This window comes from Seohaeicola zhoushanensis, assembly GCF_014656415.1.
GTDB lineage: Bacteria > Pseudomonadota > Alphaproteobacteria > Rhodobacterales > Rhodobacteraceae > Seohaeicola_A > Seohaeicola_A zhoushanensis.
Map to the genome: position 1 here is coordinate 229,265 of NZ_BNCJ01000003.1, position 113,640 is coordinate 342,904.

At 67.6% G+C, this 113,640-nt stretch carries 103 protein-coding genes and 1 tRNA gene (2 of these 104 only partly in view); 60 read left to right on the forward strand and 44 right to left on the reverse strand.

Annotated elements, in window-relative coordinates; all coding sequences use genetic code 11:
* The 14 genes from IE266_RS08760 to IE266_RS08825 form a co-directional block, all read left to right on the forward strand.
* Positions 1-60, forward strand: the final stretch of a protein-coding gene (locus IE266_RS08760) for an ABC transporter substrate-binding protein (RefSeq protein ID WP_189679686.1). Its footprint begins 1,509 nt before the window's first position; only the last 60 of its 1,569 coding nucleotides appear in the window; its start codon lies off the left edge, out of view; its stop codon occupies positions 58-60.
* Positions 61-114: 54 nt separating this feature from the next.
* The gene (locus tag IE266_RS08765; RefSeq protein ID WP_189679687.1) at positions 115-1,107 is read left to right on the forward strand and encodes an ABC transporter permease; all 993 of its coding nucleotides are present in this window, start codon (positions 115-117) and stop codon (positions 1,105-1,107) included.
* Between the two features lie 16 nt (positions 1,108-1,123).
* Positions 1,124-2,080: an ABC transporter permease gene (locus tag IE266_RS08770; protein ID WP_229863959.1), complete on the forward strand. Its 957-nt coding sequence runs from the start codon at positions 1,124-1,126 to the stop codon at positions 2,078-2,080.
* Between the two features lie 5 nt (positions 2,081-2,085).
* Positions 2,086-3,267 carry an amidohydrolase family protein gene (locus IE266_RS08775; RefSeq protein WP_189679688.1) on the forward strand — a complete coding sequence of 394 codons (1,182 nt, stop codon included), beginning with the start codon at positions 2,086-2,088 and terminating at the stop codon, positions 3,265-3,267.
* Complete coding sequence (locus IE266_RS08780) at positions 3,264-4,706, forward strand: chlorohydrolase family protein (protein WP_229863961.1); 1,443 nt, start codon at positions 3,264-3,266, stop codon at positions 4,704-4,706. The genes IE266_RS08775 and IE266_RS08780 overlap by 4 nt, the downstream gene beginning before the upstream one ends.
* Entirely contained in the window at positions 4,699-5,667 is a 969-nt protein-coding gene (locus tag IE266_RS08785; protein ID WP_189679690.1) for an ABC transporter ATP-binding protein, read from the forward strand. Before IE266_RS08780 ends, IE266_RS08785 begins: the two co-directional genes overlap by 8 nt.
* Positions 5,664-6,620 carry an ABC transporter ATP-binding protein gene (locus tag IE266_RS08790; RefSeq protein ID WP_189679691.1) on the forward strand — a complete coding sequence of 319 codons (957 nt, stop codon included), beginning with the start codon at positions 5,664-5,666 and terminating at the stop codon, positions 6,618-6,620. The genes IE266_RS08785 and IE266_RS08790 overlap by 4 nt, the downstream gene beginning before the upstream one ends.
* Complete coding sequence (locus tag IE266_RS08795; protein ID WP_189679692.1) at positions 6,613-7,110, forward strand: nucleoside deaminase; 498 nt, start codon at positions 6,613-6,615, stop codon at positions 7,108-7,110. Before IE266_RS08790 ends, IE266_RS08795 begins: the two co-directional genes overlap by 8 nt.
* Positions 7,111-7,183: 73 nt before the next feature.
* Positions 7,184-8,026, forward strand: a complete 843-nt coding sequence (locus IE266_RS08800) for a metalloregulator ArsR/SmtB family transcription factor (protein ID WP_189679693.1) — start codon at positions 7,184-7,186, stop codon at positions 8,024-8,026.
* A 5-nt stretch (positions 8,027-8,031) separates the two neighbouring features.
* Positions 8,032-9,039, forward strand: coding sequence for an ArsJ-associated glyceraldehyde-3-phosphate dehydrogenase (locus IE266_RS08805; protein WP_189679694.1), 1,008 nt, complete (start codon positions 8,032-8,034; stop codon positions 9,037-9,039).
* On the forward strand, positions 9,036-10,289 hold the full coding sequence (gene arsJ, locus IE266_RS08810; RefSeq protein WP_229863963.1) for an organoarsenical effux MFS transporter ArsJ: 1,254 nt from the start codon (positions 9,036-9,038) through the stop codon (positions 10,287-10,289). The genes IE266_RS08805 and arsJ overlap by 4 nt, the downstream gene beginning before the upstream one ends.
* A gap of 100 nt (positions 10,290-10,389) precedes the next feature.
* Positions 10,390-11,532 (forward strand): CaiB/BaiF CoA transferase family protein, encoded by a 1,143-nt coding sequence (locus tag IE266_RS08815; RefSeq protein ID WP_189679696.1) that lies wholly within the window; start codon positions 10,390-10,392, stop codon positions 11,530-11,532.
* A gap of 50 nt (positions 11,533-11,582) precedes the next feature.
* Positions 11,583-12,746, forward strand: coding sequence for an acyl-CoA dehydrogenase family protein (locus IE266_RS08820; RefSeq protein ID WP_189679848.1), 1,164 nt, complete (start codon positions 11,583-11,585; stop codon positions 12,744-12,746).
* Positions 12,746-13,579: an HTD2 family dehydratase gene (locus tag IE266_RS08825; protein ID WP_189679697.1), complete on the forward strand. Its 834-nt coding sequence runs from the start codon at positions 12,746-12,748 to the stop codon at positions 13,577-13,579. Before IE266_RS08820 ends, IE266_RS08825 begins: the two co-directional genes overlap by 1 nt.
* Here the strand turns inward: IE266_RS08825 and IE266_RS08830 are convergent.
* Both IE266_RS08830 and IE266_RS08835 read right to left on the reverse strand, forming a co-directional pair.
* Positions 13,551-14,528 (reverse strand): LysR family transcriptional regulator, encoded by a 978-nt coding sequence (locus IE266_RS08830; RefSeq protein ID WP_189679698.1) that lies wholly within the window; start codon positions 14,526-14,528, stop codon positions 13,551-13,553. The two genes, IE266_RS08825 and IE266_RS08830, sit on opposite strands and share 29 nt — an antisense overlap.
* 167 nt (positions 14,529-14,695) lie before the next feature.
* Entirely contained in the window at positions 14,696-15,823 is a 1,128-nt protein-coding gene (locus IE266_RS08835; RefSeq protein ID WP_189679699.1) for a zinc-dependent alcohol dehydrogenase family protein, read from the reverse strand.
* A 634-nt stretch (positions 15,824-16,457) separates the two neighbouring features.
* On the opposite strand from IE266_RS08835, the gene IE266_RS08840 reads away from it, so the two are divergent.
* From IE266_RS08840 to IE266_RS08890, 11 genes are all read left to right on the forward strand, one after another.
* Positions 16,458-17,444 carry a tripartite tricarboxylate transporter substrate binding protein gene (locus IE266_RS08840; protein WP_189679700.1) on the forward strand — a complete coding sequence of 329 codons (987 nt, stop codon included), beginning with the start codon at positions 16,458-16,460 and terminating at the stop codon, positions 17,442-17,444.
* A gap of 60 nt (positions 17,445-17,504) precedes the next feature.
* Positions 17,505-17,978 (forward strand): tripartite tricarboxylate transporter TctB family protein, encoded by a 474-nt coding sequence (locus IE266_RS08845; protein WP_189679701.1) that lies wholly within the window; start codon positions 17,505-17,507, stop codon positions 17,976-17,978.
* Between the two features lies 1 nt (position 17,979).
* A complete protein-coding gene (locus IE266_RS08850) occupies positions 17,980-19,461 on the forward strand; it encodes a tripartite tricarboxylate transporter permease (protein ID WP_189679702.1) in 1,482 nt (493 codons plus the stop codon).
* Between the two features lie 99 nt (positions 19,462-19,560).
* Positions 19,561-19,842: a putative quinol monooxygenase gene (locus IE266_RS08855; protein WP_189679703.1), complete on the forward strand. Its 282-nt coding sequence runs from the start codon at positions 19,561-19,563 to the stop codon at positions 19,840-19,842.
* Positions 19,839-20,726, forward strand: coding sequence for a DMT family transporter (locus IE266_RS08860; RefSeq protein ID WP_189679704.1), 888 nt, complete (start codon positions 19,839-19,841; stop codon positions 20,724-20,726). The genes IE266_RS08855 and IE266_RS08860 overlap by 4 nt, the downstream gene beginning before the upstream one ends.
* Before the next feature lie 9 nt (positions 20,727-20,735).
* On the forward strand, positions 20,736-21,644 hold the full coding sequence (locus tag IE266_RS08865; RefSeq protein ID WP_189679705.1) for a DMT family transporter: 909 nt from the start codon (positions 20,736-20,738) through the stop codon (positions 21,642-21,644).
* Positions 21,645-21,694: 50 nt separating this feature from the next.
* Positions 21,695-22,567: an ATPase gene (locus IE266_RS08870; protein ID WP_189679706.1), complete on the forward strand. Its 873-nt coding sequence runs from the start codon at positions 21,695-21,697 to the stop codon at positions 22,565-22,567.
* 85 nt (positions 22,568-22,652) lie between these two features.
* A complete protein-coding gene (metA, locus tag IE266_RS08875; RefSeq protein ID WP_189679707.1) occupies positions 22,653-23,576 on the forward strand; it encodes a homoserine O-acetyltransferase MetA in 924 nt (307 codons plus the stop codon).
* Positions 23,566-24,519 carry an alpha/beta fold hydrolase gene (locus tag IE266_RS08880; protein ID WP_229863965.1) on the forward strand — a complete coding sequence of 318 codons (954 nt, stop codon included), beginning with the start codon at positions 23,566-23,568 and terminating at the stop codon, positions 24,517-24,519. Before metA ends, IE266_RS08880 begins: the two co-directional genes overlap by 11 nt.
* Positions 24,520-24,571: 52 nt before the next feature.
* Entirely contained in the window at positions 24,572-25,441 is an 870-nt protein-coding gene (gene ppk2 / locus IE266_RS08885) for a polyphosphate kinase 2 (protein WP_189679708.1), read from the forward strand.
* Positions 25,434-26,051 carry a TetR/AcrR family transcriptional regulator gene (locus tag IE266_RS08890; RefSeq protein WP_189679709.1) on the forward strand — a complete coding sequence of 206 codons (618 nt, stop codon included), beginning with the start codon at positions 25,434-25,436 and terminating at the stop codon, positions 26,049-26,051. Before ppk2 ends, IE266_RS08890 begins: the two co-directional genes overlap by 8 nt.
* A gap of 5 nt (positions 26,052-26,056) precedes the next feature.
* Here the strand turns inward: IE266_RS08890 and IE266_RS08895 are convergent, their stop codons facing one another.
* Positions 26,057-27,475 (reverse strand): protein adenylyltransferase SelO, encoded by a 1,419-nt coding sequence (locus tag IE266_RS08895; protein ID WP_189679710.1) that lies wholly within the window; start codon positions 27,473-27,475, stop codon positions 26,057-26,059.
* Between the two features lie 133 nt (positions 27,476-27,608).
* Here IE266_RS08895 and IE266_RS08900 point away from each other — a divergent pair, with 133 nt between their 5' ends.
* Positions 27,609-28,028, forward strand: coding sequence for a cupin domain-containing protein (locus IE266_RS08900; RefSeq protein WP_189679711.1), 420 nt, complete (start codon positions 27,609-27,611; stop codon positions 28,026-28,028).
* On the opposite strand, the gene IE266_RS08905 is transcribed toward IE266_RS08900, so the two are convergent.
* Entirely contained in the window at positions 28,025-29,134 is a 1,110-nt protein-coding gene (locus tag IE266_RS08905; protein WP_189679712.1) for an anhydro-N-acetylmuramic acid kinase, read from the reverse strand. The genes IE266_RS08900 and IE266_RS08905 overlap by 4 nt on opposite strands.
* Positions 29,135-29,197: 63 nt before the next feature.
* Here IE266_RS08905 and tyrS point away from each other — a divergent pair, with 63 nt between their 5' ends.
* A complete protein-coding gene (tyrS, locus tag IE266_RS08910; RefSeq protein WP_189679713.1) occupies positions 29,198-30,508 on the forward strand; it encodes a tyrosine--tRNA ligase in 1,311 nt (436 codons plus the stop codon).
* A 248-nt stretch (positions 30,509-30,756) separates the two neighbouring features.
* Here tyrS and IE266_RS08915 read toward each other — a convergent pair whose 3' ends face one another.
* The 3 genes from IE266_RS08915 to IE266_RS08925 form a co-directional block, all read right to left on the reverse strand.
* Entirely contained in the window at positions 30,757-32,565 is a 1,809-nt protein-coding gene (locus tag IE266_RS08915; protein ID WP_189679714.1) for an ABC-F family ATP-binding cassette domain-containing protein, read from the reverse strand.
* Between the two features lie 40 nt (positions 32,566-32,605).
* Positions 32,606-33,346, reverse strand: a complete 741-nt coding sequence (locus tag IE266_RS08920; protein ID WP_189679715.1) for a GNAT family N-acetyltransferase — start codon at positions 33,344-33,346, stop codon at positions 32,606-32,608.
* Between the two features lie 97 nt (positions 33,347-33,443).
* The gene (locus IE266_RS08925) at positions 33,444-33,914 is read right to left on the reverse strand and encodes an outer membrane protein assembly factor BamE (RefSeq protein WP_189679716.1); all 471 of its coding nucleotides are present in this window, start codon (positions 33,912-33,914) and stop codon (positions 33,444-33,446) included.
* Between the two features lie 83 nt (positions 33,915-33,997).
* On the opposite strand from IE266_RS08925, the gene IE266_RS08930 reads away from it, so the two are divergent.
* From IE266_RS08930 to IE266_RS08970, 9 genes are all read left to right on the forward strand, one after another.
* Complete coding sequence (locus IE266_RS08930) at positions 33,998-34,534, forward strand: YceD family protein (RefSeq protein WP_189679717.1); 537 nt, start codon at positions 33,998-34,000, stop codon at positions 34,532-34,534.
* A 173-nt stretch (positions 34,535-34,707) separates the two neighbouring features.
* Positions 34,708-34,914 carry a 50S ribosomal protein L32 gene (gene rpmF / locus IE266_RS08935; protein ID WP_189679718.1) on the forward strand — a complete coding sequence of 69 codons (207 nt, stop codon included), beginning with the start codon at positions 34,708-34,710 and terminating at the stop codon, positions 34,912-34,914.
* A gap of 21 nt (positions 34,915-34,935) precedes the next feature.
* A complete protein-coding gene (plsX, locus tag IE266_RS08940; RefSeq protein WP_189679719.1) occupies positions 34,936-36,060 on the forward strand; it encodes a phosphate acyltransferase PlsX in 1,125 nt (374 codons plus the stop codon).
* Complete coding sequence (locus IE266_RS08945; RefSeq protein ID WP_189679720.1) at positions 36,057-37,028, forward strand: beta-ketoacyl-ACP synthase III; 972 nt, start codon at positions 36,057-36,059, stop codon at positions 37,026-37,028. The genes plsX and IE266_RS08945 overlap by 4 nt, the downstream gene beginning before the upstream one ends.
* Positions 37,029-37,139: 111 nt before the next feature.
* Positions 37,140-37,442 carry an integration host factor subunit alpha gene (gene ihfA, locus IE266_RS08950; RefSeq protein WP_189679721.1) on the forward strand — a complete coding sequence of 101 codons (303 nt, stop codon included), beginning with the start codon at positions 37,140-37,142 and terminating at the stop codon, positions 37,440-37,442.
* A gap of 15 nt (positions 37,443-37,457) precedes the next feature.
* The gene (locus IE266_RS08955) at positions 37,458-38,189 is read left to right on the forward strand and encodes a MerR family transcriptional regulator (RefSeq protein WP_189679722.1); all 732 of its coding nucleotides are present in this window, start codon (positions 37,458-37,460) and stop codon (positions 38,187-38,189) included.
* Positions 38,190-38,252: 63 nt separating this feature from the next.
* Positions 38,253-38,329, forward strand: a tRNA-Pro gene (locus IE266_RS08960).
* A gap of 55 nt (positions 38,330-38,384) precedes the next feature.
* Positions 38,385-39,455 (forward strand): 2'-deoxycytidine 5'-triphosphate deaminase, encoded by a 1,071-nt coding sequence (locus IE266_RS08965; protein WP_189679723.1) that lies wholly within the window; start codon positions 38,385-38,387, stop codon positions 39,453-39,455.
* Positions 39,456-39,601: 146 nt separating this feature from the next.
* The gene (locus tag IE266_RS08970) at positions 39,602-40,210 is read left to right on the forward strand and encodes a DUF1236 domain-containing protein (protein ID WP_189679724.1); all 609 of its coding nucleotides are present in this window, start codon (positions 39,602-39,604) and stop codon (positions 40,208-40,210) included.
* A 47-nt stretch (positions 40,211-40,257) separates the two neighbouring features.
* On the opposite strand, the gene IE266_RS08975 is transcribed toward IE266_RS08970, so the two are convergent.
* The 7 genes from IE266_RS08975 to IE266_RS09005 all read right to left on the reverse strand — a co-directional run bounded on the left by IE266_RS08975 (position 40,258) and on the right by IE266_RS09005 (position 47,023).
* Positions 40,258-40,554: a hypothetical protein gene (locus tag IE266_RS08975; RefSeq protein ID WP_189679725.1), complete on the reverse strand. Its 297-nt coding sequence runs from the start codon at positions 40,552-40,554 to the stop codon at positions 40,258-40,260.
* Positions 40,555-40,594: 40 nt separating this feature from the next.
* Complete coding sequence (gene scpB, locus IE266_RS08980) at positions 40,595-41,263, reverse strand: SMC-Scp complex subunit ScpB (protein WP_189679726.1); 669 nt, start codon at positions 41,261-41,263, stop codon at positions 40,595-40,597.
* Complete coding sequence (locus IE266_RS08985) at positions 41,260-42,042, reverse strand: segregation and condensation protein A (protein WP_189679727.1); 783 nt, start codon at positions 42,040-42,042, stop codon at positions 41,260-41,262. Before IE266_RS08985 ends, scpB begins: the two co-directional genes overlap by 4 nt.
* On the reverse strand, positions 42,035-43,039 hold the full coding sequence (gene nagZ / locus IE266_RS08990; protein ID WP_189679728.1) for a beta-N-acetylhexosaminidase: 1,005 nt from the start codon (positions 43,037-43,039) through the stop codon (positions 42,035-42,037). Before nagZ ends, IE266_RS08985 begins: the two co-directional genes overlap by 8 nt.
* Entirely contained in the window at positions 43,036-43,968 is a 933-nt protein-coding gene (locus IE266_RS08995; protein WP_189679729.1) for an SPOR domain-containing protein, read from the reverse strand. Before IE266_RS08995 ends, nagZ begins: the two co-directional genes overlap by 4 nt.
* 84 nt (positions 43,969-44,052) lie before the next feature.
* Complete coding sequence (gene argS / locus IE266_RS09000) at positions 44,053-45,798, reverse strand: arginine--tRNA ligase (RefSeq protein ID WP_189679730.1); 1,746 nt, start codon at positions 45,796-45,798, stop codon at positions 44,053-44,055.
* Positions 45,799-45,856: 58 nt separating this feature from the next.
* Positions 45,857-47,023 carry a deoxyguanosinetriphosphate triphosphohydrolase gene (locus tag IE266_RS09005; protein WP_189679731.1) on the reverse strand — a complete coding sequence of 389 codons (1,167 nt, stop codon included), beginning with the start codon at positions 47,021-47,023 and terminating at the stop codon, positions 45,857-45,859.
* Between the two features lie 79 nt (positions 47,024-47,102).
* Here IE266_RS09005 and IE266_RS09010 point away from each other — a divergent pair, with 79 nt between their 5' ends.
* Positions 47,103-47,426: a HesB/IscA family protein gene (locus tag IE266_RS09010; protein ID WP_189679732.1), complete on the forward strand. Its 324-nt coding sequence runs from the start codon at positions 47,103-47,105 to the stop codon at positions 47,424-47,426.
* Positions 47,427-47,512: 86 nt separating this feature from the next.
* On the opposite strand, the gene dnaE is transcribed toward IE266_RS09010, so the two are convergent.
* On the reverse strand, positions 47,513-51,028 hold the full coding sequence (gene dnaE, locus IE266_RS09015; protein WP_189679733.1) for a DNA polymerase III subunit alpha: 3,516 nt from the start codon (positions 51,026-51,028) through the stop codon (positions 47,513-47,515).
* Positions 51,029-51,390: 362 nt separating this feature from the next.
* On the opposite strand from dnaE, the gene xdhA reads away from it, so the two are divergent.
* The 9 genes from xdhA (at position 51,391) to lexA (ending at position 64,307) form a co-directional block, all read left to right on the forward strand.
* Entirely contained in the window at positions 51,391-52,770 is a 1,380-nt protein-coding gene (gene xdhA, locus IE266_RS09020; protein ID WP_189679734.1) for a xanthine dehydrogenase small subunit, read from the forward strand.
* Entirely contained in the window at positions 52,767-55,187 is a 2,421-nt protein-coding gene (gene xdhB, locus IE266_RS09025; RefSeq protein ID WP_189679735.1) for a xanthine dehydrogenase molybdopterin binding subunit, read from the forward strand. The genes xdhA and xdhB overlap by 4 nt, the downstream gene beginning before the upstream one ends.
* Positions 55,177-56,109, forward strand: coding sequence for a xanthine dehydrogenase accessory protein XdhC (xdhC, locus tag IE266_RS09030; protein ID WP_189679736.1), 933 nt, complete (start codon positions 55,177-55,179; stop codon positions 56,107-56,109). The genes xdhB and xdhC overlap by 11 nt, the downstream gene beginning before the upstream one ends.
* Positions 56,106-57,623 (forward strand): ABC transporter ATP-binding protein, encoded by a 1,518-nt coding sequence (locus tag IE266_RS09035; RefSeq protein ID WP_189679737.1) that lies wholly within the window; start codon positions 56,106-56,108, stop codon positions 57,621-57,623. The genes xdhC and IE266_RS09035 overlap by 4 nt, the downstream gene beginning before the upstream one ends.
* A 270-nt stretch (positions 57,624-57,893) precedes the next feature.
* Complete coding sequence (locus tag IE266_RS09040) at positions 57,894-58,973, forward strand: ABC transporter permease (RefSeq protein ID WP_189679738.1); 1,080 nt, start codon at positions 57,894-57,896, stop codon at positions 58,971-58,973.
* A 3-nt stretch (positions 58,974-58,976) separates the two neighbouring features.
* On the forward strand, positions 58,977-59,897 hold the full coding sequence (locus tag IE266_RS09045; RefSeq protein ID WP_189679739.1) for an ABC transporter permease: 921 nt from the start codon (positions 58,977-58,979) through the stop codon (positions 59,895-59,897).
* A gap of 183 nt (positions 59,898-60,080) precedes the next feature.
* Complete coding sequence (locus IE266_RS09050) at positions 60,081-61,166, forward strand: BMP family ABC transporter substrate-binding protein (RefSeq protein ID WP_373310554.1); 1,086 nt, start codon at positions 60,081-60,083, stop codon at positions 61,164-61,166.
* A gap of 176 nt (positions 61,167-61,342) precedes the next feature.
* Entirely contained in the window at positions 61,343-63,298 is a 1,956-nt protein-coding gene (gene parE, locus IE266_RS09055) for a DNA topoisomerase IV subunit B (RefSeq protein ID WP_189679740.1), read from the forward strand.
* Between the two features lie 316 nt (positions 63,299-63,614).
* Positions 63,615-64,307, forward strand: coding sequence for a transcriptional repressor LexA (gene lexA, locus IE266_RS09060; protein ID WP_189679741.1), 693 nt, complete (start codon positions 63,615-63,617; stop codon positions 64,305-64,307).
* Here the strand turns inward: lexA and IE266_RS09065 are convergent.
* Entirely contained in the window at positions 64,301-66,328 is a 2,028-nt protein-coding gene (locus IE266_RS09065; RefSeq protein ID WP_229863967.1) for a ComEC/Rec2 family competence protein, read from the reverse strand. The genes lexA and IE266_RS09065 overlap by 7 nt on opposite strands.
* 80 nt (positions 66,329-66,408) lie before the next feature.
* On the opposite strand from IE266_RS09065, the gene gltX reads away from it, so the two are divergent.
* The 3 genes from gltX to IE266_RS09080 all read left to right on the forward strand — a co-directional run bounded on the left by gltX (position 66,409) and on the right by IE266_RS09080 (position 70,304).
* A complete protein-coding gene (gene gltX, locus IE266_RS09070; protein WP_189679742.1) occupies positions 66,409-67,809 on the forward strand; it encodes a glutamate--tRNA ligase in 1,401 nt (466 codons plus the stop codon).
* Between the two features lie 116 nt (positions 67,810-67,925).
* Positions 67,926-69,221 carry a citrate synthase gene (gene gltA, locus IE266_RS09075; protein ID WP_189679743.1) on the forward strand — a complete coding sequence of 432 codons (1,296 nt, stop codon included), beginning with the start codon at positions 67,926-67,928 and terminating at the stop codon, positions 69,219-69,221.
* Between the two features lie 180 nt (positions 69,222-69,401).
* Positions 69,402-70,304 carry a calcium-binding protein gene (locus IE266_RS09080; RefSeq protein WP_189679744.1) on the forward strand — a complete coding sequence of 301 codons (903 nt, stop codon included), beginning with the start codon at positions 69,402-69,404 and terminating at the stop codon, positions 70,302-70,304.
* A 6-nt stretch (positions 70,305-70,310) separates the two neighbouring features.
* Here IE266_RS09080 and IE266_RS09085 read toward each other — a convergent pair whose 3' ends face one another.
* From IE266_RS09085 to IE266_RS09130, 10 genes are all read right to left on the reverse strand, one after another.
* The gene (locus tag IE266_RS09085; RefSeq protein ID WP_189679745.1) at positions 70,311-71,087 is read right to left on the reverse strand and encodes an enoyl-CoA hydratase-related protein; all 777 of its coding nucleotides are present in this window, start codon (positions 71,085-71,087) and stop codon (positions 70,311-70,313) included.
* 71 nt (positions 71,088-71,158) lie between these two features.
* Positions 71,159-71,605, reverse strand: a complete 447-nt coding sequence (locus IE266_RS09090; protein ID WP_189679746.1) for a cytochrome c-type biogenesis protein — start codon at positions 71,603-71,605, stop codon at positions 71,159-71,161.
* A complete protein-coding gene (locus IE266_RS09095) occupies positions 71,602-73,557 on the reverse strand; it encodes a heme lyase CcmF/NrfE family subunit (protein ID WP_189679747.1) in 1,956 nt (651 codons plus the stop codon). The genes IE266_RS09090 and IE266_RS09095 overlap by 4 nt, the downstream gene beginning before the upstream one ends.
* A gap of 77 nt (positions 73,558-73,634) precedes the next feature.
* Entirely contained in the window at positions 73,635-74,210 is a 576-nt protein-coding gene (locus tag IE266_RS09100; RefSeq protein ID WP_189679748.1) for a holin family protein, read from the reverse strand.
* Positions 74,201-74,812 carry a holin-associated N-acetylmuramidase gene (locus IE266_RS09105; RefSeq protein WP_189679749.1) on the reverse strand — a complete coding sequence of 204 codons (612 nt, stop codon included), beginning with the start codon at positions 74,810-74,812 and terminating at the stop codon, positions 74,201-74,203. The genes IE266_RS09100 and IE266_RS09105 overlap by 10 nt, the downstream gene beginning before the upstream one ends.
* A gap of 77 nt (positions 74,813-74,889) precedes the next feature.
* Positions 74,890-75,339 (reverse strand): cytochrome c maturation protein CcmE, encoded by a 450-nt coding sequence (gene ccmE, locus IE266_RS09110; protein ID WP_189679750.1) that lies wholly within the window; start codon positions 75,337-75,339, stop codon positions 74,890-74,892.
* A gap of 75 nt (positions 75,340-75,414) precedes the next feature.
* The gene (argC, locus tag IE266_RS09115) at positions 75,415-76,443 is read right to left on the reverse strand and encodes an N-acetyl-gamma-glutamyl-phosphate reductase (RefSeq protein WP_189679751.1); all 1,029 of its coding nucleotides are present in this window, start codon (positions 76,441-76,443) and stop codon (positions 75,415-75,417) included.
* A 66-nt stretch (positions 76,444-76,509) separates the two neighbouring features.
* Positions 76,510-77,319: a glutamate racemase gene (locus IE266_RS09120; RefSeq protein ID WP_189679752.1), complete on the reverse strand. Its 810-nt coding sequence runs from the start codon at positions 77,317-77,319 to the stop codon at positions 76,510-76,512.
* Positions 77,320-78,201 (reverse strand): lysophospholipid acyltransferase family protein, encoded by an 882-nt coding sequence (locus tag IE266_RS09125; RefSeq protein WP_189679753.1) that lies wholly within the window; start codon positions 78,199-78,201, stop codon positions 77,320-77,322.
* 79 nt (positions 78,202-78,280) lie between these two features.
* Positions 78,281-81,697, reverse strand: a complete 3,417-nt coding sequence (locus IE266_RS09130) for an indolepyruvate ferredoxin oxidoreductase family protein (protein ID WP_189679754.1) — start codon at positions 81,695-81,697, stop codon at positions 78,281-78,283.
* Between the two features lie 189 nt (positions 81,698-81,886).
* Here IE266_RS09130 and IE266_RS09135 point away from each other — a divergent pair, with 189 nt between their 5' ends.
* The 5 genes from IE266_RS09135 to IE266_RS09155 all read left to right on the forward strand — a co-directional run bounded on the left by IE266_RS09135 (position 81,887) and on the right by IE266_RS09155 (position 87,860).
* On the forward strand, positions 81,887-82,792 hold the full coding sequence (locus tag IE266_RS09135; RefSeq protein WP_189679852.1) for a LysR family transcriptional regulator: 906 nt from the start codon (positions 81,887-81,889) through the stop codon (positions 82,790-82,792).
* Positions 82,793-83,189: 397 nt separating this feature from the next.
* Complete coding sequence (purL, locus tag IE266_RS09140) at positions 83,190-85,349, forward strand: phosphoribosylformylglycinamidine synthase subunit PurL (RefSeq protein WP_189679755.1); 2,160 nt, start codon at positions 83,190-83,192, stop codon at positions 85,347-85,349.
* Positions 85,350-85,353: 4 nt separating this feature from the next.
* A complete protein-coding gene (locus tag IE266_RS09145) occupies positions 85,354-86,391 on the forward strand; it encodes a hypothetical protein (RefSeq protein ID WP_189679756.1) in 1,038 nt (345 codons plus the stop codon).
* A gap of 96 nt (positions 86,392-86,487) precedes the next feature.
* Positions 86,488-87,651, forward strand: a complete 1,164-nt coding sequence (locus tag IE266_RS09150) for an aromatic ring-hydroxylating oxygenase subunit alpha (RefSeq protein WP_189679757.1) — start codon at positions 86,488-86,490, stop codon at positions 87,649-87,651.
* A complete protein-coding gene (locus IE266_RS09155) occupies positions 87,648-87,860 on the forward strand; it encodes a hypothetical protein (RefSeq protein ID WP_189679758.1) in 213 nt (70 codons plus the stop codon). Before IE266_RS09150 ends, IE266_RS09155 begins: the two co-directional genes overlap by 4 nt.
* Before the next feature lie 5 nt (positions 87,861-87,865).
* On the opposite strand, the gene IE266_RS09160 is transcribed toward IE266_RS09155, so the two are convergent.
* From IE266_RS09160 to hisD, 6 genes are all read right to left on the reverse strand, one after another.
* A complete protein-coding gene (locus tag IE266_RS09160) occupies positions 87,866-88,672 on the reverse strand; it encodes a DUF2189 domain-containing protein (protein WP_189679759.1) in 807 nt (268 codons plus the stop codon).
* Positions 88,673-88,696: 24 nt separating this feature from the next.
* Complete coding sequence (locus tag IE266_RS09165) at positions 88,697-90,088, reverse strand: amidase (RefSeq protein ID WP_189679760.1); 1,392 nt, start codon at positions 90,086-90,088, stop codon at positions 88,697-88,699.
* A 109-nt stretch (positions 90,089-90,197) separates the two neighbouring features.
* Positions 90,198-91,157 carry a hypothetical protein gene (locus tag IE266_RS09170; RefSeq protein WP_189679761.1) on the reverse strand — a complete coding sequence of 320 codons (960 nt, stop codon included), beginning with the start codon at positions 91,155-91,157 and terminating at the stop codon, positions 90,198-90,200.
* 408 nt (positions 91,158-91,565) lie between these two features.
* The gene (locus IE266_RS09175) at positions 91,566-92,567 is read right to left on the reverse strand and encodes a zinc-dependent alcohol dehydrogenase (protein ID WP_189679762.1); all 1,002 of its coding nucleotides are present in this window, start codon (positions 92,565-92,567) and stop codon (positions 91,566-91,568) included.
* A 22-nt stretch (positions 92,568-92,589) separates the two neighbouring features.
* Positions 92,590-93,345, reverse strand: coding sequence for an SDR family NAD(P)-dependent oxidoreductase (locus IE266_RS09180; RefSeq protein WP_189679763.1), 756 nt, complete (start codon positions 93,343-93,345; stop codon positions 92,590-92,592).
* Complete coding sequence (gene hisD, locus IE266_RS09185) at positions 93,338-94,645, reverse strand: histidinol dehydrogenase (RefSeq protein WP_229863969.1); 1,308 nt, start codon at positions 94,643-94,645, stop codon at positions 93,338-93,340. The genes IE266_RS09180 and hisD overlap by 8 nt, the downstream gene beginning before the upstream one ends.
* 151 nt (positions 94,646-94,796) lie before the next feature.
* Here hisD and IE266_RS09190 point away from each other — a divergent pair, with 151 nt between their 5' ends.
* A complete protein-coding gene (locus IE266_RS09190; RefSeq protein ID WP_189679765.1) occupies positions 94,797-95,834 on the forward strand; it encodes a LacI family DNA-binding transcriptional regulator in 1,038 nt (345 codons plus the stop codon).
* On the opposite strand, the gene IE266_RS09195 is transcribed toward IE266_RS09190, so the two are convergent.
* Positions 95,806-96,567: an IclR family transcriptional regulator gene (locus IE266_RS09195; protein ID WP_189679766.1), complete on the reverse strand. Its 762-nt coding sequence runs from the start codon at positions 96,565-96,567 to the stop codon at positions 95,806-95,808. The genes IE266_RS09190 and IE266_RS09195 overlap by 29 nt on opposite strands.
* Before the next feature lie 117 nt (positions 96,568-96,684).
* Here IE266_RS09195 and IE266_RS09200 point away from each other — a divergent pair, with 117 nt between their 5' ends.
* The 5 genes from IE266_RS09200 (at position 96,685) to IE266_RS09220 (ending at position 102,240) form a co-directional block, all read left to right on the forward strand.
* A complete protein-coding gene (locus IE266_RS09200) occupies positions 96,685-98,322 on the forward strand; it encodes a GMC family oxidoreductase (protein WP_189679767.1) in 1,638 nt (545 codons plus the stop codon).
* A 12-nt stretch (positions 98,323-98,334) separates the two neighbouring features.
* Positions 98,335-98,991, forward strand: a complete 657-nt coding sequence (locus IE266_RS09205; protein WP_229863970.1) for a YjbE family putative metal transport protein — start codon at positions 98,335-98,337, stop codon at positions 98,989-98,991.
* A gap of 97 nt (positions 98,992-99,088) precedes the next feature.
* The gene (locus IE266_RS09210) at positions 99,089-100,201 is read left to right on the forward strand and encodes a TRAP transporter substrate-binding protein (RefSeq protein ID WP_189679769.1); all 1,113 of its coding nucleotides are present in this window, start codon (positions 99,089-99,091) and stop codon (positions 100,199-100,201) included.
* Between the two features lie 105 nt (positions 100,202-100,306).
* Positions 100,307-100,909 carry a TRAP transporter small permease subunit gene (locus IE266_RS09215; RefSeq protein WP_189679770.1) on the forward strand — a complete coding sequence of 201 codons (603 nt, stop codon included), beginning with the start codon at positions 100,307-100,309 and terminating at the stop codon, positions 100,907-100,909.
* Positions 100,909-102,240, forward strand: coding sequence for a TRAP transporter large permease (locus IE266_RS09220; RefSeq protein WP_189679771.1), 1,332 nt, complete (start codon positions 100,909-100,911; stop codon positions 102,238-102,240). Before IE266_RS09215 ends, IE266_RS09220 begins: the two co-directional genes overlap by 1 nt.
* Before the next feature lie 165 nt (positions 102,241-102,405).
* Here IE266_RS09220 and IE266_RS09225 read toward each other — a convergent pair whose 3' ends face one another.
* The 11 genes from IE266_RS09225 to IE266_RS09275 form a co-directional block, all read right to left on the reverse strand.
* Entirely contained in the window at positions 102,406-103,290 is an 885-nt protein-coding gene (locus IE266_RS09225; RefSeq protein WP_189679772.1) for an NAD(P)-dependent oxidoreductase, read from the reverse strand.
* 67 nt (positions 103,291-103,357) lie between these two features.
* Positions 103,358-104,662, reverse strand: coding sequence for a TRAP transporter large permease (locus IE266_RS09230; RefSeq protein ID WP_189679773.1), 1,305 nt, complete (start codon positions 104,660-104,662; stop codon positions 103,358-103,360).
* Positions 104,659-105,165: a TRAP transporter small permease gene (locus tag IE266_RS09235; protein ID WP_189679774.1), complete on the reverse strand. Its 507-nt coding sequence runs from the start codon at positions 105,163-105,165 to the stop codon at positions 104,659-104,661. The genes IE266_RS09230 and IE266_RS09235 overlap by 4 nt, the downstream gene beginning before the upstream one ends.
* A 3-nt stretch (positions 105,166-105,168) precedes the next feature.
* Positions 105,169-106,149, reverse strand: a complete 981-nt coding sequence (locus IE266_RS09240; RefSeq protein WP_189679775.1) for a TRAP transporter substrate-binding protein — start codon at positions 106,147-106,149, stop codon at positions 105,169-105,171.
* 90 nt (positions 106,150-106,239) lie between these two features.
* On the reverse strand, positions 106,240-107,646 hold the full coding sequence (gene ligM / locus IE266_RS09245) for a vanillate/3-O-methylgallate O-demethylase (protein WP_189679776.1): 1,407 nt from the start codon (positions 107,644-107,646) through the stop codon (positions 106,240-106,242).
* Positions 107,647-107,672: 26 nt separating this feature from the next.
* A complete protein-coding gene (locus tag IE266_RS09250; protein ID WP_189679777.1) occupies positions 107,673-108,404 on the reverse strand; it encodes a GntR family transcriptional regulator in 732 nt (243 codons plus the stop codon).
* Positions 108,405-108,536: 132 nt separating this feature from the next.
* On the reverse strand, positions 108,537-109,700 hold the full coding sequence (locus tag IE266_RS09255) for a DSD1 family PLP-dependent enzyme (protein WP_373310556.1): 1,164 nt from the start codon (positions 109,698-109,700) through the stop codon (positions 108,537-108,539).
* A gap of 54 nt (positions 109,701-109,754) precedes the next feature.
* The gene (locus IE266_RS09260; protein ID WP_189679779.1) at positions 109,755-111,323 is read right to left on the reverse strand and encodes a calcium-binding protein; all 1,569 of its coding nucleotides are present in this window, start codon (positions 111,321-111,323) and stop codon (positions 109,755-109,757) included.
* A gap of 83 nt (positions 111,324-111,406) precedes the next feature.
* On the reverse strand, positions 111,407-112,195 hold the full coding sequence (locus IE266_RS09265) for a hypothetical protein (RefSeq protein WP_189679780.1): 789 nt from the start codon (positions 112,193-112,195) through the stop codon (positions 111,407-111,409).
* Positions 112,192-113,235 carry a GSCFA domain-containing protein gene (locus IE266_RS09270; RefSeq protein WP_229863971.1) on the reverse strand — a complete coding sequence of 348 codons (1,044 nt, stop codon included), beginning with the start codon at positions 113,233-113,235 and terminating at the stop codon, positions 112,192-112,194. Before IE266_RS09270 ends, IE266_RS09265 begins: the two co-directional genes overlap by 4 nt.
* Positions 113,236-113,437: 202 nt before the next feature.
* Positions 113,438-113,640, reverse strand: partial view of an ATP-binding protein gene (locus IE266_RS09275; protein WP_189679782.1) — the 3' end only. It continues 646 nt past the right edge of the window; the window shows 203 of its 849 coding nt (coding positions 647-849); its start codon lies beyond the right edge, outside the window; its stop codon occupies positions 113,438-113,440.

The following is a 113,640-nucleotide window of genomic DNA, read 5'->3' on the forward strand; positions in this document are numbered from 1 at the left end:
TCCGAGATGCCGCTCTTCCCCGACAACAAGCCGCGCCTGTGGTTTGCCAGGATGAAGTAAGCAAGACGGCCGGGCCCTCGCGGCCCGGCCTCAGCCAACCCGCCGGAGAGTCCCATGCTCGCCTTTCTCATCAAGCGCACCGCCAACGCCATCTTCGTGATGCTGGCGGTCGCATTCCTTGCCTTCGTCATCTTCCGCTTTTTCGGCGACCCGGTCGAGATGATGGTCAACGAACAGGCGACCCAGGCCGACCGCGCGGAACTGCGGGAAAGGCTGGGGCTGAACGACGGGTTCCTGACCCAATACGCCCGCTTCGTGACCAATGCCGCCCAGGGCGATTTCGGGATTTCCTACCGCAACCAGCAGGACGTGATGGTGCTGCTCAAGGAACGCTTCCCGGCGACCTTCGAATTGGTGCTGGTGGCGACGGTGATCTCGCTGGTGGTGGGCATTCCGCTGGGCGTGGTGACAGCGGTGCATCGCAATTCGCGGCTGGCGAATATGCTGCAGATAAGCTCGATCATCGGGATTTCGCTGCCGAGTTTCGTGGTCGGGATCATGCTGATCCTGCTGTTCTCGGTCTCGCTCGGCTGGCTGCCGGCCTTCGGGCGGGGTGACACCGTGAACATCGGCTGGTGGTCCACCGGCCTGCTGACCCCCTCGGGGCGCATGGCGCTGATCCTGCCGGGCATTGCGCTCTCGATTTTCCAGATCACCATGGTCATGCGGCTGGTCCGCGCCGAAATGCTGGAGACCCTGCGCACCGATTACGTCAAGTTCGCCCGAGCGCGCGGCATTCCCGCCGCCCGCGTCCACTGGCGCCACGCGCTGCGCAACTGCCTGATGCCGGTCATCACCCTGACGGGGATGCAGATCGGCAACCTGATCGCCTTCGCGCTGGTGACCGAGACGGTGTTCCAGTGGCCCGGCATGGGGATGCTGTTCATCCAGGCGGTGACCTTCGTCGATATCCCGGTGATGGCCGCCTACCTGATGCTGGTCTCGCTGATCTTCGTGGTGCTGAACACGATCGTCGACTTCACCTATGCCTGGGTCGATCCGCGCCTGCGCGACGACACCGCCCGTGCCGGTGGTGCAAATGGCTGAGGCCGAGGAGCAACCGATGGAAAAGACCCTCTCCGCCCCCGCAATGGCCGAACCCGCCCGCCCCTCGCGGCTGGCCCGGATCCGCCAGAGCGACCTGTGGTATTCCTTCCGCAGCCATCGCTCGGCCGTGATCGCCGCCGCGCTGCTGGCGCTGATCGTGGTGACCGCCTTCCTTGCGCCGCTCATCACGCCGCAGAACCCCTACGACCTCGCCTCGCTGGAGCTCTGGAACGCCGAGATCCCGCCGATCTGGAACGCCGAGGGGCAATGGCCCTTCATCCTCGGCACTGACACGCAGGGGCGCGACATCCTCTCGGCCATCCTCTATGGCTCGCGCATCTCGCTCATCATCGGCTTTGCCTCGGTGGTGCTGGCGCTGATCGTCGGGCTGGCGCTGGGGTTGATCGCCGGCTTCTTCGGCGGATGGGCGGACAATGTCATCATGCGCTTCGGCGATGTGCTGCTGTCGATGCCCTTCATCCTGATCGCAATCCTGATCTCGGCCATCGCGACCGCCTCCCTGCCGACCGGCCTCAAGGACATCCTGGCCGCGCCGATCCTGATCGTCGCCATCGCGGTGCCCTCCTGGGTGCAATACGCCCGCACGGTGCGCGCCTCGGCGATGGTGGAGAGCCGCAAGGAATACGTGCAGGCGGCGAGGCTGATCCGGGTGAAGGCCTGGCGCATCATGCTGCACCACATCCTGCCCAACTGCATGACGCCGATCATGGTGGCCGCGACGCTGAACTTCGGCCTGGCCATCCTGTCCGAGGCAACGCTCTCCTTCCTCGGCGTCGGTATGCCCCCCGATCAGCCCTCGCTCGGCACGCTGATCCGGATCGGCAACCAATATCTCTTCTCGGGCCTGTGGTGGATCGTGGTCTTCCCGTCGATCCAGCTCTGCCTGATCGTGCTGTCTGTCAACATGATCGGCGACTGGCTGCGTGACGCGCTCAACCCCAAACTTCGGTGACCAATATGAAGACCAAGACTCTCAAGAACGTCCGCCCGATGGGCGCCGCCGCAACCGACCTGCATATCGTCGACGGGCGGTTCACGGCCAGCGCCGGAGCGGATGCCGAGGTCATCGATTGTGGCGGCCGCATCCTGATCCCCGGTCTGGTCGAGGCGCATACTCACCTCGACAAGTCGCTCCTGGGCCTGCCTTGGTATCGCAACGAGGTCGGTCCGCGCCTGATCGACAAGATCAACAACGAGCGCGAGGTGAAGGTCTCGCTGGGCCTCGACCCGCAGGTGCAGTCCGAACGGCACGCGATCCTCGCCATGTCGCATGGCTGCACCCATATCCGGTCGCACGTCGACGTCGACACGCACCACGGGCTGGCCGGTATCGAGGGCGTCATGGCCACCCGCGAGAAGCTGAAAGGCATGATCGACATCGAGATCGTCGCCTTCCCGCAATCCGGCATGATGACCCGTCCCGGCACCGCCGAACTGATGGGCGAGGCACTCGCCATGGGCGCGGAACTTGTCGGCGGGATCGACCCCTGCGGGATGGAGCATGACCCCAAGGGCCATCTCGACACAATCTTCGCCCTGGCCGAGAAGCACGGCAAGCCGATCGACATACACCTGCACGAACGCGACTCGCTCGGCTGGTTCTCGATGGAAGAGATCATCGCGCGCACCGAGGCGCTGGGGATGCAGGGCAAGGTGGCGATTTCCCACGCCTTCTGCCTCGGCGCTGTGGACCGGGCCTATGTCGCGGGCCTGCACGAGAAGCTGGCCGAGAACCGCATCCACATCCTGACCACCGCCCCTGCTTCTGCCCCGGTGCCGGCAGTGAAGGAGCTGAACGCCATGGGCATTCTCGTGGGCGCCGGTTGCGACGGCATCCGCGACACCTGGGGGCCCTACGGCAATTCCGACATGCTGGAGCGCGCCATGTTCGTCGGGATGCGCAACAACTTCCGCCGCGACGACGAAGTCGAACTCGCGCTTGAGGTCTGCACCTATGGCGGCGCGGCGATCATGGAAGCCGAGGGCTACGGTCTCGACATCGGCTGCAACGCTGACTGCGTGCTGGTCGAGGGCGAAACCCTGGCCGAAGCCGTCGCCACCCACGCCCCGCGCAAGCTGGTGCTGAAAGGCGGCGAAGTCACCGCGCGTGACGGCAAATGCGTGGTGGAGGCGCCGTGAGCGGGCGTATCCTCCTCTCCGCCCGCTGGGTGATCGGCCACCGCGACGGCCGCCACGTCGTTCACGAGAACGGCGTGGTGGTGATCGAGCGCGATACCGTGCTCCATGTCGGCGCCTCCTTTGACGGCGAGGTGGCGCAGCGGATCGACTACGGCCAGGCGGTCATCTCGCCGGGTTTCATCGACCTCGACGCGCTCTCCGACCTCGACACCACGATCCTCGGCTATGACAACACCCCCGCCTGGAAGAAGGGCCGCGTCTGGCCCGAGAGCTACATCGCCGCCGGCCCGCGCGAGATGTATTCGCCCGAGGAACTGGCCTTCCAGAAACGCCACGCCTTCGCGCAGCTGATCCGCAACGGGATCACCACCGCCCTGCCCATCGCCTCGCTGTTCTACCGCGAATGGGGCGAGACGGTCGCCGAGTTCGACGCCGCCGCCACTGCCGCCGAGGAACTTGGTTTGCGCGTCTATCTCGGCCCGGCCTATCGCACCGGCGGCCAGGTCACGGATACCGCCGGCAACATCCGCCCGGTCTATGACGAGATGCGCGGCTTGCGGGGGCTGGAAGACGCCGCCGCCTTTGCCCGCCGGATCGACGGCACCGCCAATGGCCTGGTGCGCGCGATGTTCGCGCCCGACCGGATCGAGACCTGCACCGAGACGCTGTTGCAGCGCACAGCCCTGATCGCCGCCGAAATGGGCGCCCCGGTGCGCCAGCACTGCGCGCAATCCCCCGTCGAGCTGCGGCTGGTGGCCGACCAGCACGGCTGCGGCCCGATCGAATGGCTCCAGCGCATCGGCGCGTTGCAGGACAACTGGCTGCTGCCGCATGGCACCCATGCCACCGAGGCCGAATTCGCGCTGATCGCCCAGGCCGGGGCGACGCTGGTGCATTGCCCGCTGGTTTCGGCACGTCATGGCGGGATGCTGAAGAGCTTCCCCAAATGCCGTGCGATGGGCATCAACGTCGGCCTCGGCACCGACACCTTCCCGCCCGACATGGTCCTGAACATGCAGATCGGCATGATGACCGCCCGCCTGAGCGACGGGATGGAGGCGATCCGGTCCGAAGCCATGTTCGACGCCGCGACACTCGGCGGGGCACGCGCCCTGAAGCGCGACGACCTCGGCCGCCTCGCCCCCGGCGCGAAGGCGGATATCGCCGTCATCGACCTCTCGCGCGTCCTGCAGGGCCCGGACCCGGTGCAAAGCCTGATGACCTCGGCCTTTGGCCGCGACGTGCGCGAAGTCTGGATCGACGGGCGGCGGGTGATGGAGAACGGCCGCATCCCCGGCATCGACGAAGATGCCGACGCCGCCCGCGCCCAGGCCCAGTTCGACCGCGTCATCGCACAATATCCCGACCGGACGGTGAACCACCCGCCTGTGCGCGAGATCTTCACCCCGAGCTATGAAAGGATTGGCGCCGATGAGTGACATCGTGCTCGACGTCCGCAACCTGCGGGTCGATTTTCCCACTCGCAGGGGCATCCTGACCGCCGTGGACGACGTCTCTCTGACCATCCGCAAGGGTGAGATCCTCGGCATGGTCGGCGAAAGCGGCGCCGGCAAGTCGATGACCGGCATGGCCATCCTCGGGCTGCTCGAACCGCCGGGGCGCATCGCGGCGGGGTCGATCCACCTCTCGGGCGACCGGATCGACCAGCTCTCGGACCGCGAGATGCAGGACGTGCGGGGCCGCCGGATCGGGGCGATCTTCCAGGACCCTCTCACCTCGCTCAACCCGCTGTTCCGGGTCGGCGACCAGCTGGTCGAGACCATCCGCCTGCACACCGACCTGACCCGCGCCCAGGCGCGCGAGCGCGCCAAGGCGCTGATGCGCGAGGTCGGCATCCCGGCGGTCGAGGAGCGCATCGACAATTACCCCCACCAGTTCTCGGGCGGGATGCGGCAGCGCATCGTCATCGCACTCGCGCTCTGCGCCGAGCCCGAGCTGATCGTGGCCGACGAGCCGACTACCGCGCTCGACGTCTCGATCCAGGCGCAAATCACCGCGCTGCTCAAGCGGCTCTGCCGCGAGCGCGGCACCGCGGTGATGCTGGTAACGCACGACATGGGGGTGATCGCCGAAACCGCCGACCGGGTCGCGGTGATGTATGCTGGCCGCCTCGCCGAAGTGGGCCGCGTCGAGGACGTCGTGCAGCGTCCGCGGCACCCCTATACCGTCGGCCTCATGGGCTCGATCCCAAGCCTGCGGTCGGACGCCGAGGAACTGCAGATGATCCCCGGCGCCATGCCGCGCCTCGACGCCATCCCGCCGGGCTGCGCCTTCAACCCGCGCTGCGCCCATGCCGGCCCGAAATGCCGCCAGGACGTTCCGCGCATCGACGGCCCCGGCGCCGCCTGCTGGCTTGCCATGGAAGGAGCAACCGCATGACCGCAATCCTCGAGGTCGACGCGCTGGAGCGCCGCTTCGACGTCTCTGCCCCCTGGCTGAACCGCGTGATCGAGCGCAAGCCACGCCGTACCCTGCGCGCCGTCGATGGCGTCGACTTCACCATAGAACGCGGGCAGACCCTGGCGCTGGTAGGTGAATCCGGCTGCGGCAAGAGCACCATCGCACGGCTGGTGACGGGGCTGCATTCGCCGTCCGGCGGGTCGATCACCTTCCACGGCGACCGGGACCGGATGCAGATGATCTTCCAGGACCCCTACGCCAGCCTCAACCCGCGCTGGCGGGTCGGGCGCATCGTCGCCGAGCCGCTGCGCACGCTGCGCCCCGACACGCCGGACAGCATGGTCTCGGCCCGCGTCGACGAGCTGCTGCGCACCGTGGGCCTCTCGCCCTCGGACGCGTCCAAGTTCCCGCACGAATTCTCGGGCGGTCAGCGGCAACGTATCTCCATCGCCCGCGCGCTGGCGGGCGAGCCCGAGTTCCTGGTCTGCGACGAACCCACCTCGGCGCTCGACGTCTCGGTTCAGGCTCAAGTGCTGAACCTGATGAAACGGCTGCAACGCGAGATGGGTCTCAGCTATCTGTTCATCAGCCACGACCTTAGCGTGGTGCGGCACATGGCCGATGTCATCGCCGTGATGTACCTGGGCCGCATCGTCGAGATTCAGCCAACCGCCGATCTATTCGCCAATCCGCTGCATCCCTACACGCGGCTGTTGCTCGAAACGATCCCCGATCTCGAAGCGCCCAAACGCGACCGCGCCCCGATGGGCGGCGAAGTCCCCTCGCCCGTCTCACCGCCGTCGGGCTGCAGTTTCCACCCGCGCTGCCCGCTCGCCTTCGACCGCTGCAAGGCCGAGCGCCCGCTACGCCGCGCCGAGGTGCACGACCGCCGCGTCGCCTGTTTCGCCTGCGAGGAGAAGGCCCATGTATGAAGAGCGCTTCATGCGCCGCGCCATCGAGATCTCGGCACAGGCGCTCGAAACCCCCGGCACCGAGCCGTTCGGCTCGGTCGTGGTCAAGGGCGGCAGGATCGTCGGCGAAGGGATTAACCGCTCGGTGATGAACCACGACCCGACCTCGCATGGCGAGACCGAGGCCATCCGCGACGCCTGCCGCAACCTGCAGACGGTCGATCTGCGCGGCTGCGAGCTCTACACCAGCTGCGAGCCCTGCGCGCTCTGCGTGGCCGCGATGGGCATCGCCGGGATCTCGGCGCTTTACTACGCCGCCGACATGGCCCAGGCCGGCGCTGTTCTGACCGGCCTGCCCGAGGCGGCGCGTTTCCCGATCGACCCCGACCAGCTGACCCGCGAATGCAGCCTGCCGGTCGCCAAGCGGCAGATGCCCTCCGAACAGCATCTCGATCGCCCCGCGGCCGATATCCTGGCCGAATGGGCGGCACGGGCCCGCAGCAGGGTCTGAGCACAGGTTTCGGCCCGGATCTGTCATGAAACTGTCACTGGCGCGGACTCCATATTTCTATTAATCGGGAAATATGGATATAAACACCGCCACCAGTGCATTCGCCACGCTCGGCCATCCCGGCCGTCTCGCCGTCTTCCGGCTGCTGATGCGACACGCCCCCCACGGCGTGCGCCCAACCGAGATTGCCGAGACGCTGGGGCTCAAGCAGAACACCCTGTCGCACCACCTGTCCGACCTCGCGGCCTCGGGCCTGGTCCAGGTCGAACGGCAGGGCCGCTCGCTGCTCTACTCCGTGAACCTCGACCAGACCGAGGGCCTGATCGGCTACCTCGCCCTCGATGTCGGCCGGGGTCGCCCCGACCTCCTCTCCTCCCTCCTCGCCTCTGCCAAGGAGCCCTCCGCCATGGGGGACAAGACCTACAACGTGCTCTTCATATGCTCCGGCAACTCGGCCCGGTCGATCTTTGCCGAGGCGCTGTTGCGCGATCTCGGACGCGGCAAGTTCCACGCCTTCTCGGCCGGGGTGCGCCCCGGCAGCAGGCTGAACCCCTTCGCACTCGCGGTGCTGGACCGCAACGGGCACGACGTTCACGACCTGCGCGCCAAGCATGTCGCCGAATTCCAGCAGCCCGGCGCGCCGGTGATGGATTTCGTCTTTACCGTCTGCGACACCGCGGCGGGCGAGGAATGCCCGCCCTGGCCGGGTCAGCCGATCACCGGCCACTGGGGCCTGCCCGACCCGGTCAAGGCCACCGGAACCGACGCCGAAAAGGCGCTGCTCTTCGCCCAGACCTATGGCGCGCTCCAGCGCCGCATCGCCGCCTTCGTCGAACTGCCCTTCGCCAGCCTCGACCGCATCTCGCTGCAATCGCATGTCGACGAGATCGGCACCCAGGCCCTGCAAGAGGACTGACCCCCATGCCCCGCATTGCCATCAACGGCCTTGGCCGGATCGGAAAACTCGTGCTGCGCGGCCTGATTGACAGCGGCGCCGGCGGCGAGATCGTGCTGCTGAACGACCCGGTGGGCGACGCCGAACAGCATGCGCTGCTGATGGAGTTCGACTCGGTCCATGGCCGCTGGCGCACCCCGGTTGCCGCCGCCGAGGGCGCGCTAGTGCTGGACGGCCGGACCATCCGCCTGACCCACGAGAAGTCCATCGAGGCGCTACCCCTGGCCGAGCTGGGCGTCGACCTGGTGGTCGACTGCACCGGCGTCTTCAAGACCGCCGCCAGGGTCGCGCCCTATTACGCCGCCGGTGTGAACAAGGTCGTGGTCAGCGCCCCGGTCAAGGACGGCGGCGCGCTGAACCTGGTCTACGGGGTCAACCATCACCTTTACGACGGCTCGCAAGCCCTTGTAACCGCGGCCTCCTGCACCACCAACTGCCTCGCCCCGCTGGTCAAGGTCATCCACGAGAGCCTGGGCATCCGTCATGGCTCGATCACCACGATCCACGATGTCACCAACACCCAAACCATCGTCGACCGCCCGGCCAAGGACATGCGCCGGGCGCGTTCCGCGCTGATGAACCTGATCCCCACGACCACCGGAAGCGCCACCGCGATCACGCTGATCTACCCCGAGCTCAAGGGCCGGCTGAACGGCCACGCCGTCCGCGTGCCCCTGCTGAACGCCTCGCTCACCGACTGCGTCTTCGAAGTCGAGCGCGCCACCACCGCCGAAGAGGTCAACGCGCTCTTCGCCGCCGCCGCCGAGGGGCCGCTCAGGGGCATCCTCGGCTTCGAGACCCGCCCGCTGGTGTCCTGCGACTATACCAACGATCCGCGCTCCTCGATCATCGACGGGCCGTCCACCATGGTGACCAACGGGACCCAGGTGAAGGTCTACGCCTGGTATGACAACGAATGGGGCTATGCCTGCCGCCTTGGCGACATCACCCGGCTGGTCGCGGGGTCGATGTGACCACGACCACGGCGAATCCGCTGCGGGCCTATGGCGCGGTGACGGCGGCCTACTGGGCCTTCATGCTCTCGGACGGCGCGCTGCGGATGCTGGTGCTGCTGCACTTCAACGCGCTCGGCTTCTCGCCGGTGCAGCTCGCCTGGCTGTTCCTGCTCTACGAGGTCGCGGGCATCGTAACCAACCTCGCCGCCGGCTGGCTGGCGGCAAGGTTCGGCCTGGCCTCGACCCTCTACGCTGGCCTCGCGCTCCAGATCGCCGCGCTGATCGCCCTGGCCCAGCTCGATCCGGGCTGGAGCGTCGCTGTCTCGGTCGCCTTCGTCATGACCGTGCAGGGCCTGTCGGGCGTCGCCAAGGACCTCGCCAAGATGTCCTCCAAATCGGCGGTCAAGCTGCTGGCCCCTAGCGGCGACGGCGGCCTGTTCCGCTGGGTCGCGGCACTGACCGGGTCGAAAAACGCGGTCAAGGGGCTGGGTTTCTTCCTCGGCGCGGCCCTGCTCGGCCTTGCCGGGTTTCGCACGGCGGTCTGGAGCATGGCGGCGGTGCTTGCCGTGATCCTGGTCGCCGTCATTCTGTTCCTTCCCGCGGGCCTGCCCGGACGGATGAAATCCGAGGAGACATGGAGCGGCTGGCGCTCGAAGGACAGCCGCATCGACAGCCTCTCGCTGGCGCGCATGTTCCTCTTCGGTGCGCGCGACGTCTGGTTCGTGGTCGGAATCCCGGTCTATTTCCAGGCTGTCTTATCGGATGGCACCGCCGAGGGCCGGCGCGAGGCCTTCTTCCTGGTCGGCGGCTTCATGGCGCTCTGGATAATCGCCTATGGCGCGGTGCAGGCGCTGGCGCCGCGCCTGCTGGGGGCGCGAGGCCAGCCGGAACAGGCGATCACCCAAAAGGCGATCCGCTGGGCCGGCCTACTTGCACCACTGCCCTTCGCGCTGGCCGCCGCCGCGTGGATCGCGGGCGAACCGTCACCCTGGCTGACAACGACTCTGGTCGCAGGCCTGCTGCTCTTCGGCTTCGTCTTCGCGGTAAATTCCTCGGTGCATTCCTACCTGATCCTCGCCTTCGGTTCGGCGGAGCGCATCACCCGCGACGTCGGCTTTTACTACATGGCTAATGCCGCCGGCCGCCTGCTCGGCACGCTGCTCTCGGGTCTCAGTTTCCAGGTCGGCGGGCTGCCGCTCTGCCTCGCCACCGCCGGTGCGATGGCGACGGCCAGCTGGCTGGCCGCACTCCGCCTTTCGGACGCATAGCCAGGACGAATACCCCACTTCGGTTTCTCCTATGACGCATCCAGCGGCCTTTTGTGCCAAAAGGGGTCAAGGAAGTTGTGACAAGCTGGGACCAGGACATATGGGCGACCTTTCGGGCATACTCGTCGTATCGATCGAACAGGCGGTCGCAGCCCCCTATCTCTCCGGACGGCTGGCCGAGGCCGGCGCCCGTGTCATCAAGATCGAACGCGACCAGGGCGATTTCGCGCGCGGCTATGACCGGCTGGTGCACGGCGAAAGCGCCTATTTCGTCTGGCTGAACCGGGGCAAGGAAAGTGTCTGCCTTGATCTGAAGTCGCCCGATGACATGGCCATCCTGACCGAGATGCTGGACCGCGCCGACGTCTTCATCCAGAACCTAGCCCCCGGCGCGGCCGACCGGCTTGGCCTCTCGCCCGAAACCCTGCGGGGCCGCAATCCGCGCCTCATCACCGTGACGATCAACGGCTATGGCGATACCGGCCCCTATGCCGAGCGCAAGGCCTACGACCTGCTGGTCCAGGCCGAGAGCGGTCTGTCGGCGATCACCGGGAACGAGGCCGGCACCGCTCGCGTCGGCGTCTCGGTCTGCGACATCGCCACCGGCATGACCGCGCATCAGGCGGTGCTGCAGGCGCTATTCGCCCGCCAACGGAGCGGACAGGGACGGCACATCTCGGTCAGCCTGTTCCACGCGCTGGCCGACTGGATGAACGTGCCCTACCTGCAATATGCCTATGGCGGCAAGGTCGCCGAACGGCAGGGCCTGCGTCACCCGACGATCGCGCCCTATGGCGTCTTCGCCGCCGCCGATGGCAAGGAGATCCTGCTGTCGATCCAGAACGAACGCGAATGGGTCCGCCTCTGCGAGCAGGTGCTCGACGCCCCCGCGCTCGCCACCGACCCGCGTTTCGCCAGCAACTCCGACCGGGTCGCCAACCGGCCCGAGCTCGACGGAATCGTTGCCGAGACCTTCGCGCAGTTCTCCCGCGACGAGATTTTCGCGCGGCTCTCGGCGGCGGATATCGCCTGCGGCCAGGTCAGCAGCCTCGCCGATCTCGCCGAGCATCCGCAGAACCGATATGTCGAAGCCGACACGCCCAGCGGCCCCGTCCGCCTGCTTGGCCCCGGCGCGTTGGTCGATGGCGCGCTGCCGCAATACGGCCCGGTCCCGGCGCTTGGCCAGCACACTGATGCCGTCCGGGCCGAATTCACCCCGCATCGCGACGAACAGGCCGGCTGACCGGCACGACGATCAAACCGCACAACAGGAACAGGATTGCCCCCGTGACCATACCCACCACCACCTCCGGACAATTCGCCGACCTGCGCGACGCGCTGCGCGCGCTCTGCGCCGAGTTCCCGGCGGAATATCACCGGACCCACGCCCGCAACGACACCTACCCGGTCGAGTTCATCGACGCGCTGACCCGCGACGGCTGGCTCGCCGCGATGATCCCCGAGGAATACGGCGGCGCGGGTCTCGGCCTCGCCGAGGCCTCGGTGGTGATGGAGGAGATCAACCGCAGCGGCGGCAACGCCGGGCACTGCCACGGCCAGATGTACAACATGGGCACGCTGCTGCGGCACGGCTCGGACGCGCAGAAGGCGGCCTACCTGCCCGGAATCGCCTCGGGTGAGCTGCGCCTCCAGTCCATGGCGGTGACCGAACCGACCACCGGCACCGACACCACCAAGATCAAGACCGTCGCGGTGCGCAAGGGCGACCGCTATGTCGTCAACGGCCAGAAGGTCTGGATCTCCCGGATCGAGCATTCCGACCTGATGATCCTGCTCGCCCGAACCACCCCGCTGGACGAGGTCAAGCGCAAGTCGATGGGCATGTCGATCTTCATCGTCGAGCTGTCCAAGGCGCTCGGGCACGGCATGGAAATCCGCAAGATCCGGAACATGGTCGGCCACGAGACATACGAGGTCTTCTTCGACAACCTCGAAATCCCGGTCGAGAACATGATCGGCGAAGAGGGCATGGGCTTCCGCTACATCCTCGACGGTCTGAACGCCGAACGGACGCTGATCGCGGCGGAATGCATCGGCGACGGCTATTGGTTCGTCGAGAAGGCCGCCGCCTACGCCAAGGAGCGCGTGGTCTTCGGCCGTCCCATCGGCCAGAACCAGGGCGTGCAGTTCCCGGTCGCCAAGGCCTATGTGAACCTCGAGGCCGCCAACCTGATGCGCTTCGAGGCCTGCCGCCGGTTCGATGCGCACGAGGACTGCGGCGCGCAGGCGAACATGGCCAAGATGCTGGCCGCCGATGCGTCTTGGGAAGCGGCCAACGCCTGCCTGCAGACCCATGGCGGCTTCGGCTTCGCCGAGGAATACGACGTCGAGCGCAAGTTCCGCGAGACCCGCCTCTACCAGGTCGCGCCGATCTCGACCAACCTGATCCTGTCCTATGTCGCCGAGCACGTTCTCGGCATGCCGAGGTCGTTCTGATGTCGGTGGCGGATCAGGCCCGCGCATGGATCGGCCGGCAACGCCACGCGACCGATCTGGTGACCGCGCGCCTCGCCGATGAGTTCCGGGTGACACTCGGCGCGATGCATGCGCAGGTGCCGGAAAGCCCCGGCCTGCAGTGGTGCCTGGCGCCGGATATCTACCCGAAGGACGAGCTGGGCCGCGACGGCCATCCGCGCACCGGCCTTGTGGTGCCCGATCTCGGCCTGCCGCGCCGGATGTGGGCGGGGGGCGAGGTCGAATGGTGCGGCGCGCTGAGGCCCGGTGACGCGGTCAGCGTCGAAACCACCGTGCGCGACGTCGCCTACAAGGAAGGCCGCAGCGGCAAGCTCGGCTTCCTGACGCTGGATATCCGCTATCTCGTCGCCAATGACCTCCGGGTCGCCGAACGGCGCGACATCGTCTACCGCGAAGACCCCGCCCCCGACGCACCGAAACCCGCGCTGCCAGAGGCCGCGGCCTGGCCCGAGGCCGCGGGGCGCGAGGTCCTGCCGGACCCGACCCTGCTGTTCCGCTACTCGGCCATCACCTTCAACGGCCACCGCATCCACTACGATCACCCCTATGCCACTACCGTCGAAGGCTATGCCGGGCTGGTCGTGCATGGCCCGATCCAGGCCATCTGGATGCAGCACCTTGCGACCGACCTGCTGGGCCGCATCCCATCGCGCTTTTCCTATCGCGGGGTGTCGCCGTTGACCGTCGGCAACACGGTGCGCGTCGAGGCCCGTCCCGGCGCCGAAGGGTTGGAACTGCGGGTCCGCGACATCGGCCGCAACGTCGTCACGATGATCGCGACCGCGCAGGGCTGACAGCTTCCGAGGGTTGCCAGACCAGGCGGCCCTCCCATATCCCCCGCCCGACCATCTCTGCCGCGACATTCAGCGTCGCGGCCTCGATCGCCGCGCAAGCGCGGCTTTGCGTCATCGCCGGATTGCGCACCAGGTAGACCGGACGCGATATCTCGGGCGCGATGATCGGAGCCTTGAGCAGCCGCCCCGCCGCGACGAAATCGTAGCAGGCTGCCGGGGTGAAGATCGAAAACCCCGAACCGCGTGCCACCAGTTCCTTGATCTGCGTCATCGCGTCCAGCTCGGTGACCACGTTCAGCGACACCCCGGAATCCGCCGCCGCCGCCTCGATGATCCGGCGCAGGCCATGCGGTTCGCCCGGCAGCACCAGTTCGATCTCGGCCAGGTCGCGCAGCGGCACCGGCGTTCCCGGCTCGGTCTTCAGCGGCCAGGTATCGGGCGCCGAGAAGAAATAGAGCTGTTCGTTCAGCACATGCGTGGCGTGGAAATGTTCCACGCCGTTCAGGTCGTAGAGAAAGCCGATCTCGACCGTGCCGTCGTCGATCCAGGCCTTGATAAAACCGCTCATCGCCTCGCTCACCCGCAGGCGGACGTTGGGCAGGTCGATCCGCACCGTCTCGGCCAGCGGCACCGACATTACCATCGAGACCGAGGGCGGCATCCCGAAGCGGACATTGCCGGTGACATCCTGCGACAGCGCGCGCATCTCGGCGACGCAGGTGGTCAGCATGTCGCAGATCTGCCGGGCATGGGAGAGCAGCACCTCCCCCTCTGCCGTCAGTGTCGAACCCCGCGGAGAACGCTCGACGAGGCGCAGGTTCAATTCTTGTTCCATCGCGGCAAGATGCTGCGACAGCGAGGGCTGGGCGATGTGCAGACGCTGCGCCGCGGCCGAAAGCGACCCCGCCTCGGCGATGGCAATGAAATAGCGTAACTGCCGGATATCCATCGCTTCCTCCGCCCGGTGCCCGAACATGCGGACTGCCACGCGCGGGGTCAAGCAGGATGCCGCCGGCCGGGCCGGGGGGGCGGTGGAATTGGCGGCCGCCGACGCGCGAATAGACGTCAACGGCCAGCCGTCATGCCGGATAACCTGCCAGGTTCCCTAACCCAAGCTCAGGAAAAGTCGATGACCTGTCGTATCGCCTTCCCCGCATGGAGCAGGTCGAAGCCGGCGTTGATCTCTTCCAGCCGGATCCGCGAGGTCATCAGCTTCTCGACCGGCAGCCGGCCCTGCGCATGGAGGCCGAGAAAGCGGGGAATGTCCCGCGACGGCACGCCCGAGCCAAGATAGCTGCCCTTGATCGTGCGCTCCTCGGCGGTCAGGCCGACGGCGGGGATCTGGAACATCGCCTTTGGGTTCGGCAGGCCCGCAGTGATCGTCGTCCCGCCGCGCCGCGTGCTGTCATAGGCAAAGCGCAGCGCGTTAACGTTGCCGGTGAAGTCGAGCGCCGTATGCACCCCGCCCGCAGTCAGGTCACGCAGCTCCTCCAGCGCGCCTTCGCGCGAGGAGTTGATCGTGTGCGTGGCCCCAAGCTGGCGCGCAATCTCGAGCTTGTCGTCCAGCACATCGACCGCGATGATCGTCTCGGCTCCGGCTGCATAGGCCGCCATGACCGCCGAAAGGCCGACTCCACCCAGGCCGACAACGGCGGTCGAGCAACCGGGACAGACATCTCCGGAATTGAACACCGCCCCCGCCCCGGTCAGCACCGCGCAGCCCATAAGCGCGGCGATATGCAGCGGGATCTCCGGATCGATCCGCACCAGCGAGTTCTGCGAGATGGTCGCGTATTCGGCAAAGCAGGCGACACCCGTCATGTGATAGATCGGTTGCCCGTCCCGGCTCAGCCGCGTGCCGCCACCAATCATCTCACCTTTGCCGTTGGCCACCGCGCCCGGCTCGCAAAGGGCTGGCCGGCCACTGCGGCAGGGCGCGCAATGTCCGCACGACGCGACGAAAACCGTAACCACGTGATCGCCCGGCTGGAACCGCTGCACACCCGGACCCACGGCGCGGACGATACCCGCGCTTTCATGGCCCAGTACCATCGGCAACTGACGCGGCCTGTCGCCGTTGACCACCGAGAGATCCGAATGGCAGAGCCCGGCCGCCGACATCTCGATCAGCACCTCTCCTTCGCGAGGGCCCTCCAGGTCGACCTCGCAGATCGAGATCGGCGTGGTTTCGGCGTAGGGGCCGGGCCGACCTATTTCCTCGAGAACGGCTGCCTTGATCTTCATGAATTCCTCCCTCCGCGGGCTCTTTGTCCGCCGCGCGCATTATGTTTCCTTCCAATGTCACTTCAACGGCGAATTCGCCGCCGACATGCTCGGGCCCAATTCGGCACAACCCGCGATATTGGCGAACGCCTGCACGTGGTTCCAACCGCCAAGACCACGCCGATTTGAACGCCGCGACACCCCTCCCGCGCAAAAACACTGGACTGGTGCGAAACCTTCGCCATTCTGTCGGTGCAATACCGGCATTTCCCGCCGGGTCTCGACCATCGACTGAACCGCGTTTCACTGGGACTGGGTCATGGAAGCAAGACAGACGCGCACTTCCTTTCCCGGCTTGCCCTGGCGGCAACGAACGCGGCCCATGCAAGGCGGAGAAGAACTCGCGAATTATCTGAAATCAATAACCAATCCAACGATATGCGGTCGTGCCCTGCCAGTGGCCCGTCCGGCGGCGAACCACCGGGGGGTGGTGGGCCGCACCATTCCCTGAACACGGGGAAACCGCACATGACCAGGCGGGGAAGGGAGGCCCCGCCGGTCGTTCAGCCACAGGAGGAAGAAGCTTCAGGTGCCCGAGGACGCACCTGTCGAAGGAGTGAATGGAAAGACGATTCTATCTAGGGAGGAAGACAGAATGGACAGACGCACTACCTTGAAGACCCTCGCCCTTGCGGCCCTCGCAACCGGCGCGATGGGCGTCGCGGCCCCGGCCATGGCGGAATACCCTGATCGGCCGATCACCTTTGTCGTGCCTTGGGGCGCGGGCGGCGGTACCGATGCGGTGGGACGGATGATCGCCTCGCTGCTCGAAAAGGACCTCGGCCAGCCGGTCAACGTGGTCAACCGCACCGGCGGCTCGGGCGTGGTGGGGCACAGCGCCATCGCGACGGCCACGCCGGACGGCTATACCATCGGCATGGCGACGGTCGAAATCTCGATGATGCACTGGGCCGGTCTGACCGATCTCACCTACCAGAACTACACGGTGCTCGCGCAGGTGAACCTTGACCCCGGCGGGCTGATGGTGCGCAAGGACTCGCCCTACCAGACCGCCGCCGACCTGCTCGCGGCGATCAAGTCGGGCGCGGACGGGGCCTTCAAGGGCTCGGGCACCGGCCAGGGTGGCATCTGGCATCTCGGCGCGGCCGGCTGGCTGCTGTCGGAAGGGGTTGAACCCGCCAAGTCGCCCTGGGTGCCCTCTCAGGGCGCTGCCCCGGCGCTGCAGGACATGGTGGCGGGCGGTGTCGACTACGTGACCTCGTCGCTGCCCGAGGGGCGCGCACTGATCGAGGCGGGTGAGGTGCGCCCGCTGGCCACGATGGGCGAGGCGCGGCTCGGAATCTTCCCGGACGTGCCGACACTGAAGGAAGCCACCGGCTCCGACTGGACCGTCGGCGCCTGGCGGATGGTCGCCGGCCCTGCGGGCCTGCCTGACGAGGTGACCGCCAAGCTGATCCCGGCGCTGGAGAAGGCCTATAACTCGGCCGAGTTCCAGGAATTCATGACCGGCCGCGGCTTTGGCATGGTCTGGCGCCCCGGCGCCGAGGCGGCCGCCTTCATGCAGAAGGCCGACGAGGACTTCGGCAAGGTCATGAAGGCCGCGGGCCTCACCGCAAACTGACAGGAAACGCCCCGGACTGACGACGTCCGGGGCGTTTCACCACTTCTCGGGGAGGGTCACGTGAAAGTCAGCGACGCGATTTCCGGCGCCGTGTTCCTGCTGCTTGCGGCAGCGGTGTTCTGGTTCACCAAGGATTTCCGCCACATGCCGGGTCAGAACTATGGCGCGTCCTTCTTTCCGCGCACCATCGCCACCTGCATGGCCGGGCTCGGTCTGCTGCTGGTGATCCGCGGCCTTCGCTCCGGCGGCCCCTGGGCCGTGCCCTTCGACTGGCTCCGCTCGCCTCGCCATGTCGCCAACTTCGCGCTCGTGGTGGCGGTACTGGTGCTCTACATCCTGTTCTCCGACTGGCTGGGCTTCCCCATCGCAGGTTTCGCTGCACTGCTGGTTCTGCTGCTCTGGCTGAGGGGACCCGCGCACTGGCTGCAGGCGCTGGTCGTCTCGGCAGTTTGCGTCGTGGGAATGCAGGCCTTCTTCGGCGAGGTGCTGCGGGTGCCGCTGCCTTGGGGCCTCCTGCAATCGGTGGCCTGGTAAGATGGAGACCTTTCTCACCGCCCTGCCCCTGGTCTTCGACCCCTACGTGCTGATGGTCATCGTGTTGTCGGGCCTGTTCGGCCTGTTCATGGGCGCGATCCCCGGCCTTTCGGCCACCATGGCGACCGCGCTGCTGGTGCCGGTCACCTTCTTCATGGCGCCGGTCCCGGCGCTCGCCGCGATCGTGACCGCGACGGCCATGGCGATCTTCGCCGGCGACCTGCCCGGCGCGCTGCTGCGCATTCCCGGCACCCCCGCCTCGGCGGCCTATACCGACGAGGCCTTCGCCCTGACCCGCAAGGGCAAGGCCGAACTCGCCCTCGGCACCGGGCTGGCGGCCGCGGTCATCGGCGGGCTCTTCGGCTCGGCGGTGCTGATGTTCACAGCCCCGATGCTGGCCCAGGTCGCCAAGAACTTCTCCTCGGTAGAATATTTCTGGCTCGCCTGCCTCGGCCTGACCTGCGCCGCCTTCATCTCGGGCTCGGACCCGGTCAAGGGCGCGATCTCGCTGCTGCTCGGCCTGCTGATCGCCACCATCGGCCTCGACCCGATGTCGGGACAGGCGCGGTTCACCTTCGGCTCGGTCGAGCTGATGGGCGGGATCAGCTTCATCCCGGCGATGATCGGGATGTTCGCCCTCGCCGAGGTGCTGCGCGCCGTGACCGCAACCACCCCGCCCCCGGAGGTGCCGCAGGTCGCCATCGGCAACGTGTTCCGAGGCCTCGGCGGCGTGCTCTCGCGCTATCGCAAGAACCTGATGCGCGGCTCGCTGATCGGCGCGGCGGTCGGCGCGCTGCCCGGCGCCGGTTCGGACATCGCGGCCTGGATCTCCTACGCCGTCTCAAAGAAGTTCTCGCGCGAGCCCGAGAAGTTCGGCACCGGCCATGTCGAGGGGCTGGTGGACGCCGGCGCCTCGAACAACGCGGCCCTTGGCGGCACCTGGGTTCCGGCGCTGGTCTTTGGCATCCCCGGCGATTCGATCACCGCCATCGTGATCGGCGTGCTCTACCTCAAGGGCATGAACCCCGGGCCGACCGTCTTCCTGCAACAGCCTGAGCTTATCTACGCCATCTTCATCACCTTCATCCTGGCCAATATCCTTTTGCTTCCATTGGGTTTCATGGCGATCAAGACCTCCAAGCAGCTGCTCCGGATCCACCGCATGGTGCTGATGCCGGTGATCCTGCTGTTCTGCATGGTCGGCACCTTCGCCATCAACAACACCGTCTTCGGGATCGGCATCCTCCTGGTGCTCGGCCTGATCGCCTACCTGATGGAGGAACACGGCTTCCCCATCGCCCCGGCGATCCTGGGCCTGGTGCTCGGGCCGCTGCTCGAGGATTCCTTCATGACCACGATGATCAAGAACGACGGCAACCCGCTGGGCTTCTTCGAACGTCCCATCGCCGCCGTGCTCGGCCTCGTGACCATCGCGATCTGGTTCTCGGCGTTCCGAACCCGGCGCAAGCGCGCGCCCGCCTGACGCCCGCCCCGCCGGGGGCCAACCGGAGCCAAGCGCGCTTGAGCTTGCCCGACAGCCCCCGTACAACCCCGGTCAAGCGAAGGCGGGAGGAGCACCAGTATGACCGTTAGCCTGACAGGCCATGTCGACGTGCCCGCCGATCGGCTCGACGCCGTGCGCGCCGCCCTGCCCGAGCACATCCGCCTGACCCGCGCCGAAACCGGCTGCCTGCACTTCAACGTGACCGAAAGCGCGGAACTCCCCGGCCGGCTGCTGGTCTCTGAATCCTTCACATCGCCCGAAGCCTTCCGCGCGCATCAGGCCCGGCTTGCCGCAACCGCCTGGGCCGAGGTCACGAAGGGCCTGGAACGGCATTACACGATAACGGGCCTCGGGGCATGAGTGCCTCGCTGCGCGCCGCCCTCTGGATGATCGGCGCAATCGTCTCCTTCTCGGCCATGGCGGTCTCGGGGCGCGAGCTGAAGGGCGTGCTCGACACCTTCGAGATCATGACCTTCCGCAGCATCATCGGACTCGTGATCGTCGCCGCAATGCTGACCTTCACCCGCCGCTGGAAGGATATCCGAACCCAGCGCATCGGCACCCATGTTCTGCGCAACGTGGCGCATTTCACCGGCCAGAACCTGTGGCTCTTCGCCGTCGGGGTGGCGCCGCTGGCCCAGGTCTTCGCGCTGGAATTCACCGCCCCGCTCTGGGTCATTGTGCTCTCACCGCTGTTCCTCGGCGAGACGCTCACCCGCCGCCGCGTGCTCTGCGCGCTGGCAGGCTTCGGCGGCATCCTGATCGTGGCCCGGCCGGGTGTCGCCGAGTTGAACCCCGGCCTGGTCGCCGTGGCTATCGCGGCGGTGTTCTTCGCCATCACCCTCATCGCCACTAAGCGGCTGACCCGGCACGAGACCATCGGCGGCATCATGTTCTGGTTGACCTCGATCCAGCTGGTCCTCGGCCTCGTCGTCGCCGGCCATGACGGTCATATCGCCCTGCCCGACGCCACTGCCCTGCCCTATGTGCTGATCGTCGGCATTGGCGGACTGGTCGCGCATTTCTGCATCGCCACCGCGCTCTCCATCGCGCCGGCCTCGATCGTGGTGCCCTTCGACTTTGCCCGCCTGCCGGCAATCGCGATCGTCGCCGCAATGATCTACGGCGAGATACCCGACATCTGGGTACTGGTCGGGGCCCTGGTCATCTTCGCCGCCAACTACGTGAACGTCCTCGGCGAAACCCGCAGGAACCGGGTCGCGACGGCCGGTGAAGCCGGATAGGTCCGCTCCATGAGCGAACAAAAGACATTGTCGGGCCGGGCGACGGCGGAACTGGTCCTGCTGGGGCTGATCTGGGGCGGCTCCTTCCTCTCGGTGCATATCGCGCTGCGGGAACTGCCGGTACTGACCCTCGTGCTGCACCGCACCGGCTGGGCGGCGCTGGCGCTCTGGATGGTGGTGCTGGCGCTGCGCCTGCCGCTGCCGCGGGATCTGCGCACCTGGGGTGCCTTCCTGGTGATGGGGCTTGCGAACAACGTCATACCCTTCGGCCTTCAGGCCTGGGCGCAGCACAGCATCGAATCCGGCCTGGTCTCGATCCTGAACGCTACCACGGCGATGTTCGGCATCATCGTCGCCGCCATCGTCTTCCCCGACGAACGCCTGAGCGCGCGCAAGCTCATCGGCGTCGGCACCGGCTTTGCCGGTGTGCTGACCATCGTCGGCCCCGCCGCGCTGGCGGGCCTCGACCCGCGAAACGTCGCACAACTGGCCGTCCTCGTCTCGACCCTCAGCTACGCCCTCGCCGGGGCCTGGGCCCGCAAGCAGCTTGGCCACCTGCACCCGATGATTGCCGCAGCCGGAATGCTGACCGGATCGACCCTGCTTCTGCTGCCCGCTGTGCTGATTGTCGATGGACCGCCGATCCTGAACCTCCAACCGGTGACCTGGATGGCCATCGCGCATTACGCGCTGATCGCAACCGCCGGCGCCTACCTGCTCTATTATCGTGTGCTGGGCATGGCAGGCAGCGGCAACCTGATGCTGGTCACCCTGCTGGTGCCGCCGGTGGCCATTGCCTTGGGCGCCGTCTGGCTGAACGAGGCGCTGCATCCCCGCGCCTACGGCGGTTTCGCGTTGCTGGCGCTTGGCCTGCTGATCCTCAACGGCACCATTCGTATCCCCGCCCGGCGCGCCTGATTGACCCTGCACGCGCGGCTGAGTAGCAAGGGCAAAAAGGGGAACGGGTCATGCTCTATTCATCCGCCAGCGAATGGCGCGCGGCCGCGCAGAAGCGGGTTCTGCTGTTCGGCATGTCCGGGCTGGGCAAGACCTATCTGTCGAACATGCTCCGCTCGGGCGGCGACTGGTTCCACTATTCCATCGATTACCGCATCGGCACCCGCTACATGGGCGAATACATCGCCGACAACGCCAAGGCCGAGGCGATGAAAGTGCCCTTCCTGCGCGAGCTGCTGCTGACGGATTCGATCTACATCGGCTCCAACCTCACCTTCGCCAACCTGACCCCGGTTTCGGCCTATCTCGGCAAGCCCGGCAATCCCGCCAAGGGCGGTCTGCCGATGGAGGAATACCGCCGCCGCCAGGAGCAGTTCCGCCAATCCGAGATCCACGCGCTGATGGACACCGCCTATTTCATCGAGCGCGCGCAGCGGCTCTACAACTACCCGCATTTCATCTGCGACACCGGCGGATCGATCTGCGAATGGGTCGATCCCTCGAACCCCGAAGACCCGATCATGGCGGAACTCGACCGGCATACTCTGATGGTCTGGATCAAGGGCAGCGAGGCCCACACCCAGGAGCTGGTCCGCCGCTTCGACAAGGCGCCCAAGCCGATGGCCTATCAGGCCGCGTTTCTCGCCGAGGTCTGGGCCGCCTATCTCGCCGAAAAGGGCCTGACCGAGGCCGAGGTCGACCCCGATACCTTCATCCGCTGGACCTATGCCAAGGCGTTGGCCCACCGCCAGCCGCGCTACGAGGAGATGGCGCGCAACTGGGGTGTCACCGTCACCGCAGACGCGGTGTCCCAGGTCCGCACGCCCGACGATTTCGAGGACCTGATCGCCGAGGCGCTCGACACCAGGGCCGCCGAGGGCTGAGCCGGGCCGGACCGCTCCGGCCCTTTCCCTTGGCATCGTCCCGATCCCGGACTATCTACGGCTCTCAGCAAACGGAATAGTTCAGATGCCGATCAAGATACCAGCCAACCTGCCCGCCTACGACGTCCTCACGCGCGAGGGCGTCATGGTGATGTCCGAGGACGTCGCCGGCCGCCAGGACATCCGCCCGCTGCGCATCGGATTGCTGAACCTGATGCCGAAGAAGATCCAGACCGAGAACCAGTTCGCCCGGCTGATCGGCGCGACGCCGCTGCAGATCGAGCTCTCGCTGATCCGCATGAGCGAGCACCAAACCAAGAACACCGCCGCCGAGCACATGGAAGAGTTCTACCGCCCCTTCTCGGAAGTGCAGGCCAGCGGTGAGAAGTTCGACGGTCTCATCATCACCGGCGCGCCGATCGAACACCTGGAGTTCGAGGACGTGACCTATTGGGACGAGCTGGTCCAGGTCATGGACTGGACCCAGACCCATGTGCATTCCACCTTCGGCGTCTGCTGGGGCGGGATGGCGATGATCTATCACTTCCACCGGGTCAAGAAGCACATCCTGGATGCCAAGGCCTTCGGCTGCTTCCGCCACAAGAACCTCGCCCCCGCATCGCCCTACCTGCGCGGCTTCTCGGATGACTGCGTGATCCCGGTCAGCCGCTGGACCGAGATGCGCCAGGACGAGATCGAGGCCGCCGGCGGCCTGACCACCCTGCTCGGCAGCGACGAGGTCGGCCCCTGCCTGGTCGAGGATCCGGGCCATCGCGCGCTCTACATCTTCAACCACTTCGAATACGACCGCGATACGCTCAAGCAGGAATACGACCGGGATATCGCCAACGGCACCCCGATCAACGTGCCGATCAACTACTACCCGGACGACGACCCCTCGCGCCCGCCGCTGAACCGCTGGCGCAGCCACGGGCACCTTCTTTACGGTAACTGGATCAACGAGATCTACCAGTCCACCCCCTTCGACATGGCCGAGATTGGCAGTTAACCTGCTGATATCCTTGGGCCTCGGGCTGCTTCTGCTGGCCGGCGTCACCCATTGGGCCGCCGCCCGGCACGAAACTAGGGCCGAGGCCGCCTTTCCGCCCGAAGGCCAGTTGATGGAGATCGACGGCGTGCAGGTCCATGCCGTCGTCGCCGGCCAGGGGCCGGACCTGGTGCTGATCCACGGCGCCAGCGGCTCGACGCGCGACATGACCTTCGGCCTCGCTCCGGCCCTGGCCGACCGCTACCGCGTCATCGCCATCGACCGCCCCGGCCTCGGCTATACCGAGCGCCTGAACGAGAGCGGCGCGACCATCACCCAGCAGGCCGCGCTGCTGGCCGAGGCCGCCCGCCGGCTCGGCGCTGAACGCCCGCTGGTGCTGGGCCACAGCTATGGCGGCGCGGTGGCGCTGGCCTGGGCGGTAAACCACCCCGACCGCCTCGCCGGGCTGGTCGCGCTCTCGGCCGCCTCGCAGGTCTGGGACGGCTCGCTGCCGCTCTTCTACCGCATCACCTCCTCGCACCTCGGCAGCGCGCTGGCAGTGCCGCTCATCACCGCCTTCGTGCCCGACAGCGTGGTCGAGAAGGCGGTGGCCGAGGTCTTCGAGCCGCAACAAGAACCCGCCGGCTATGCCGACTACTTCGGCCCCGCCCTGACCCTGCGCCGCGTCTCGATGCGCGCCAACGCGGCGCAGCGGGCCAACCTGCTGGTCGAGATCGAGGCGCTGGCACCGCAATACGGCGAGATCGCCGTGCCCACCGAGATCGTCCACGGCACTGCCGACACCACTGTCGGCATCCACATCCACTCGGAGAAACTGGTGAACCAGATCCCCGGCGCCATCCTCACCCGCCTCCCCGGAATCGGCCATATGCCGCACCACGTCTCCCCCGAGGATGTGATCGCCGCCATCGACCGTGTCGCCGCACGGGCGGGTTTGCGTTAATCCTTGTACCATCCCATATTGGCCTGGTCCGGTCAGGCAAAGGAACGGCAAGATGGATCTTCCCTTCGGTGGTGCGATCAGCACCTACTTCACCAAGGAAGCCCCGAAAGAGGTGCGCGAGTCGATCAAGCGCGCCGATGGCGACGACATCCTCAATCCGACCTTTCCCTATACCGAGGAGATGAAGCGCAAGGCCTACGAGGCCGAGATGAAGGCGCTCCAGATCGAACTCGCCAAGATGCAGAGCTGGCTCGGCGAGGTGGGCCAGCGCGTCGTCGTTGTGATGGAGGGGCGCGACGCCGCCGGCAAGGGCAGCACCATCAAGCGCTTCACCGAGAACCTGAACCCCCGTCGCGCCCGGATCGTCGCCCTCGGGAAGCCAACCGAATCCGAGCGCACCCAGTGGTATTTCCAGCGCTACATCGACCACCTGCCCTCCGGCGGCGAGATCGTCTTCTATGACCGTTCCTGGTACAACCGCGGCGTGGTCGAGAAGGTCTTCGGCTTCTGCACCGACGGCGAACGCGAACGCTTCTTCGAACAGGTCGGCCCCTTCGAGCAGTCGCTCGTCGGCGATGGCATCCGCCTCTTCAAGTTCTGGCTTAACGTCGGCCGGGCCGAACAGCTGCGCCGCTTCATGGACCGCGAAAACGACATGCTGAAGCAGTGGAAACTCTCGCAGATCGACGTCGACGGCCTGAAGAAATGGGACGAATACTCGGACGCGATCCGCGAAACGCTGACCCGCAGCCATTCCACCGTCGCGCCCTGGACCATCATCCGCTCGGACGACAAGCGCCGCGCGCGGCTGGCGGCGATCCGCACGGTGCTGCACAACCTCGATTACGCCCGAAAGGACAAGAAGGCGCTCGGCAAGATCGACAAGTCGATCTGCGGGGGGCCCGACCTCTGGGATGGTTAAACGCGGATACCACCACGGCAACCTGCGGCAGGCGCTCGTCGATGCCGCGCTCGACCTCATCCGCGAGAAGGGGCCGACAGGCTTCACATTGTCCGAGGCTGCCAAGCAGGCCGGCGTCACCCCCGCCGCTGTCTACCGCCATTTCGAGGGCCGCGAGGACCTGATCGCCGAGGCCGCCCGCCAAGGCTACGAGATCTTCGCCGATCTGATGCAATATGCCTATGACAAGGGCCAGCCCTCGGCGCTGGCGGCTTTCGAGGCCACGGGCCGCGCCTACCTCGCCTTCGCCCGCAAGCACCCCGGCCACTACATCGCGATGTTCGAAAGCGGCATATCGGTCAACCGCACCCCGGAACTGGCCGCCGTCGCCAAACGCGCCTGGGACGTGCTGGAAAAGGCCGCCAGTGATCTCTCGCAGCACATCCCGCCCGAGAAACGCCCGCCCGCCTCGATGTTCTCGGCCCATATCTGGGCCATGAGCCACGGCGTGGTCGAACTCTTTGCCCGCAACTCGCCCGGCACCCAAAGCCCCTTCCCGCCCGAGGACCTGCTGGAATCCGGCATCGGGGTCTACCTGCGGGGCCTCGGGCTGATCCCGCCCGACAGCTGACGCCCTCAGGTGCCGCAGAAGGTTGCCGGCACCACTTCCTCGGGCAAGGGCGCACGTGCCAGGTCGGCCGCTTCCGGCTGGTCGTCATAGGGGCGCGCCAGCACCGCGTTCAGCCGGTGGAAGGGCGCATAATCGCCCTGCACCGCCGCCGCGATCATCTCTTCCATCCGGTGGTTGCGCGGAATGACCGCAGGGTTGGCCGCTCGCATCACCGCCTCGGGATCGGCCTCTTCCGCCAGACGCGCGCGCCAGCCCTCGGCCCATTGGTCAAAGGCGGCAGGATCAGTGAACTGGTCCCGCGCCTTGCCCGCCGGCAGCGCCCGGAAGGTATTGGTGAAATCGGCCCGGTTCTCGGCCATCCGGTTCAGCAGGTCGCCGATCAGCCCGGCATCCTCCTCGCGCGCCTCCGCGATCCCGATCTTGGCCCCGAACCGCCGCAGCCAGGCCCGGTGAATCTGCCCTGGCATCGCGTGCACGATCCGGGTCGCCTCTTCCACCACCACCTGCGGATCCTCGTATTGCTGGATCAGCGCGGTGGCGAGCTGCGCCAGGTTCCAGACCGCGATATCAGGCTGGTTGGCATAGGCATAGCGACCGCCCCGGTCGATCGAGGAGAACACCGTTTCGGGGTGGTACACATCCAGGAAGGCACAGGGGCCATAGTCGATGGTCTCGCCCGAGATCGAGGAATTGTCGGTGTTCATCACGCCGTGGATGAAGCCGACCGACAGCCAGGAGGCGATCAGCTCGGCCTGCGCCGCGCCGACCGCCGAGAGCAGGCCCATCGGCCCATCCGCCTCGGGGTAATGCCGCGCGATGCCGTAGTCGGTCAGCTGCTTGAGGCTGGCGACATCGCCCCGCGCCGCGAAGACCTGGAAGGTGCCCACCCGCAGGTGGCTGCGCGCCACCCGCGTCAGCACCGCGCCCGGCAGGATCGACTCGCGCCAGACCTCCTCGCCGGTCTCCACCGCCGCCAGCGCCCGCGTGGTCGGGATGCCAAGCGCGTGCATCGCCTCGCTCACCACATATTCGCGCAGCACCGGCCCCAGCCAGGCCCGCCCGTCGCCGCCCCGGCTGAACGGCGTGCGCCCCGCGCCCTTGAGCTGAATGTCACGCCGGACGCCGTCCAGGCCCACCACCTCGCCCAGCAGGATCGCCCGGCCGTCGCCCAGCTGCGGGTTGTACTGCCCGAACTGGTGTCCGGAATAGAGCTGCGCCAGCGGCTCAGCCCCCTCGGGCAGGCGGTTGCCGGCAAAGACCTCGGCGAATTCCGCCTCGGACTGCTCGGGAAGCCCCAGAAGCCCCGCCAGCCTAGCATTCCAGGCGACAAGGCGCGGCGCCTTCACCGGATGCGGCTTCTGCGCGGCATAGAAGCCCGACGGCAGGCGGGCGAAGGAATTGTCGAAGGGGATGTGCAGGCTCATGGGCCACAACATAGAGAGGGCGGGCGCAAATGCCAGAGGGCGCGCGGCCGGCACGGGCAGGACGGGAGTATTTGGAAAGAGAAGAAGCGCAGGGTGGTTTCCAGGGCCTTGACCGCGCGCTAGTCTGATCGCCATGACCGCAGATGAGATCATATCGAGGCTCGACCTCGCCCCGCATCCCGAGGGCGGCCATTACCGCCAGACCTGGGTGGCGGCGAACGAGGGCCGGCCGAGCGGCACCTGCATCTACTTCCTGCTGAAGGCGGGCGAGCGCAGCCACTGGCACCGGGTCGACGCCACCGAGATCTGGCTCTGGCACGCCGGCGCGCCGCTGGTGCTGTCGCTCAGCCCGACCGAGGCCGGGCCCGCCAGCGACCATCTGCTGACACCCGACCTGGACACCGGCGAGCCGCAGCTGATCGTTCCGGAAAACCATTGGCAATCCGCGCGATCCACCGGGGAGTTCACCCTGGTCAGCTGCACCGTCTCGCCCGGCTTCCGCTTCGAGGGCTTCACCCTCGCCGCGCCGGGCTTCGACATTCCCCGCGGCTAGGCCCCCGGCACCGAGACGATGCCGCCCCCCACCGCCGCGCGCACGCCCGTGGTGCCGGGGCACGAGGTGGGCAGGCCCCGCGCCACCCGCACCGCGAGATAGGCGAAGGCCTGCGCCTCGAGCATGTCGCCGTCCAGCCCCGCGGCCTCGACGGGCTCGACCGGGCAGTCCAGCCCCGCCGCCAGCATCCGCATCAGCACCGGGTTGCGCCGCCCGCCGCCGGTGACCAGCACCCGCGCCGGCGGCTGCGGACAATGCTCCATCCCGCGCGCCACGGCGGCGGCGCTCATTGCGGTCAGCGTCGCGGCGGCATCGGCGTCGCCCAGCGGCTCGACCAGCTTCGAGGCGAAGGCAAAATCGTTCCGGTCCAGGGACTTCGGCGGCATTCTTGCGAAGAAGCGCGCGGCCAGGAACTCCTCGAGCATCCCCTCGGCCACCGTGCCCTGCGCCGCCAGCGCCCCGCCCGCGTCCATCTCGAGCCCCAGCCGGGCCGACATCAGGTCGTTGACCGGCGCATTGGCCGGGCCGGTGTCGAAGGCCAGCAGCGCGCCCGGCACCTCGGGCGCGGGCTGGGACGGGTCGATCCAGGTCAGGTTGCCGACGCCGCCGAGGTTGAGGAAGGCCAGCGGCGCGGTCGCGCCCATCCACTTCGCACAGGCGAAGTGGAAGAAGGGCGCCAGCGGCGCGCCCTCGCCGCCCATACGCACGTCCTGGCTGCGGAAGTCCCAGACCACCGGCAGCCCCAGCGCCTCGGCCAGGGCCGCGCCATCGCCCACCTGCAGCGTGCCGTGCCCCCTGGGATCATGCGCCAGCGTCTGGCCATGGAAGCCGACCAGGTCGATCCCCTCGAACCTGCGCAACGCCTCGAAATGCGCGACATCCACCACGTCGCCCGCCAGTTCGACCTCGGCCCCCTGCCAGCGCCCCAGCCCGGCGCGCAGGATCGCCCGTTCCTCGGGCAGGTAGGCCCGGTAACCGCTTGGCCCGAAAGCTGAAATGGTGATCCCGTCGGTTTCGACAACCGCCGCGTCCACCCCGTCCAGCGACGTCCCGCTCATCGCCCCCAGCGCCCGCAGCACGCCGGTCCGCGCAATGGCCCCATTCATGGCCTTTTCCTTTGCCCGCCCCACCCATATACACTGCCCCGCGAACTCAAGCAGAGGCAAGCCATGACCTATCACCCGAAATCGGATTTCATCGCAATCATGATGGAACGCGGCTATCTCGCCGACTGCACCGATTACCAGGGTCTCGACGAGGCTCTGATGGTGCCAGGTCAGCCCGCCTATATCGGCTATGACGCGACCGCCAAGTCGCTGCACGTCGGCCACCTGCTCAACATCATGATGCTGCGCTGGTTCCAGAAGACCGGGCACAAGCCGATCACCCTGATGGGCGGCGGCACCACCAAGGTGGGCGATCCCTCGTTCCGCTCGGACGAGCGCCCGCTGCTGACGGCCGAGGCGATCGACGACAACATCGCCAGCATGAAGAACGTCTTCGCCAAATACCTCGCCTATGGCGACGGCGCGTCGGACGCGATCATGCTGAACAATGCAGAATGGCTCGACGGCCTGAACTACCTCGAGTTCCTGCGCGACATCGGCCGGCACTTCTCGGTGAACCGGATGCTGTCCTTCGAGTCGGTGAAATCCCGGCTCGACCGCGAACAGTCGCTGTCGTTCCTCGAATTCAACTACATGATCCTGCAGGCCTATGACTTCCTCGAGCTGAACCGCCGCTATGGCTGCATCCTGCAGATGGGCGGCTCGGACCAGTGGGGCAACATCATCAACGGCATCGACCTGACCCGCCGGGTGCTCGACCACGAGATCTACGGGCTGACCTCGCCGCTGCTGACCACCTCGGACGGCCGCAAGATGGGCAAAAGCCAGGGCGGCGCCATGTGGCTGAATGCCGACATGCTCAGCCCCTACGAGTTCTGGCAGTTCTGGCGCAACACCACCGATGCCGATGTCGGCCGCTTCCTCAAGCTCTACACCGAGCTGCCGGTCGACGACTGCAACCGCCTCGGCGCGCTGGCCGGCTCCGAGATCAACGAGGCCAAGGTCATTCTCGCCAACGAGGTGACGAAGCTCTGCCACGGGGCCGAGGCGGCGGCGACCGCCGAGGCCACCGCGCGCGAGGTCTTCGAGAAGGGCGGTATCGGCGAGGATCTCCCGACGCTGAACCTGACCGCCGAAGAGGTAGGCGAGGGCATCTCGATCGTGCAGGTGATCGTGCGCGCCGGGCTCGCCAAGTCGGGCAAGGAGGCCAAGCGCCTGATCGCCGAGAACGGCGCCCGGATCGACGGAACGGATATCTCTGACGCTGGCTTGATTGTTCAAGTATACAAAACTTCTGAAGGTGAAATTCGAGCCCGATTAATCGCTTCAAACGGGGCGGTTATCGAAGAAGGGAACCTAAAGTTAAAGCTCTCCGCCGGGCGCAAGCGCCACGCGCTGGTTCAGATCGGCTGACACCCACCATTGCGGAAAACGAAGGCGCCGCGGCCCAGCAGGGTCGCGGCGCTTCTCGTTCTGCCCGTGGACATGTCGTGTCGATGCCCAAGGATATTAGCAGCGCAAAGAGTTAAGATTGGGTTAATCGTCGCAATATTCGCCCCATAGCCCGCTCAGGGCGACGACCGAGGAAATGAAGAACAGGCCCCATGCCCTTCTTCTCTTTCAAAAATACTCAAAAAATTGCGCAACAGCTCCGAAGGCGTTCAGGACGACGCCTTTTCCTCAAGCTCCAGCCATTCCTCCTCGGCGGCCGAGAGCTTTTCCTGCCGCTCGGTCAGCGCCGCGCTGGCCTTCTGGAACTTCCCCGGCTCGCGGGCGTAAAGCTGCGGATCCGCCAGCAACTCCGACAACTTGCCGATCTCGGCCTCAAGCCGCGCGATTTCGGCCGGCAGCGCCTCCAGCCGGTGCTTCTCGGTGAAGGTCAGCCCCGATTTCGCCGCCGCCTGCGGCTTGGCCTTCTCGACCGCCGCGGGCTTGGCCTTCGCCTCCATCGGCGCCTCCACCTCGCGGCGCTGCGACTGGTAATCGCTCCAGCCGCCCGGATAGACCACCGCGCGGCCCTGCCCTTCAAGTGCCACGGTCGTGGTCGCCACCCGGTCGAGGAAATCGCGGTCGTGGCTCACCAGCAGCACGGTGCCATCATAGTCGTCGAGCACCTCCTGCAGCAGGTCCAGCGTCTCGACGTCGAGGTCGTTGGTCGGTTCGTCCAGCACCAGCAGGTTGCTCTGCCGTGCCATCAGCCGGGCCAGCAGAAGCCGCGCCTTCTCGCCGCCCGAGAGCGCCTTCACCGGCGCGCGGGCCTGCGATTCGTCGAACAGGAAATCCTTGAGATAACCGACCACATGGCGCGGCGTGCCGCGCACCATCACCTGATCGGCCCGCCCCGAGACCCGCGACTCGGGGTCGTTGGTCAGCGAATCCCAGAGCGTTATCTCCGGGTCCAGCGCCGCCCGCGCCTGGTCAAAGACCGCGATCTCCAGGTTGGTGCCCTGCCGCACCGTTCCGCTGTCCGGCGCGATCTCGCCCAGCAGCAGCTTGACCAGCGTGGTCTTGCCGACGCCATTGGGGCCGACAAAGGCCACCCGGTCGCCGCGCTGCACGGTCAGCGACAAGTTCTTCACGATATCCGCATCACCGAAGCGTTTGGAAATGCCCTTGGCCTCGATCACCAGCTTGCCCGAGGGCACCGAGGCCTCGAAGGCCAGGTCGGCGGTGCCCTGCCGGCGGATCTGTCCGGCACGTTCGGCCCGCAGCGCCTGCAAGGCGCGCACCCGGCCCTGGTTGCGCTTGCGCCGGGCCGAGATGCCTTCGACCGCCCATTTGCCCTCGGCCTTGATCAGCCGGTCCAGCTTGTGGCGCTGCTGGTCCTCTTCTTCCCAGATGGTATCGCGCCAGGCGTCGAAAGCGTCGATGCCCTTCTCCATCCGCCGCACGATTCCCCTGTCGATCCAGAGCGTTGCGCGCGCAAGATGACGCAGGAAGGCGCGGTCGTGGCTGATCATGACATAGGCCGCACGGGTTGCGGCCAACTCGTCCTCGAGCCAGCGGATCGCGGTGATATCGAGGTGGTTGGTCGGCTCGTCGAGCAGCATCAGCTCGGGCTCCCGCGCCAGCAGACCGGCCAGCGCCGCACGCCGCCGCTCGCCACCCGAAGCGGTTGTGACGGGTCGCGCGGGGTCGAACTTCAGCCCCTCGGCGGCCCGCTCGACCCGGTATTGCTCGCCCGGCTCCAGCCCGCGCGCCGCGAAGGCGCCCAGCGTGTCGAAGCCGGTCATGTCCGGGTCCTGCTCCATATAGCCGACGGAGGTGCCCGGCGCGCGGATCACCTGCCCCGCGTCCGGTTCGACCAGCCCGGCCATCACCTTCATCAGCGTCGACTTGCCCGACCCGTTGCGCCCCACCAGCGCGATGCGGTCGCCCGGCTGGACGACAAGGTCGAGCCCGTCGAAAACAGGGTTGCCGCCGAAGGTCAGCGAGATTCCGGAAACCTGGAGAAGGGGTGCGCGTGCCATGGCCGCGAGCTACCCTGCCGCCGAGGGGCCGTCAACGGGGCTAACCCTGCGCCACCGCCCGCAACAGGCGTTGCCGCGCCGGGGGAATCGCGCCGATCTCCAGCCCGGTGAAGACGTGCAGCGTGTTCATATTCCGGTCGATCACCGCGTGGTCGCTGACCCAGCCGCCCATGGTCAGGTAGGTGCGCAGCAGCGGCGGCATCCGCGACATCGCCTTCTTCGGGTCAGGCCGGCGCCGCAGCCGCGCGGCAAAGCGGAAGACATCCGGCGCCTTGACGCGCGGCCACCAGCGCGGCGGCGCCAGGTGGCGCGCCTTCAGCATGGCGAAGGTGTCGAGGTAATCTTCGGTCCGCGTGCCCGCGAAAGAGGAACAGCCGAACAGCATCTCGACCCGATGCTCGTCGACGTAACGGGTCAGCGCGCCCCAGGCTACCCGCAGGATATCGCCGTCGCGCCAGTCGGGGTGGATGCAGAACCGACCGATCTCGGCCATCCGCCCCGGAAAACCGGCCAGCGCCCCGAGATCGTAGAACTGCGCGGAATAGCTGCCGCCGATACCGGCCCCGCCCTCGAGCAGCAGCAGCCGGCAGCAGGCCACCAGCGCACCGGAACAGGTGTCGCGCACAAGGATATGGGTGCAGAGCGCATCGAAGGAATCGGCATCCGGCCCGGCGGTGGCAAAGCACAGCCCGCGCAACGCCTGCGCTTCGGCGATCTCCTCCGTACTTTCCGCCGAAGTGGCCGCATAGCGGCCACGAAGAAACGCAGGCGTATCTGGCACGGGCTCAAACCTCTCGGGGTCCTGCCGGAATGGTAGATGCCCCGGCCCCTACCCTCAAGAGATGACAGGCCGGCGACAGGGCACCGTCAGACCCGCGTCATTCGCCGATAAGCTGGCCCGGTCCGATCCGGCCGAGGTTGCCAAGCAACTGGCGCAGGAAGCTCTTGTCCGTCTCGCCCGACTCGGTGATCCGGCGTTCAAGCGGAATCACCCGGCCCTGCTCCAGCCCGAAGCGCTCGATATTGCTGACGCGGCCATTCTTGTCGAAGCTGATCGCGACCAGCTCGCGCGAGATGGTCTGCGGCGCGCGTGCACCGTAATGGCGCACCCGCGAGGAGATGTAGTAATAACCACCATAGTTCAGCACGCCCGAGGCACCCGGCGTCCCGATCGCCTCGGCCACGCTCTCGCGCGTGTCGCGTCCAACCTGGATCTTGGCAAGGTCCTCTTCGGGCGGCACGTAGCCATGCTCGCGATAGGTCGCCACGCAGGCTGCGGTCGACGCCACGAGGGCCCCGGCCAGGGCCAACCGGCTCAACCGTTTGAACTGAAACGCGCGCAGAACCATGTATGCCCTCTTGCCTTGGCCTCCATCGGCTTCTATCCGATTATCGGCTCTGCGCCATCTGTTCAAGAAACGAAAGCGGCGAAATGACCGGCTTCCCAGTTTTCCGCGTCGCGGACCTCGACCAGAACGCCCCGACTCGCTTCGATCTGCGCCCCGATGCAGAGATGATGTCGGGCCTTGCCGACGAGCTCGGCCTGCTTGGTCTGCGCAAGCTCTCCTTCGCCGGAGAGATCACGGCCAGCGGCAAGCGCGACTTCGTGCTGACCGCCCGACTCGGCGCCACCGTGGTGCAGCCCTGCGTCGTGACGCTCGATCCCGTGACCACGCGGATCGACACCGAGGTGCGGCGCACCTATCTCGCCAACATGCCCGAACCCGCAGGGGAAGAAGTCGAGATGCCCGAGGACGACACGATCGAGCCTCTGCCCGTCACCATCGACCCGGCCGCAGTTATGGCCGAGGCGCTGGCGCTCGCACTGCCGCTCTATCCCCGCAAGGACGGAGTCGCGCTGGGAGAGGCCAATTACGCGGCTCCGGGCACCGAGGCGATGACCGACGAAACCGCCCGACCCTTTGCCGGCCTGGCCAATCTGCGCGACCGGATGAAGGACAAGAACTAGGGGCGCGACCGAATAGCCCTTGCGCAGGCGAAGATTCGCAGTATTTTCGCGCGCTCATCGGTTTTTCGGTTGGACATTGCGCGGCCCCCGGCCTAAACGCACGTCACGCCGCAGGAAATGCAACACAGTGGGTAACGGCAGTCTAGCCGGCCCGATCAGACAAGGGTTGAGACATGGCTGTCCAACAGAATAGAGTTTCGAAATCGCGCCGCAACAAGCGCCGTTCCCACGACGCACTGGTTGCCGCGAATCCCAACGAATGCCCGAACTGCGGCGAACTGAAACGCCCGCACCACGTCTGCGCCGCCTGCGGCCATTACGACGACAAGGAAGTCGTCGCGCAAGCGGACGAGATCGACCTGGACGAAGACGCGGCCTGATCGGGCGCGGCTGGTTAGGGAATGACGCCCCAGCCTGATACCGACGGTGCGCTCGCCCGCCGCATCCTGATTTCGGTGGACGCCATGGGTGGCGATAACGGCGCTGAGGCCGTTATTGCCGGCATGGCCAAATCCGCCGAGAAGAATCCAGACATAGGCTATATCCTGCACGGCCCCCGCGCCGAGCTGGAACCCCTTGTCGCGCGCACTCCCGGCCTCTCCGACCGAATCCACGCCTGGCACGACGTCTCCGAGGTCGTGACCATGGAGGACAAGCCCAGCCACGTGGTGCGCCACGGCTCGGGCACCTCGATGTGGTCGGCGATCGATTCTGTGCGCGACGGCGAGGCCAAGGCCGCCGTCTCCTGCGGCAATACCGGCGCACTGATGGCGATCTCGACCATCCGCTTGCGCCGCCTGCCCGGCGTCAACCGTCCCGCCATCGCGATTCTCTGGCCCTCGCGCAATCCGCAGGGGTTCAACGTCATGCTCGACGTCGGCGCCGATGTCCGCGCCGATGCCCGCGACCTGCTGCAATTCGCGCTGATGGGCGCCTCCTATGCCCGCAACGGCATGAATTTGGCCCGCCCCCGGATCGGCCTGCTGAACGTCGGCACCGAAGAGCACAAGGGCCGCCCCGAGCTCAAGGAAGCGCATACGCTGATCGCCCGCTACGCCGAGACCGGCCGCTTCGATTTCGTCGGATTCGTCGAGGGCAGCGACCTGCCCGGCGCCACCGCTGACGTGATCGTGACCGACGGCTTCACCGGCAATGTCGCGATCAAGACCGGCGAAGGCACCGCGACCCTGATCAGCGACCTGCTGCGCGAGGGGTTTCAGTATTCCTTCCTGTCGCGCATCGCGGCTCTGCTTGCCCTGCCCTCGTTGAACCGCCTGAAAAAGCGGATAGATCCGCGCCGGGTCAACGGCGGGGTCTTCCTCGGGCTGAACGGTACCGTGGTCAAATCGCACGGCCGCGCCGATGCGACCGGAGTCTCCGCCGCCATCAAGCTCGCCTTCCAGCTCGCGCAGTCCGGTTTCTCGGAAAAACTTGCGGCGCGGGTTGCATCCGTTGACGAGCTTGCTCAAGATGGCGCCGAACTGCCCGAAAAGGCGGCAGGAACACATAACGAAGGTCAGGAATGACACTGCGAGCGGTTGTGAAGGGGGTCGGACACCACCTGCCCCAGCGGGTAGTGCCCAATTCCGAATTCGAATCGAAACTGGATACCTCTGACGAATGGATTCGCTCCCGCTCCGGGATCGAGCGGCGCCATTTCGCCGCCGAGGACGAGACCACCTCGGATCTCGCCACCAAGGCCGCCGAGGCAGCCCTTGCCGATGCTGGCCTGCAGGCCGATGACATCGACGCGATCATCCTTGCCACATCGACCGCCGACCTGACCTTCCCCTCGGCCGCCACCATGGTGCAGGCCCGCCTCGGCATGACCCGCGGCTTTGCGTTCGACGTGCAGGCGGTCTGCGCCGGCTTCGTCTACGCGCTGGCCAATGCCAACGCGCTGATCCTCTCGGGTCAGGCCAAGCGCGTGCTGGTGATCGGCGCCGAGACCTTCAGCCGTATCCTCGACTGGAACGACCGCTCCACCGCCGTGCTCTTCGGTGACGGCGCCGGCGCGCTGGTGCTCGCGGCCGAAGAGGGCACGGGCAACGCCAACGACCGCGGCATCCTGTCGACCGACCTGCATTCCGACGGCCGTCACCGCGAACTGCTCTACGTCGACGGCGGCGTATCGACCCAGAGCACCGGCTTCCTGCGGATGCAGGGCAACCAGGTCTTCCGCCACGCAGTCGAGAAACTCGCCGCCACCGCCGAGGCGGCACTCGACAAGGCCGGGCTGACCAGCGCCGATGTCGACTGGATTGTCCCGCACCAGGCCAATATCCGCATCATCCAGGGCACTGCCAAGAAGATGGGCCTGCCGATGGAACGGGTGGTCGTGACCGTCCAGGACCACGGCAACACCTCGGCCGCATCGATTCCCCTCGCGCTCTCGGTCGGCAAGGCGCGCGGCCAGATCAAGCCGGGCGATCTGCTCGTCACCGAGGCAATCGGCGGCGGCCTGGCCTGGGGCGCGGTGGTCCTGCGCTGGTAATTCGGGTCCCGGCTGGCATTTAACTGTCATTTCAAGGCCATTGGATTCATTCACATTGACAGCGAATTTCGCCAGACCCTATTGTCTTCGAGCAAACAAGGGGATTTGGCGATGGGCGAAAAGACTCTCACCAGGATGGACCTGAGCGAAGCGGTGTTCCGCGAGGTTGGACTGTCGCGGAACGAAAGTGCCCAACTGGTCGAGCGGATGCTCGAACATATGTCCGACGCCCTGGTGCGCGGCGAACAGGTCAAGATCTCGTCCTTCGGCACCTTCAGCGTGCGCGAGAAATCCGCCCGGGTCGGCCGCAACCCGAAGACCGGCGAAGAGGTTCCGATCCAGCCGCGCCGCGTGCTGACCTTCCGCCCGTCGCACCTGATGAAGGACCGTGTTGCCGCCGGCAACAAGAAGTAAGCGGAAAACAGCCTCATGACCAAATCGCCTGATGCCTTTCGCACCATCAGCGAGGTGGCCGACTGGCTCGGCGTTCCCGCCCATGTCCTGCGCTTCTGGGAAAGCAAGTTCACCCAGGTGAAGCCGGTCAAGCGCGCCGGCGGCCGCCGCTATTACCGCCCCGCCGACATGCTGCTGCTCGGGGGTATCAAGGCGCTGCTGCACAACGAGGGCATGACCATCAAGGGCGTGCAGAAGATGCTGCGCGAACAGGGCATTGGCTCGGTTTCTTCAAAGTCGCAGCCGCTCGATTCCGAAATCGACGTCACCATCGAGGCCACCGCCGAACCCGAAGTGGTCGACACCGCCATTACCGAAACCCGCGTGGTTCCCTTCAAGACCCGCGACGCCGGTGCCTCGGCCCCCGGCCTGCCGGACGAGGAACACCCCGAGGCCGCCGTGGAGCCCGAAGGGACGCCGCAAGCAGAATCGCCGGCGGCCAAGCCCGAATCGGATTCGCCCCGCCTGCCCTCGTTCCTGCACCGCGTCCGGCCCGCCGCGGAAGAGGCCGAACCGGCCCGCCCGCGCGCCCTCGTCGTCGATGCGCCCGATCCGGCGCCCGATTCCGAGCTGACGGTCGCGCCCGGCATCCTGGGCCGCCTGTCCACCCTGAACCGCCTCACGGACGCCCAGGCACGCGATCTGGCCCCCGTGGCGCAGGCCCTGCGCGCCTGGCTGGACCAGTCCGGCGGCGCCCGCGCAACCTGACGGCAATTTGCGCGTGATTCCCTCTTGTTCCCGGCTTCAAAACCGGTATGTAACGCCCATCGTCGGGCTATGGCGCAGCCTGGTAGCGCGTCCGTCTGGGGGACGGAAGGTCGCAGGTTCAAGTCCTGCTAGCCCGACCAAATCACACCGACGATACCGCCGTCGCGCCAACCCGCCCATCAAAGGGGGATTGGCGTGACCGGTGTGTTTGCAAATCAGGCAATAGTTGAGATGATCGCCGATGGCGCGATTGTCGCGACCCAGTCCATCGACGCCGCGCAGGTACAACCTGCAAGCCTCGACCTGCGGCTCGGCCATGTCGCCTACCGCGTCCGCGCCTCCTTCCTTGCCGGCCACGGTCGCACCGTCTCCAGCCGGCTCGAGGAATTCGAGATGCACCGCATCGACCTCGGCGGCGGCGCGGTGCTGGAAAAGGGCTGTGTCTACCTCGTCCCGCTGATGGAATCGCTCGCCCTGCCCGCCGGCGTGCTGGCGGTGGCCAATGCCAAGAGCTCGACCGGACGGCTCGACCTGCTGACCCGCACCATCACCGACGGCGGCACCGAGTTCGACCGCATTCCCAACGCCTATCACGGCCCGCTCTACGCCGAGATCTGCCCGCGCTCCTTCTCGGTGCTGGTCCGGCCCGGAATGCGCCTGAACCAGATCCGCTTCCGCAAGGGCCAGGCCGTGCTCTCCGACGCCGAGCTGCGCGCGCTCCACGCCGAGACGCCCCTGGTCGACGGCGAAGCGGTCATCCAGGACGGCCTCGGCTTCTCGGTCGACCTCGCGCTCGATGGCGGTCTCGTCGGCTATCGCGCCAAGCCGCATACCGGGGTGATCGACCTCGCGAAGATCGGCCATTACGACCCGGCGGAATACTGGGAAGAGATCCGCACCCAGAACGGCCAGATCATCCTCGACCCCGGCGCCTTCTACATCCTCGTCAGCCGTGAGGCGGTGACCATCCCGCCGCAATACGCCGCCGAGATGGCGCCCTATCTCGCCATGGTCGGGGAATTCCGCGTGCATTACGCCGGATTCTTCGATCCGGGCTTCGGCTATGCCGCCGCCGGCGGTGCCGGCTCGCGCGGGGTGCTCGAGGTGCGCTGCCACGAGGCACCCTTCGTGCTGGAACACGGCCAGGTGGTTGGTCGGCTGGTCTACGAACGGATGGCCGCCGTGCCGACCCAGCTCTACGGCTCTGGAATCGCCTCGAACTACCAGGGTCAGGGCCTGAAGCTCGCCAAGCATTTCAAGGCGTAAGCGGGCAAAGCTTAAGCTCGGCCGCGCCCGCAGCGCGGCAAACTCCCGCGCATGTCGCAGGGCCGCCGGAACTGCCGTGTGGCCCCGTCCGTTTACTCCCCAAGACGCCGCAGTCCCTGCGGCGCGCAATGTGAGGAGTAAGTGACATGACCTTTACACGCCCCCTTACCGCCACCGCGGTCCTGCTCGCGCTCGCGGCTCCGGCTTCGGCCCTGACGGCGAACGCGACCACCGACCTGAACCTGCGCGCGGGCCCCGGCGCGCAATACCCGGTCGAAGGCGTCATCCAGACCGCCGACGCCGTCGACGTGCAGGGCTGCATCGCGGGTTCGGAATGGTGCAAGGTGATGTATGACGGCAAGGAAGGCTGGGCCCATTCCGCCTACCTGACCGCCAGCTACCAGGCCAAGCCGGTCGTGGTCTACGAGAACTTCCAGCAGCTCGAAGTGGCGCCGCTCGACTACGTGACCGACGACAAGAACCCGGCCAGGACGTTCCAGCCGGTCGGCGACCTCATCATCGGCCAGCCGACCAACATGCCGATCGTCGTCGATGACAACGTCACCCTGCAATATGTGACGGCGAACCCGGTGCAGCCGGTCTACCTGAACGGCGAGGTCGTGGTGGGTGCCGGCATCCCGGCAGCGGTCGAGGTCTACCCGGTCCCCGATACCACCTACCAGTATCTGAACGTGAACGATCAGCTGGTGGTGATCGAACCGCAGACCCGCCAGATCATCCGCGTCGTCCGTTAAAGCGGTTCAAACAAGGACGAAGGCCCCGGCGAAACCGCCGGGGCCTTTTACTTGCCGTTCTCCCGCGCCGCCCGCCGCGCCTGCCGCACCGCGCGGCGCTCGGCCCTGCGGCGAGCCTCGTCGTCCTGCGGGCCCGGTGGCTGCTGCGCAATCGGCGTATCGTCGAAATCCGGGTCCGGCAGCGGCACCGTCCGGGCCGGCGGCGGCATCCGGTCGGCATCCTGCTGACGCTTGCCGCCCTTCTTCTTGCCCGTCGCCGCATTGATCCCGGCATTGATCCCGGTGTGGATCGCCCGCCGCAGCACGGTGTTGACGATCATCCTGATGATCTGGTCAATGTTCATCTCAGCTCTCTCCCGCCCCCGGTTCTGCTGGCAAACGGCCTCACTCGTCGAACAGTTCCGGCTGCCCGATGATCTCGTCGTCTTCTTCGTCCGGCTCCTGTGGCCCGAGGCTGAACGCCCCCGGAGGCGGCCGGTTCTCCAGCAGCCCGGCCGCACGCAGCTCCTTGAGCCCCGGCAGATCCCGCGCGCTCTCCAGCCCGAAGTGATCGAGGAAACTCGGCGTCACCACGAAGGTCACCGGCCGCCCCGGCGTCATCTTGCGCCGCCCGAGCCGGATCCACTCCATCTCCATCAGCTGATCGATGGTCCCACGCGAGACCGACACGCCGCGAATCTCCTCGATCTCGGCCCGCGTCACCGGCTGGTGATAGGCGATGATGGCCAGCGTCTCGATGGCGGCCCGGCTCAGCTTGCGGGTCTCGACGGTTTCCTTCTGCATCAGGAACCCGAGGTCAGGCGCCGTGCGGATCGCCCAGGCGTCATCCACCTTGACCACCCGAACCCCGCGCCCCTCGTACCGCTTGCGCAGCCTCACCAGCGCCTCGGCGGCATCGCAGCCGATCGGCATCCGCGCTTCCAGGTCCTTCACCGTGACCGGCTCGGCCGAGGCAAAGAGCATGGCTTCGACCATGCGCTCCTGTTCGCCTTCGGGCGGCGCGGCGAAAAGGCTTTTCTCTTCCTCCTCAAGGGGCTCGGTCACGTCGTTCATGTCCTCTTGCGGACCTCGATGGGCGCAAAGATCGCGCTCTGGCGAATTTCCAGCTGACCCTGCTTTACCAGTTCCAGCGAGGCGGCAAAAGTCGCGGCGGTGGCCGACCGCCGCTTCACCGGATCGGTTTCCCACCCCTCGGGCAGATACGAGACGATCTCGGTCCAGTCACCGGCAAAGCCGATCAGCCCGCGCATCCGGTCCAGAGCCTCCTCCATGGTGTAGACCGATTTGCGGTCCATCACGAAGGGGCGAAAGTCGTCACGCGTGCGGATGCGGGCATAGCCCTGCATAAGGTCGAGCAGCGTCGCGGTGAACTTCACCGTGCGGATGCGCAGCACATCCTCGCTCTGCCCCCGCGCGAAGACATCGCGCCCCAGCCGGTCGCGCGCCATCAGCCGAGCCGCCGCCTCGCGCATCGCCTGCAACCGCTCCAGCTGGAAGGCCAGGTGGGCGGCAAGGTCTTCGCCGCTCGGCCCTTCCTCGGTCGGGTCCGGCGGCAGCAGCAGGCGCGACTTCAGGAAGGCCAGCCAGGCCGCCATCACCAGGTAATCGGCCGCCAGCTCGATCCGCAGCGCCTTGGCCTTCTCGACGAAGGCCAGGTATTGCCGCGCCAGCTCCAGCACCGAGATCTTGCGCAGGTCCACCTTCTGGGTGCGCGACAGCGTCAGCAACAGGTCGAGCGGCCCCTCGAAGCCCTCGACGTCGACGATCAGCGCCTCGGCGGCGAGACGGTCGGCGACCGAAACCTTGTCTTCCTGGAACTCGTCGTCACCCATAGACCTGTCCGCGCATCAGGCGGGCAAGCTCCGCTTCTGCGGCGTCAATGTCAAGCGGCGCAGGGGCGCGACGCGTGGCCAGCGCCGCCTCGGCGCGGGCCTGCGCGGCCTCGCCCATGCGCCCAGCGGCCTCGGCCACCTGCGCGCGCTCCTCCAGCGTGGCGTTGCACAGCAGGACCACGTCGCAGCCCGCGGCGATGGATTGCTCCGAGAGCTCGGCCAGCGAGCCCGACAGCGCCTTCATCGAGATATCGTCGGTCATGATGAGGCCGCCAAAGCCGATCTGCTCGCGGATCAGCGCCATCATCCGGGGCGAGATCGTCGCCGGCAGATCGTCGATCGCGGAATAGACGAGATGCGCGGTCATCCCCATCGGCAGGTCGTTCAGCGCCCGGAAGGCGGCAAAGTCGGTATCGTCCAGCGCCTCGGGGTCGGCATCGACATGGGGCAGCTCGTGGTGGCTGTCCATCGTCGCGCGGCCGTGGCCCGGAATGTGCTTGAGCACCGGCAGCACGCCGCCGTCCAGCATCCCCTGGGCCACCGCCCGCCCGATCCGCGCCACCGCGCCCGGCTCGGTGCCATAGCAGCGGTTGCGCAGGAAATCATGCGTCCGCGGTCCGGCCAGATCGACCATCGGCGCGCAATTGCCGTCGATGCCAAGCGCCAGCAACTCGTCCGCGATCAGCCGATAGCGCAGGTACATCGCCCGCTCGGCGCCCTCGCCCGCCAGCGCCACGTGGTCCAGCGGCGGATGCCATACCCTTGCCAGCGGCGCGCGCAGGCGCTGCACGCGCCCGCCCTCCTGGTCGATCAGGATCGGCGCCGCACGCCCCACCGCCGCCCGCATCTCGTCGCAAAGCGCGCGGATCTGGTCGGGCGTATCGAGGTTGCGAGCGAACAGGATGAACCCGAAGGGATCGGCCTCGCGGAACAACGCCTTTTCGTTCGAGGTCAGCCGCAGCTCCTCGGCATCGATGATCGTCGCGCCGAAACTCACCTTGTGGTCACCGGGATGCAGTCGGCCTTCTCGGCGGCCAGCACGGCGCAGAAGCGGCGCGCATCGGCCATGTCGTTGAAGCCCATCGCCCGCAGCCGGTAGAAGGTCCGCCCGCCACTGGTGGCCTTCTGCACCACGCGGGTCTTGTCGCCCAGGTAGTCGCCGAAACGGATGTTCAGCTTGTCCCACTCCGACCGCGCCGTATCGGGCGAGTCAAAGGCACCGAGCTGCGCCAGCTTCGCGCCCGACGGCACGCTCTCGGGGTCGGCCTCGCGCACCTTGCCGGTATAGCGCACCGAGTCGCCCTCTTCGATCTCCTCGGCAGCCAGCGCCGCCAGCTTCTCGGGCCGCGCACGCGGCCGCAGCGAGCGCGACAGGCCCGGACCGTCAAACGCCTTGACCTCGGGCACATCGGCCGCGTTCAGCCGCGCGGGCTGCACGATGGCGCCCGCGTCAGAGGCGGGCTCCTCGGCATCCTCGGCATTGCCGTTGATCAGTTGCTGCACCAGCGAGTCGACCGAAGCCTTGGTCAGCTCTTCCTGGCTGCGCGGCTCGGCGGCCGCGGCGGTCTCTTCGGTCATCGGCCGGTCTTCTTCGGTCAGCTCGACCGCTTTCGGCGCCAGCTTGATGCTCTCGGCCACCGGGGCCGCCGTGCCCTGCGCCGCGACCGCGTTCACCGCCAGGCCCTGGTTGCCGGCCATCTCGCCGCCCGGTTCCTTGGGGGCAACCCGCATCGGCCCCTCGATGGCGCGCACCACCGGCACCCCGCTGACATCGCGCACCCAGAGCTTGTAGCCCCAGACGCAGATCCCGGCGATCAGCACCAACGAGGCCAGAGCCCCCGCGATGTTGACAAGTTTGCCAAGCCCGCCCGTTGCCGGCCCGGAATCCGGGCCTGCCACCGCATCGGTGTATTCGATATCCGCCATGTCCGCCTCGCTGCCCGTTTCGTGCGGTTTTCCGCATCATGGGTCGTCTTGTCTTCTGCCTCGGACCGGCGTTCGGGCGATTTTCTACCGCATCTCCTGCGCCGGCTTGACGCCAAGAATAGCAAGACCTGCGGAAATGACAACGGAAACGGCACGCGCCAGGGCCAATTTCGCTTGACTCGTGGTCACGTCGTCCTCCTGCAGGAATCGCAGCGAACTGTCGTCATTGCCCCGGTTCCACAGCGCGTGGAAATCGCCGGCCAGCTCGTAGAGGTAGAAGGCCACGCGGTGCGGCTCGTTGGTGCGCGCGGCGATCTCGACCAGCCGCGGCCATTCGGCCAGCTGCTTGGCGACCTTGATCTCGGCCTCGTGGTTCAGCGCCGAAAGGTCGGCCTTCGCGCAAGAGGTCAGGTCGGCGTCGATGCCGGCATCCTCGGCCTTGCGGATCACGCTCATGATCCGCGCATTGGCATATTGCACGTAGAACACCGGGTTCTCGCGGCTCTGCTCCAGAACCTTGTCGAAATCGAAGTCCAGCGGCGCATCGTTCTTGCGGGTCAGCATGACGAAACGGGTGACATCGGGGCCGACCTGCTCGACCACGTCGCGTAGGGTTACGAAATTGCCGGCCCGCTTGGACATCTTGAACGGCTCGCCGTTCTTGAATAGCCGCACCAGCTGGCAGAGCTTGATGTCGAGCGGCACCCGCCCGTCCGACAACGCGCTCACCGCCGCCTTCATCCGCTTGACGTAACCACCGTGGTCGGCGCCGAAGACGTCGATCAGGGCGTCGAAGCCGCGGGTGATCTTGTCATAATGATAGGCGATATCCGGCGCGAAGTAGGTCCAGGACCCGTCCGACTTCATCACCGGGCGGTCGACGTCGTCGCCATGCGCGGTCGAGCGGAACAGCGTCTGCTGGCGCGGCTCCCAATCCTCGGGGGTCTTGCCCTTGGGCGGCTCCAGCACGCCCTCGTAGATCAGCCCCTTGGCCTTCAGCGCCTCAAGCGCCGCCTCGATCCGGCCGGTGCCATAGAGCGACTTCTCCGAATAGAAGACGTCCATCTTGACGCCCAGCGTCAACAGGTCCTCGCGGATCAGGTCCATCATCGCGTTGGTGGCGAATTCGCGCACTGGCGCCAGCCAGACCTCTTCCGGTTCCTCCAGATAGGCATCGCCCACCTTGTCCTTCAGCGCCTCGCCCACCGGGATCAGGTAGTCGCCGGGATAGCTGCCCTCGGGCCAGTCGACGCTCAGGTCATGCGCCTCCTGATACCGCATGTAGACCGACCGGGCGAGCACATCGACCTGCGCGCCGCCGTCGTTGATGTAATACTCGCGCGTCACGTCATAGCCGGCATAGGCCAGCAGGCTCGCCAGCGCATCGCCGAAGACCGCGCCACGGGTGTGGCCCACGTGCAGCGGCCCGGTCGGGTTGGCCGAGACATATTCGACGTTGACCTTCGCGCCCTTGCCCATGGTCGAGCGGCCATAGTCCGCACCGTCCTCCAGCACCGCGCCCACCAGTTCCTGCCAGATCGAGGGCGCCAGCCGCAGGTTCAGGAACCCCGGCCCGGCCACCTCGGCGCTGACAACCCGCGCGTCGTCGATCAGCTTCTTCGCCAGCAACTCGGCAATCGCGCGCGGCTGCATCCCCGCCGGCTTGGCCAGCACCATCGCGGCATTGGTCGCCATGTCCCCATGCCCGGCATCGCGCGGCGGTTCGACCGCGACGGCATCGGTCGCCAGGCCCGAGGGGATTGCCCCTTCATCGGCCAGGGCGGCGAGGCTTTCGATCACCAGCGTGCGGATATCGGCAAAGAGGTTCATGTCGTGTGTCCTTTCGATCCAGCGGGTCTACCATGCGCGCGGGCAAGGTCAACGCCGTTCAGATCGGGGCCTGTTCTTCCAGTTCGATGCCGCCCAGAAGCCGGGCATGTTCCTGCAAGGCGAAGCGGTCGGTCATGCCCGAGATGTAATCCGAGACGATCCGCGCCAGCGCGGTTTCGCCCTCGGCTTCGGCCACATCCTTGCGCCACTGCTTGGGCAGTTGGTCGGGATGCGCCATGAAATAGGGGAACAGCTCGTTGACCACCTGCGTCACCTGCGCCCGCACCACCACCACGCTCGGCGCGCGATACATGCGCTGGAACAGGAATGTGCGGATCACCTTTAGATCCTCGAACAGCGGATCCGAGAAGCGGATCAGCCCCCGCACCGCATGGCGCACCTCCTCGACCGACTGCGGGTCGATCTCGGCCAGGCGCACGCGGGCAAAGCCGATCACGTCCTCGACCAGAACCCCGAAGAAACGCCGCAGCGCCTCGTGCCGGCGGCGGTAATAGTTCAGGCCGGGATACTTGCGGTCGACCTCGCCGAAACAGGCATCCAGGATCGGCAGCGCCGCCAGCTCGTCGGTCGAGAACAGCTCGGCCCGCAGCCCGTCGTGCAGGTCGTGGTGGTTATAGGCCACGTCATCGGCAATCGCCGCCACCTGCGCCTCGGCGCTGGCATAGGTGCCCAGTTCAAGGTCGTTCACCTTGATGTATTCCGCCATCGCCCAGGGCAGCTCTCCGGTGACCGGCCCGTTGTGCTTGGCCAGCCCCTCCAGCGTCTCCCAGGTCAGGTTCAGCCCGTCGAACTCGGCATAGTGCCGCTCCAGATGGGTGACGATGCGGATCGCCTGCGCGTTGTGATCGAAGCCGCCATAGGGCGCCATCAGCGCGCTCAGCGCATCCTCGCCGGTATGGCCGAAGGGCGGATGCCCCAGGTCATGCGCCAGCGCCACCGCCTCGGTCAGCTCGGGGTTCAGCCCCAGCGCGCCCGAAATCGTCCGCGCCACCTGCGCCACCTCGATCGAATGGGTCAGCCGGGTGCGATAATAGTCGCCCTCGTGCTCGATGAAGACCTGTGTCTTGTGCTTCAGCCGCCGGAAGGCGCTGGCATGGATGATCCGGTCCCGGTCGCGGTGAAAACACGAACGGAAAGAACTTTCTTCCTCGGGCACCAGCCGCCCGCGCGAACGCGCGGGATCCGATGCATAGGGCGCGGTCATGTTGCTGATCCTTGTCGCCTGTCCCAAGGCTTTCTATATTCACTTGCAGGAACGAATGAAACCGCCCGGAGCCAATGCAATGCAGCTTCCCCCCAAGGTCACCGAACGCGCCTTCGACCGCCTCGCCGAAATCGGCGCCGCGGATCAGGGCAAGGCCCTGCGCGTCGCGGTCGAAGGCGGCGGCTGCTCGGGCTTCCAATACGAGATACAGCTCGACACCCCCGCCTCTGACGACCTCGTGCTCGAAGGCAAGGGCGAGAAGGTGGTGGTCGACTCGGTCTCGCTGCCCTTCCTGTCGAACGCCACCATCGACTTCGCCGACGAACTGATCGGCGCGCGCTTCGTCATCGAGAACCCGAACGCCACATCGTCCTGCGGCTGCGGCACCTCCTTCTCGATCTGACGCCGCGCCCGGCGGCGCGGGTGCAGGTGAGTATTTTTGAAGAGAAGAAGCAGCAGGTTGCGCGCCAAAGCTGATCCGGCGCGCGGCTAGAGTTCTTCCACCATGACCACGCCTTCCAGGCTCTTGAGCGCGCCCTTGATCGCCGGGTTGATCGCGAAATCCTGACCGAGGTCGATCTCCACCTCGCCCGGCAGGTCAGGGTCCAGCAGGCAGAGCTGCACCGGCCCCTTGGCGGCATTGCGCGCGGCGGCCTTGGCCTCTTCCAGCACGGTCGCGATGGTCCCGACCGCCCCCGCTGCGCCGACGAAGACGCGCAGGCCCGAAGTGCCGGCATCGGCCACCGCGTTGTCGATCGGGCCAATGGCGCGCGCCAGCAGCTTGAGCTGGTCCGCCTCCATCGTCGCCTCGACAGTGAGCACGACCTTGGAGCCGGTCTCGAGATATTGCCTCGAGGCTTCAAGGGTTTCCGAGAAGATCGTAACCTCGTAGGCACCCGTCGCATCGCTCAGCTGGGCAAAGGCGAAACGGTTGCCACGCGCCGATTTGCGTTCCTGCCGCCCGGCAACGACGCCGGCGAGCTTCGCCACCTGCGCCCCGCCCGACGCCCGCGCGCGCAGCTCGTCCAGCGTCAGCACCCCCTTGCGCCGCAGCGGCGCCATGTAGTCGTCGAGCGGGTGGCCCGAGAGGTAGAAGCCGATCGCCTTGAACTCTTCCGCCAGCCGCTCGGCCGGCAACCAGTCCGAGGTCGAGGGCAGCCGCGGTTCCGGCAGGTCGTCGCCTGCCTCGCCAAAGAGCGAGACCTGCGCCGAGGCCTTCTGCTCGTGGATCGCCGCCGAATAGGCCACCAGCGCATCCAGGCTCTCGAATACCCGCTTGCGGTTGCCGTCAAGCTGGTCGAAGGCGCCGGCGCGGGCCAGCATCTCCATCGGCCGCTTGCCGACCCGCTTGAGATCGGCCCGCCGGGCCAGGTCGAAGAGCGTGACGAAGGGCTTGTCCTGCCCGCTCGCATGTCGCGCGTCGGTGATGATCTTCATCGCCTCGACGCCGACGTTCTTTAGCGCGCCCAGCGCATAGACCAGCGCGCCCTTGTCGACGGTGAACTTCGCCTCCGAACGGTTGACGCAGGGCGGGATCACTTCGATCCCCAGCCCCTTGCGCACCTCCTCGCAATAGATCGCCAGCTTGTCGGTGAGATGGATATCGCAGTTCATCACGCCGGCCATGAACTCAACCGGGTGGTTCGCCTTCAGCCAGGCGGTCTGATAGCTCACCACCGCATAGGCGGCGGCGTGCGACTTGTTGAAGCCGTAGTTGGCGAATTTCTCCAGTAGGTCAAAGACTTCGCTGGCCTTCTTCTTGTCGACGCCCTTCTCGAGCGAGCCCTTCTCGAACTTGGGCCGCTCCTTGGCCATCTCGGCAGCGATCTTCTTGCCCATGGCGCGGCGCAAAAGGTCGGCGCCCCCAAGGGAATAGCCGGCCATCTCCTGGGCGATCTGCATCACCTGTTCCTGGTAGACGATGATGCCCTGGGTCTCTTCCAGGATATGGTCGATCAGCGGATGGATGCTTTCGCGCGGCTTCAGCCCGTTCTTCACCTCGCAATAGGTCGGGATGTTCTCCATCGGACCGGGGCGGTAGAGCGCCACCAGCGCCACGATGTCCTCGATGCAGGTCGGCTTCATCCGCTTGAGGGCATCCATCATGCCCGAGCTTTCCACCTGGAACACCGCCACTGTCTTGGCCGCGGCGTAGAGCTTGTACGAGGCCTCGTCATCCAGCGGGATGGCGTTGATGTCATCCTCGGTCCCGGCGGCGGGCGTATAGAGCTCGCGCCCGTCGGCCGCCACATGCAGGTGCCGCCCCGAGGCGCGGATCAGATCGACCGCGTTCTGGATCACGGTCAGCGTCTTGAGGCCGAGGAAGTCGAACTTCACCAGCCCCGCCTGTTCGACCCATTTCATGTTGAACTGGGTCGCCGGCATGTCGGACCGCGGATCCTGGTAGAGCGGCACCAGCGCATCCAGCGGCCGGTCGCCGATCACCACGCCGGCGGCGTGGGTCGAGGCGTTGCGCAGCAGCCCCTCGACCTGCTGGCCGTATTCCAGCAGCCGCGCCACCACCTCCTCGGCCTTGGCTGCCTCGCGCAGGCGCGGCTCGTCTGCCAGCGCCTTCTCGATGCTGACGGGCTTCACGCCCTCGACCGGAATCATCTTCGACAGCCGGTCCACCTGCCCATAGGGCATCTGCAGCACCCGGCCCACGTCGCGCACCGCCGCCTTCGACAGCAGCGCCCCAAAGGTGATGATCTGCCCCACCCGGTCGCGGCCGTATTTCTCCTGCACATAGCGGATCACCTCCTCGCGGCGGTCCATGCAGAAGTCGATGTCGAAGTCGGGCATCGAGACCCGCTCGGGGTTGAGGAAGCGTTCGAACAGCAGCGAATAGCGCAGCGGGTCGAGGTCGGTGATGGTCAGCGCATAGGCCACCAGCGACCCCGCGCCCGACCCCCGCCCCGGCCCGACCGGAATGCCCTGGTCCTTGGCCCATTTGATGAAGTCGGCCACGATCAGGAAGTAGCCGGGAAAGCCCATCTGCTCGATGATGCCCAGTTCGAACTCCAGCCGCTTCTCGTAGTCCTCGACCGGCGCCGAATGCGGGATCACCGCCAGGCGCGCGGCCAACCCCTCGACCGCCTGGCGGCGCAGTTCCACCACCTCGTCATCGGCAAAGCGCGGCAGGATCGGCGCGCGCTTCTTCGCCATGAAGGCACAGCGGCGCGCGATCTCGACGGTGTTCTCGATCGCCTCGGGCAGGTCAGCGAAGAGCACCGCCATCTCCTGCCCGCTCTTGAAGTAATGCTGCGGCGTCAGACGGCGGCGCGAGTCCTGCTGGTCGACATAGGCTCCCTCGGCGATGCAGATCAGCGCGTCATGCGCCTCGTACATGTCCGACTTCGGGAAGTAGACGTCGTTGGTGGCCACCAGCGGAATATCCATCGCATAGGCCATCTCGACATGGCCCCGCTCGGTCAGCCGCTCGGCCTCGGTCGGGTTGCCGTCCTCGCCGGGGTGGCGCTGCAACTCGATGTAGAGCCGGTCGCCGAAGGCCGCGTGCAGGCGCCGCACCAGCGCCTCGGCAGCGGGCCGCTGACCGGCCTGCAGCAGCATCCCCACCGGCCCTTCCGGCCCGCCCGAGAGGCAGATCAGCCCGCCCGAATGCGCCTCCAGCTCCTCGACCGTCACCTGCGGCAACTGCCCGCCCTTGCCGATATAGAGGCAGGAGTTCAGCTTCATCAGGTTCTCGTAGCCCGCCTCGGACTGCGCCAGCAGCACCAGCGGCGCGGGGTGCCGCGCCTTGTCTCCCGGCTGCACCTCGACATAGGCAAGGTCGACCTGGCAGCCGATGATCGGCTGCACCCCCGCCCCGCTGGCATAGACCGAGAATTCCAGCGCCGCGAACATGTTGTTCGTATCGGTCACCGCCACCGCAGGCATCGCCGCCGCCTTGCAGAGCTTGGGCAGCTCCTTGAGCCGCACCGCGCCTTCCAGCAGCGAGTATTCGGTATGGACGCGAAGATGGATGAATCGGGGGGACTGGCTCATGCGCGAAACCTACCCAGAGGCACCGCCGGCAGCAATGCGCGAAAGCGGCCGCGCGGGCGCGGCAGCAAGGCGAACCCCTCGACCAACGCACGAAGAATAAGCCACGATTATTCTGAAAAACCAAAAGCTGCTTCGCCCAGCCCGCCCCGAACCAGCCCGCCATCGCCCGCGCGGGCTTGCTTATTTTCAGGTCGGGCAGCGCTTTGGCCCATGCCCTCGCGGCAAGGCGGCCAAGCTTTCGCTTGCCAGATCCCCCGCCCCCTTTCTAACCTGACTGCAACAATATTTGGCCGGCGCCTCTCTACGTCGCATCGAGAGACGCCACACCGGGCCGCAACAGGGGTAAGGCGACGGGTTTTGAAATGAACATCACCTTTCTTCTGAACGGAGAGAGCGTGGAGCTGACAGCCGTGTCCGCGACCGACACGCTGCTCGACTGGCTGCGCGAGACGCGCGGCCTGACCGGCACCAAGGAAGGCTGCAACGAGGGCGACTGCGGCGCCTGCACGGTGATGGTCTCCGACGCCACCGGCACCCGCGCGCTCAACGCCTGCATCCTGCTGCTGCCGCAGCTGCACGGCCGCTCGGTGCGTACGGTCGAGGGTCTCTCGGACGACGGCGCCCTGCACCCGGTGCAGGACGCGATGATCACCCATCACGGTAGCCAATGCGGCTTCTGTACCCCCGGATTCGTCATGTCGATGGCCGTGGCCCATGCCAATGGCGCCACCGACCACGACGACCAGCTGGCCGGCAACCTCTGCCGCTGCACCGGCTACGCCCCGATCCTGCGTGCCGCCCGCGCCGCCGAGGGCGCGCCCGCGCCCGAATGGCTGGAAACCGACCGCGGCTTCCGCCTGCCGCAGGATCCGCCAGCCAAGGCACCCCTGCCCGCCGCACCGCGCAACTCCGACGCGCTCGCGGCGCTCTACGCCGCCCACCCGCAGGCCACGCTGGTCGCCGGGGCCACCGACGTCGGCCTCTGGGTCACCAAGCAGCTGCGCGACCTGCCCGAGGTGATCTTCCTCGGCCAATGCGACGACCTGAAGACCATCGAGACCACCGAGGCCGCCATCCGCTTCGGCGCCATGGTCGACATGAACCGCGTGCGCGCGGCGGTGGCCCCCCTGCACCCCTCCTATGCCGAGATGATCCGCCGCTACGGGTCCATGCAGGTCCGCAATGCCGCCACCATCGGCGGCAATATCGCCAATGGCTCGCCCATCGGCGACAACCCTCCGGCGCTGATCGCGCTCGGCGCGACGCTGCACCTGCGCAAGGGCGACACCCGCCGCGACCTGCCGCTGGAAGACTTCTTCCTCGACTACGGCAAGCAGGACCGCGCCCCCGGCGAATTCGTCGAGGCGGTCAGCATCGCGCGCCAGCCCGACCGGCTGAAGGTCTACAAGCTGTCCAAACGGTTCGATCAGGATATCTCCGCCCTCTGCGGCGCCTTCAACATCACGGTCGAGGATGGACGCGTGACGGCCGCCCTAATCGCCTTCGGCGGCATGGCCGGCATCCCGAAACGCGCCACCCATGTCGAAGCCGCGCTGACCGGCCAGCCCTGGACCGCCGAAACCGTGGCTCGGGCGCAATCCGCCTTCGCGCAGGACTTCACCCCGATGAGCGACATGCGCGCCTCGGCCGCCTATCGCCTCGACAGCGCCAGGGCCATGCTCGCCCGCTGCCACGCCGAGACCACCGGCGCAGCCGTATCCGTGCTGGAGGTGCACCCATGAGCGTCGCCAGCCCTCTGCCCCATGACGCCGCCCGCCTGCATGTGACCGGCACAGCGCGCTACATCGACGACATCCCGGTGCCCAGGGGCTGCCTGCACCTCGCCTTCGGTCTCTCGACCATCGCGCGCGGCCGCATCACCGCGATGGACCTGGCGGCGGTGCGCGCCGCCCCCGGCGTCGTCGCGGTGCTGACCGCCGAAGACCTGCCCTTCGCCAACGACGTCTCGCCCTCGGCCCATGACGAGCCGCTGCTCGCCACCGGCACGGTGCATTACGTCGGCCAGCCGATCTTCTGCGTCATCGCCACCAGCCACCTCGCCGCCCGCAAGGCGGCACGGCTGGGCAAGATCGCCTATGACGAGGCACCCCCGATCCTCACCTTCGACGAGGCGCTTGCCGCGAATAGCCGCTTCGAGGAAGGACCGCGCATCTACCAGAAAGGCGACCCGGCCGCCGCCATCGCCAGCGCGGCGCATGTGGTCGAAGGCCGCCTCGAACTCGGCGGGCAGGAGCACTTCTACCTCGAAGGCCAGGCCGCCCTCGCCCTGCCGCAGGAAGGCGGCGACATGCTGGTGATGAGCTCGACCCAGCACCCGACCGAGATCCAGCACAAGGTGGCCGAGGCCATCGGCGTGCCGATGCACGGCGTGCGCGTCGAGACACGCCGGATGGGCGGCGGCTTCGGCGGCAAGGAAAGCCAGGGCAATGCGCTGGCGGTGGCCTGCGCCGTGGCTGCGCGGCTTACCGCCAAACCCTGCAAGATGCGCTATGACCGCGACGACGACATGGTCATCACCGGCAAGCGCCACGACTTCCGCATCGACTACCGCGCCGGTTTCGACGCCGAGGGGCGAATCGCCGGGGTCGAATTCGTGCATTACACCCGCTGCGGCTGGGCGATGGACCTCTCGCTGCCGGTCGCCGACCGCGCGATGCTGCACGCCGACAACGCCTACCTGCTGGAGAATGCCCGGATCGAGAGTCATCGGCTCAAGACCAACACCCAATCCGCCACCGCCTATCGCGGCTTCGGCGGCCCGCAGGGCATGGTCGGGATCGAACGGGTGATGGACCATGTCGCCCATGCCCTGGGCCTGGACGGGGCCGAGGTGCGCCGGCGGAACTATTATGCGGAGATGTCCGAGGGGGGGCCGTCTGCCCCCCCGACGGCTCCGCCGTCCCCCCCCGAGAGGATTTCCGAAGAGAAGAAGCATGAAGATCTCGCCAGCCGGGGGGCCGTTGGCGAAACCACCCAGGCGGCTCCGGCGGCACCCGCCGGCGCGCAGACCACGCCCTATGGCATGGAGGTCTCGGACTTCATCCTGCACGGGCTGACGCGGAAGCTGCTGGAAACCAGCGACTATGCCGCCCGCCGCGCGGCGATCGACGCCTGGAACGCCGGCAACCCGATCCTCAAGCGGGGCATCGCCTTCTCGCCGGTGAAGTTCGGCATCTCGTTCACCCTGACCCACCTGAACCAGGCCGGCGCGCTGGTGCATGTCTACCAGGACGGCTCGGTCCACCTGAACCACGGCGGCACCGAGATGGGCCAGGGCCTGTTCCAGAAGGTGGCCCAGGTGGCGGCGGCGCGCTTCGGCATCCCGCTGGAGATGGTGAAGATCACCGCCACCGATACCGGCAAGGTGCCCAATACTTCGGCCACCGCCGCCTCCTCGGGCAGCGACCTGAACGGCATGGCGGTCAAGGCGGCCTGCGACACCATCCGCGACCGGATGGCGGTGCATCTGGCGCAAGAACACCAATGCGCCCCCGAGGACGTCCGCTTCGAGGGCGGCCGCGTGCTGGTCGGCGGCGAGAGCATGAGCTTTGCCGAGGCGGCGCAGCGCGCCTATGTCGCCCGCATCAGTCTTTCGGCCACCGGCTTCTACAAGACGCCGAACGTGGCCTGGGACCGCATCAAGGGCCAGGGCCGGCCGTTCTTCTACTTCGCCTATGGCGCGGCGGTGACCGAGGTGGCGGTCGATACGCTGACCGGCGAGAACCGCATCCTGCGCGCCGACGTCCTGCACGATGCCGGCGCCTCGCTGAACCCGGCGCTGGACATCGGCCAGGTCGAGGGCGGCTATGTCCAGGGCGCCGGCTGGCTCACCACCGAGGAACTGGTCTGGGACGGCAAGGGGCGGCTGCGCACCCATGCGCCCTCCACCTACAAGATCCCTGCCTGCTCGGATCGGCCGGAGGTCTTCAACGTGGCGCTATGGGACGGGGCCAACCGCGAGGAGACGATCTATCGCTCCAAGGCGGTGGGCGAGCCGCCCTTCATGCTGGGCATCTCCGCCTGGCTGGCGCTTGGCCAGGCGGTGGCGGCCTGCGGCCCGCACTACCCCGCCCTGAACGCGCCGGCGACGGCGGAAGAGGTTTGGCGGGCCATCGGGAGGGCGCGCCATGGCCTTTGATCTCGACGACCTGCGCGCGGCGGTTACCGCCCATGGCCGGGTCGCCCGCGTCCTGGTGGCCGACCTGCGCGGCTCGGCCCCGCGCGAGGTCGGCGCTTCGATGCTGGTCTGGGACAGCGGCCAGTCCGGCACCATCGGTGGCGGCGCGCTGGAGTTCGAAGCGGCTCGCGTGGCGCGCGGCCTCGATGCGGACCGGCTGAGCCAGCACCCCCTCGGCCCCGCGCTCGGCCAATGCTGCGGCGGTGCGGTCACCCTGCTGACCGAGATCTATGACGCCGAGCGCGTCGCGCAGCTGGACAGCGCCGTCATCGCCCGCGCCACGCCCGGCGCCGGGCCGATGCCCCTGGCGGTCAAGCGGGTGCTGGCGCAGGCGCGCGGCACCGGTATCCTGCCGGAACCGCGCCTCACCGGCGGCTGGATGGTCGAGCCGCTGGCCCGTCCCGAGCGCGAGCTCTGGATCTGGGGCGCGGGCCATGTCGGCCGCGCCCTGGTCGCGGTGCTGGCGCCCCTGCCCGGGCTGCGCCTCACCTGGATCGACACCGCGCCGGACCGTTTCCCGGCCGAGGTTCCCGAAGGCGTCACCGCCCTGCCCGCCGCCGAACCGGCGCGCCTCGTCGCCCACGCCCCGGCACGGGCCGAGCACCTGATCCTCACCTATTCCCACGCGCTCGACCTGGAACTCTGCCACCAACTGCTGAACCACGGCTTCGCCAGCGCCGGGCTGATCGGCTCGGCCACCAAATGGGCGCGCTTCCGGTCACGCCTTGCACAGCTGGGCCATACCCCTGACCAGATCGCGCGCATCCGTTGTCCCATCGGGGACCCAGCCTTGGGAAAACATCCGCAGGCCATTGCGGTCGGTGTCGCTGCCGACATATTGCGAACCCGGACCGGCATCGAGAGGAGGAACCTGCGGGCATGACCAGAACATTGCTCAGCATCAATGGCTTGACCAAGGCCTACCCCGGCGTGGTCGCCAATTCCGAGGTCTCCTTCGAGATCGGTGAAGGTCAGGTCCATGCCCTCCTGGGCGAGAACGGCGCCGGCAAGTCGACGCTGGTCAAGATGATCTACGGGCTGGTCAAACCCGACAGCGGCACCATGACCCTGCGCGGCGCGCCTTACGCCCCGCCCGAGCCACGCGCCGCCCGCGCCGACGGCATCGCCATGGTGTTCCAGCACTTCTCGCTCTTTGACGCGCTGAACGTGGCCGAGAACATCGCGCTCGGGATGGAGACCCCGCCGCCGATGCGCGACCTCGCACGCCGGATCCGCGAGGTCTCGGAGACCTACGGCCTGCCGCTCGATCCCTACCGCACCGTCGGCGACCTCTCGGCCGGCGAACGCCAGCGGGTCGAGATCATCCGATGCCTGCTGCAGGACCCGAAACTCCTCATCATGGACGAGCCGACCAGCGTGCTCACCCCGCAGGAGGTCAACATCCTCTTCGGCACCCTGCGCAAGCTCTCCGCCGAGGGCACCGCCATCCTCTACATCAGCCACAAGCTAGAGGAGATCCGCGCACTCTGCGATCATGCGACCGTGCTGCGGCTCGGCAAGGTGGTGGGCGAATGCACCCCCAGGGAGACCACCGCCCGCGAGATGGCCGAACTGATGGTCGGCACCGCTCTGCAGACCCCGACGCGGGCGGGCCGCGACATGGGCGGCGTCGCGCTTGACGTGAGCGGGCTCTCCGCCGCCTCGCCCTCGGCCTTCGGCACCGCGCTCAAGAACATCCATCTCGCCGTGCGCGAGGGCGAGGTGCTGGGCATCGGCGGCGTCGCCGGCAACGGCCAGGACGAACTGCTGGCGGTACTCTCGGGCGAGATCCTGACGCCGGCCGACGCGGTCAAGCTCAAGGGCCGCCCGATCGGGCGCATGGGCCCGACGGCGCGCCGCGCCCTCGGCCTGCTGACCGCCCCCGAGGAACGCCTCGGCCATGCCGCCGCGCCGGACATGAGCCTGACCGAGAACGCGCTGCTTACCGGCTCGATTCGGGAGAACCTGGAAAGCAACGGCTTCCTCAAGTGGTCCGCCGCCGAGACCTTCGCCAGGAAGATCATCAAGTCCTTCGATGTGCGCACCCCCGGCCCCGGCACCGCGGCGCGGGCGCTCTCGGGGGGCAACCTGCAGAAGTTCGTGATCGGCCGCGAGGTGCTGCAGCGCCCCGAGGTGCTGGTGGTCAACCAGCCGACCTGGGGCGTCGACGCCAGCGCGGCCGCCGCGATCCGCCAGGCGATCCTCGATCTCGCCGCCAGCGGCGCGGCGGTGATCTGCATCAGCCAGGACCTCGACGAGCTGATGGAAATCGCCGACCGCTTCGCCGCCTTGAACGAAGGCCGCCTCTCCGAGCCGCGCCCGACCCAGGGGCTGAGCGTCGAGGAAATCGGCCTGATGATGGGCGGCGCCCACGGGATGGAGGTTGCCCATGTCTGACTCTGCCATCTCTGACCGGATCAAGGCGTCCCAGCTGGGACGGGGGGTCAACACATTGAAATCGAACGATATCCTTCGGGAGTGGTTTCCGGGACACCCCGCCCCCCCTGCCTTTCTCTTGTTTCCAAATACCTCCGGGGGTGAATTGGCCGCAGGCCAAGAGGGGGCGGCGCCCCCTGCCCGCCCCTTCCGCCGGCGCCAGGCCGGGGCGGGCGTAGGGCGGGGTTCACCCCGCCGCGCCGCCGGGACGAACCGCAAGGATATCCGCGCATGATCGTGCTCGAGAAACGGCCGCAGCCCTCGCGCGGCTGGTCGATGTCGACGCCGGTGCTCGCCGTGCTGGCGACCATGGTGGCGGGCGGGCTGCTCTTCGGGCTGCTGGGCAAGAACCCCTTCCTCGCCATCGAGACCATCTTCTGGGAGCCACTCTTCGGCGAATTCGCCTCCTACTACCGCCCGCAGCTGCTGGTGAAGGCCGCCCCGCTGGTGCTGATCGCCATCGGCCTCTCACTCGGCTTCAAGGCGGGCATCTGGAACATCGGCGCCGAGGGGCAGTACATCATCGGCGCGATCTGCGGCGCCGGGGTGGGCCTGGCCTTCTACCCGCTCGAAGCCTGGTACATCTTCCCGCTGATGGTCATCGGTGGCGCGCTTGGCGGCTGGGCCTGGGCGATGATCCCGGCCCTGCTCAAGGTGCGCTTCGGCACCAACGAGATCCTGGTCTCGCTGATGCTGGTCTATGTCGCCGAGAAGCTGCTGGCCTCGATGGCATTGGGCCTGCTGAAGAACCCGCAGGGCTTCGGCTTCCCCGGCAGCCGCAACCTCAACGACTATGCCAGCGCCACCAGCTGGATCAGCCAGGACGTCGGGCTGCACTGGGGCATGGCGGCGGCGCTGATCGCGGTGATCTTCGCCTATATCCTGCTGAACCGGCACATGCTGGGCTTCCAGATCCGCCTGACCGGCGAGGCGCCGCGCGCGGCGCGCTTTGCCGGGGTCAACCCGTCGCGGCTGATCCTCTTCTGCCTCGGCGCTTCGGGGATGCTCGCCGGGCTTGCCGGCCTCTTCGAGGTCGCCGGTCCCTCGGGCCAGATCACCATCGACTTCAACGCCAATTACGGCTTCACCGCGATCATCGTGGCCTTCCTCGGGCGGCTGCACCCGATCGGCATCCTGCTGGCGGGCCTGTTGATGGCGCTCACCTATATCGGCGGCGACATCGCGCAGGGCAATCTCGGGCTGCCGGCCGCCGCCGTGCAGGTGTTCCAGGGAATGCTGCTGTTCTTCCTGCTGGCCTTCGATTTGCTGACCAATTACCGCATCCGGCTGAAAACGCGCGAGGTGGCCTGAGCCATGGACCTGTCCCAGATCAACCCCGTCCTGCTGATCGCCTCGCTGATGGTCGCGGCCACGCCCCTCCTGCTGGCCACCATCGGCGAGCTGGTGGTGGAACGTGCCGGCGTGCTGAACCTCGGGGTCGAGGGCATGATGATCGTCGGCGCCATCTCGGGCTTTGCCGTGGCGGTCGAGACCGACTCGGCCTGGCTCGGCTTTCTCGCCGCCGCCGTCGGCGGCGCGGTGCTCTCGCTGCTCTTCGTGCTGCTGACCCAGGTGGCGCTGGCCAACCAGGTCGCCTCGGGCCTGGCGCTGACGCTCTTCGGTCTCGGCCTCTCCTCGCTGATGGGCCAGTCCTATGTCGGCATAAAGCCCCCGGCGATGGCGCGGCTCGACATTCCGGTGCTGTCGGACCTGCCGGTGATCGGCCCGATCCTGTTCCGCCACGACCCGCTGCTTTACATCGCCATCCTGATCATCGCCGGCGTCTGGGCGGTGCTGACCTTCACCCGCGCCGGGCTGATCCTGCGCGCGGTGGGCGAGAACCACGACGCCGCCCATGCGCTCGGCTACAAGGTGGTGCGGATCCGGATCATGGCGATCCTCTTCGGCGGCGCCTGCGCGGGCCTGGGCGGCGCCTATATCAGCCTGATCCGGGTGCCGCAGTGGACCGAGGGCATGACCGCCGGCGTCGGCTGGATCGCCCTCGCCCTGGTGGTCTTCGCCAGCTGGAAGCCCTGGCGCGTGCTGCTCGGCGCCTATCTCTTCGGCGGCATCACCGTGTTGCAGCTGAACCTGCAGGCCGCCGGCGTCGCCATTCCGGTCGAATACCTGGCGATGTCGCCCTATGTCGTCACCATCGTGGTGCTGGTGATCCTCTCGGCCGACAAGAGCCGCGCCCCGGCCTCGCTGGGCCGGCCGTTCCACGCCACCTCGTGACCGAGGCCGTTGGATAAAAAGGATTTTCGGGGGCGGCCCGTGCGGCCCCCGGCAAGATGCACATTTGACGGGCAGGTGCGAGCCTTTTGGGCAGGCCGCGATCGCACAGGCTTGAACACGCCCGTTGGATCGGGGAAACTCGCGGCCGGTCCAACCCATTACTCACACAGGGGATAAACAGGAATGAACATCAAACGCAGAAGTCTGCTCGGCACCGCGGTGCTGGCACTTTCGCTCGGCCTCGGCGGCGCCGCGCTGGCGCAGGACAAGACCAAGGTCGGCTTCATCTACGTCGGCCCGATCGGCGACGGCGGCTGGACCCACGAGCATGACCAGGGCCGTCTCGCGGTCGAGAAGGAATTCGGCGACAAGGTCGAGACCGTCTATGTCGAGAACGTCCCCGAGGGACCGGACGCCGAGCGCGTGATGACCCAGATGGCGCTGAACGGCGCCGACCTGATCTTCACCACCTCCTTCGGTTTCATGGATGCGACCATCAACGTCGCCAAGAAGTTCCCCAAGGTGAAGTTCGAGCACGCCACCGGCTACAAGCGCGCCGACAACGTCTCGACCTATTCCGCCCGCTTCTATGAAGGCCGCGCCGTGCAGGGCACCATCGCCGGCCGCATGACCAAGTCGAACGTGGTGGGCTACATCGGCTCCTACCCGATCCCGGAAGTGATCCGCGGCATCAACTCGGCCTATATCCACGCCAAGAAGGTGAACCCGGACGTCCAGTTCAAGATCGTCTGGGCCTATACCTGGTTCGACCCGGCGAAAGAGGCCGACGCCGCCAAGGTGCTGATCGAACAGGGCGCCGACGTGATCCTGCAGCACACCGACTCGACCGCGCCCCATGCCGCGGCCAAGGAGAAGGGCGGGGTCTATACCTTCGGCCAGGCCTCGGACATGTCGGAATACGCACCGATGCCGCGCATCAGTTCGATCATCGACAACTGGGCGCCCTATTACATCGAGCGCACCAAGGCGGTGATCGACGGCACCTGGGAATCGACCGACACCTGGGCCGGCATCGGGCCGGGCATGGTCGGGATCGGCGAATTCTCCAGCGAGATCCCGGCGGATGTGCAGGCCGAGGCCAACGCGCTCAAGGACAAGATCGCCAGCGGCGAATACCACCCCTTCACCGGCCCGCTGAAGAAGCAGGACGGCTCGGACTGGCTGGCCGAGGGCGAGACCGCCGATGACGGCACGCTGGCCGGCATGAACTTCTACGTCGAGGGCATCGTCGGCGACATTCCGCAGTGAGGCCACGGCCCCTGTAGCGCGAAAGGCCCCGCCCCGGCGGGGCCTTTTTGCATGGCGCGACCGATTGCCCTGCCCCGCGCGCGGCCAAAACCGCCGGATAAGCGCCGGCGCGGACTTCCCCCGGGCCGCTGGCTCTGCCATACTCGCCCGAACCAACAAGAACCGAGCAGCTGCCCATGACCGACCTCCTCACCGCCGCCGGACCCGCCACCTATGACGCCTCCTCGATCGAGGTGCTGGAGGGGCTGGAGCCCGTCCGCAAGCGCCCCGGCATGTATATCGGCGGGACGGACGAACGGGCGCTGCACCACCTGGTGGCAGAGATCCTCGACAACTCGATGGACGAGGCGGTGGCCGGTCACGCCAACCGGATCGAGGTCGAGCTGCACGCCGATTACGCCGTGACCATCCGCGACAACGGCCGCGGTATGCCCTTCGATCCGCACCCCAAGTTTCCCGGCAAGTCGGCGCTCGAGGTGATCCTCTGCACGCTGCACGCCGGCGGCAAGTTCGGCGGCGATGCCTACGAGACCTCGGGCGGCCTGCACGGCGTCGGCGCCTCGGTGGTCAATGCGCTGTCGGATTCGATGGTGGTGCAGGTGGCGCGCGACCGGCAGCTGGTCGAGCAGCGCTTCTCGCGCGGCGTGCCGCTGGGCCCGGTGCAGGTGATCGGCGCGGCGCCCAACCGGCGCGGCACCACAACGACCTTCCACGCCGACGAGCAGATCTTCGGCCATCACCGCTTCAAGCCGGCGCGGCTGTTCAAGTCGATCCGCTCGAAGGCCTATCTCTTCTCGGGTGTCGAGATCCGGTGGAAATCGGCCATCGACGACGGCGAGACCCCGACCGAGGCGGTGTTCCACTTCCCCGGCGGCCTTGCCGATTTCCTGACCGAGAGCCTCGGCACCGCCTCGACCTATGCCGACAAGCCCTTTGCCGGCACCGTCGACTTCCGCGAGAAGTTCGACACCCCCGGCAAGGTCGAATGGGCGATCAACTGGACCCCCTCGCGTGACGGTTTCATCCAGTCCTACTGCAACACCGTGCCGACCCCCGAGGGCGGCACCCACGAGGCGGGCTTCTGGGCGGCCATCCTGAAGGGGATACGCGCCTATGGCGAACTCATCAACAACCGCAAGGCGGCGCAGATCACCCGCGAGGACCTGATCGCCGGCGGCTGCGCCCTGGTCTCATGCTTCATCCGCGAGCCGGAATTCGTCGGACAGACCAAGGACCGGCTTGCCACCACCGAGGCCCAGCGGCTGGTCGAAGGCGCGGTGCGCGACCACTTCGACAACTGGCTGGCCGCCGACACCAAGTCGGCCGGCGCGATCCTCGATTTCCTCGTCCTGCGCGCCGAGGAACGGCTGCGGCGGCGGCAGGAAAAGGAGACCGCGCGCAAGACCGCCACCAAGAAGCTGCGCCTGCCCGGCAAGCTGGTCGACTGCTCGGCCACCAGCCGCGACGGCACCGAGCTGTTCATCGTCGAGGGCGACTCGGCCGGTGGCTCGGCCAAGATGGCGCGCGACCGCAAGACCCAGGCGCTGCTGCCGCTGCGCGGCAAGATCCTGAACGTGCTGGGCGCGGCCTCGTCCAAGCTCGGCTCGAACGCCGAGATCTCGGATCTGTCGCAGGCGCTTGGCGTCGGGCTGGGCAGCAAGTTCAACATCGACGATCTGCGCTATGACAAGGTCATCATCATGACCGACGCCGACGTCGACGGTGCCCACATTGCCTCGCTGCTGATGACCTTCTTCTTCACCCAGATGCGGCCGATGATCGACCACGGCCACCTCTACCTCGCCTGCCCGCCGCTGTTCCGCCTGACGCAGGGCGCCAAGCGCGTCTATTGCCTCGACGAGGCCGAGCGTGACGAGTGGCTCGCCAAGGGTCTGGGCGGCAAGGGCAAGATCGACGTCTCGCGCTTCAAGGGTCTGGGCGAGATGGATGCCAAGGACCTCAAGGACACCACGATGGACCCCGCCTCGCGCAAGCTGATCCGGGTGACCATAGACGAGGACGAACCCGGCGAGACCGGCGACCTGGTGGAACGGCTGATGGGCAAGAAGCCCGAACTGCGGTTCCAGTATATCCAGGAGAATGCGCGGTTCGTCGAAGAGTTGGATGTGTAATTCACGCCGCCTGCGCCGACTTGGAACAGCCGGGCGAGCGCCGGACCGGGGGCTGGCGCTGGAACGCCCGAGCGGCGCGCTTTATCTCCGACACGTCATTGCAACCTTGGCGGGGGTAGTGCCCCGCCCCCAAAGCGCCAGACCGGGGGGCCGGTCCGGCGCTCGCCCGGCGCCTTCGGCTTGATTCCGGGCGGTTGGCGCCCTTGGCACCTGTCGCAACACAGGGCCGCGCGCCTTGGTTCCGGGCAAAGAGCGTTGACACAAAACGTGAACAACGATAGAACAAAAAAAACATCTCAAGCGAGGGCGCGAGCATATGCTGACCAAGAAGCAACTGGATCTGCTGACCTTCATCCAGAAGCGCGTGGCGCGCGACGGGGTGCCGCCGAGCTTCGACGAGATGAAGCTGGCGCTCGATCTGCGCTCGAAATCGGGGATCCATCGGCTGATTACGGCTCTGGAAGAACGCGGCTTCATCCGCCGCCTCGCCCATCGCGCCCGCGCCATCGAAATCGTCAAGCTGCCCGAGACGCTGGGCGGCGAGGCTGCGGGCTTCCAGCCGCGGGTGATCGACGGCGACCGGCCGGCCTCGCGCCCTGCCGCGGCCGAACACGTCGTCGCCAGCGCGATGGAACTGCCGGTGATGGGCCGCATCGCCGCCGGTGTCCCGATCGAGGCGATCAGCCATGTCTCGCATCACGTCGCAGTGCCCGGCGCGATGCTCTCGGGACGCGGCGAGCACTACGCGCTGGAGGTCAAGGGCGACTCGATGATCGAGGCCGGGATCAACAACGGCGACATCGTGGTGATCCGCGAGACCGAGGTGGCCGACAACGGCGATATCGTCGTGGCGCTGGTCGAGGACCAGGAAGCGACGCTGAAGAAGTTCTACCGTCGCGGCGGCGCCATCGCGCTCGAGGCGGCGAACCCGGCCTATGAAACCCGCGTCTTCCCCGAGGACAAGGTCAAGGTGCAGGGCCGCCTTGTCGGGCTGATCCGCACCTACTGAGTCCAGAGCCGGCGGCCCTGGCTTTCGCGCGCGGTCGTCAGGCCCTGCGCGCCAAGGGCGAGGCTGCCGGTGTGGCGCAGGCGTTTCGGGCCATAGACCTCGCAGCCCCCCGCAACCACCACCTCCACCGAGGCGATCACCAGTTGCCCCGGCGCGCAGGCGGTGAAGCCCGCCGCCGCCTTCTTGCCGATCACGTGCACGATCTCGCGCCCCTGGGCGGTGAAGCTGCGGATGCCGCGCGGCTGGTCGGGCCAGCGCAGCGCGGCCTCGGCCTGGCTGGCGGCGTCGCCGTCGTTCTCAAGCCAGACCTGGGCGATGAAACCCGCGCCCTTGGCCTTGGACAGCGCCCGCCCCTCGCCCGTCATCACCCCGACCAGCCCGCCGGTATCGGCGATCAGCACGGCGGGACGTTCGGCCAGGCTCCAGAGCACCAGCGCCAGCGCGGTGACCGGCAGGCCAGCCAGCCGAAGTCGCCCCTGCCAGAGGAACAGCCAGAGCATCCCCAGCGCCAGCAGCGGCAGCACCAGGGGCCCTGGCGTCGGCACAAGGGCGCGCGCCCCCTCGAACCCCGCGACCCAGCGGCCGACGAAGAGGATCCAGTCGAGGCCGAGGCCCATCGCCCAGAGCCCGATCCAGTCGAGCCCGAAGGGGGCGAGCAGCAGCGCCAGCACCGCCGAGGGCACCACCACAACGCCCATGACCGGCACCGCCAGCAGGTTGGCGATCAGCCCGTATTGCGAGAGCGTGTTGAAATGCGCCGCCCCGATGGGCGCGGTGGCGGCCCCGGCGATGGCCGAGGAGGTCAGCACCGCCGCAACCGGCACCAGCCAGCGTGGCAGGCGGGGCAGATTGGCGCTGCCGATCCAGCCATAGACGGCGATCAGCGCGGTGGTGGCGGCGAAGGACATCTGGAAACCGGGGCCAAGCAGGCTTTCCGGGCGGAAGACCAGCACCACCAGCGCGGCCAGCGCCACCGAGCGCAGCGAGAGGGCGCGGCGGTCGGCCATCACCGCGAGCAGGATCACGGCGGCCATGACGAAGGCGCGCTCGGTGGCGACATTGCCGCCCGAGAGCGCGTAGTAGCAGGCCGCCGCGATCAGCGCGCCGACGGCGGCGAGCTTTCGGACCGGCAGGCGCAGGGCGACATAGGGCACCAGCGCCAGCGCCAGGCGCAGGGCGGCGAAGACAAAGCCAGAGAGCAGCCCCATGTGCAGCCCCGAGATGGCCAGCAGATGCGCGAGGTTCGAGACACGCAGCGCAATCAGCACATCCGCCCCGAGACCGCTGCGGTCGCCGGTGGTGACGGCGGCGGCGACGCCGCCACTCTCGCCCGGCAGCACGGCGCGGATATGGCGCGAGATGGCCATGCGCAGGTCGAAGATCCGCAGCGCCAGACCCTCCATCCGGGGCGGCGCCACGGTTTCCACCGGCTTGCGGGTATAGCCCACCGCGCCGGTGCGCAGGAACCAGGCATGGCGGCGGAAGTCGAAGCCGCCGGGTTCCACCGCGCCCTGCGGCGGCACCATATGGCCCAGGGTGCGGATGCGCTGGCCCGGCAGGATCACCGCCTCGGGGCCGTGCAGCGAGAGGCGCACCCGCTCGGGCGTGCGACCGGGCGAGATGGGGCCAAGCAAGACCTCGTCGAGCAGGATGCGCAACGCGTCCGAGGCCGAGCGGTCGATATCCACCACCCTGCCCTCGATCGTCCCGTAATAGCGCCAGCCCAGAACGGGTGCGGCGACACTGTTGGCACGCAGACCCGCGAGTGAAAGACCCGCAGCCAGCAGCGCCGCCGCCCAGCCCAGCACCATCCAGCCCCCTGGGTGGCGCCAGGCCAGTACCGCCGCCAGTGTCCCGGCAAGCCCGACGGCGGCATAGGTTGCGCGGCCCGGCTCGAAGGGCAGCGCGAAGTAGATCCCGATCCCCGTGGCAAGGGCCACCGGCGCCCAGGGGAAGAGATGACCGCGCTGGCCCAGCAGCCCCGCGTCCATTCCGGCCATCAAACCCATCAGGGCGCGCATACTTGCCCCCCGCCTTTCGGATCGTTAGACAGGCCCCAACTCTACGCTCCGCATGGTTACCAAACGGTAAATTCCGCTACATGGCATCAGACATCGTCACCCGTTTCGCCCCCTCGCCGACCGGCTACCTGCATATCGGCGGCGCCCGCACGGCCCTGTTCAACTGGCTTTACGCCCGCGGACGGGGCGGCAAGTTCCTTCTGCGGATCGAGGATACCGACCGGGAACGCTCGACCCCCGAGGCGACCGCGGCGATCCTGCAGGGCCTGACCTGGCTCGGCCTCGACTGGGACGGCGATGTCGTCAGCCAGTTCGACCGCGCCCCCCGCCACGCCGAGGTCGCGCGCGAGCTGCTGGCCCAGGGCAAGGCCTACCAGTGCTTCTCGACCCAGGATGAAATCGCCGCCTTCCGCGAAGAGGCCAAGGCCGCCGGGCAAAGCACCCTGTTCCGCTCGCCCTGGCGCGATGCCGACCCGAGCACCCACCCGGACGCGCCCTATGTCATCCGCATCAAGGCGCCGCAGGACGGGGTCACGGTGATCCGCGACCGCGTGCAGGGCGATGTCACCATCCGCAACGACCAGCTCGACGACATGGTGATGCTGCGCTCGGACGGCACCCCGGTCTACATGCTGGCGGTGGTGGTCGACGACCACGACATGGGCGTCACCCACGTGATCCGTGGCGACGACCACCTCAACAACGCCGCGCGGCAGATGATGATTTATGACGCCATGGGCTGGGATGTCCCGGTCTGGGCGCATATCCCGCTGATCCACGGGCCGGATGGCAAGAAGCTGTCGAAACGGCACGGGGCGCTTGGCGCGCAGGAATACCAGGCGATGGGCTATCCCGCGGCGGGGATGCGCAACTATCTCGCCCGGCTCGGCTGGAGCCACGGCGATGACGAGTTCTTCTCGGACGAACAGGCGAAGGAATGGTTCGATCTCGACGGGATCGGCCGCAGCCCGGCGCGCTTCGACCTCAAGAAGCTCGAGAACCTCTGCGGCCAGCACATCGCCGTCACGGACGATGCCGCACTGCAGAAAGAGCTGGAAGCCTACCTGGCGGCCGCTGGGCTGCCCGCCCTGACGCCGGGCCAGGCCGAAGGCATGGGCCGAGCCATGCCCTTTCTCAAGGAGCGGTCCAAGACCTTTCCTGAACTGATTGAAAAAGCCCGCTTTGTGCTGGCGTCGCGCCCCATCGAGATGGACGAGAAGGCCGCCAAGGCCCTGACGTCGGATGCGCGACAGATACTGTCGGAATTGACGCCGCATCTGCAAAATGCTAGCTGGAACCGAGACGATCTGGAGACGGTCCTTGGCGGCTTTGCCGCCGCGCGCGGCACTTCCTTTGGTGCTTTGGCCGGCCCGCTTCGGGCAGCGCTCGCCGGACGTGCGGTGACGCCGTCTGTCTACGACATGATGCTTGTATTGGGGCCCGAGGAAACTCTGGCCCGTATCGCCGAGGCTGCGGCCTGACGTTCATCGTCGGTCAATGCAGCCCTGGTAACGGATCTGCCGCGCGCCCGGCGCGCGTTAACATGTACGAGCGGGCCGGACACTCCGGTTCCGCCATGCAGGAGGAAGTGACGATCATGACCGACGCCCCCAAGACCGCTCAGCTGATTCTGGACGGCAAGACCTACGAACTGCCGGTGCTGTCGCCAACCGCAGGGCCGGACGTGATCGACATCCGCAAGCTCTATGGCCAGGCTGACGTCTTCACCTATGACCCCGGCTATACCTCGACGGCAAGCTGCGACAGCACCGTCACCTTCATCGACGGCGACGAGGGCGTGCTGCTGCACCGCGGCTATCCGATCGACCAGCTGGCCAGCAAGTCGCATTACCTCGAAGTCTGCTACCTGCTGCTGTACGGTGAACTGCCGACAGCCGCCGAACTCGAGAAGTTCGAGCTGACGATCACCCGTCACACCATGCTGCACGAGCAGATGCAGTATTTCTTCCGTGGCTTCCGCCGCGACGCGCACCCGATGGCCACCATGGTCGGCGTGGTCGGCGCGATGTCGGCCTTCTACCACGACTCGACCGATATCTCGGACCCGCGCCAGCGCGAGATCGCCAGCCACCGCCTGATCGCCAAGATGCCGACCATCGCGGCCTGGGCCTACAAGTATTCGATCGGCCAGCCCTTCGTGTACCCGCGCAACGATCTCGACTATGCGTCGAACTTCCTGCGCATGTGCTTCTCGGTTCCGGCCGAGGAATACGAGGTGAACCCGATCCTGAGCCGCGCGATGGACCGGATCTTCACCCTGCACGCCGACCACGAGCAGAACGCCTCGACCTCGACCGTGCGCCTCGCCTCCTCCTCGGGCGCGAACCCGTTTGCCTGCATCGCCGCCGGTATCGCCTGCCTCTGGGGCCCGGCCCATGGCGGCGCCAACCAGGCCTGCCTGGAGATGCTCAAGGAAATCGGCACGCCGGACCGGATCCCCGAGTTCATCGCCCGCGCGAAGGACAAGAACGACCCGTTCCGCCTGATGGGCTTCGGCCACCGCGTCTACAAGAACTTCGACCCGCGCGCGACCGTGATGAAGCAGTCGGCCGACGAGGTTCTCGACCTGCTCGGCGTCGAGGACAACCCGACGCTGCAGGTCGCCAAGGAGCTTGAAAAGCAGGCGCTGGCGGACCCGTATTTCGCCGAGAAGAAGCTGTTCCCCAACGTCGACTTCTACTCGGGCATCATCCTCGAGGCGATGGGCTTCCCGACCTCGATGTTCACCCCGATCTTCGCGGTGAGCCGGACCGTCGGCTGGGTCAGCCAGTGGAAAGAGCAGATCAGCGACCCGCAGCACAAGATCGGCCGCCCGCGCCAGCTCTACCTCGGCGCAACCGCGCGCGACTATGTGGATATCGAGAACCGCTGAAGCGTTTCGAGACGTCGAATCGAGGCACCCCGGACCAAAAGTCCGGGGTGTTTCCGTTGCGGAAACCCACTTGCGGCCGCAACGCGGATTGTTCGAAGCCTGTGGATAATCCGGTGCATTTTCTTGACGCCTGATGCGGCGCGGCGACATATCTGGAAGACGTGTTAAGGATTCCGCGCCATGTTAGAGTTTGCCATTCTGTCCGCCCTGGGCCTTGCCATCGGCATCGGCCTGTTCAGCCATTTGAACAGTGACGACGAGGAACCGGGCGAGACCATCGAGGGCACGGAAGAGAACGACACCCTCACCGGGACCGAGCGCGACGATTTCATCAGCGGCCTCGTGGGCGACGACCTGATCGAGGGCGAAGGCGGCGACGACAAGCTGCATGGCGACGAGGGCGACGACCTGGTGATCGGTGGCGAAGGCAACGACACCATTCGCGGCCAGGAAGGCGATGACACGCTCTTCGGTAACGAGGGCGACGACTGGCTTGGCGGTGACACCGGGCGCGACTGGGTGGATGGCGGCGCCGGGGATGACGAGGTCAAGGGCGGCTATGGCTCCGACCTGGTGATCGGCGGCGAAGGCGAGGATATCGTCGAAGGCGGCGCCGGCGACGACGTGGTGATCGGCGGCACGGGGCCGGTCGAAGGCCTGGACGAGCTGCAGACCGCCGATCTGCACGCCGACCTGCTCGCCGCCGGAGAATGGAACGCCGACAACGCGGTGTTCAACATCCCCACCGACGACGGCGAAGCCGATACGCTGGATGGCGGCGATGGCGACGACATGCTGATCGGTGGCGCGGGCGACACCATGACCGGCGGCGAGGGCCAGGATCTCTTCGTGCTGCTCGACAGCGCCGGGGTCGATCCGGCGACGATCACCGACTACGACGCCGCCGAGGACGCGCTGGTGGTGCAATATGAAAACGGCCAGCCCGAGCCTATGCTGGAGCTGACCGAGAACGAGGACGGCACCCAGACGCTGAGTGCCGATGGCGTGGCGATCGCGGTGCTGAATGCCTCGAGCCTCTCGACCTCGGACATCCTGCTGGTGCAGCGTCCGCCGAGCGCCTGAGGCGGCTCAGCGCCCCTCGAAGACCGCGGGGCGCTTCTCCATGAAGGCAACGACACCCTCCTGGAAATCACGCGACTTGCCGCAGCGGCCCTGAAGCTGCGCCTCGAGGTTGAGCTGGTCGGGCAGGTTCGATTCAAAGCTGGCGCGGATGGCCTGCTTGGCGGCGGTGAAGGCCTGGGTCGGCCCCTTGGCCAGGTATTCCGCGCGGGCGCGCCAGTGCGCGGCGAAATCGGCGTCGGGCACCGCTTCCCAGATCATGCCCCAGGCCTCGGCCTGCCGCGCCGAGATGCGGTCGGCGAAGAGCGCCGCGCCCATTGCCTTGGCCAGCCCCATCTGGCGCGGCATGAACCAGGTGCCGCCGGCATCGGGGATCAGGCCGATGCGGGTGAAGGCCTGCAGGAAATAGGCGCTCTCGGTGGCGATCACCACATCCGCCGCCAGCGCCAGGTTGGCCCCTGCCCCTGCCGCCGGCCCGTTCACCGCCGCGATGGTCGGCAGCGGGCACTGGGCGATCGACTCGAGCATCGGCGTGTATTCGTCGCGCAGCGTGCGTTCGAGGTCGAGCTTGGTGGCATCGCCGCCGTCGCCCAGGTCCTGCCCGGTGCAGAAGGCGCGCCCCGCCCCGGTGATGACCACCACCCGCGCCTGATGCACGACATCGCGCATGGCGTGATTGATCTCGGCCCGCATCTGGGTGGTGAGGCTGTTCATCTTGTCGGGCCGATTCAGCGTCAGCACCGCGATATCGTCGGCGATCTCGAGCGTGATGGTCTGATAGTCCATGGCGGGTCTCCCTCGAATATGTTGGCCGCAACCTGACGCAAGGCCCGGCGCGAGGGAAGAGGAACCGCGCGTCAGTCTTCGAGAATCTGGTGCAGGCGCTCTTCCTCGTCAGCGGTCAGCCGGCTTTCGGGGGCCGCCGGGGCGCGGCTGCGCAGATAGCCCCAGGCCAGCCCGCCGCCCAGCAGCAGCATCAACGGCCCGGCCGCCCAGAGCAGCCAGTTGGCGCCGCCCGTGGTCGGGTTCAGCAGCACGTATTCGCCGTAGCGGGCGACGATGTAGTCGACCGCCTCGGTGTCGTTGTCCCCCGCACTCAGCCGCTCGCGCAGCAGGATGCGCAGGTCACGGGCGAGGCTCGCATTGCTCTCGTCGATGCTCTCGTTGCGGCAGACGAGGCAGCGCAGACCCTTGGAGATTTCCCGCGCGCGGGCCTCCAGCGCCGGGTCCGACAGCATCTCGTCGGGCTGCACGGCAAAGGCCGGGCCGGCGATCAGCGCCAGGGCAAGGGCGAGCCGTTTCATTCCGCCGGCACCGTCTGGGCACGGGCACGCGCGCCGGCCGCGACACGGAAGCGGCGGTCGGTCAGCGACAGCAGCCCGCCAAAGGCCATCAGCAGGCAGCCACCCCAGATCCAGTTGGCAAAGGGCTTGATATAGGTGCGCATCACCAGCCCGCCGTTGTCCTGATCGTCGCCGATCACGACATAGACGTCGCGCAGGAAACGATAGTCGATGGCCGCCTCGGTGGTCGGCATCTTGCTGACCGGGTAGACCCGCTTCTCGGGGCGCAGTTCGGCGATATCCACGTTCCCCTTCGCCAGCGTCACGATGCCGGCGGTGAAGAAATAGTTCGGCCCCCGCCCCTCCTCGACCCGGTGCAGCATCAGGGTATAGCCGCCGATGCCATAGCTCTCGCCCGGATGAACGACGCGGATGTCCTCCTGCTGCCAGGCGGTCAGCCCGGCAATGGCGAAAATGGTGACGCCCAGGCCCGCATGGGCGGTGACGCGGCCCCAGTCGGCCTGCGGCAGCCGCGCAAGGCGCGCCGGCGTTCCAGCGGCGCGGGTCCAGAGATCCACCGCCGCACCGGCGACGATCCAGGCGCCCAGGAAGGCCCCAACCGGCCCCAGCGCCGAGCGGCCGGTCTGCATCGCCCAGGCCAGCGCGCCGATGGCAACCGCCAGGGCAAAGGCCGGCGCAAGCTTGCGCAGCGTGGCGCCGAGGCGCGCGCGCTTCCAGGGCATCAGCGCGCCGATCGGCAGTACCAGGCCGAGCACCACCATGAAGGGGGTGAAGGCGGCATCGAAGAACGGCGGGCCGACCGAGAGTTTGCGGTCAAAGGCCATCTCGGCCACCATCGGCCACATGGTGCCGACGAAGACCACGAAGGCGCTCACGGCCAGCAGCACGTTGTTCAGCACCAGCGCGCTTTCGCGGCTGACCATGGCGAAGAGGCCCATGGCCTGCATCGCCGAGGCCCGCGCGGCATAGAGCATCAGCGCGCCGCCGGTGAAGGCGGTCAGGATGATGAGGATGAAGACCCCGCGCTCGGGGTCATTGGCAAAGGCATGGACCGAGGTCAGCAGGCCCGAGCGCACGATGAAGGTGCCGATCAGCGAGAAGCCGAAGGCGAGGATGGCCAGCAGGATGGTCCAGCTTTTCAGGCTCTCGCGCTTTTCCACCACGATGGCCGAATGCAGCAGCGCGGCGGCCAGCAGCCAGGGCATGAACGAGGCGTTCTCGACCGGGTCCCAGAACCAGAAGCCGCCCCAGCCCAGCTCGTAATAGGCCCACCACGATCCCAGCGCGATGCCGATGGTCAGGAAGATCCAGGCCGCCAGCGTCCAGGGCCGCACCCAGCGGCCCCACGCGGCATCGACCCGTCCTTCGATCAGCGCGGCGACGGCGAAGGAATAGGTCATGCTGAGGCCGACATAGCCGAGGTAGAGGAAGGGCGGATGGAAGGCGAGGCCCGGGTCCTGCAACAGCGGGTTCAGGTCCTGCCCGTCGAAGGGCGGCATGACAAGGCGCAGGAAGGGGTTCGAGGTGAACAGGATGAAGGCCAGGAAGGCGACGGCGATGCTCGCCTGCACCGAGAGCACGCGCGCCTTGAGCGTCGGCGGCAGCGCCCCGCCGAACCAGGCCGCCGAGGCCCCGAACAGCGAGACGATCAGCACCCAGAGGAGCATCGAGCCCTCGTGGTTCCCCCAGGTGCCGCTGATCTTGTACAGCATCGGCTTGGCCGAATGGCTGTTCTCCACCACGAGCTTCAGCGAGAAATCCGAGGTGATGAAGGCATGCATGAGCGCGCCGAAGGAGAAGGCGATCAGCAGGAACTGCACGTTGGCGGCCGGAATAGCCAGGGCCATCCAGTTCGGCCGTCGAAGGGCGGCGCCGGCCATGGGCACGACGGCCTGAACGATGGCGACCAGGAAGGCGAGGACGAGGGCGAAGTGGCCGAGTTCTGTGATCATGCCCGCGCTTATATTCGCGGGCGCGGGCGCGGCCAACGCTTTTCGCCCGGCCGCGCGGATCACATTGTCGCGCCCCCTCAGGCCCGGCGCAGCGCGCGCCAGGCCTCGAGCGCGGGGTTGTCCGAGGGCTCGACCGCGGCGAGCGCGAGGCTGGCGTCAGGTCCGGTCTCGGCCGCGCCGGGGCTGTCGGCGCGCAGCCGGGCGATGGTGGCGAGGTTGTCGAGCACCGCCGGCGCGCGGGCGATGGTGGTGGCGATCTCGCGCTGGAAATCCTGCGTTTTCAGCTGGTGGCGCGCGCCGAAGTAGAAGGTGACGATGACGCCCAGCAGCCACCAGAGCGGCTCGGGCACCAGCGCGATCCCCTGCATCCGCGCCGCGAACCAGAGCGGGTCGATCATCGCCGCCGCGAAGAGCATCAGCGTGCCAAGCGCCAGCGCCGGGCGCGGCAGCCGGTTCAGCGCGTCCATCAGGCGGTCGAACCGACCGCCGCGCGGCAGGGTGAACTCGGCGGCATATTGCGCCAGAACCTGCCCCTGCAGCCCGGCGGCGCGCTGCGCCGCGCCCTCGGCGCCCTCGCGAAAGACCTCGGCGGTCTCGCGCACCACGTTGCGCGACCCGAAAAGCAGCCCGGCCAGTGTCTGGATCAGCCCCATGATGCGGTCCTTTCGGCAAAAGCCTCGGTGCTCAGGTGAAAGCGGGGCGAGAGGAAGACCTCGGCGCGGGTGATCCAGCCGCCCTTCCCGCCCGACCGGCTGCGGGCATACTTGCGGCTGGCCGGGCGCGCATCGGCGAGGCGGAAGTAGTAGTTGCGCCGCGCCACGCCATAGGCATCGGCCAGCGCCTGCGGATCGGGCGCGGCGGCATCGCGCGCGGCGGCGATGGTCTGCGGCCCGATCCGTCCGTCGACCGCCACCTCGTAGGCCATCTCGCGCAGCAGCCGCTGCAGGATCGACACCGCGTTGGCCCCGGCGTTCACCTGCATGTCGAAGACGGGCGCCTGGAGCGCGGCGGGCAATTCGGCGATGCGGGGCTTCTCGAAGTAGTGGCGGATGAAGATATCGACCGCCTGCGCCCGGCTCAGCGCGCGCACGTCGGCCACCGTCACCGCGCCGTCGCCGTTCAGGTCTAGGCCGAGCCGGCGCAGCGTGCCCAGCGTGACCCCGTGGTTCGTCGCCCCGCCGGGGTCGTCGGGGTCGTTCACGAAGCCGCCCTCACGGGCGACGATCTCTTCGGCGATGTCTCGCACGGATGGCATGGCGCATCTCCTCGCTTGCTGCTGCGAGGTTCTGCGCCCGAAACGGTTAACGCGCCGCGATCAGGGCGCGCGGAGCCTCAGCTGCCGCCCTTCGGGTCCTTGTAGACGCCTTGTTCCTTGAGCGCGTCCACGACTTCGCGCGGCATGTAGCTCTCGTCATGCTTGGCAAGGATTTCAGAGGCTTCAAAGGTGCCGTTGATGTAGCGCCCGGTGCCGACCATGCCCTGCCCCTCGTCGAAGAGATCGGGCAGCACCCCGGTATAGGTCACCGGCACCGAGGCGCCGCCATCTGTCACGCGGAAGCGCACCGTCTCGCCCTGGCCGCGTTCCAGCGTGCCCTCCTCGACCAGCCCGCCGATGCGGAAGACCTCGGTCGGCGCCGGCGGCTCGGCCATCACCTGGCTGGGCGCGCGGAAGAAGTTGATGCCGTCGCGCATGGCATAGCCGATCAGCGCGGTGCTGACGACAAGCGCCACTGCGGCCAGCGCGATCACCTGGATGCGGCGTTGCTTCTTCAACGATTTCATCTCGTCCTCCGTCTCTCGCAGCAAAACTCTCCAGGAGAGTTTTGCCAAAACTTTTCTGTGAAAAGTTTTGGTCCCTCACGGGAACAGCGGCGCCATCATCAGTCCAGTCGTTTCGTCTTCGCCCAGCATCAGGTTGGCGTTCTGCAACGCCTGTCCGCTCGAGCCCTTGGTCAGGTTGTCCAGCACCGCGACAACGATCGCGCGGCCCGCGATCCGGTCGCCCACCACGCCGATATGCACGAAGTTCGAGCCGCGCACGTCATGGCTCGACGGCGCGCTGCCCAGCGGCAGCACCTCGACGAAGGGTTCGTCGGCATAGGCGCGGGCCAGCGTGGCGTGGCTCTCGGCCGCATCGCCGCTGACATAGGCGGTGCACAGGATGCCCCGGTTGGCCGGGACCAGGTGCGGGGTGAACTGCACCCGCACCGGACGTCCCGCCAGGGCCGAGAATTCCTGGTCGAACTCGCCCAGGTGGCGGTGCGTGCCGCCCAGCGCATAGGCGTTGAACCCCTCCGACAGCTCGGCGTGCAGCAGGTTCTCCTTCAGCGACCGCCCCGCCCCCGAAACCGCGCATTTCATGTCGAGGATGATATCGTCGAGCCCGATCACCCCCGCTGCGATCAGCGGCCGCAGCGCGAATTGCCCGGTGGCGGCGTTGCAGCCGGTGCCAGCGACCAGCCGCGCGGCGCGGATCTCGTCGCGGTAGAACTCGGTCAGCCCATAGACCGCCTCGGCCTGCAGCTCCATGGCGACATGGTCGTTGCCATACCACGTCTTGTAGGCCTCGGCCTCGCGCAGCCGGAAATCGGCCGACAGATCGACGATCTTCAGCGTTTTCGGCAATTCGCGGATGACCGCCTGGCTGGTCTTGTGCGGCAGCGCGCAGAAGCAGAGGTCGACCTGCGCAAAGTCGATCTCCTCGATCCTGCAGAGCCTCGGCAGATCGATGTGGCGCAGGTGCGGAAAGACCTCGGCCATGGCCATGCCGGCCTTGCGCTCGCCCGAGAGCGCGACGATGGACATGCTGGGATGGCCGGCGATCAGCCGGACGAGTTCGGCACCAGTGTAGCCACTGGCGCCCAGGATTGCGATTCTGTGGGTCATGTCAGACCTTCATGTTCCGGGAAGACAGATAGCCACCAGCGCACCGGCAGCAACTGAGGCAAGGCGTCACGCCGCCTCGAAGCGGATCTGTCGTCGGAGGAACTGGGTCGCGTGGTCGCTGACCTTGTCGGGCCTGCCGGTGGTCAGGAAACCGCCCTTGCCGGTGCCGAGCATCTTCGGATGCCGCTGAAGGTAATCGGCAAGGCTCTCGGCCACCAGTTTCGCCTGGCTGAAGACCTGCACATCGGGGCCGAGCGCGGCCTGGAAGGTGTCTTCGAGCAGCGGGTAATGGGTGCAGCCGAGGATCGCCGCCTGGGGCGCCGGCATCTTGCGCTTCAGCGCGTCGACATGGCTGCGCACCAGCGCTTCGGCGAGGATGGTGTCGCCCTCCTCGATCGCATCGACCACGCCGCCGCAGGCCTGCGCCTCGACGTCGACGCCGATGGCGCGGAAGGCCAGTTCGCGCTGGAAGGCGCGGGAGGCGACGGTGGCGGGGGTGGCAAACAGCGCGACATGCTTCACCTCGACCTCGCGCGGGGGCGAGTTGTCGCCCCACTGCCGTTCGGTCAGCGCCTCGATCAGCGGCACGAAGACGCCGAGCACCCGCTTGCCGGGCGGCAGGCCGCCTTCCTGGATGCGGCGCAGCGCGGCAGCCGAGGCTGTGTTGCAGGCCAGCACGACGAGGTCGCAGCCCCGCGCCCAGAGCGATTCGATGGCCGACTTGGTCAGACGATAGATATCGTCAGCGTCGCGCACCCCGTAGGGCGCGTGGGCGCTGTCGGCGAAATACAGGAATTCCACGTCCGGCAGGCGTTTCTGCACGGCGTCGAGGACGGTCAGGCCGCCCAGTCCGGAATCGAATATGCCTATGGCCATTTATGCGCGGGCGCGATGCCGCTCCTCGAACTCAAAGCCGTAGTCGTATGACTGCAGCGGGTTAGGAGACAGCTCATACGTTGCTTTGCGGAGGAAATCCATCATCGCTTTTCCCTCGCCGGCGGCCATTAGCCGCTCGCGCGGGATCGGCGCGCCGATCACCACTTCGACGGGGGTGTCGATGCGGGTGCGGAACTCCTTGAGCAGCAGGCCGAGGCGCAGCGTCGAATGCAGGTGGCTGGCGATCTGGAACAGTCGCGAGGTATGGCCGGCGAAGAAGACCGGCACCACGGCGGCTTCGGACTTGGCGATCATCCGGGCGGTGAAGCTGCGCCAGCCGGGGTCCATAGGGGTGGAAAACGGCCGCGCCCCGGTGCTGACGGTGCCGCCGGGAAAGACGCCGATGGCACCGCCGGCCGCGAGGTAGCGCAGCGATTCCCTTCGGGTCTCGATGTTGAGCGCCAGCGCCTCCTTGGTCTCGTCGAAGCTGATCGGCAGCAGGACGCGGTTCAGGTCTACGGCCTTGCGGAAAACCGAGTTGGCGAGGATGCGGAAATCGCCGCGCCTGCGGTGCAGGATATGCCCCATCATCAGCCCGTCGAGGATGCCATAGGGGTGATTGGCGATCAGGATCAGCGGGCCGTCGGCGGGGATGTTGTCGAGGCTGCCGCCCACCACCTGCAACGAGAGGCCATAGCGGTCGACCATCACCTCCCAGAAGCTGCGCCCCGCCGCGACTTCGCGTTCGTAGCCGTCGGCGCGGCGGATCAGGCGCAGTCGGCCGGTCGAATTCTCGATCAGCCGGATCAGCGCCTTGCCGCCCTTCGAGGCGACGGAGTGGGAATAGGTGATGTCACGCGCGATATGGCGGCGGTCTGACATGGGACGGCTCCGACAAGGCACCCGCCGGATTCGGCGGGCGCACATAGTTTGCAACGGTTCCGTGACAGGCGGATGACGTCTACTCCGCCGCCTTCTCGAATCCCTTGCCGCCCTGGCGGAAGGCGGTCAGCAGCTCGTCGCGGCGCTTGGCGGCCTTCTCGGCATTGGCGTCCTTGACCGGCCCGAAGCCCCGGATGTCGAGCGGCAGCGCGGCCAGAGCGACCGCGGCGTCACGGGTCTCGGGCGTCACGGCGGCCAGCACTTCCTTCATGTCGGCCTCGTATTGCTTGATGAGACCGCGCTCCATCCGCCGCTCGGCGGAATAGCCGAAGATGTCGAGCGGGGTGCCGCGCAGGCCCTTCAGCCGTGCGAGCAGGCCCAGCGGCCGCAGCATCCAGGCCCCGAAGGCGCGCTTTCTCGGACGGCCCTCGGCATCGGTGCCCGGCAGGATCGGCGGGGCGAGGTGGAAGGACATCTTGAAATCGCCGTCGAACTCGGCCTTGGCCTTCTTCTCGGTATCAAGCAGCAGCCGGGCGACCTCGTATTCGTCCTTGTAGGCCAACAGCTTGTGATAGCCGAGCGCCACGGCCTCCTTCAGTTTCGGATCGCTCACGGAATCGACCAGCTTGCGATACCGCTTGGCGAGCCGCGCGTTCTGGTAGGCGGTCAGGTGATCGGCGCGGAAGGCGATGCGCTCGTCCAGCGACTTGGGCTTTTCGACCACGCTCGGCACGATCAGCCGTTGCGCCTCGGCCTGGTGCAGCACGGCCCAGCGGCCGATCTCGAAGGCGCGCAGGTTCCGCTCGACGGCGGCGCCGTTCAGCTCGACCGCCTGCACGATGGCCTCGTGGCTCAGCGGCAGCAGGCCGCGCTGCCAGGCGGCGCCCAGGATCATCATGTTGGAATAGATCGAATCGCCCATGGTCACGCGCGCCAGTTCCGACGCGTCGAACAGGTCGACCCGGTCCTTCAGCCGCGCCTGCAGCGCCAGTTCCAGCCGGTCCGAGGGCACCTTGAACTCGGTGTTGCGGGTGAAATCGCCGGTGATGATCTCGTGGTTGTTGACCACCGCGCCGGTCTGGCCGGTGCGGGTGAGGCCCAGCGTCTTGGCCCCGGCGCTCACCACCAGATCGCCGCCGATCAGCGCATGCGCCTCGCCGGTGGCGACACGGATGGCGCTGATGTCCTCGGGCCGGTTCGCCAGGCGGCAATGGATATGCACCGCGCCGCCCTTCTGGGCGAGGCCGGCCATCTCCATCATGCCGGCGCCCTTGCCGTCGATCTGCGCCGCCTGCGCCAGCACCGCGCCGATGGTCACGACGCCAGTGCCGCCAACGCCGGTGATGACGACGTTATAGGTGCCACTGATCGCCGGAAGCTGCGGCTGCGGCAGGTGCGGCAGGTCGAGCTTGGCGGTCTCCGCCTTCTTCACCGTCGCACCTTCGAGCGTGACGAAGCTGGGGCAGAAGCCCTTGAGGCAGGAAAAGTCCTTGTTGCATGACGACTGGTCGATGGCGCGCTTGCGGCCCAGCTCGGTTTCCTTCGGCACGATCGAGACGCAGTTCGACTGCACCCCGCAATCGCCGCAGCCCTCGCAGACGTCGGTGTTGATGAAGACCCGCTTGTCGATGTCCGGGAAGGTGCCCCGTTTGCGGCGGCGGCGCTTTTCGGCGGCGCAGGTCTGGATATAGACGATGGCCGAAACGCCCTCGATCTCGCGGAAGCGCTCCTCGACCTTCAGCAGCTCGGCGCGTTCGTGCCATTCGATGCCCGAGGGGAAGCCCTCGCGCCTGGGCTCTTCCTTCTCGTCATAGACCACGGCGAGATGCTTGATACCCATCGCCTTGAGTTCCTGCGCGATGCGCGGCGCGTCGAGGTCGCCCTCGTTGTGCTGGCCGCCGGTCATGGCGACGGCATCGTTGTAGAGGATCTTGTAGGTCATGTTGGTGTTGGCCGCGACCGCCGCCCGGATCGCTTGGATCCCCGAGTGGTTGTAGGTGCCGTCGCCCAGGTTCTGGAAGACGTGCTTGGTCTTCGAGAAGGGCGCCTCGCCGATCCAGTTGGCCCCTTCCCCGCCCATATGGGTAAAGCCCATGGTCGAGCGGTCCATCCACTGCACCATGAAGTGACAGCCAATGCCGGCATAGGCGCGGCTGCCCGCCGGCACCTTGGTGCCAGTGTTGTGCGGGCAACCCGAGCAGAAATAGGGCAGCCGGGCGGCGATATCGACGGCATTGTCGTTGCGCCGCGCCTCTTTCAGCTGGTCGAGGCCCTTGTTGATGCCCTCGGTCTCGCGGCCCTCCTCGATCAGGATGCCGCCCAGCTTCTCGGCGATCATGATCGGGTCGAGTGCGCCGCGCGTCGGGAACAGTTCCTCGCGGTGCAGTTGCCCTGCCCCGCCCTTGTACCAGCCCCAGACCCGGAAACGGTTGTCGTCGAACAGCGCCTCCTTGATCTGGATCTCGATCAGCTTGCGCTTCTCCTCGACCACGATGATGAGGTCGAGCCCGTCGGCCCATTCGTGGAAGCTCTTCATGTCGAGCGGGAAGACCTGCCCGATCTTGTAGGTGGTGATGCCCAGCCGCTCGGCCTCGGCCTCGTCGATGCCCAGCAGGCTCAGCGCATGCACCAGGTCGAGCCAGTTCTTGCCGGCCGCCACCAGCCCGATCTTCGCACCCGGCTTGCCCCAGACGCGCTTGTCGATCTTGTTCACGCGGGCGAATTCCTCGGCCGCGAACCGCTTGTAGTCGATGACCCGCGCCTCCTGCGGCACGCGGTCGTCGATCAGGCGGATGTTCAGCCCGCCTTCCGGCATGTCGAACTCGGGCACCACGGTCTTGACCCGGAACGGGTCGCCGTCGACCACCGAGGTCGCCTCGACCGTGTCCTTCATCGTCTTGAGACCGACCCAGAGCCCGCTGAAGCGCGACAGCGCAAAGGCATAGGCGCCGTAGTCCAGGATCTCCTGCACCCCGGCGGGCGAGACGATGGGCATATAGGCATCCATCAGCGCCCATTCGGACTGGTGCAGCGTGGTCGAGGATTCACCGGTGTGGTCATCGCCCATCGCCATCACCACGCCACCCAGCGGGCTGGTGCCGGCCATATTGGCGTGGCGGATCACGTCGCCCGAACGGTCGACGCCGGGGCCCTTGCCATACCAGAGGCCGAAGACACCGTCATACTTGCCCTCACCCCGAAGCTCGGCCTGCTGCGCGCCCCAGAGCGCGGTGGCGGCGAGGTCTTCGTTCAGCCCCAGTTGGAAGGTGACGTCATGCCCGGCCAGCTGCTTGGCGGCCCGCGTCATCTGCATGTCGACCGCCCCCAGCGGCGAGCCGCGATAGCCCGTCACCAGCCCGGCCGTGTTGTGCCCGGCCGCGCGGTCGCGTTCCTTCTGCATCAGCATCAGACGGACCAATGCCTGGGTACCGTTCAGGAGGACCGGGCTCTTGCTCAGGTCGAACCGGTCATTAAGCGAGATCTTTTGCGTCGTCATCTGTCGCCTCCCAACGTCAAACGTGCCCTGCAATGCACAAATATTAGGTCAAAAATGCTGACCTGTATAGCCCATATGGTGATTTTCCGCCGCCCTTGCCTTATTTAATGCATATTGAGCGCATCCTTCTTGTATAGACCGGAAGTTGCTGTGAAACAGCCTGCTGCAATGGGAACGAAGGCCGCCGACATGGACTGGGACAAGCTGAGAATCTTTCACGCGGTATCGGACGCGGGCAGCCTGACCCATGCCGGGGACAAGCTCAACCTGTCGCAGTCGGCCGTCAGCCGCCAGATTCGCGCGCTGGAAGAGTCGCTGAACACCACCCTGTTCCACCGCCACGCGCGCGGCCTGATCCTGACCGAGCAGGGCGAGTTGCTGTTCGACGCCACCCGCTCGATCTCGAAACGGCTCGAAGCGGCGGCGGCGCGGATCCGTGACAGCGAGGAAGAGGTCTTCGGCGAACTGCGGGTGACCACCACCTTCGGCTTCGGAACGCTCTGGCTGGTGCCGCGCCTGCCCAAGCTCTACGAGAAATACCCCAACCTCAAGATCGACCTGATGCTGGAAGAGCGCGTGCTCGACCTGCCCATGCGCGAGGCCGACGTCGCCATTCGCATGAAGGAGCCGAGCCAGGCCGACCTGATCCGCAAGCGGCTGATGACGATCCAGATGCTGCTCTATGCGACCAAGTCCTATCTCAAGGAGCATGGAACCCCCACCGAGCTCGAGGATATCGCCAACCACCGGCTGATCTGCCAGAACACCACCTCGGCTCAGGTCGCGGCCGGTGCCTCGCTGGTCCAGCACCTGATGGCCTACAACCCCCACTCGACGCTGACGGTGAACAACTACTTCGGCGTCTTGCAAGGGGTGCTGAACAACCTCGGAATCGGGGTGCTTCCGGACTACCTGACCGAGGATTTCCCGGATCTCGTGCGCATCCTGCCGCAGATAGAATCGGCCGATGTGCCGGTCTTCCTCGCCTACCCCGAGGAACTGCGCCAATCGCAGCGCATCTCGGCCTTCCGCGATTTCGTGCAGGAAGAGGTTATTGCACATCGCAAGCAAATCAGGAACCAGACAAAATCCTGAGCCATGCGATACTTGCATATCCGGCTTGCTTTAAAACATACATAAACCGCCTTGATTAGAGGCAACCTGACGCCTAAATGTCCACTCGAAGGACGACGCACCGATGTGCATCTCCTTCACCTCCCTGTTGGACTTCGGCCGAGCTTAGTGCTCGGCCTTTTTTTTGGCCCCATTGAAAAGGCGGATGAAACCGCCCTTCCCGGCACCGCGCGGCGCCCGTCCAGCGGCCGATCGCGGGCCCGACAATCCCGCAAAGCGTTATCCCGCCCGCAACTGATTCCCGGAAAAGTTGTGTCGAGCCCTCGCAACGCCGTGGCCGCGTCACCATTGGCTCTTTTCCCTGCGCACCCCTTGCCCTAAAAGCGCCGCAACTGCCGCCCTGGGGGAACATCCGCACATGCAAGAACCCGCGATCACGCCCGAACTCGTCGCCGCGCACGGCCTGAAACCGGACGAATACGAGCGCATCCTCGAGATCATCGGGCGCGAGCCGACCTTTACCGAGCTCGGCATCTTCTCGGCCATGTGGAACGAGCACTGCTCGTACAAATCGTCCAAGCGCTGGCTGCGCACCCTGCCGACCAGCGGCCCGCAGGTGATCTGTGGCCCCGGCGAGAATGCCGGCGTTGTCGACATCGGCGATGGCCAGGCGATCATCTTCAAGATGGAAAGCCACAACCACCCCTCCTACATCGAGCCCTACCAGGGCGCGGCCACCGGGGTCGGCGGCATCCTGCGCGACGTCTTCACCATGGGCGCACGGCCCGTGGCCTCGATGAACGCGCTGTCTTTCGGCCTGCCCTCGCACCCCAAGACCCGCTCGCTGGTGAGCGGCGTGGTCGCCGGCGTCGGCGGCTACGGCAACTGCTTCGGCGTGCCCTGCGTCGGCGGCGAAGTGCGCTTCCACGCGGCCTATAACGGCAACTGCCTGGTCAACGCCTTCGCGGCGGGCCTCGCCGACGCCGACAAGATCTTCTACTCCGCCGCTTCCGGCGTCGGAATGCCGGTGGTCTACCTCGGCGCCAAGACGGGCCGCGACGGCGTCGGCGGGGCAACCATGGCTTCGGCTGAATTCGACGACACCATCGAGGAAAAGCGCCCCACCGTTCAGGTCGGCGACCCGTTCACCGAGAAATGCCTGATGGAGGCCTGCCTCGAACTGATGGCCACCGGCGCGGTGATCTCGATCCAGGACATGGGCGCGGCGGGTCTTACCTGCTCGGCCGTGGAAATGGGCGACAAGGGCGGCCTCGGCGTGCGCCTCGACCTGGAAAAGGTGCCGGTGCGCGAAAAGGCGATGACCGCCTACGAGATGATGCTTTCCGAAAGCCAGGAGCGCATGCTCATGGTCCTGCGTCCCGAGAAGGAGGCCGAGGCCAAGGCCGTCTTCGACAAATGGGACCTCGACTTTGCCATCGTCGGCGAGACCATTGCCGAGGACCGTTTCCTCATCATGCTGAACAACGAGGTCAAGGCCGACCTGCCGCTGTCCAAGCTCTCCTCGGAAGCTCCGGAATACGACCGCCCCTGGGTGCCGACGCCTGCGGCCAAGCCGCTGGCCGATGCGCCCGAGATCGACGCCATCGAGGGCCTCAGGGCGCTCATCGGCTCGCCCAACTACGGCGCGAAGAACTGGGTGTTCGAACAGTATGACACCATGGTCATGGCCGACTCTGCCCGCACGCCGGGCGCCGGCGCCGGGATCATCCGGGTGCATGGCACCAAGAAGGCCCTCGCCTTCACCTCGGACGTGACCCCGCGCTACGTCAAGGCGAACCCCGAGGAAGGCGGCAAGCAGGCCGTGGCCGAGGCCTATCGCAACCTGACCGCCGCCGGCGCGCTGCCGCTGGCCAGCACCGACAACCTGAACTTCGGCAACCCCGAAAAGCCCGAGATCATGGGCCAGTTCGTCGGCGCGATCAAAGGCATCGGCGCCGCCTGCGCCGCGCTCGACATGCCGATCGTCTCGGGCAACGTCTCGCTCTACAACGAGACCGACGGCAGCGCGATCTTGCCGACCCCGACCATCGGCGCCGTGGGTCTGATTGCCGACACCGCACAGATCATCCCGCAGGCCGTGCGCGAAGGCGACGTGGCGCTGCTGATCGGCGAGACCAAGGGACACCTCGGCCAGTCCGCCCTGCTCGCCGAGGCCTTCGGCCGCGAAGAAGGCGATGCTCCGGCGGTCGACCTGGCAGCCGAGAAGCGCAACGGTGAATTCGTGCGCGCCAACTACGCGCGACTCAACGCCTGCACCGATCTTGGCGACGGCGGCCTTGCGCTCGCCGCCTTCGAGATGGCCGAGGCCGCGGGCCTGGGCGTGACGCTCAGCGTCGCCACCACCGCGCAACTCTTCGGCGAGGACCAGGCCCGCTACCTGGTCGCCTGCTCCGCCGAGGCCGCCAAGGCGCTGGCCGAAGCCGCGGCGAAAGCCGGCGTGCCGGTGGCAGAGGTCGGCCGGTTCGGCGGCAAGACCGTCTCGCTGGGCGGCGCCGCTGCTCCGCTGGCCGAGCTTTCGGCGCTCTATCGCGGCAGCTTCGCCAAGGCGGTGGCCTGACGGCATGGGTCGCCGGCTGATCCTGCATGTCGGCGACTGCAAGACCGGATCGACGATCCTCCAGACCATGCTGGCGCGCGGCGACTGCGCGCCAGAGGGCCTTCGGCTCTTTACTCCCGGCAATGGCAACCACGGCGGGCTGCCGCTGTCGCTGGGCGCAAACAAGGCGACCTACCCCGCGCGCTGGAACGGCATCGCCAGGCGCCTCTCCGAGGCGGAGTGGGACGTGGCCGTGGTTTCGAGCGAATTGTTCGAATACAGCAAACCTGAGCGGGTTGCCGAAGCGGTAAACCAGCATTTTGCGCCCCTCGCAGATCAGATAAGTGTAATCGCCTATGTCCGCCCGCACGTTGGACGGCTGCTCTCGCAATGCGCCGAAAGCCTGAAACTGGGCCATGAAACCGGCACCCTGGAAAGCTTCGTCGAACGCTTCCTCGCCAGCGGTCGGCTCGACTTCGCCAATCGCCTGGCGGGCTGGCGCGCGGCCTTCGGCGATGCCTTCCACGTTCGCCCCTTCCTGCGCGACCGCCTGAAGCAGGGCGACGTGCGGCACGACTTCCTCGACTTCGCGCTCGATGGCGCGCCCTACCGGCTGACCGACAGCGGGCAGGACGACAACGCCGCCCTGCCCGTGCCGGACCTCGCCCTGATGCGGATGCTGCAGGCCCGCTTCGCCGACAAGCCGCTCGACAACCGTGTCGCCTTTGGCAAGCAGTTCGGCAGGCTGCTGCGCGAGCTGCCGCCCACCGTCCCGGCCGAGCCACTGCGCCTGCCGCGTGCGCTCTACGACGCGATCTACCCGCAGGCCCGCAGCGATGCCGAACGGCTCGACGCCGAATGGGTCGCTGCGCCCTGCTTCCTGGCCGATCTCGAAGCCGCCCGCGACAGGACCATCGACCAGCCCCAGAGCCTTCGGGCCGAGGACCACCACGGCCCCGAAACGCTCCGCCTGATGACCGCCTGGGCCGAGCTGCTGCTGCGCCAGATGGACGACGAACCCAAGGCCTTCGGCAAGCGCCTGCGCGGGGCGGATCGCGCCTGAAAATGTCGCCCGCGCATCCGCGCTGGTCGCATCCCTTTCGGACCTCGGCCCGGCGTGGCCCTTAACTGGTCGCGTGCCCGCCCAGGAGGTCTGCCCATGTCCAGCCCGATTACCAGCCTCGACGCCGTCCGCCGCCCCATCGACCAGGCCCAGGGCCTGCCGAACGGCCATTACACCGACCCCGAGACGATCCGCGAGGAAAACGCCGCCGTGCTCCTGGGCCAGTGGGCCGGGCTGGCGGTGGCAGCCGACGTGCCCGAACCCGGCGACGCGGTGCCTATGACCTTCCTGAACATCCCCCTGCTGCTGCTGCGCGACCGTGGCGGCCAGGTGCGCGTCTTCCAGAACATCTGCCGCCATCGCGGGATGATCCTCGTCGAGGAGCCGAAGAAGATCGAGGGCGCGATCCGCTGCCCCTATCACTCTTGGTGCTATTCGACCGAGGGGAGGCTGGTCTCCACCCCCCATGTTGGCGGGCCGGGGCAGAACACGCACGAGGGCATCAAGCGCTCGGAACTCGGGCTGATCGAGGTGCGCAGCCATATCTGGCGTGATGTCGTCTTCATCAACGTCAGCGGCGACGCGGCCCCCTTCGAGGAGGTCCACGCCGATGCCATCGCCCGCTGGGCCGAGTTCGACCAGCCGCTGTTCCACGGTGGCGCCGACAGCCGCTTTGTCCTGCCGGTCGCCTGCAACTGGAAGCTCGCGGTCGAGAACTACTGCGAGAGCTACCACCTGCCCTGGGTGCATCCCGGCCTGAACAGCTATTCCCGGCTGGAGGATCACTATCACATCGAGGTGCCCGGCGCCTATTCCGGCCAGGGCTCGCTGGTCTACCGCCAGATGAAGGGCGAGGACGGGGCGGCCTTTCCCGATTTCGCCGGTCTGTCGGAGAAGTGGAACACCGCGGCGGAATACATCTCGCTCTTCCCCAACGTGCTGCTTGGCGTCCACCGCGACCATGCCTTCGCCATCGTGCTGGTGCCCGAGGCGGCGGACCGGACCAGCGAGCACGTGCATTTCTACTATGCCACGCCCGACACCGACCCCGCCCTGCGCGCCCGCAATACAACGCTCTGGAAGATGGTCTTCGAGGAGGACATCTTCGTCGTCGAGGGAATGCAGCGCGGCCGCAATTCGCCCGGTTTCGACGGCGGACGCTTCTCGCCGGTGATGGACGGGCCGACGCACCTTTTCCACGACTGGGTTGCCGGCAAGATCCAGGACTACCGGCGCCGCGCCGCGCAGGCGGCGGAATGAGCGACCTGAACGACCGGTTGCTGGCCGCGCATGAGGCCGGCGACCGGGCGGCGCTGGTGGCGCTCTATACCGAGGCGGCCGAGGCCAGCGCCGACCCCGACGCCGCCGGCTTCTTCCTGACCCACGCCTATGTCTGGGCGCTCGAACTCGGCCATCCCGCCGTTGCAACCCTGCGTGCGCGACTGCGAGCGCAGGGGCGGGAAGAGTAGCTCTGTCAGGCGCTTGCGGGGCGTCCTTCAGGTTCGGCAGCGGTCTCTTCCTGCGCCAGCAGCGCATAGAGATGCCAGGTCGCATGGCCGAGCATCGGCAGCGCGATCAGCAGGCCGAGGAACCAGGGCAGCAGCGCCACGAAGGTCACCACCGCGATGAACAGCGCCCAGCCCAGCATCGCCACCGGATGCGCCAGCACATAGCCGAAGCTCGTGATCATCGCGGTGACGAAATCCACCTCGCGGTCGAGCAGCATCGGCAGCGCCAGCACGCAGATCATGTACAAGAGCAATGCGAAGGCCGCCCCCACGGCGCTGCCCACCGCCAGCATGGTCAGGCCATTCAACGTGAGAAACACCGCGTAACTGCTTGAGATATTGGTCATCGTCGAGAGCCCGAGGAAGAGCGCGAAGATCATGTGGCCAAGGAAGAACCAGAACAGGAAGACCACGATGATGATGGCGCAGATCGACGGCAGTTGCCGCGTGCGCTGGTGCAGGATCACCCCCAGAACGCCCGCCCAGTCCAGCGGCTCGCCCGCGTCGAGCCGACGCGAGACCTCGTAGAGCCCGACCGCTGCAAAGGGCCCGATCAGCGGAAAGCCGATGGCCGCCAGCACCAGCCAGAAGGTCGTGTGGGTCTGCATGGTGATCCAGGCCATCGCCCAGCCCGCCAGCACGTAGAAGGCGGCGAAGGCCAGCCCGTAGGCCGGAGCGCGGCGCAGGTCGGCCCAGCCCCGCGCCAGCGCCAGCCGCAACGTTGCCATCGTCACCGGGCGCAGGTCCGGCGCCCCGAATTCCCTTTGTTGCATCCGCCCCTCCCCTGGCGAAGTTGACTACATGGCCGGTCGTCTCTGCGGCCATTCGGTCGCCGCGTGATAGGCCGCCCCCAGCGCCAGCAGCGCCGCGTCGCTGCGGCGCGGGCCAAAGATCTGGATCCCCGCCGGCAGCCCGTTCGCGCCGAAACCCGCCGGGGCGGCCAGGCACGGCAGGCCAATCAGGCTCACCGGGATCACCACCTGCATCCAGCGGTGGTAGGTATCCATCGCCTGCCCCGCGATCTCGGCGGGCCAGGCCAGGTCGGCGTCGAAGGGCCAGACCTGCGCCGTCGGCAGCACCAGCGCGTCGTAGCGCTCGAACAGCCGGGCCGCCGCGCGGAACCACTCCGAGCGCACGACCGAGGCGCGGTGCACCTCCATCGCGCTCATCGCCAGGCCCCGGTCCAGCTCCCAGATCGCACTTTCCTTGAGGCTGGCGCGCGGCTGCACCGAGATGCTGGCCGCCACCTGCCACGACCGCAGGGTGATCCAGCTCTCCCACATCGCCTCGGCATCGAAGGGCGGCGCCACCGGCTCGACGATGCAGCCGAGGCTCTCGAAGACCTTCAGCGCCTCTTCCGAGATGTCGAGAATGCCTTCCTCCATCGGAAAGGCCCCGCCCCAGTCGCCCAGCCAGCCGATGCGCAGGCCCCTGGTCTCGGCGGGGCGCAGCGGCGCCGCGCCCGGCGCGGCATAGGGATGCGGCAGGCGCGGATCCGGCCCCGAGATCACGTCGAGCAGGATCGCGATGTCCTCGGGGCTGCGCGCCATCGGCCCCAGCGTGGACAGCTGGTGCAGGAAACTGTCACCGACGGGCTCGCCCGGCACCCGGCCCCAACTCGGGCGGAAACCATAGACGTTGTTCCACCCCGCCGGGTTGCGCAGCGAACCCATCATGTCCGACCCGTCCGCCAGCGCGGTCATGCCCGCCGCCAGCACCACCGCCGCCCCGCCCGAAGAGCCGCCGCAGCTGCGCGTCGGGTCATAGGGGTTGCGGGTCGCGCCGTAGACCGGGTTGAAGGTATGCGAGCCCAGACCGAACTCGGGCGAGTTGGTCTTGCCGATCAGGATCGCCCCGGCGGCGCGCATCCGGGCGGCGATCAGGTCGTCCTTCTTCGGCACGAAGCCCGCCAGCGCGGGCGAGCCCTGGCAGGACACGATCCCCTGCACGTTCACCAGGTCCTTGACTGCGATGGGCAGGCCATGCAGCGGGCCTGCCTTCGGCCCCGCATCCTTGGCGCGCGCCTCGGCCATCAGCGCGTCGGGGTCGCGCAGCGCGACAACCGCGTTCACCGTGTCGTTGGTGGCGTCGATCCGGTCGAGCGTCGCCTGCATCAGTTCAGCGGCGCTCAGGCTGCCGCTGGCGAGATCGCGCAGCAGGTCGGCGGCAGGGCGGCGGGTCAGGTTCATGGGCCGGGTTCCTTCAACTTTCCCGGCAGCCTAGAGCCTTGGCGCGGCGCTGAAAAGCGCCACCGTGATATATGTTTGACGGCTGCCGGGCCGGCGCCCCCAGCCCGCGCTAAACCACCTCGGCCATCTCCAGGCGGTCACCGATCCCGGCGGGCGCGCGCACCTCTGACCCGATGCTGAAGAACAGCGCGATGGCCAGCAGCACCCCCGAGAGCAGCCCCGCCAGCAGGCAGGCCAGCGCGACCACCCAGACCAGCTTGCGCCGCTTCGGCTCGGCCGGCGGGATCGAGGCGAAACGCGCGCCATAGACCCGGCGGGGATCGTCCCCGTCAGGTGGCGCAACCAGCAACCGGTTCAACGCGGCAACGGCGGCGGAATCCTCGGGTGCGGGCCCGTATTCCGGCTCCTGCGACAACTCGCGGGCGACCTCTGGCCGCGGCACGCTGGGCGGCCTGGCGGTCCGGCGGCGGGTATCGGGCAGCTTGGGCGAAGTCGTCTCGACATGGCGGCGGCCCTGCGGCGGCAGGGCCTCGACCGGAACCGCCTCCGGCACGGGTTGCCCTTCACCCCCCTGCGCCCCCCGGCCCGCCTTCTCGGCAGGGCGCACCCGGCGCTTGGCACGTTCGCCGGTCTCCCCCGGCAGTCGCTTGGCCTGCCCTGCGGGCCGGACCGCGTCCAGCGGATCGGCGGGCGCACGCGCCTCTTGCGCCGGCGCGGTCTCTCCCGGTCTTTGCCGGTCGCCCGGAGCTGCACCGGCCGCCGCGCCCCGCCCCTTGGCGGGCGCGTCGGAAGGGTCGCGCGCACCGGCATCCCCTCGCATCCGCGCAAGGATCGCCGCCTGCCGTTCGGGGGGGATATCCGGGTATTCCGCCAAGGGTTGGTCAGGTTGGATCGGTGCCGGCCGGTCCGTGCTTTCCTCCCAGGGTTTCAGCTTGGGGACCAGCCGCGTCGGGCCGTTCTCGGCCTCGACCTGCGCCCGCCGCGCGCGCGCAAGCTCCAGCCGCTTGTCCCAACTCAGCCCCTTGTCGAGATAGTCTTCGCCTTCGGGACCGGGATCGGAATTCGCCATCGGCGCGCCCCTTCTGCCACTCGAAACCATCATCTCAACCCGGAATACCACTCAAGAGTATAAGGCAGAACGCCTCAAAGTCAGCAGCGGAGTCAACAACCATTGCCCCGGAACCCCCGTCCGCGCCCTTTTGCGCCGGCCTCCGCACAGCTCCAAGCGGTCCACCGCCGGACCAAGGACCGGCCAGGTTGTGCAAAACCGGACAGATCGAAACCGCGCCCTGGCCAAGCCCTCGCAGGCTGTCCAAGCCCGGACAGATTGCCCAGCCGCTTGTCCAGTTGTGGACAGGGTCCGCGCGCCGCTTGGGCCGCTGCAGCGGGAGTTGTCCACCGTTGGACAGGTTCGCACCCATCCTGTCCAGCCGTGGACAGGATAGGTGCCGATCGGCCCGCCCCAATGCAACCAGGATCAGCCCGCGTCGGGCACCAGGAGGATCTTGGGCGCGGCGGTGGCCCCGGCGCGGATGTCGCGGAAGGCGCGCGCGCCCTCGGCCAGTGGGCGCTCCTCGGTCCAGTCCAGCGCGCCGAGACGGCCGTCGAAGATCGCGGCGGCGGTGTCGCGGAAATCCTGCGCGGTATAGGTATAGGTGCCGATGAAGGTGATCTCCTGCAGCGTCATGCGCCGCACGTCCAGCCCGCCGGTATCCGCCCCGAGGCCGATGTGCATGATGACCCCGCCGGGCCGCACCAGCGCAGAGGCGGCGGCGCGGGTGGCCTCGTAGCCGACGCCGTCGATCACCAGGTCGAAGGGCCCCTCGGCGCGCTCCAGCGCCCGCACCCCGCAGGTCTCGACCAGATAGGCCCGGCGCAGCGGGTTGGGTTCGACCAGGCTCACGTCGGCCACCCCCTGCGCGCCAAGGCTCAGCGCCGCGCCAAGGCCGATGGCCCCGCCGCCCAGCACCAGCGCGCGCAGATCGCCGCCCGGCCCGCTGCCGATGCGGTCGCCCAGCGCGCCCAGCCCCAGCCGTACCGCGTGCCAGCCGCAGGCCACCGGCTCGGCCAGCGCGGCGCGGGCGGCGGTCACGCCCTCGGGCAGCGTCACCAGGTTCGCCGGCGGCATCGCCACCAGTCCGGCAAAGGCCCCTTCGCGCGGCGGCATCGAGATGATCTGCCGCGTCGGGCAGAGGTTGTCGCGCCCCGCCCGGCAGGCCGGGCATTGCCCGCAGGTCACCAGCGGGTTGATCGTTACCTTCTCGCCATCGCGCGTCCCGCCGACAATCACCCCCGCCGCCTCGTGCCCCAGGATCAGCGGCGCCGGGCGGCGGTTGTCATGGCCGAGATAGGCATGCATGTCCGAGCCGCAGATGCCGACCCGCTCGACCCGGATCAACTCTTCCCCCGCGCGCGGGCTCGGGTCCGCCACGTCGCGGTAGTCAAGCGTTTCCGGACCGGTGTAGACAAGCGCCTTCATCGCCCAACTCCTCCGCACAGGGTCATTTCGCGGTGAACCCGCCGTCGACCATCAGCACCTGCCCGGTGACATAGGCCGAGGCCTCGGAACAGAGGAACAGCAGCGGCCCGTCCAGGTCTTCGGGCCTGCCGTTGCGGCCCAGGCAGGTCTGCGCGGCATTGCGCGCGGCGAGGTCCGGGTCGGCAAAGACCGGCGCGGTCAGCTCGGTCGGGAAGAAACCGGGGCCGATGGCGTTGCAGGTGATCCCCTGCGGCGACCAGGCCTGCGCCATGGCCCGCGCCAGCTGGGCGATCCCGCCCTTCGAGGCGCCATAGGCGATGCCACCGGGAAAGGCGCGGAAACTCTGCAACGAGGCGAAGAGCACGATCCGGCCCCAGCCCCTGGCCTGCATCGCCGGGGCGAAGTGCTGGCTGAGGAAGAAGGGCGCCGAGAGGTTCAGCGCCAGCGTCGCGTCCCAGCCCTCGGGCGTCACCGCATCCGCCGCCTGGCGGGTGTTGATGCCGGCGGCATGGATCAGGATATCCGGCGCGCCAAAGGGCGCCTCGATCCGCGCCGCCAGCTCGCCCAGCGCCGAACGGTCGGCCACGTCCCCGGCCACGGCGGCGGTCTCGCCCCCGGCCTCGGCGCGCCAGTCCTCCAGCGCCTCGGCCCGGCGGGCCAGGCCCACCACCTTCGCGCCATTCCGCGCAAGCACCGTCGCCGCGCGCCGCCCCAGCCCCGAAGAGGCCCCGGTGACGCAGGCGACGCGGCCCGCAACGCTGAACAGGGCCTCAGCCATCGGCGGAGAGATCGAAATTCTCGCCCGGGAAATACTTGGCGAGGCGGATGTCGGCGGTGCGGGCATGGGCCTCCATCCCCTCCAGCCGCGAGATCCGCGCGGTGGCTTCCGCCACCGGCTTCGATCCCTCGCGGGTCGCGCGCTGCCAGGTCACGATCTTCATGTATTTGTGCACCGACAAGCCGCCGGTATAAGACGCGGCTCCGCTCGTCGGCAGCACGTGGTTCGTCCCGCTGGCCTTGTCGCCGAAGGCCACGGTGGTCTCTTCCCCCAGGAAGAGCGAGCCGTAGCAGGTCAGCCGCGCCAGCCACCAGTCGAGATCGGCGGCCTGCACCGTCAGGTGTTCTGGCGCATAGTCGTCCGAGGTCGCCGCCATCTCTTCCCGGTCGGCGCAGAGGATCACCTCGGCATAGTCGCGCCAGGCGGCGGCGGCATTGTCGCGGTTCACCTCGGGCAGGTCGGCGATCAGCTGCGGCACCCGCGCCAGCACCGTCTCGGCCAGCGCACGGTTGTCAGTCACCAGCCAGACCGGCGAGTTGTAGCCATGCTCGGCCTGCCCCACCAGGTCGGTGGCGACGATCTCGGCATCGGCGCCGCCGTCTGCCAGGATCAGGCTGTCGGTCGGCCCGGCGATCATGTCGATACCGACGCGCCCGAAGAGGATGCGCTTGGCCTCGGCCACGAACTGGTTGCCGGGGCCGACGAGGATATTGACCTTGGGCAGGCCGAAGAGGCCAAAGGTCATCGCCGCCACCCCCTGCACGCCGCCCATCGCCATGATGGTATCGGCACCACAGATATGCGCGGCATAGACGATGGCCGGGTTGATCCCGACACCGGGGCGCGGTGGCGAACAGGCGGTGATATGCTTGCAGCCGGCGACCTTGGCGGTGGTCACGGTCATGATCGCGCTGGCGACATGGGAATAGCGCCCGCCCGGCACATAGCAGCCCGCCGCGCTCACCGGGATCGATTTCTGCCCGGCGATCAGCCCCGGCACCACCTCGATCTCGATATCCTTCAGCGTCGCCTTCTGCGCCTCGGCAAAGCGTTTCACGTTGCCATGGGCAAAGCGGATATCGGCCCTCAGCTTCTCGGGCACCTGCGCGATGGCCGCCTCGATCTCGGCCTGGCTCAGGATCACCGAGCCCTCGTAACCATCGAATTTCGCGGCATAGTCCAGCGCGACCCGGTCGCCGCCCGCCTCGATCTCGTCAAGGATGCGGGTCACGGTCTGGTGCACGTCCGAGGCGTCGCTCTTCGACGTCTTCGACGCCTTCTTCAGGTATTCACGTGCCACGCCGGATCTCCTGTCGTGTTCGAGGCGCTTTGCCGCCTTTGGTCTCATTGCCCCGTGACGGGGTCTCCCTTGCGTCAAGATGTATGCGCTTGCATCACTTGGATCAAGCACTTAGAAACGTCACATTGGGCGATTGAACAAGGATTGTGCAATGCGCCGCCTGATCGGCAACCCGACGCTCAGCGATGTGGCCGAAGTGGCCGGCGTCTCGACGGCCACCGTCTCGCGCTGCCTGAACGCGCCCGAGCGGGTGCAGGAGGAGACCCGCAAGCGCGTCATGGAGGCGGTGCAGGCGCTGGGATATTCCCCCAATTTCGGCGCGCGGGTGCTGGCCGAGGGGCGCACCCATACGGTGGGCGCGATCATCCCGACGATGGACAACGCGATCTTCTCGCGCGGGTTGCAGGCCTTCCAGGAAGAGCTGCGCGAAAGCGGGCTGATGCTGCTGATTGCTTCCTCCTCCTACCGCCCCGAGATCGAAGAGGAACAGATCCGCGCGCTGGTGAAACGCGGGGCCGAGGGGCTGCTGCTGATCGGCTTTCAGCGCAGCGACGACGTGCGCGCCTTCCTGGCGGCGCAGCAGATCCCGGCGCTGGTGGCCTGGGCCTGGCAGCCGGATGCAGCCCAGCCCTGCGTCGGCTTCGACAACCATGCGGCGATGGCGGCCATGGCGCGCGAGGTGATCGCGCGCGGCCACCGGCAGCTGGCGCTGATCTCGGCCGACCCGGCGGTGAACGACCGGGCGCTGGTGCGCATCGAGGGGCTGCGCGCCGCCATGGCGGCCGCCGGGCTCGACCCCGCCACGCTTGTCATCGAGACGACCGACGCAACGCTGGAATCCGGCGGGCTGGCCTTTCGCCGCCTCTGGGAACGGCCGAACCGCCCCACCGCGGTGCTCTGCGGCACCGACGTGCTGGCCGCCGGCGCGCTCACGGCAGCGCGGGACCTGGGCGTAGCGGTGCCGGACGCGGTGTCGATCACCGGATTTGCCGACCTCGACATTGCCCGCATCACCGCACCGCCTTTGACGACAATGCACCTGCCCCACCGCCGGATGGGGCGCGAGGCGGCGCGGATGCTGGTGCGGATGATCGCCGGCGAGAGGGTGGAAAGCCGGGAACTGGACTGCTCGCTGGTGCTGCGCGGCACGCTGGCGGCGCCTAGGGATCGGGAAACAGGACAGCGGTAAGCTCGGCAGCGGCAGAGGCCACCACGGGGGCCAGCTCAACCGCCCGCTCGATGCTCACCCGCTGGGTAGGAGCATGGAAGGCGACCGAGGCGAAATAACGGCCCGCGGGGTCGGTGACGGGCACGGCGGTGGCGACCATCCCGGCGTGGAACTCCTCGTTGTCGAGCGCATAGCCCTGCCGGGCGATCTGCTGCAACTCGGCCAGCAGCGCGTCGGGGTCGGTGATCGTGTTGTGGCTGAGTTTCGGCAAGGCCATCGCCTGCACCAGCCGGCGGCGCTGCGCCTTGGGCAGCGTGGCCAGATAGGTCTTGCCCGAGGCGGTGCAGTGGAACGGCACATGGCTGCCCACCGGCAGCTGGATGCGGAACGGCCAGTCGGTCTCGACCCGGTCGTGATAGGCCATCCCGCGGTCTTCCGGCACCACGAAGTTGATCGTCTCGCCGATCCGCTCGGCCAGCCGCAGCAGCACCTGGTGGCGCGCCACATGCACCCCCGAGGCATGCAGCAACCCCGCCGCCATCATCCGCGCCCGGCGCCCCGGCCGCAGCCCGGTGCCCGCCTCGTCGCGCTTCAGGAACCCCTCCTCGATCAGCGAGGCGACCAGCCGGTGCGCGGTCTGCTTGGGCAGCCCCAGACGCCGCCCCAGAGCCGAGGGCGAGATCGGCTCGGCCTGTTCGCCCAGCGTTTCCAGCATCAGCAGCAGGCGCAGGTTGGTCGGGATACGGTCGTTCATGCTGCTCTTCCGGGGGTGAGAGAGAATCCTTGCCACAGCACTGGAACCGTGCTGGCATTTAAAAATGAGACAAAAGGTCTCATTAATCAATATTTTTGGTCAAAGCAGGAAAATTGGGTGGAGTTTGACTTTGTCATTGTCGGGGCCGGGTCGGCCGGTTGCGTCCTCGCCAACCGGCTGAGCGCCGACGGGCGGCACCGCGTCGCCCTGCTCGAAGCCGGCGGGCGCGACACCTATCCCTGGATCCACGTGCCGGTCGGATATTTCCGCACGATGGGCAATCCGAAGACCGACTGGCGCCATGTCACCGAACCCGATCCGGGCCTCAACGGGCGCGCGCTGAACTGGCCGCGCGGCAAGGTGCTGGGCGGCTCCTCCTCGATCAACGGGCTGCTCTACGTGCGCGGCCAGCCGCAGGACTACGACCACTGGCGCCAGCTCGGGAACACCGGCTGGGGCTGGGAGGACGTGCTGCCGCTGTTCCAACGGTCAGAGAGCTATACCGGCGGTGACCCGGCCCTGCGCGGACGCGAGGGGCCGCTGACCGTCTCCGACTCGGCCGTCCGCCGCGAGATCGTCGACCGCTGGATCGAGGCGGCGGTGAACGCCGGCTATCGCCGCAACCCCGATTACAACGGCGCCGACCAGGAAGGCGTCGGCCACTTCCAGCTGACCGTCCGCAACGGCCGGCGCTGCTCCTCGGCGGTGGCCTACCTGAACCCGGCCAAGCACCGCCACAACCTCACCGTGCTGACCCATTGCGCCGCGCGGCGGATCCTGTTCGACGGCCGCCGCGCCACCGGGCTCGAGGTCGAACTGGCCGGCAAGCTCCAGCGCATCACCGCCCGGCGCGAGGTGATCCTCAGTGCCGGCGCCCTGGCCTCGCCGCAGCTGCTGATGGTCTCCGGCATCGGCGACCCCGAAGAGCTGGCCCGCCACGGCATCCAGACCCGCGCCGTCCTGCCCGGCGTCGGCAGGAACCTGCAGGACCACCTGCAGGCCCGGCCGGTCTACAAGACCCGGCTCTCGACCATCAACACCGAGATCAACAGCCTCACCAAGCAGGCGCTGATCGCGCTGCAATACGCCGCCACCCGCAAGGGCCCGATGACCATGGCCGCCAGCCTCGGCACCGCCTTCCTGAAAACCCGGCCCGAGCTGGAAACCCCCGACATCCAGTTCCACATCCAGCCCTTCAGCGCCGACGCAAAGGGCATGGCCGAGCCGCACCCCTTCGACGCCTTCACCGCCTCGGTGCTGCAACTGCGCCCCGAGAGCACCGGCCATATCGCGCTGAAATCGGCCGACATGCGCGACGCCCCGGCGATCCATCCGAACTACCTGGCCACCAAGACCGACCGCGACACCCTGGTCGAGGGCATCCGCATCGCCCGCCGCATCGCCCGCACCGGCCCGCTGGCCGAGGTCATTACCGAGGAATACACCCCCGGCGCGCAGATCGACGATGGCGATTACGACGGCCTGCTCGACTGGGCGCGCTCGACGGCGACGACGATCTACCACCCCACCGGCACCTGCAAGATGGGCAGCGATGCCATGGCTGTGGTCGACCCCGCCCTGCGGGTGCGCGGCATCGAGGGGCTGCGCGTCGCCGATGCCTCGATCATGCCGGTGATCGTCTCGGGCAATACCAACGCCCCCGCCATCATGATCGGCGAAAAGGCCTCCGACCTGGTGCTCGACGCCGCCGAGATCGCACGGCCCGCCGCCCAGAACCGCGCGGGGGCCCTCTGAACGATGCAGACCATGCTCGACGCCGGCGCGATCGTGATGGCCGACCTGATCCTGTCGGGCGACAATGCGCTGATCATCGGCATGGCCGCCGCCAGCCTCTCGCCGCAGCTGCGTGCCAAGGCCATCCTCTTCGGCATGGTCATCGCCGCCGTCCTGCGCATCGTCTTCGCGGTGGTGGCGACCAAGCTGCTGGGCATACCCGGCATTCTCTTCCTCGGCGGGCTGCTGCTCTGCTGGGTCTGCTGGCGGCTCTACACCGAGATCCGCGCCGGCGTCGACGAACAGGCCGAGGTGGCCATCGCCACCGCCGGCGACAGCCACATGGGCTATACCGGCCCGCCGCGCCGCACCCTGCTCAAGGCGCTCTGGACCATCACCCTGGCCGATGTCTCGATGTCGCTCGACAACGTGCTGGCCGTGGCCGCGATCGCCGACGGCGACACGCGGCTGCTGGTGCTGGGCCTCGCGCTGGCGATCCTGCTGATGGCCTTCGCCGCGACGCTCATCATGCACCTGCTCACCCGCTTCCCGGTGATTTCCTGGCTCGGGCTGGCGGTGCTGGTCTACGTCGCCGCCGAAATGCTGCTGCGGGGCGCGCTGGATTCACATCACGGGCTTGGACCGATGCTGGGCCTGATCGACGGATATACCTTCGGAAAGGGGAACTGAGGCAGGACACGAGGGAGGAAAACCAGCCGGACGGGCCGCCTTCCCGCCCGGCGCCGACATCGGGAAACGCAAGGCACTATTTCATGGGAGGATGAAAATGCTGAATATGAATTTCGTAACCAAGACAGCGGCGGCAACCGCGCTGGGGCTCGCCCTGGTCGCGCAGACCGCCTGGGCCGAGACCAAGATCCGCGTGCAATCGGTGATCCCGCTCTCGGCCGACGAGACGATCATGCTGCAGGACTTTGCCAAGGACGTCTCCGATCTCACCAACGGCGAGGTGGTCTTCGAGGTGCTGGCCGCCGGCACAGTCGTCGGCGTGCAGGAGACCCTCGACGCAGTGGATTCCGGCCTGATCGAGGGCGGCTTCGCCTGGACCCACTACTGGTCGGGCAAGCACCCGGCGGCCATGCTCTTCGGCTCGCCGGTCGCGGGCGCAGGCGTGGGGATGGACAACATCGCCTTCATGTCCTGGTTCCTCTACGGCGGCGGCAAGGAACTCTACGACCAGCTCTGGGACGAGATGGGCGTGAACGTGAAGGGCTTCATGCTGCAGCCCGCCGGCCCCGAGGCGCTCGGCTGGTTCAAGGAGCCGATCAACTCGATGGAGGACTTCCGCAAGTATCGCTTCCGGACGCCTCCGGGGATTCCGGGCCAGACCTACAAGGACATCGGCATCGCCTCGGTCGCCATGGGCGGCGGCGACATCCTGCCGGCGCTGGAAAAGGGCACCATCGACGCGGCCGAATGGTGCTGCCCGAAACCGGACTCGGTCTTCGGCTTCCAGAAGGTGCTCAAGCACTACTACCTCCAGGGCCTGCACCAGGTCGTGGTGAACGCCGACATCTACATCAACAAGGATGTCTTCAACTCGCTGACGCCGCTGCAGCAGAAGGCGATCGAGGTGGCCGCCAATGCCTCGCTGATGAAGTCGATGGCCTATCGCATCCGCGAGAACGGGCTGGCGCTCGACAAGCTGGTGAACGAGGACGGGGTGATCCTGCATGACACGCCGGTCGACTACTTCAGCGAATACATGAACGCCGCCAACAAGGCGCTCGAGACCAACGCCGCCGAGAACGCCTTCTTCAAGACGGTCTGGGACAGCCAGAAGGACTTCGCGCGCACCGCGATCCCCTTCTGGGCCGGCTCGCAGACCTCGAACGCCAACCTCGGTCGCGCCTATGCCGACCAGCTGAAGAAGAAGTGACGCCCCCCGCCCCGCCCGCGCTTCCCGCGGGCGGGGCATCGACCCGGGACCCGCAGGGAACCAACCCGGGCACGGCGCAGGACATCAGGGACAGGAGACGGTCACGTGACCGACAATACCGAATTCGCCGGCGACGAACTGCTCGCCGAGGCGCATGGCGGACCAGAGGTGCCGCTGCCGCCCGACATGCACCCGGCCGCCCGCGCCATCGTGCAGGCCATCGAGGTCTTCTCGCAATGGCAGGGCCGCATCGTCGCGCTCTTCGTGGTGCCGATCATCGCTGCCATGGTCTACGAGGTGGTGGCGCGCAAGCTCTTCATCGCCCCCACCCTCTGGGCCTTCGACGTGAGCCGGATGCTCTACGGCACCGCCTTCATGCTGGGCGCCGCCTATGCGCTGATGCGCGGGCTGCACATCCGCGCCGACTTCCTCTACCGCGGCTTCTCGGTGAAGACGCAAGGACGGATCGACCTGGTGCTCTACGTCGTACTCTTCATGCCCGGAATGCTCTTCCTGTTCTGGGCCGGCTACGGCTTCGCGCTGAAATCCTTCCTCCAGAACGAACGCGCTGGTGACAGCACCTGGGCGCCCATCGTCTGGCCGGTGAAGATCTGCCTCACCCTCGGCGTGGGCTTCCTGCTGCTGCAGGGCGTCGCCGAGATCCTGAAAGCCTGGTACGCGGCCACCCGCGGGAAATGGCCGCGCTGATGCTTGAATTTTCCAATGAAATCATCGGGCTGATCATGATCGGCGTGATGCTCTTCGCGATCTTCGTGGGCTTCCCGATCTCCTTCACCCTGATCTTCCTCGGCATCATCTTCGGCGCCTGGGGCATCGGCATCAAGCTGACCGTCTTCCTGATGACGCTGCAGTTCTACGGCTCGATGATGGAGCAGACATTGGCGGCGGTGCCGCTCTTCGTCTTCATGGGCTTCATGATGGAACAGGCCGGCCTGATGGAACGCCTGTTCTCCGCCGTCCAGCTGATGCTGGCGCGGATGAAGGGCTCGCTCTTCTTCGCCGTGCTCTTCGTCTCGGTGATCTTCGGCGCCGCCACCGGCATCGTCGGCGCCTCGGTCACGATCCTCGGCATCATGGCGGCCTCGACGATGAACCGCTCGGGCTACGACGTGCGCCTTGCGGCGGGCACCATCACCGCCGGCGGAACGCTCGGCATCCTGATCCCGCCCTCGATCATGCTGGTGGTCATGGGACCGGTGCTGGAAATACCCGTCACCGACCTCTTCGCCGCCGCGATCATCCCCGGCATCATGATGGCCGTGCTCTACCTGATCTACTCGGTCGGGCGCTGCTGGATCGACCCCACCCTAGGGCCCGTGCTGCCGGAAGAGCTGCGCGCCACCGACCGCGCCCACGTCCTGCGCGAGTTCTTCCTCGGCTTGGTGCCGCCCTCGATCCTGATCGCCTTCGCGCTGGGATCGATCCTCTCGGGCTGGGCCACCCCCACCGAGGGCGCCGGCATGGGGGCCTTCGGCTCGGTGGTGCTGACCCTGCTCTACCGCAAGTTCAGCTGGACCCGCACCTACGACGCGCTGATCAAGACGCTGGAAATCTCGGTGCTGATCCTCTTCCTGGTCGCCGCCTCGAACTTCTTCGGCGCGGTCTTCTCGCGGCTCGGCACCCCGACCATGATCACCGAGCTGCTGCTCGGCCTCGACCTTTCGGCCAATATGGTGGTGATCCTGATCCTGGCGCTGATCTTCGTGCTGGGCTGGCCGCTGGAATGGGTGCCCATCGTGCTCATCATCCTGCCGATCATGGCCCCGGTGCTGCACAAGCTCGAGGTCGACATGCTCTGGTTCGCGATCCTGGTCGCGGTCTGCCTGCAGACCGCCTGGCTCAGTCCGCCGGTGGCGCTCTCGGCCTATTTCCTGAAAGGCGTGGTGCCAAGCTGGGATCTCAAGGACATCTACATCGGCATGATGCAGTTCATGGTGATCCAGCTGCTCGGCCTGGCGCTGGTCTTCCTGATCCCGCCGCTGGCGACCTGGCTGCCGGCCTATATCTACGGCAACTGAACCGCCCGCGCCCCCGGCTCGACCGGGGGCGCGGGACATCGCGCTGCGCGCGATAGCCTCCGGCGGGGATATTTCGGGCAAAAGGAAAAGCGGAATGCTGCTTCCTTTTGCCATAAATATTCCTGGGGGAGTCGCGCGGAACGCGCGGCGGGGGCAAAGCCCCCTCTACTCCCCTCGCCGGGCGGCGTTGACCTCTGCGATCAGCGCTGCGAGGTCGCCCCCCGGCGTCACGCTTTCCCCCGCGCGGCCCATCGCCGCCTGCACCTGCGCGATGGCGGCGGCCAGCGCGCCGGTCAGGCCAAGGTCGTCATAGCTCACCGCCACCTCCTCCACCTCCGCCGCGCGGCGGTGTCCGTGGACCAGCGTGCGTTCGAACTGATATGCGGCGATCTCGGGCCAGCCGAGGCCGGGATAGCTGCGCGCCAGCGAGCCGAGGATCTCGGGCAGGCAGTCCGAACGCTCCGCCGCCAGCAGGCATTCGACCGTCAGCGCCTCCAGCCCCTTGACGAAGAGCGAGCGCACCATCTTCACCGCCGTGGCCCGTCCCGGTGCCTCGCCCGCGCGGGTCCAGTCAAAGCCCAGGGCGTCGAGGGCCGGGGCGAGGCGGTCCATCGCGTGCCCCGCCGCGCCGGTCGGGGTGCGGTGGCCCCTGGGATGCACCGGGGCCATCACCGCGAGGTCCAGATAGGCCGCCCCCCGCGCCTCGACCTCGGCCGCCGTCTGCTGCTTGCGCCCCGGCGAGACCGAGTTGATGTCGACCAGCACCGTATCGGCCGTCAGCACCCCCAGCACCGAGCGCGCGGCGATCAGGCTCTGATCCGCGGTCACCGCCGAGACGATCCATTCCGCCCCGCCCAGGTCCTCGGGGCGCTCGCAGATCCGCACTCCGGCCGCGTCCATCGCCGCGCGCATCGCCGCATCCCCGGCGCCGCCCAGCTTGATGTCATGGGCCGAGAAGCGCAGCTGCGGGTTGGCCTCGGCCAGCGTCGCATGGAAGGCCCGCGCCGCCTCGCCGAAGCCGAGGAAGGCGATGCTGGCGGGGGCGCTCATGCCGCACCGCCACGGCGCAAAGGGCCGCCAATGGACTCGAAACGGGGCGCACGCATGGGTCGCCTCCTCAGTTGAACATCGTGTTCGGCAGGAACAGCGCGATCTGCGGGAAGGCGATCAGGATCGCGACGCAGACCACCATCATCACCCAGAACGGCAGCACTCCGATGAAGATATCGCCCAGCGGCACCTTCGGCGCGACCGACTTGACGATGAAGACGTTGATGCCCACCGGCGGCGAGATCAGGCCCATCTCCAGCGTCAGCACCACCAGCACGCCGAACCAGATCGGGTCGACGCCCAGAGCGGTGACGATCGGAAAGAAGATCGGCAGCGTCAGCACCAGCATGGCAAAGCCTTCGAGGAAGCAGCCGAGCACCAGGTAGATCGCCAGGATCAGCACCAGAGTGCCGGTCACCCCCAGCCCCAGCGCGTCGATCGCATGGCCCACCGTTGTCGGAATGTGGCTCAGCGCCAGGAAAGGGTTGATGAGATGTGCCGCGATCAGGATCAGCATCACCGTGGCCGAGGTCACGATGGCATCGCGCGAGGCCTCCCAGAATTGCCGCAGGCTCAGCGCTCCGGTGACAAAGCCGATCAGGATGACGATGCCCGCCCCCACCGCCGCCGCCTCGACCGGCGAGAAGAAGCCGCCGTAGATGCCGCCGATGGTCAGCAGGATGATCCCGATGATCGGCAGCGCGCCGCCGATGGCGCTGAGCTTCTGCCCCAGGCTGGTCCTCGGCCCCGCCGGGCCAAGCGCGGGCCGCACCGCGCAGATCAGCGTGACCATCAGCACGAAGAGCGCCAGCAGCAGCAGGCCGGGCAGCACCCCGGCCAGGAACAGCCGGCCGATGCTCTGTTCGGTCAGGATGGCGTAGATGACAAAGCCGGTCGAGGGCGGGATCAGGATGCCCAGCGTTCCGCCCGCCGCCACCACCCCGGTCGAGAGCCGCGCGTCATAGCCGAAGCGGTCCATCTCGCCCAGCGCCACCCGCCCCATGGTCAGCGCCGAAGCCACCGACGACCCCGAGAGCGCCGCGAAGCCGCCGCAGCCGATCACCGTGGCCGAGGCCAGCCCGCCGCGCACCTGCCCAATGATCGCATAGGCCGCATCATAAAGCTTGCGGCTCATCCCCGTGACCGAGGCGACATTGCCCATCAGGATGAAGACCGGGATCACCACCAGTTCCGGCGAGGAGGCCAGCGTGAAGGATTCCGAGGCCAGCAGGCTCATCGCGGACTTGGCGCTGTCCAGCGCGACGATGCCGAAGAAGCCGACCGCGAACATGGCGAAGGCGACCGGGATGCGCAGCGCCAGCAGCACGAAGAGGATGGCGATGCCGAAGACGCCGATCGAGGCCGCGCTCATTCGGCGCCCTCCCGGCGGACGTCACGGCGCGACAGCGCCAGTTCGGCCGCGCGCAGCAGCATCCCCAGCGCCGCCACCAGCGCGAAGACCGCCAGCGCATATTGGAACCAGACCTTTGGCAGGCGCAGCAGGTTGGTCGAGAGGTTCAGCATGACCGAGATCCGGGCGCTGTCCAGCACCGCCCAGGCCAGCGCCGCGAAGATCGCCGCGCCCATCAGCGCGGCGACGATATCGGCCAGCCGGTTCAGCCAGCCGGGATAACGCCGCTCGAACAGGTCGACGGCGATATGCCCCCCGGTGCGGTCGCACAGCGCCATCGCGCCGAAGACCACGATGACGAAGGTCATGGTGATGATGTCCTGCGAACCATAGAGCGGATGCCCCGCGGCGCGGCCGATCACGTCGACCAGGATCACCCCCACCTCCACAAGCAGGCCGAGGGTGCCAAGGATGGCGGACAGGCCGATCAGCCCGTCCGCCCCTTTCCGCAGGACTGTCAGCAAGGCCTACTGGCCCCGCATCGCCGCCAGGGCTGCCTCGCCGCCGACGCTGGCGACATAGGCGCCCACCACCGGGGCGACGGCCTTGGCAAAGGCCGCGATTTCCTCCTCGCTGAGGTCGACGACGGTGTTCTTGGCATCCGCCCGCGCCGCCTCCATCGCCTTGTCGGCCGTCACCAGCCAGGCGTCCTCGGCGCTCTTCGACAGCTCCATCCCCGAGACCTTGTCGATCGCCGCCTTCTGATCGGCCGGCAGGCTGTCATACTTGGAGCCGGTCATCACCGTGTAGAAGGTCAGCCGCCCCAGCGGCGCACCGAGGATCAGCGCATCGGCCACCTCGTCGAGCTTGAAGTCCACCAGCGTCGAGGCTCCGGTGAAGACGCCGTCGATCAGCCCGGTCTGCAGCGCGTTGTAGACCTGGTTGATCGGCATCTGCACCGGCGTCGCACCCAGCGCGGTGGCCACATCGGCAGCGGTGGCGCCCGCCACGCGGATCTTCAGACCCTTCAGGTCGTCCGGCGTACGGATCACCTTGTCCTTCATGATCATGATGTTCGGCTCCGAGGTCCAGAGTGCCAGCGGCTTGGTACCCGGAAACTCGCCCGCGAGCTCCTTGTCAAAGGCCGCCCAGAGCGCCTCGTAGCCCGGCTTGTCCGCCGGAATGGCGCCGGGCAGCTCGGCGATCATCGTCTTGCCGAACTGCGACGAGGTATAGCCCGGCAGGCCCCAGCCCATGTCGGCCACGCCCTGCAGCACCCGCACGTATTGCTCCACCGGGCCTGCGCCCAGCTCGCCGCCGTGATAACCCCGCACCGTCAGCGCGCCATTGGTGGCGGCCGAGAGATCGGCGTTCAGCTTCTCGATCACGCTGGCGTTGATCGTGTGGAACGGCGGGGTGAAGTTCGCGAATTTCAGCTCTTCGGCCTGCACCGCGCCGCCAAGGCAGAGCGCGGCAGCAGCGGAAAGCAGCAGTCGGTCCAGTCTCATTACGTCGTCCTCCCTGTTGATGGTGCAGCCCTTCCGGGCCGGTCTTGATGCCGGGCGCGGCCTCCCCCTGCCGCGCCCGGCCGCTGTCGTTCAGGCTGTCGCCTTGGTACGCCAGCTGTCCGCGTAATTCTCGCGCGCCTCGGCCGCATAGGGCGTCGGCGACACCCGCACCCGGATCTCGGTCTGGCGGTGCGGCTCGGTCGAGGTCTTGCCGGTGGTCTCCGGCTCGCCCCATTTCATGGTCAGCACGTCGCCGACCTGCACGTCCTGGTCGACCACGCCCAGGCTCAGCATGCAGCGTTCGTTGTAGCTGTAGCCGTTGAACATGCTCATCCCGACCATCCTGCCATCGCGCATCACCATGTCGGCGCTGGTCGAGGCATAGTTCGGCTGCGGGAAGTCGATCCACTTGTAGGGCAGTTCGCCGGGCACGAAGGCCGAGGCGATCACCTTCACCACGTCCTCGGCGTTCCACTCGAAGGTCACCTTCTTGCGGTTCACCCGGCCCTTCATCTGCGCGAGTGCGGCCTTGCCCACGAAGTCGTCCTTCTTCCAGCCGATGTAGAAGTCGTAACCCAGTTCGAAGGGATTCACATAGTAATCTTCGATGTTGTCCGACACGAACGAGCCGCCGATCGCCCCCGCCGCCTCGTACATGTCCGCGCCCAGCCAGTCGCGGTAGTCCTTCAGCATCCCGTCACCGGTATAGATCCCCGGCAGCGGGCTCGGGATCCAGCCCGACTCCAGCGTGTTGGTCGAATAGGCCCGGCTGCCGCATTGCACCAGGTTCACCCCGGCATCGCGCGCCGCCTGCAGAATCGCCGAATGGACATAGTCCTTGTCCTTGTAGGGTCCCCAGACCTCCAGCCCCGGCGCGCCGGACATGCCGTGGCGGAGCGCCTGCACCTTCTTCGAGCCTATGTTGATCCAGTCGACGTGAAAGAACTTGATCTCGGGGATCGGCCCGCCGTTCATCTTCTCGAAGACCTTGGGCGCATCCGGCCCCTGGATCTGGAAGCGGTAATGCTCGCGCAGTACCCGTTCCCCCTCGGGGCGCGAGGGCGAGCGCGGGTCATGGCGCAGCCGCACGTTCCACTTGCCCCAGGCGGCACAGAACATCAGCCAGTTCGAGGTCGGCGCGCGGCCCACCAGGATGTACTTGTCCTCGCGCTCGCGGAAGATGATGTGGTCGCCGATCACGTGGCCATTCGGTGTCACCGGGACGAAGTGCTTGGCCCGGTTCAGATCGAAGTTCTTGAAAGAGTTGATGCCGTGATGGCTCAGGAACTCGGTGGCCTGCGGCCCCTCGACGATCACCTCGTCCATGTGGTGGGACTGGTCGAACAGCACCGCGCTCTCGCGCCAGGCCACCTGTTCGTTGCGCCAGTTCTGGAACTCCGGCGCCACCACCGGATAGACATACATCCCGATCTTGGAATTGCGCAGCATTTGCACCGGATTCCGGTGCTGCGCGATCACGTCGTTCAGACTTGGCATCTTCCTCTTCCTCCCTGTTGTCTCCCTCAGGCCGAAACCAGCGCCAGCCCCGGCACCCGGCCGGCCAGGCTCGGATCGCCCTGCATCACATGTTCAAGGTTCTCGCGCGCCAGCCGCGCGTGCTCCCGCGCCAGCGCCTCGGCGCGCGCCCCCTCGCGCGCCTGGATCGCCTCGCAGATATGCCGGTGCTGGCGCTGCGCACGGCGCAGGCTGGCCTGGAAATCCGGCACGAATTCCTGACCCCGCAGGAAGGCACTGGGCGAGGCCAGCGGCAACCGCACGATCCGCTCCACCTCGCGTTCGATCACCGGGCTGCCCGCCAGCCGCGACAGCAGCCCGTGAAAGCGCGCGTTCTCGCGCACATAGGTGTCGAAATCCACCTTGGGGCCACCCCAGACCGCCTTGTCCAGCACTTCAAGCACGCCGGTCATCTCGGCCATGACCTCCGGGTCCGCGCCACGTTCGGCGGCCAGCCGCGCGGCGGTGCCCTCGATCACCCCGCGCAGTTCCATCGCGTCGATGATGTCGTTGATGGTGAAGCTCGCGACCCGGCAACCGCCGGTCGGGATCCGCTCCAGCAGCCCCTCGTCGATCAGCCGATCCATCGCCTGCCGCAGCGGGGTGCGCGAGATGTCCAGCCGCTCGGCCAGGGCGGTTTCGGGCAGCCGCGTGCCGCCGGCGAAGGCGCCGTCCATGATCAGCTCGCGCAGCCCCAGAAGGGCGCGGGCAAACTGTCCGCTGCGTTCGTTGACCGACATGCCGCCTCCCCGCGACGGCGGCCCCACAGATGTCGGATCGGGCCGCCTGTATACAGGATCAGGCTAATCCCGGCCAATTCCGCAAATCAAGCGGAAAGAATCGTGGCTCTGTATACAGATTCGCCTCTCGGCTCAGAATGACCTGCCCCGCGCCGACACCGGCCACAGCGACTCGACCACCTCGCCGCGCACCCCCACCAGCCAGTCGTGCAGGTTCACCGTCGGGTCGCAGTGACCGGGGATCAGGCGCAGCCGGTCGCCCGGTTTCAGGCGGCCCTGCGGGTCGGACAGCGTGCCATGTTCATCCGAGGCGCCGCGATAGGTGACCCCCTCGCAGCCGACGACCAGCGGCAGGCCGCTCTCCATCGATTGCGACTTGAGGCCGGCATCGCAGACCGCGCGGCCCGGCACCGGCTGGCTCATCACCTGGGTCAGCAGGAACAGCGCGTTCTCCCATTCCGCCTCGTCCAGCCGCGCGCCATTGGCGGTGCGGATCCGGCCATAATCGGCATCCATGAAGGCGTAGGAGCCGCATTGCAGCTCATTGTAGAGACCGCTTTCCGCCTCCATCCGGAACGACCCGGTGCCGCCGCCCGAAACCAGCCGGGGCGGCAGCCCGGCCGCGCCCAGCGCCGCGATCACCGGGCGCAGGATCGCCAGCGCCGCCTCGAACTTCGCCGCCCGCGCCGCGTGGTCCTCGACATGCTGAAGCGCGCCCTGATAGGCCTGCACCCCGTCGAACCGCAGCCCCTCGGCCGCCTCCACCGCCCGCGCGATATCCACCGCCGCCTCGGGCGTCGCCACCCCGCAGCGCGCCGCGCCGACGTCGATCTCGACCAGCACGCCCAACCGGGTGCCATGCCGCCGTACCGCCGCCTCCAGCTCGGCCACATTGGCCAGGTCGTCGACACAGACGCTCACCTCGCCGCCGAACAGCGGCAGCCGCGCCAGCCGGTCGATCTTGGCCGGATCACGCACCTGGTTGCTCAGCAGGATGTCGGCGATGCCCGCGCGGGCAAAGACCTCGGCCTCGGCCACCTTTTGGCAACAGATCCCCACCGCGCCGCCCATGCCGATCTGCAACCGCGCCACATCGACCGAACGGTGCATCTTCGCATGCGCCCGCAACCGCATCCCCTTGGCCGTCACGAAATCGCGCATCCGCACCAGGTTGCGCTCCAGCGCGTCGAGGTCGAGCACCAGGCAGGGCGTCTGTATCTCGCCTGCCGCCATCCCCGGCCGCGCCGGAATGTCGAACCCCACCTCCAGCCCGTCGAATTCATCCGCCATGCCCATCTCCCTGCCTTGCCCGCCCCTTGATGGGCCGCGCCGGCGCGCTGTGTCCAGAGCTCAGATGGTGAAAAAGCTGTAGGCCGCCAGATCCCCGGCCACGACGCCCTCCAGCAGCACCGTGGTCATCGACCCCAGCAGCACCAGCAGGTCGCCCCCCTGCTGCTCCAGCACCACCTGCCCCCGCGCGATGGCGGCGTCGAGGCCGAGGCGGTCTTCCAAAACCTCGAAATCGGTGATCCGGTCATGCCCGTCGCCGGGGCGGAACACGAAGACATCGCGCCCCGCACCCCCCGTCAGCACATCGTCGCCACGATGCCCGATGAGCCAATCGTCCCCCGCGCCGCCGTCGATCGCATCATCGCCCCAGGCCCCGTTCAGCCGGTTCGCTGCGCCGTTCCCGGTCAGCACGTTGTCCTCCCCGTTCCCCGTCCCGTCGATCGCCGCATCCCCCGTCAGGGTCAGCCGCTCCACGTTCCGCCCATTGGCCCGCAGCGAGAAGCCGATCGACGAGAGCACCGTGTCATCGCCCCGCCCCGCGCCCTCGATCACCCGGTTGCCGCCATGCACGATCACATAGGTATCGTTACCCGCCCCGCCGATCAGCCGGTTCGCCCCCACCGCGTCCACCAGCACATCATCGCCGCCGCCCCCGCGCAGCACGTCATCGCCCCAGGCCCCGTCCAGCCGGTTGTCGCCGCGGTTGCCGATCAGCAGGTTGTCCAGCCCGTTGCCCGTGCCGTCGGTATCGCCCGTTCCGGTCAGCACCAGGTCCTCGATGAACTGGCTGTGAAACCGCAACGAGACCGAGCGCGCGGCCAGCACGGTATCATGCCCCTCGCCCTCGAGCTCGACGATCCGGTCGCCGGGGTGGTTGAACACATAGGTGTCATCCCCCCGCCCGCCGATCATCCGCTCGCCACCCGTCGTGCCCTTCATACGGTCGTCGCCATCACCGCCGACCAGCGGCGGCGGTTCCGCCTGCGGCACCGCGCCCGAAGCCGCGCCCACCAGCGCCTCGGCCAGCAGGGGCCGCAGCGCGCTGGCGTAATGCAGGCTGTCGAGGAACATCTCCCCCGCCGCGATGCCATACGCCGCTGCCACCAGGTCGGGGTCGACCAGCATGGCCCGCGCATTGCCTGCCGCCACCTGTTCCTGCGCGTCGATCACCGACTGCCACTGGTCCCGCCCCTCGGCCTCGGGCGCGGCTTCGGAGAGCGCCGAGATCGCCAGCCGCGCCGAGGCCGCGCCGGTGTCGCGCCCCGGAAAATCGGCGGCGATGCCGGCGCGCAATTCCCCGATAAGCAACTCAAGCCGGTCCGCGTATTCCCCGGCGCGGGCAATGGCGTGGGTGTCGCCCTCGCCCTGCACCCAGATCATGCCCTCGATCCGCGCGTCGGCATCGGCCGCCAGCGCCGCGCCCGCCGCCGCCCGCAGTTCGGCCCGCAGCTCGTCGCCCGCATACCAGTCGGCCGACTCGCGCTTGAAGGTCAGCGGCGCGCCGGCGGCATCGACCTCGACCAGCACGAAACCCTCGGCGCCATAGCGCGCCGTCAGCGCCGCGACGATGCCGTCGCGCAGGGCGCGGGCATTGCTTTGCCCCGCCAGAAGGAAAACCGGGATCGCCAAGCCGCCGCTCCTGCCATTGCAGGGGCAGAGCCTGGCCCAGCGGCCTTAAGGAATCCTTGCGGAAACCGCGGAAAAAACTCGCCTTATCCGTCTGATTTTGCGACAATTTTCCGAAGATCGGACAGCACCCGATCCAGCACCAGCCCGCCATAGGCCGCATTGGCGTGCAGGATGTCCTCATCCGGCAGGCGGCCTTCGGGGTTCAGCCGCCCGGCCCCGCGCATCCAGGACGCGGCGGTAAAGGCATCGCCCACCAGCGTCTCGGGCGGCTGCGCCAGAAGGTGCAGCCCGGCCCCGTCAAAGACCCGCGCATGGGCCCGCGCCAGGCAGGCGGCCACCGCCGCACCCTGCCCGGCCCGCAGGATCCGCCGCAGACCGCCATGGCGCGCCCCCGCGCCCGCCGCCGCCTCCGAAGGCGCGGGCTGCGCCACCAGCACAATCGGCGCCGCGCTCACCCGACGGATCCGGGCGACATATTCCGCCGCCAGCCCGCCCGCGATCTCGGCCACCAACGCCGCCTCCAGCGCCGCCTCCGACACCAGCCGCCGCGCGCCGTCGCCCGCCTCGGGCGGCCAGCCAAAGACGCGATGGCCCTGCAACATCGGCAACACGGAAAAGACCGTGGCCGTCATGCCGACCAGCACGAAGGCGTCCTGCGCCCGCAGGTCCACGCTTTCGGGCATCCCGAACCGCGCCAGCGCGCGTTTCAGCTCGGCCGTCACCGCCCGCAGCTGGCCGTTGCGCATTCGCACCCCCTCGGGGCCACGGCCGGAACGCGCGAAGAACGTCAGCTCCACCCCCTCGGGCGGGGCCTCGCGGGCGGCGCGCACCAACATGCCCGCGTGCGAATTGCCGATGACGCAAAGCTTCATGACCGCGCAAAGGCCTCCAGCAGCGCCTCCTCGCAGATCTCCTCCTGCCGCCGCCGCACCCGGCGCGGCACGTTCGGGGCCTTCGCGGCCTCGGACAGGGTCGCGCCATGGGCCGCGAAAAACACCTGCATCACACGCTCGACCGCCGCCGCGCTCACGCTGCGCAGGTTCGCCTCATAGCTCGCCGCGCCGAAAGGAAGCCCCGCAACCAGTTCATAAGAGGGGAAATAATCGACCCATTCGTGCCGCTCGGCCAGCTCCCCCGCCACCGCGCGCAGCACCGCCTTCGACCAGGTCGTCGCCGTCAGCACATGCTGGCCCGAGGCCGTCGCCGTCAGCGGCACCGGCGAGACCGTCAGGATCACCCGCAACGCCGGACGCCGCGCGCGCAGCCGCGCCAGCGCCGCCTCCAGGTCGGCCATGACCTCGGCGTGGGTCTGGTTCAGGAAACGATGGCGCTCGGGGTCGAAGGTGCCGGCGATCACCCCCGGCGCGGTTGGGAAGACCAGGCCGGTGCGCGCGTCCTCCCAGGTCTCGGTCAGGCCCAGCGTGAAGATCAGCACATCGGCCTCGGCCAGCAACCCCGCGACCGCCTGCAGATGCTCGGCGCGATGGGCGATGACCTCCTCGGGGCTACCCAGCCCCTCGGGTTCGACACCGGGCCGCAGCGCGTCGTAGAAGCGCCCGTCGCGCTCCCAGACCGCGCCCTCGTGCTGGCGGGCCGTCTCGGCATCCTCGATCAGCTGGCGCAGCTGGCGCGCGGTGTAGATATTGCCGTAACGTGCGGAATAAAGCCCGTAGCCGAAGCGCCGCGCCACCGCCTCGGCCATGCCCTTCGGCGCGGGTTCGGCCTGGGCCAGCGTCAGGGTCGAGCGTTCAAGATAGCGCGAGATATTCTGCGCGAAGCAGCTGCCGGCGGTGACCACCTTCTCGCCCGGCGCGATCCGGGCCTTGGGCAGATGGATCTCTTCGATCCGGAACTCCGCATCCTCGCGGCAGAGCTTCCAGAAGGCAGAGGGCGGCAGGTCGGAATAGGGCATCACGGGGCCTCGGGGCGCGGGTCACCGGGATAGTGCACGGAAATGAAGCCGAGATGAACCGCCTTGCGCGCACCCGCGGTCCGGCGTGTCCGCCAGGGCGCATCGGCGCGCCAAACTCGGGGCTTTCAGGGCGGAAAAACCTGGGCGAAAAAGGTCACTCCGATTTTTCCAATAGATTACAATGACCTGAGAAGTGTCCTAGCTAGGACGCCCCCTCCAACCGCACGCCATGCCGCCCGGCAAGGTCGGTGAAGAACTGCCAGGCCACCCGGCCCGACCGCGACCCGCGCGTCGCCTGCCACTCGATCGCCTCGGCCCGCAGAACCTCGGGATCGACCGTTACGCCATAGGCTTCGCAATAGCGCCCGATCATCGCCAGGTAGTCGTCCTGGGTGCAGGGATGGA

Bases quoted from the DNA above. Each gene is read 5' to 3' on its own strand.
- IE266_RS09270 (WP_229863971.1), bottom strand. From the start codon at position 113,235: ATGCCCTATTCCGACCTGCCGCCCTCTGCCTTCTGGAAGCTCTGCCGC.
- IE266_RS09105 (WP_189679749.1), bottom strand. From the start codon at position 74,812: ATGCCATCCGTGCGAGACATCGCCGAAGAGATCGTCGCCCGTGAGGGC.
- IE266_RS09230 (WP_189679773.1), bottom strand. From the start codon at position 104,662: ATGAGCGCGGCCTCGATCGGCGTCTTCGGCATCGCCATCCTCTTCGTG.
- IE266_RS08970 (WP_189679724.1), top strand. From the start codon at position 39,602: ATGACCTTTACACGCCCCCTTACCGCCACCGCGGTCCTGCTCGCGCTC.
- IE266_RS08985 (WP_189679727.1), bottom strand. From the start codon at position 42,042: ATGGGTGACGACGAGTTCCAGGAAGACAAGGTTTCGGTCGCCGACCGT.
- IE266_RS09120 (WP_189679752.1), bottom strand. From the start codon at position 77,319: ATGGCCATAGGCATATTCGATTCCGGACTGGGCGGCCTGACCGTCCTC.
- IE266_RS08830 (WP_189679698.1), bottom strand. From the start codon at position 14,528: ATGGATATCCGGCAGTTACGCTATTTCATTGCCATCGCCGAGGCGGGG.
- IE266_RS09165 (WP_189679760.1), bottom strand. From the start codon at position 90,088: ATGAACCTGACCCGCCGCCCTGCCGCCGACCTGCTGCGCGATCTCGCC.
- IE266_RS09265 (WP_189679780.1), bottom strand. From the start codon at position 112,195: ATGAAGCTTTGCGTCATCGGCAATTCGCACGCGGGCATGTTGGTGCGC.
- IE266_RS09170 (WP_189679761.1), bottom strand. From the start codon at position 91,157: ATGGCGAATTCCGATCCCGGTCCCGAAGGCGAAGACTATCTCGACAAG.
- plsX (WP_189679719.1), top strand. From the start codon at position 34,936: ATGACGCCCCAGCCTGATACCGACGGTGCGCTCGCCCGCCGCATCCTG.
- IE266_RS09195 (WP_189679766.1), bottom strand. From the start codon at position 96,567: ATGAACGACCGTATCCCGACCAACCTGCGCCTGCTGCTGATGCTGGAA.
- IE266_RS08825 (WP_189679697.1), top strand. From the start codon at position 12,746: ATGTCGGTGGCGGATCAGGCCCGCGCATGGATCGGCCGGCAACGCCAC.
- purL (WP_189679755.1), top strand. From the start codon at position 83,190: ATGCAAGAACCCGCGATCACGCCCGAACTCGTCGCCGCGCACGGCCTG.
- IE266_RS09095 (WP_189679747.1), bottom strand. From the start codon at position 73,557: ATGATCACAGAACTCGGCCACTTCGCCCTCGTCCTCGCCTTCCTGGTC.
- tyrS (WP_189679713.1), top strand. From the start codon at position 29,198: ATGACCTATCACCCGAAATCGGATTTCATCGCAATCATGATGGAACGC.
- parE (WP_189679740.1), top strand. From the start codon at position 61,343: ATGACCGACCTCCTCACCGCCGCCGGACCCGCCACCTATGACGCCTCC.
- IE266_RS08945 (WP_189679720.1), top strand. From the start codon at position 36,057: ATGACACTGCGAGCGGTTGTGAAGGGGGTCGGACACCACCTGCCCCAG.
- IE266_RS09010 (WP_189679732.1), top strand. From the start codon at position 47,103: ATGCAGCTTCCCCCCAAGGTCACCGAACGCGCCTTCGACCGCCTCGCC.
- IE266_RS08815 (WP_189679696.1), top strand. From the start codon at position 10,390: ATGGGCGACCTTTCGGGCATACTCGTCGTATCGATCGAACAGGCGGTC.
- xdhC (WP_189679736.1), top strand. From the start codon at position 55,177: ATGGCCTTTGATCTCGACGACCTGCGCGCGGCGGTTACCGCCCATGGC.
- IE266_RS09210 (WP_189679769.1), top strand. From the start codon at position 99,089: ATGCTGAATATGAATTTCGTAACCAAGACAGCGGCGGCAACCGCGCTG.
- IE266_RS09005 (WP_189679731.1), bottom strand. From the start codon at position 47,023: ATGACCGCGCCCTATGCATCGGATCCCGCGCGTTCGCGCGGGCGGCTG.
- argS (WP_189679730.1), bottom strand. From the start codon at position 45,798: ATGAACCTCTTTGCCGATATCCGCACGCTGGTGATCGAAAGCCTCGCC.
- IE266_RS08890 (WP_189679709.1), top strand. From the start codon at position 25,434: ATGGTTAAACGCGGATACCACCACGGCAACCTGCGGCAGGCGCTCGTC.
- IE266_RS08925 (WP_189679716.1), bottom strand. From the start codon at position 33,914: ATGGTTCTGCGCGCGTTTCAGTTCAAACGGTTGAGCCGGTTGGCCCTG.
- IE266_RS09255 (WP_373310556.1), bottom strand. From the start codon at position 109,700: ATGGGCATGGCGGATGAATTCGACGGGCTGGAGGTGGGGTTCGACATT.
- ihfA (WP_189679721.1), top strand. From the start codon at position 37,140: ATGGGCGAAAAGACTCTCACCAGGATGGACCTGAGCGAAGCGGTGTTC.
- IE266_RS09085 (WP_189679745.1), bottom strand. From the start codon at position 71,087: ATGGACTATCAGACCATCACGCTCGAGATCGCCGACGATATCGCGGTG.
- xdhB (WP_189679735.1), top strand. From the start codon at position 52,767: ATGAGCGTCGCCAGCCCTCTGCCCCATGACGCCGCCCGCCTGCATGTG.
- IE266_RS08995 (WP_189679729.1), bottom strand. From the start codon at position 43,968: ATGGCGGATATCGAATACACCGATGCGGTGGCAGGCCCGGATTCCGGG.
- IE266_RS09240 (WP_189679775.1), bottom strand. From the start codon at position 106,149: ATGAGACTGGACCGACTGCTGCTTTCCGCTGCTGCCGCGCTCTGCCTT.
- IE266_RS09145 (WP_189679756.1), top strand. From the start codon at position 85,354: ATGGGTCGCCGGCTGATCCTGCATGTCGGCGACTGCAAGACCGGATCG.
- IE266_RS09040 (WP_189679738.1), top strand. From the start codon at position 57,894: ATGATCGTGCTCGAGAAACGGCCGCAGCCCTCGCGCGGCTGGTCGATG.
- IE266_RS08785 (WP_189679690.1), top strand. From the start codon at position 4,699: ATGAGTGACATCGTGCTCGACGTCCGCAACCTGCGGGTCGATTTTCCC.
- IE266_RS09100 (WP_189679748.1), bottom strand. From the start codon at position 74,210: ATGGGGCTGATCCAGACACTGGCCGGGCTGCTTTTCGGGTCGCGCAAC.
- IE266_RS09205 (WP_229863970.1), top strand. From the start codon at position 98,335: ATGCTCGACGCCGGCGCGATCGTGATGGCCGACCTGATCCTGTCGGGC.
- IE266_RS08800 (WP_189679693.1), top strand. From the start codon at position 7,184: ATGGATATAAACACCGCCACCAGTGCATTCGCCACGCTCGGCCATCCC.
- IE266_RS08975 (WP_189679725.1), bottom strand. From the start codon at position 40,554: ATGAACATTGACCAGATCATCAGGATGATCGTCAACACCGTGCTGCGG.
- IE266_RS08835 (WP_189679699.1), bottom strand. From the start codon at position 15,823: ATGAAGATCAAGGCAGCCGTTCTCGAGGAAATAGGTCGGCCCGGCCCC.
- IE266_RS09250 (WP_189679777.1), bottom strand. From the start codon at position 108,404: ATGTCGGTCAACGAACGCAGCGGACAGTTTGCCCGCGCCCTTCTGGGG.
- IE266_RS09150 (WP_189679757.1), top strand. From the start codon at position 86,488: ATGTCCAGCCCGATTACCAGCCTCGACGCCGTCCGCCGCCCCATCGAC.
- IE266_RS08790 (WP_189679691.1), top strand. From the start codon at position 5,664: ATGACCGCAATCCTCGAGGTCGACGCGCTGGAGCGCCGCTTCGACGTC.
- IE266_RS09130 (WP_189679754.1), bottom strand. From the start codon at position 81,697: ATGACGACGCAAAAGATCTCGCTTAATGACCGGTTCGACCTGAGCAAG.
- IE266_RS08905 (WP_189679712.1), bottom strand. From the start codon at position 29,134: ATGAATGGGGCCATTGCGCGGACCGGCGTGCTGCGGGCGCTGGGGGCG.
- IE266_RS08775 (WP_189679688.1), top strand. From the start codon at position 2,086: ATGAAGACCAAGACTCTCAAGAACGTCCGCCCGATGGGCGCCGCCGCA.
- ppk2 (WP_189679708.1), top strand. From the start codon at position 24,572: ATGGATCTTCCCTTCGGTGGTGCGATCAGCACCTACTTCACCAAGGAA.
- IE266_RS09175 (WP_189679762.1), bottom strand. From the start codon at position 92,567: ATGAAGGCGCTTGTCTACACCGGTCCGGAAACGCTTGACTACCGCGAC.
- IE266_RS09220 (WP_189679771.1), top strand. From the start codon at position 100,909: ATGCTTGAATTTTCCAATGAAATCATCGGGCTGATCATGATCGGCGTG.
- IE266_RS09180 (WP_189679763.1), bottom strand. From the start codon at position 93,345: ATGGCTGAGGCCCTGTTCAGCGTTGCGGGCCGCGTCGCCTGCGTCACC.
- IE266_RS09225 (WP_189679772.1), bottom strand. From the start codon at position 103,290: ATGAGCGCCCCCGCCAGCATCGCCTTCCTCGGCTTCGGCGAGGCGGCG.
- IE266_RS08795 (WP_189679692.1), top strand. From the start codon at position 6,613: ATGTATGAAGAGCGCTTCATGCGCCGCGCCATCGAGATCTCGGCACAG.
- IE266_RS08840 (WP_189679700.1), top strand. From the start codon at position 16,458: ATGGACAGACGCACTACCTTGAAGACCCTCGCCCTTGCGGCCCTCGCA.
- xdhA (WP_189679734.1), top strand. From the start codon at position 51,391: ATGAACATCACCTTTCTTCTGAACGGAGAGAGCGTGGAGCTGACAGCC.
- IE266_RS09065 (WP_229863967.1), bottom strand. From the start codon at position 66,328: ATGCGCGCCCTGATGGGTTTGATGGCCGGAATGGACGCGGGGCTGCTG.
- IE266_RS09050 (WP_373310554.1), top strand. From the start codon at position 60,081: ATGAACATCAAACGCAGAAGTCTGCTCGGCACCGCGGTGCTGGCACTT.
- IE266_RS08870 (WP_189679706.1), top strand. From the start codon at position 21,695: ATGCTCTATTCATCCGCCAGCGAATGGCGCGCGGCCGCGCAGAAGCGG.
- ligM (WP_189679776.1), bottom strand. From the start codon at position 107,646: ATGCCAAGTCTGAACGACGTGATCGCGCAGCACCGGAATCCGGTGCAA.
- IE266_RS09190 (WP_189679765.1), top strand. From the start codon at position 94,797: ATGCGCCGCCTGATCGGCAACCCGACGCTCAGCGATGTGGCCGAAGTG.
- argC (WP_189679751.1), bottom strand. From the start codon at position 76,443: ATGACCCACAGAATCGCAATCCTGGGCGCCAGTGGCTACACTGGTGCC.
- IE266_RS09135 (WP_189679852.1), top strand. From the start codon at position 81,887: ATGGACTGGGACAAGCTGAGAATCTTTCACGCGGTATCGGACGCGGGC.
- IE266_RS08850 (WP_189679702.1), top strand. From the start codon at position 17,980: ATGGAGACCTTTCTCACCGCCCTGCCCCTGGTCTTCGACCCCTACGTG.
- IE266_RS09125 (WP_189679753.1), bottom strand. From the start codon at position 78,201: ATGTCAGACCGCCGCCATATCGCGCGTGACATCACCTATTCCCACTCC.
- IE266_RS08955 (WP_189679722.1), top strand. From the start codon at position 37,458: ATGACCAAATCGCCTGATGCCTTTCGCACCATCAGCGAGGTGGCCGAC.
- IE266_RS09155 (WP_189679758.1), top strand. From the start codon at position 87,648: ATGAGCGACCTGAACGACCGGTTGCTGGCCGCGCATGAGGCCGGCGAC.
- gltX (WP_189679742.1), top strand. From the start codon at position 66,409: ATGGCATCAGACATCGTCACCCGTTTCGCCCCCTCGCCGACCGGCTAC.
- IE266_RS08765 (WP_189679687.1), top strand. From the start codon at position 115: ATGCTCGCCTTTCTCATCAAGCGCACCGCCAACGCCATCTTCGTGATG.
- dnaE (WP_189679733.1), bottom strand. From the start codon at position 51,028: ATGAGCCAGTCCCCCCGATTCATCCATCTTCGCGTCCATACCGAATAC.
- IE266_RS08770 (WP_229863959.1), top strand. From the start codon at position 1,124: ATGGAAAAGACCCTCTCCGCCCCCGCAATGGCCGAACCCGCCCGCCCC.
- IE266_RS09045 (WP_189679739.1), top strand. From the start codon at position 58,977: ATGGACCTGTCCCAGATCAACCCCGTCCTGCTGATCGCCTCGCTGATG.
- IE266_RS08855 (WP_189679703.1), top strand. From the start codon at position 19,561: ATGACCGTTAGCCTGACAGGCCATGTCGACGTGCCCGCCGATCGGCTC.
- ccmE (WP_189679750.1), bottom strand. From the start codon at position 75,339: ATGAAATCGTTGAAGAAGCAACGCCGCATCCAGGTGATCGCGCTGGCC.
- IE266_RS08895 (WP_189679710.1), bottom strand. From the start codon at position 27,475: ATGAGCCTGCACATCCCCTTCGACAATTCCTTCGCCCGCCTGCCGTCG.
- IE266_RS08865 (WP_189679705.1), top strand. From the start codon at position 20,736: ATGAGCGAACAAAAGACATTGTCGGGCCGGGCGACGGCGGAACTGGTC.
- gltA (WP_189679743.1), top strand. From the start codon at position 67,926: ATGACCGACGCCCCCAAGACCGCTCAGCTGATTCTGGACGGCAAGACC.
- IE266_RS09090 (WP_189679746.1), bottom strand. From the start codon at position 71,605: ATGAAACGGCTCGCCCTTGCCCTGGCGCTGATCGCCGGCCCGGCCTTT.
- rpmF (WP_189679718.1), top strand. From the start codon at position 34,708: ATGGCTGTCCAACAGAATAGAGTTTCGAAATCGCGCCGCAACAAGCGC.
- IE266_RS08900 (WP_189679711.1), top strand. From the start codon at position 27,609: ATGACCGCAGATGAGATCATATCGAGGCTCGACCTCGCCCCGCATCCC.
- IE266_RS09160 (WP_189679759.1), bottom strand. From the start codon at position 88,672: ATGCAACAAAGGGAATTCGGGGCGCCGGACCTGCGCCCGGTGACGATG.
- IE266_RS09080 (WP_189679744.1), top strand. From the start codon at position 69,402: ATGTTAGAGTTTGCCATTCTGTCCGCCCTGGGCCTTGCCATCGGCATC.
- IE266_RS09035 (WP_189679737.1), top strand. From the start codon at position 56,106: ATGACCAGAACATTGCTCAGCATCAATGGCTTGACCAAGGCCTACCCC.
- lexA (WP_189679741.1), top strand. From the start codon at position 63,615: ATGCTGACCAAGAAGCAACTGGATCTGCTGACCTTCATCCAGAAGCGC.
- IE266_RS08860 (WP_189679704.1), top strand. From the start codon at position 19,839: ATGAGTGCCTCGCTGCGCGCCGCCCTCTGGATGATCGGCGCAATCGTC.
- scpB (WP_189679726.1), bottom strand. From the start codon at position 41,263: ATGAACGACGTGACCGAGCCCCTTGAGGAGGAAGAGAAAAGCCTTTTC.
- metA (WP_189679707.1), top strand. From the start codon at position 22,653: ATGCCGATCAAGATACCAGCCAACCTGCCCGCCTACGACGTCCTCACG.
- IE266_RS08915 (WP_189679714.1), bottom strand. From the start codon at position 32,565: ATGGCACGCGCACCCCTTCTCCAGGTTTCCGGAATCTCGCTGACCTTC.
- IE266_RS08930 (WP_189679717.1), top strand. From the start codon at position 33,998: ATGACCGGCTTCCCAGTTTTCCGCGTCGCGGACCTCGACCAGAACGCC.
- IE266_RS08805 (WP_189679694.1), top strand. From the start codon at position 8,032: ATGCCCCGCATTGCCATCAACGGCCTTGGCCGGATCGGAAAACTCGTG.